The organism is Brevundimonas sp. D3-1P (genome assembly GCF_055809335.1).
The window spans coordinates 832731-942500 of the sequence record NZ_CM147908.1 but is presented as its reverse complement, the minus strand read 5'-3'; the positions used below and the strand labels follow the sequence as shown (position 1 = coordinate 942500).

General features: G+C 65.5%; 117 protein-coding genes, 1 tRNA gene, 3 pseudogenes and 1 other annotated feature (2 of these 122 running past the window's edge). Of the genes and pseudogenes, 51 read left to right on the top strand and 70 right to left on the bottom strand.

From position 1 onward, the window contains the following. A protein-coding gene (locus tag AC0L6G_RS04790; RefSeq protein ID WP_291539386.1) for an ATP-dependent nuclease crosses the window boundary here: on the bottom strand, window positions 1-588 show its start. 1230 nt of this gene lie to the left of the window's left edge; 588 of the gene's 1818 nt are visible here — the first part of the coding sequence; the start codon lies at window positions 586-588; its stop codon lies off the left edge, out of view. A 299-nt stretch (window positions 589-887) separates the two neighbouring features. Between AC0L6G_RS04790 and AC0L6G_RS04785 the strand changes: the two genes are divergently transcribed. The 4 genes from AC0L6G_RS04785 (at window position 888) to AC0L6G_RS04770 (ending at window position 5100) form a co-directional block, all read left to right on the top strand. After that, window positions 888-2099 carry an ABC-three component system protein gene (locus tag AC0L6G_RS04785; RefSeq protein WP_291539389.1) on the top strand — a complete coding sequence of 404 codons (1212 nt, stop codon included), beginning with the start codon at window positions 888-890 and terminating at the stop codon, window positions 2097-2099. Beyond that, window positions 2096-2578: a three component ABC system middle component gene (locus AC0L6G_RS04780; protein ID WP_291539392.1), complete on the top strand. Its 483-nt coding sequence runs from the start codon at window positions 2096-2098 to the stop codon at window positions 2576-2578. The genes AC0L6G_RS04785 and AC0L6G_RS04780 overlap by 4 nt, the downstream gene beginning before the upstream one ends. Next, complete coding sequence (locus AC0L6G_RS04775; RefSeq protein WP_473252931.1) at window positions 2575-3981, top strand: AAA family ATPase; 1407 nt, start codon at window positions 2575-2577, stop codon at window positions 3979-3981. Before AC0L6G_RS04780 ends, AC0L6G_RS04775 begins: the two co-directional genes overlap by 4 nt. Then, window positions 3929-5100 (top strand): IS3 family transposase gene (locus AC0L6G_RS04770; RefSeq protein WP_114150060.1). Its coding sequence is split into 2 segments (ribosomal slippage): window positions 3929-4202 and window positions 4202-5100, totalling 1173 coding nucleotides; the frame shifts between segments, so codons are not numbered across the junction. The genes AC0L6G_RS04775 and AC0L6G_RS04770 overlap by 53 nt, the downstream gene beginning before the upstream one ends. 25 nt (window positions 5101-5125) lie before the next feature. Here AC0L6G_RS04770 and AC0L6G_RS04765 read toward each other — a convergent pair. The 3 genes from AC0L6G_RS04765 to AC0L6G_RS04755 are packed head-to-tail and all read right to left on the bottom strand — an operon-like array spanning window position 5126 to window position 7615. Next, complete coding sequence (locus AC0L6G_RS04765) at window positions 5126-5425, bottom strand: PHP domain-containing protein (RefSeq protein ID WP_473252930.1); 300 nt, start codon at window positions 5423-5425, stop codon at window positions 5126-5128. Next, the gene (locus tag AC0L6G_RS04760) at window positions 5422-6942 is read right to left on the bottom strand and encodes a Y-family DNA polymerase (protein ID WP_291535385.1); all 1521 of its coding nucleotides are present in this window, start codon (window positions 6940-6942) and stop codon (window positions 5422-5424) included. The genes AC0L6G_RS04765 and AC0L6G_RS04760 overlap by 4 nt, the downstream gene beginning before the upstream one ends. After that, a complete protein-coding gene (locus AC0L6G_RS04755) occupies window positions 6857-7615 on the bottom strand; it encodes an ImuA family protein (RefSeq protein ID WP_291535384.1) in 759 nt (252 codons plus the stop codon). Before AC0L6G_RS04755 ends, AC0L6G_RS04760 begins: the two co-directional genes overlap by 86 nt. A 120-nt stretch (window positions 7616-7735) precedes the next feature. Here AC0L6G_RS04755 and AC0L6G_RS04750 point away from each other — a divergent pair, with 120 nt between their 5' ends. The 3 genes from AC0L6G_RS04750 to AC0L6G_RS04740 all read left to right on the top strand — a co-directional run bounded on the left by AC0L6G_RS04750 (window position 7736) and on the right by AC0L6G_RS04740 (window position 9897). Beyond that, window positions 7736-8314 carry an SOS response-associated peptidase family protein gene (locus tag AC0L6G_RS04750; protein WP_291535383.1) on the top strand — a complete coding sequence of 193 codons (579 nt, stop codon included), beginning with the start codon at window positions 7736-7738 and terminating at the stop codon, window positions 8312-8314. A 331-nt stretch (window positions 8315-8645) separates the two neighbouring features. Beyond that, on the top strand, window positions 8646-8942 hold the full coding sequence (locus AC0L6G_RS04745) for a DUF736 domain-containing protein (RefSeq protein ID WP_291535382.1): 297 nt from the start codon (window positions 8646-8648) through the stop codon (window positions 8940-8942). Between the two features lie 70 nt (window positions 8943-9012). After that, window positions 9013-9897 (top strand): ArdC family protein, encoded by an 885-nt coding sequence (locus AC0L6G_RS04740; protein WP_473252929.1) that lies wholly within the window; start codon window positions 9013-9015, stop codon window positions 9895-9897. A gap of 35 nt (window positions 9898-9932) precedes the next feature. Here AC0L6G_RS04740 and AC0L6G_RS04735 read toward each other — a convergent pair whose 3' ends face one another. The 3 genes from AC0L6G_RS04735 to AC0L6G_RS04725 form a co-directional block, all read right to left on the bottom strand. Then, window positions 9933-11069, bottom strand: a complete 1137-nt coding sequence (locus tag AC0L6G_RS04735; RefSeq protein ID WP_291535380.1) for a hypothetical protein — start codon at window positions 11067-11069, stop codon at window positions 9933-9935. Continuing rightward, window positions 11066-11749, bottom strand: coding sequence for an Abi family protein (locus AC0L6G_RS04730; RefSeq protein ID WP_291535378.1), 684 nt, complete (start codon window positions 11747-11749; stop codon window positions 11066-11068). Before AC0L6G_RS04730 ends, AC0L6G_RS04735 begins: the two co-directional genes overlap by 4 nt. An 84-nt stretch (window positions 11750-11833) precedes the next feature. Then, window positions 11834-12328, bottom strand: a complete 495-nt coding sequence (locus tag AC0L6G_RS04725) for a helix-turn-helix domain-containing protein (protein ID WP_291535377.1) — start codon at window positions 12326-12328, stop codon at window positions 11834-11836. 405 nt (window positions 12329-12733) lie between these two features. On the opposite strand from AC0L6G_RS04725, the gene AC0L6G_RS04720 reads away from it, so the two are divergent. Together AC0L6G_RS04720 and AC0L6G_RS04715 are read left to right on the top strand one after the other, a co-directional pair. Continuing rightward, window positions 12734-13252 (top strand): MobC family plasmid mobilization relaxosome protein, encoded by a 519-nt coding sequence (locus tag AC0L6G_RS04720; protein ID WP_291535375.1) that lies wholly within the window; start codon window positions 12734-12736, stop codon window positions 13250-13252. After that, window positions 13252-14277, top strand: coding sequence for a relaxase/mobilization nuclease domain-containing protein (locus AC0L6G_RS04715; RefSeq protein WP_291535374.1), 1026 nt, complete (start codon window positions 13252-13254; stop codon window positions 14275-14277). Before AC0L6G_RS04720 ends, AC0L6G_RS04715 begins: the two co-directional genes overlap by 1 nt. A 120-nt stretch (window positions 14278-14397) precedes the next feature. Here the strand turns inward: AC0L6G_RS04715 and AC0L6G_RS04710 are convergent. Beyond that, window positions 14398-15569 (bottom strand): IS3 family transposase gene (locus AC0L6G_RS04710; protein WP_114150060.1). Its coding sequence is split into 2 segments (ribosomal slippage): window positions 14398-15296 and window positions 15296-15569, totalling 1173 coding nucleotides; the frame shifts between segments, so codons are not numbered across the junction. A 107-nt stretch (window positions 15570-15676) separates the two neighbouring features. On the opposite strand from AC0L6G_RS04710, the gene AC0L6G_RS04705 reads away from it, so the two are divergent. Further along, on the top strand, window positions 15677-16504 hold the full coding sequence (locus AC0L6G_RS04705; protein ID WP_473252928.1) for a hypothetical protein: 828 nt from the start codon (window positions 15677-15679) through the stop codon (window positions 16502-16504). A gap of 75 nt (window positions 16505-16579) precedes the next feature. Continuing rightward, the gene (locus AC0L6G_RS04700) at window positions 16580-17662 is read left to right on the top strand and encodes a hypothetical protein (protein WP_473252927.1); all 1083 of its coding nucleotides are present in this window, start codon (window positions 16580-16582) and stop codon (window positions 17660-17662) included. Between the two features lie 68 nt (window positions 17663-17730). On the opposite strand, the gene AC0L6G_RS04695 is transcribed toward AC0L6G_RS04700, so the two are convergent. The 16 genes from AC0L6G_RS04695 to AC0L6G_RS04620 form a co-directional block, all read right to left on the bottom strand. Continuing rightward, window positions 17731-18378, bottom strand: coding sequence for an LPD7 domain-containing protein (locus AC0L6G_RS04695; protein WP_291535370.1), 648 nt, complete (start codon window positions 18376-18378; stop codon window positions 17731-17733). Beyond that, window positions 18375-20237, bottom strand: a complete 1863-nt coding sequence (locus AC0L6G_RS04690; protein ID WP_291535369.1) for a type IV secretory system conjugative DNA transfer family protein — start codon at window positions 20235-20237, stop codon at window positions 18375-18377. Before AC0L6G_RS04690 ends, AC0L6G_RS04695 begins: the two co-directional genes overlap by 4 nt. Then, on the bottom strand, window positions 20203-21210 hold the full coding sequence (gene virB11 / locus AC0L6G_RS04685; RefSeq protein WP_291535368.1) for a P-type DNA transfer ATPase VirB11: 1008 nt from the start codon (window positions 21208-21210) through the stop codon (window positions 20203-20205). Before virB11 ends, AC0L6G_RS04690 begins: the two co-directional genes overlap by 35 nt. Beyond that, the gene (gene virB10, locus AC0L6G_RS04680; RefSeq protein ID WP_291535367.1) at window positions 21210-22367 is read right to left on the bottom strand and encodes a type IV secretion system protein VirB10; all 1158 of its coding nucleotides are present in this window, start codon (window positions 22365-22367) and stop codon (window positions 21210-21212) included. The genes virB11 and virB10 overlap by 1 nt, the downstream gene beginning before the upstream one ends. Then, window positions 22364-23179, bottom strand: coding sequence for a TrbG/VirB9 family P-type conjugative transfer protein (locus AC0L6G_RS04675; protein ID WP_291535366.1), 816 nt, complete (start codon window positions 23177-23179; stop codon window positions 22364-22366). The genes virB10 and AC0L6G_RS04675 overlap by 4 nt, the downstream gene beginning before the upstream one ends. 8 nt (window positions 23180-23187) lie before the next feature. After that, entirely contained in the window at window positions 23188-23871 is a 684-nt protein-coding gene (locus AC0L6G_RS04670) for a VirB8 family type IV secretion system protein (protein WP_291535364.1), read from the bottom strand. A gap of 223 nt (window positions 23872-24094) precedes the next feature. Further along, on the bottom strand, window positions 24095-25018 hold the full coding sequence (locus tag AC0L6G_RS04665) for a TrbL/VirB6 family protein (protein ID WP_473252926.1): 924 nt from the start codon (window positions 25016-25018) through the stop codon (window positions 24095-24097). A 9-nt stretch (window positions 25019-25027) separates the two neighbouring features. After that, complete coding sequence (locus tag AC0L6G_RS04660; protein ID WP_291535362.1) at window positions 25028-25240, bottom strand: hypothetical protein; 213 nt, start codon at window positions 25238-25240, stop codon at window positions 25028-25030. Then, window positions 25237-25941: a TrbJ/VirB5 family protein gene (locus AC0L6G_RS04655; RefSeq protein WP_291535360.1), complete on the bottom strand. Its 705-nt coding sequence runs from the start codon at window positions 25939-25941 to the stop codon at window positions 25237-25239. Before AC0L6G_RS04655 ends, AC0L6G_RS04660 begins: the two co-directional genes overlap by 4 nt. Further along, the gene (locus AC0L6G_RS04650) at window positions 25938-28313 is read right to left on the bottom strand and encodes a VirB4 family type IV secretion/conjugal transfer ATPase (RefSeq protein WP_291535358.1); all 2376 of its coding nucleotides are present in this window, start codon (window positions 28311-28313) and stop codon (window positions 25938-25940) included. Before AC0L6G_RS04650 ends, AC0L6G_RS04655 begins: the two co-directional genes overlap by 4 nt. Next, complete coding sequence (locus AC0L6G_RS04645; RefSeq protein ID WP_003170565.1) at window positions 28306-28641, bottom strand: VirB3 family type IV secretion system protein; 336 nt, start codon at window positions 28639-28641, stop codon at window positions 28306-28308. Before AC0L6G_RS04645 ends, AC0L6G_RS04650 begins: the two co-directional genes overlap by 8 nt. Beyond that, entirely contained in the window at window positions 28634-28813 is a 180-nt protein-coding gene (locus AC0L6G_RS04640; RefSeq protein ID WP_291535357.1) for a hypothetical protein, read from the bottom strand. The genes AC0L6G_RS04645 and AC0L6G_RS04640 overlap by 8 nt, the downstream gene beginning before the upstream one ends. After that, on the bottom strand, window positions 28813-29112 hold the full coding sequence (locus AC0L6G_RS04635; RefSeq protein WP_291535356.1) for a TrbC/VirB2 family type IV secretion system protein: 300 nt from the start codon (window positions 29110-29112) through the stop codon (window positions 28813-28815). The genes AC0L6G_RS04640 and AC0L6G_RS04635 overlap by 1 nt, the downstream gene beginning before the upstream one ends. Then, the gene (locus AC0L6G_RS04630) at window positions 29109-29747 is read right to left on the bottom strand and encodes a lytic transglycosylase domain-containing protein (protein ID WP_291535355.1); all 639 of its coding nucleotides are present in this window, start codon (window positions 29745-29747) and stop codon (window positions 29109-29111) included. The genes AC0L6G_RS04635 and AC0L6G_RS04630 overlap by 4 nt, the downstream gene beginning before the upstream one ends. Window positions 29748-29823: 76 nt before the next feature. Beyond that, entirely contained in the window at window positions 29824-30093 is a 270-nt protein-coding gene (locus AC0L6G_RS04625) for a helix-turn-helix domain-containing protein (RefSeq protein WP_291535353.1), read from the bottom strand. Between the two features lie 83 nt (window positions 30094-30176). After that, on the bottom strand, window positions 30177-30659 hold the full coding sequence (locus AC0L6G_RS04620) for a helix-turn-helix domain-containing protein (protein WP_291535351.1): 483 nt from the start codon (window positions 30657-30659) through the stop codon (window positions 30177-30179). 226 nt (window positions 30660-30885) lie between these two features. On the opposite strand from AC0L6G_RS04620, the gene AC0L6G_RS04615 reads away from it, so the two are divergent. The 5 genes from AC0L6G_RS04615 to AC0L6G_RS04595 all read left to right on the top strand — a co-directional run bounded on the left by AC0L6G_RS04615 (window position 30886) and on the right by AC0L6G_RS04595 (window position 34456). Further along, entirely contained in the window at window positions 30886-31521 is a 636-nt protein-coding gene (locus tag AC0L6G_RS04615; RefSeq protein ID WP_291535349.1) for a GntR family transcriptional regulator, read from the top strand. 86 nt (window positions 31522-31607) lie between these two features. Next, a complete protein-coding gene (locus AC0L6G_RS04610) occupies window positions 31608-31742 on the top strand; it encodes a hypothetical protein (RefSeq protein WP_291535347.1) in 135 nt (44 codons plus the stop codon). Between the two features lie 116 nt (window positions 31743-31858). Then, window positions 31859-31987: a hypothetical protein gene (locus AC0L6G_RS04605; protein ID WP_291535346.1), complete on the top strand. Its 129-nt coding sequence runs from the start codon at window positions 31859-31861 to the stop codon at window positions 31985-31987. Between the two features lie 67 nt (window positions 31988-32054). Further along, on the top strand, window positions 32055-32741 hold the full coding sequence (locus AC0L6G_RS04600; protein WP_291535344.1) for a lasso peptide biosynthesis B2 protein: 687 nt from the start codon (window positions 32055-32057) through the stop codon (window positions 32739-32741). Then, window positions 32738-34456, top strand: coding sequence for an asparagine synthase-related protein (locus AC0L6G_RS04595; RefSeq protein ID WP_291535341.1), 1719 nt, complete (start codon window positions 32738-32740; stop codon window positions 34454-34456). Before AC0L6G_RS04600 ends, AC0L6G_RS04595 begins: the two co-directional genes overlap by 4 nt. A 9-nt stretch (window positions 34457-34465) precedes the next feature. Here the strand turns inward: AC0L6G_RS04595 and AC0L6G_RS04590 are convergent. From AC0L6G_RS04590 to AC0L6G_RS04575, 4 genes and pseudogenes are all read right to left on the bottom strand, one after another. Next, window positions 34466-35149: pseudogene (locus AC0L6G_RS04590) on the bottom strand (alpha/beta hydrolase family protein); the annotation flags it as partial. A 1681-nt stretch (window positions 35150-36830) separates the two neighbouring features. Continuing rightward, entirely contained in the window at window positions 36831-39782 is a 2952-nt protein-coding gene (locus AC0L6G_RS04585; protein ID WP_291535339.1) for a TonB-dependent receptor, read from the bottom strand. A 71-nt stretch (window positions 39783-39853) separates the two neighbouring features. Continuing rightward, complete coding sequence (locus AC0L6G_RS04580) at window positions 39854-40849, bottom strand: FecR family protein (protein WP_291535337.1); 996 nt, start codon at window positions 40847-40849, stop codon at window positions 39854-39856. 10 nt (window positions 40850-40859) lie between these two features. Further along, window positions 40860-41342, bottom strand: a complete 483-nt coding sequence (locus tag AC0L6G_RS04575; RefSeq protein ID WP_291535402.1) for an RNA polymerase sigma factor — start codon at window positions 41340-41342, stop codon at window positions 40860-40862. A 491-nt stretch (window positions 41343-41833) separates the two neighbouring features. Here AC0L6G_RS04575 and AC0L6G_RS04570 point away from each other — a divergent pair, with 491 nt between their 5' ends. The 3 genes from AC0L6G_RS04570 (at window position 41834) to AC0L6G_RS04560 (ending at window position 43285) form a co-directional block, all read left to right on the top strand. Next, window positions 41834-42100, top strand: coding sequence for a helix-turn-helix transcriptional regulator (locus tag AC0L6G_RS04570; RefSeq protein WP_313553214.1), 267 nt, complete (start codon window positions 41834-41836; stop codon window positions 42098-42100). Between the two features lie 79 nt (window positions 42101-42179). Further along, window positions 42180-42578, top strand: a complete 399-nt coding sequence (locus AC0L6G_RS04565; protein ID WP_003170576.1) for a nuclear transport factor 2 family protein — start codon at window positions 42180-42182, stop codon at window positions 42576-42578. Window positions 42579-42877: 299 nt separating this feature from the next. After that, entirely contained in the window at window positions 42878-43285 is a 408-nt protein-coding gene (locus AC0L6G_RS04560) for a response regulator (protein WP_003170580.1), read from the top strand. A 149-nt stretch (window positions 43286-43434) separates the two neighbouring features. Here AC0L6G_RS04560 and AC0L6G_RS04555 read toward each other — a convergent pair whose 3' ends face one another. From AC0L6G_RS04555 to AC0L6G_RS04525, 7 genes are all read right to left on the bottom strand, one after another. Further along, on the bottom strand, window positions 43435-44238 hold the full coding sequence (locus AC0L6G_RS04555) for a sulfite exporter TauE/SafE family protein (RefSeq protein ID WP_291535333.1): 804 nt from the start codon (window positions 44236-44238) through the stop codon (window positions 43435-43437). Continuing rightward, complete coding sequence (locus AC0L6G_RS04550; protein WP_003170582.1) at window positions 44235-44738, bottom strand: protein tyrosine phosphatase family protein; 504 nt, start codon at window positions 44736-44738, stop codon at window positions 44235-44237. Before AC0L6G_RS04550 ends, AC0L6G_RS04555 begins: the two co-directional genes overlap by 4 nt. A gap of 37 nt (window positions 44739-44775) precedes the next feature. Continuing rightward, entirely contained in the window at window positions 44776-44970 is a 195-nt protein-coding gene (locus tag AC0L6G_RS04545; protein ID WP_003170583.1) for a YgaP family membrane protein, read from the bottom strand. A gap of 71 nt (window positions 44971-45041) precedes the next feature. Then, window positions 45042-45695 (bottom strand): peroxiredoxin, encoded by a 654-nt coding sequence (locus tag AC0L6G_RS04540; RefSeq protein WP_291535329.1) that lies wholly within the window; start codon window positions 45693-45695, stop codon window positions 45042-45044. Continuing rightward, on the bottom strand, window positions 45688-46140 hold the full coding sequence (locus AC0L6G_RS04535; RefSeq protein WP_291535327.1) for a DUF6691 family protein: 453 nt from the start codon (window positions 46138-46140) through the stop codon (window positions 45688-45690). Before AC0L6G_RS04535 ends, AC0L6G_RS04540 begins: the two co-directional genes overlap by 8 nt. Then, complete coding sequence (locus AC0L6G_RS04530) at window positions 46137-46580, bottom strand: YeeE/YedE family protein (protein ID WP_291535325.1); 444 nt, start codon at window positions 46578-46580, stop codon at window positions 46137-46139. The genes AC0L6G_RS04535 and AC0L6G_RS04530 overlap by 4 nt, the downstream gene beginning before the upstream one ends. Continuing rightward, window positions 46580-47506 carry an MBL fold metallo-hydrolase gene (locus AC0L6G_RS04525; protein WP_291535321.1) on the bottom strand — a complete coding sequence of 309 codons (927 nt, stop codon included), beginning with the start codon at window positions 47504-47506 and terminating at the stop codon, window positions 46580-46582. The genes AC0L6G_RS04530 and AC0L6G_RS04525 overlap by 1 nt, the downstream gene beginning before the upstream one ends. A 275-nt stretch (window positions 47507-47781) precedes the next feature. On the opposite strand from AC0L6G_RS04525, the gene AC0L6G_RS04520 reads away from it, so the two are divergent. The 5 genes from AC0L6G_RS04520 (at window position 47782) to AC0L6G_RS04500 (ending at window position 54589) form a co-directional block, all read left to right on the top strand. Further along, window positions 47782-48093, top strand: a complete 312-nt coding sequence (locus AC0L6G_RS04520; protein ID WP_291535319.1) for an ArsR/SmtB family transcription factor — start codon at window positions 47782-47784, stop codon at window positions 48091-48093. 170 nt (window positions 48094-48263) lie between these two features. Beyond that, window positions 48264-50774 carry a cation-translocating P-type ATPase gene (locus tag AC0L6G_RS04515; RefSeq protein WP_291535317.1) on the top strand — a complete coding sequence of 837 codons (2511 nt, stop codon included), beginning with the start codon at window positions 48264-48266 and terminating at the stop codon, window positions 50772-50774. Window positions 50775-50787: 13 nt separating this feature from the next. Further along, the gene (locus AC0L6G_RS04510; protein ID WP_291535316.1) at window positions 50788-51603 is read left to right on the top strand and encodes an HAD family hydrolase; all 816 of its coding nucleotides are present in this window, start codon (window positions 50788-50790) and stop codon (window positions 51601-51603) included. Beyond that, window positions 51600-53918: a glycoside hydrolase family 65 protein gene (locus AC0L6G_RS04505; RefSeq protein WP_291535315.1), complete on the top strand. Its 2319-nt coding sequence runs from the start codon at window positions 51600-51602 to the stop codon at window positions 53916-53918. Before AC0L6G_RS04510 ends, AC0L6G_RS04505 begins: the two co-directional genes overlap by 4 nt. A gap of 2 nt (window positions 53919-53920) precedes the next feature. Beyond that, entirely contained in the window at window positions 53921-54589 is a 669-nt protein-coding gene (locus AC0L6G_RS04500) for a YoaK family protein (protein WP_291535313.1), read from the top strand. On the opposite strand, the gene AC0L6G_RS04495 is transcribed toward AC0L6G_RS04500, so the two are convergent. Genes AC0L6G_RS04495 through AC0L6G_RS04475 form a run of 5 tightly spaced genes read right to left on the bottom strand, consistent with a single transcriptional unit; the run spans window position 54586 to window position 58429 of the window. Continuing rightward, on the bottom strand, window positions 54586-55002 hold the full coding sequence (locus tag AC0L6G_RS04495; protein ID WP_291535312.1) for a c-type cytochrome: 417 nt from the start codon (window positions 55000-55002) through the stop codon (window positions 54586-54588). The two genes, AC0L6G_RS04500 and AC0L6G_RS04495, sit on opposite strands and share 4 nt — an antisense overlap. A gap of 57 nt (window positions 55003-55059) precedes the next feature. Then, window positions 55060-56025 carry an L-lactate dehydrogenase gene (locus AC0L6G_RS04490; protein WP_291535311.1) on the bottom strand — a complete coding sequence of 322 codons (966 nt, stop codon included), beginning with the start codon at window positions 56023-56025 and terminating at the stop codon, window positions 55060-55062. A gap of 4 nt (window positions 56026-56029) precedes the next feature. After that, window positions 56030-56749, bottom strand: a complete 720-nt coding sequence (locus AC0L6G_RS04485) for an alternative oxidase (RefSeq protein ID WP_291535310.1) — start codon at window positions 56747-56749, stop codon at window positions 56030-56032. Between the two features lie 12 nt (window positions 56750-56761). After that, window positions 56762-57820 carry a sensor histidine kinase gene (locus tag AC0L6G_RS04480; protein WP_291535309.1) on the bottom strand — a complete coding sequence of 353 codons (1059 nt, stop codon included), beginning with the start codon at window positions 57818-57820 and terminating at the stop codon, window positions 56762-56764. Between the two features lie 60 nt (window positions 57821-57880). After that, window positions 57881-58429: a BON domain-containing protein gene (locus AC0L6G_RS04475; protein ID WP_291535307.1), complete on the bottom strand. Its 549-nt coding sequence runs from the start codon at window positions 58427-58429 to the stop codon at window positions 57881-57883. A gap of 141 nt (window positions 58430-58570) precedes the next feature. Here AC0L6G_RS04475 and AC0L6G_RS04470 point away from each other — a divergent pair, with 141 nt between their 5' ends. After that, window positions 58571-58876, top strand: coding sequence for a hypothetical protein (locus AC0L6G_RS04470; RefSeq protein ID WP_291535305.1), 306 nt, complete (start codon window positions 58571-58573; stop codon window positions 58874-58876). A gap of 155 nt (window positions 58877-59031) precedes the next feature. On the opposite strand, the gene AC0L6G_RS04465 is transcribed toward AC0L6G_RS04470, so the two are convergent. Further along, window positions 59032-59355: an HPF/RaiA family ribosome-associated protein gene (locus tag AC0L6G_RS04465; RefSeq protein ID WP_291535304.1), complete on the bottom strand. Its 324-nt coding sequence runs from the start codon at window positions 59353-59355 to the stop codon at window positions 59032-59034. 30 nt (window positions 59356-59385) lie between these two features. Beyond that, window positions 59386-59604, bottom strand: a complete 219-nt coding sequence (locus AC0L6G_RS04460; protein ID WP_291535302.1) for a hypothetical protein — start codon at window positions 59602-59604, stop codon at window positions 59386-59388. Between the two features lie 279 nt (window positions 59605-59883). On the opposite strand from AC0L6G_RS04460, the gene AC0L6G_RS04455 reads away from it, so the two are divergent. Further along, window positions 59884-60759, top strand: coding sequence for a universal stress protein (locus AC0L6G_RS04455; protein ID WP_291535301.1), 876 nt, complete (start codon window positions 59884-59886; stop codon window positions 60757-60759). 269 nt (window positions 60760-61028) lie between these two features. On the opposite strand, the gene AC0L6G_RS04450 is transcribed toward AC0L6G_RS04455, so the two are convergent. The 3 genes from AC0L6G_RS04450 to AC0L6G_RS04440 all read right to left on the bottom strand — a co-directional run bounded on the left by AC0L6G_RS04450 (window position 61029) and on the right by AC0L6G_RS04440 (window position 63174). Further along, window positions 61029-61577, bottom strand: coding sequence for a pyridoxamine 5'-phosphate oxidase family protein (locus AC0L6G_RS04450; protein WP_291535299.1), 549 nt, complete (start codon window positions 61575-61577; stop codon window positions 61029-61031). Between the two features lie 76 nt (window positions 61578-61653). Next, complete coding sequence (locus AC0L6G_RS04445; protein WP_291535296.1) at window positions 61654-62247, bottom strand: cyclic nucleotide-binding domain-containing protein; 594 nt, start codon at window positions 62245-62247, stop codon at window positions 61654-61656. 450 nt (window positions 62248-62697) lie between these two features. Then, entirely contained in the window at window positions 62698-63174 is a 477-nt protein-coding gene (locus AC0L6G_RS04440; protein WP_291535294.1) for a c-type cytochrome, read from the bottom strand. Window positions 63175-63224: 50 nt separating this feature from the next. On the opposite strand from AC0L6G_RS04440, the gene AC0L6G_RS04435 reads away from it, so the two are divergent. The 5 genes and pseudogenes from AC0L6G_RS04435 to AC0L6G_RS04415 all read left to right on the top strand — a co-directional run bounded on the left by AC0L6G_RS04435 (window position 63225) and on the right by AC0L6G_RS04415 (window position 67341). Continuing rightward, complete coding sequence (locus tag AC0L6G_RS04435; RefSeq protein ID WP_291535292.1) at window positions 63225-64058, top strand: universal stress protein; 834 nt, start codon at window positions 63225-63227, stop codon at window positions 64056-64058. Next, entirely contained in the window at window positions 64058-64498 is a 441-nt protein-coding gene (locus AC0L6G_RS04430; protein WP_291535291.1) for a hypothetical protein, read from the top strand. The genes AC0L6G_RS04435 and AC0L6G_RS04430 overlap by 1 nt, the downstream gene beginning before the upstream one ends. Window positions 64499-64642: 144 nt before the next feature. Next, window positions 64643-66202: an acetyl-CoA hydrolase/transferase family protein gene (locus AC0L6G_RS04425; RefSeq protein ID WP_291535290.1), complete on the top strand. Its 1560-nt coding sequence runs from the start codon at window positions 64643-64645 to the stop codon at window positions 66200-66202. Window positions 66203-66657: 455 nt separating this feature from the next. Further along, window positions 66658-66915, top strand: a pseudogene (locus tag AC0L6G_RS04420) (Na+/H+ antiporter NhaA); the annotation flags it as partial. A gap of 30 nt (window positions 66916-66945) precedes the next feature. Next, on the top strand, window positions 66946-67341 hold the full coding sequence (locus AC0L6G_RS04415) for a hypothetical protein (protein ID WP_291535288.1): 396 nt from the start codon (window positions 66946-66948) through the stop codon (window positions 67339-67341). A gap of 107 nt (window positions 67342-67448) precedes the next feature. Here AC0L6G_RS04415 and AC0L6G_RS04410 read toward each other — a convergent pair whose 3' ends face one another. Next, window positions 67449-67685: a hypothetical protein gene (locus AC0L6G_RS04410; protein ID WP_291535286.1), complete on the bottom strand. Its 237-nt coding sequence runs from the start codon at window positions 67683-67685 to the stop codon at window positions 67449-67451. Between the two features lie 146 nt (window positions 67686-67831). Between AC0L6G_RS04410 and trkA the strand changes: the two genes are divergently transcribed. The 3 genes from trkA to AC0L6G_RS04395 all read left to right on the top strand — a co-directional run bounded on the left by trkA (window position 67832) and on the right by AC0L6G_RS04395 (window position 71904). Then, the gene (trkA, locus tag AC0L6G_RS04405) at window positions 67832-69217 is read left to right on the top strand and encodes a Trk system potassium transporter TrkA (RefSeq protein WP_473252925.1); all 1386 of its coding nucleotides are present in this window, start codon (window positions 67832-67834) and stop codon (window positions 69215-69217) included. Beyond that, window positions 69217-70707 (top strand): TrkH family potassium uptake protein, encoded by a 1491-nt coding sequence (locus tag AC0L6G_RS04400; protein ID WP_291535283.1) that lies wholly within the window; start codon window positions 69217-69219, stop codon window positions 70705-70707. Before trkA ends, AC0L6G_RS04400 begins: the two co-directional genes overlap by 1 nt. Window positions 70708-70944: 237 nt before the next feature. Then, on the top strand, window positions 70945-71904 hold the full coding sequence (locus tag AC0L6G_RS04395; RefSeq protein WP_291535281.1) for a glutathione S-transferase family protein: 960 nt from the start codon (window positions 70945-70947) through the stop codon (window positions 71902-71904). A 41-nt stretch (window positions 71905-71945) separates the two neighbouring features. Here AC0L6G_RS04395 and AC0L6G_RS04390 read toward each other — a convergent pair whose 3' ends face one another. The 7 genes from AC0L6G_RS04390 to AC0L6G_RS04360 form a co-directional block, all read right to left on the bottom strand. Further along, window positions 71946-72386 (bottom strand): Na+/H+ antiporter subunit G, encoded by a 441-nt coding sequence (locus AC0L6G_RS04390; protein ID WP_291535280.1) that lies wholly within the window; start codon window positions 72384-72386, stop codon window positions 71946-71948. Next, entirely contained in the window at window positions 72383-72664 is a 282-nt protein-coding gene (locus AC0L6G_RS04385; RefSeq protein WP_291535279.1) for a K+/H+ antiporter subunit F, read from the bottom strand. The genes AC0L6G_RS04390 and AC0L6G_RS04385 overlap by 4 nt, the downstream gene beginning before the upstream one ends. Further along, complete coding sequence (locus AC0L6G_RS04380; RefSeq protein ID WP_291535277.1) at window positions 72661-73152, bottom strand: Na+/H+ antiporter subunit E; 492 nt, start codon at window positions 73150-73152, stop codon at window positions 72661-72663. The genes AC0L6G_RS04385 and AC0L6G_RS04380 overlap by 4 nt, the downstream gene beginning before the upstream one ends. Continuing rightward, window positions 73149-74690 carry a monovalent cation/H+ antiporter subunit D gene (locus AC0L6G_RS04375; RefSeq protein ID WP_291535276.1) on the bottom strand — a complete coding sequence of 514 codons (1542 nt, stop codon included), beginning with the start codon at window positions 74688-74690 and terminating at the stop codon, window positions 73149-73151. Before AC0L6G_RS04375 ends, AC0L6G_RS04380 begins: the two co-directional genes overlap by 4 nt. Continuing rightward, the gene (locus AC0L6G_RS04370) at window positions 74687-75037 is read right to left on the bottom strand and encodes a Na+/H+ antiporter subunit C (protein WP_291535274.1); all 351 of its coding nucleotides are present in this window, start codon (window positions 75035-75037) and stop codon (window positions 74687-74689) included. The genes AC0L6G_RS04375 and AC0L6G_RS04370 overlap by 4 nt, the downstream gene beginning before the upstream one ends. Continuing rightward, entirely contained in the window at window positions 75034-77892 is a 2859-nt protein-coding gene (locus AC0L6G_RS04365; RefSeq protein WP_291535401.1) for a monovalent cation/H+ antiporter subunit A, read from the bottom strand. Before AC0L6G_RS04365 ends, AC0L6G_RS04370 begins: the two co-directional genes overlap by 4 nt. Window positions 77893-78047: 155 nt before the next feature. Continuing rightward, window positions 78048-79237, bottom strand: a protein-coding gene (locus AC0L6G_RS04360) for an IS3 family transposase (RefSeq protein WP_473252765.1) whose coding sequence is annotated in 2 segments (ribosomal slippage) — window positions 78048-78979 and window positions 78979-79237 — 1191 coding nt in all. Because the reading frame shifts where the segments join, the coding sequence is not laid out codon by codon here. 491 nt (window positions 79238-79728) lie between these two features. Here AC0L6G_RS04360 and AC0L6G_RS04355 point away from each other — a divergent pair. Both AC0L6G_RS04355 and AC0L6G_RS04350 read left to right on the top strand, forming a co-directional pair. Continuing rightward, window positions 79729-80730, top strand: coding sequence for a class 1 fructose-bisphosphatase (locus tag AC0L6G_RS04355; RefSeq protein WP_291535272.1), 1002 nt, complete (start codon window positions 79729-79731; stop codon window positions 80728-80730). Next, a complete protein-coding gene (locus tag AC0L6G_RS04350) occupies window positions 80727-81056 on the top strand; it encodes a hypothetical protein (protein WP_291535271.1) in 330 nt (109 codons plus the stop codon). The genes AC0L6G_RS04355 and AC0L6G_RS04350 overlap by 4 nt, the downstream gene beginning before the upstream one ends. 458 nt (window positions 81057-81514) lie before the next feature. On the opposite strand, the gene AC0L6G_RS04345 is transcribed toward AC0L6G_RS04350, so the two are convergent. The 11 genes and pseudogenes from AC0L6G_RS04345 to AC0L6G_RS04295 all read right to left on the bottom strand — a co-directional run bounded on the left by AC0L6G_RS04345 (window position 81515) and on the right by AC0L6G_RS04295 (window position 90939). Next, on the bottom strand, window positions 81515-81772 hold the full coding sequence (locus AC0L6G_RS04345; RefSeq protein WP_291535270.1) for a hypothetical protein: 258 nt from the start codon (window positions 81770-81772) through the stop codon (window positions 81515-81517). 202 nt (window positions 81773-81974) lie between these two features. Then, window positions 81975-82319 (bottom strand): annotated as a pseudogene (locus AC0L6G_RS04340) (FAD-dependent oxidoreductase); the annotation flags it as partial. Window positions 82320-82611: 292 nt separating this feature from the next. Continuing rightward, window positions 82612-83340, bottom strand: a complete 729-nt coding sequence (gene istB, locus AC0L6G_RS04335) for an IS21-like element helper ATPase IstB (protein ID WP_003170613.1) — start codon at window positions 83338-83340, stop codon at window positions 82612-82614. Continuing rightward, on the bottom strand, window positions 83327-84838 hold the full coding sequence (istA, locus tag AC0L6G_RS04330; RefSeq protein ID WP_164952576.1) for an IS21 family transposase: 1512 nt from the start codon (window positions 84836-84838) through the stop codon (window positions 83327-83329). Before istA ends, istB begins: the two co-directional genes overlap by 14 nt. A gap of 76 nt (window positions 84839-84914) precedes the next feature. After that, complete coding sequence (arsH, locus tag AC0L6G_RS04325) at window positions 84915-85658, bottom strand: arsenical resistance protein ArsH (RefSeq protein ID WP_473252923.1); 744 nt, start codon at window positions 85656-85658, stop codon at window positions 84915-84917. Beyond that, the gene (gene arsB, locus AC0L6G_RS04320) at window positions 85658-86746 is read right to left on the bottom strand and encodes an ACR3 family arsenite efflux transporter (protein WP_291535268.1); all 1089 of its coding nucleotides are present in this window, start codon (window positions 86744-86746) and stop codon (window positions 85658-85660) included. Before arsB ends, arsH begins: the two co-directional genes overlap by 1 nt. Beyond that, complete coding sequence (gene arsC, locus AC0L6G_RS04315) at window positions 86746-87168, bottom strand: arsenate reductase (glutaredoxin) (RefSeq protein WP_291535267.1); 423 nt, start codon at window positions 87166-87168, stop codon at window positions 86746-86748. Before arsC ends, arsB begins: the two co-directional genes overlap by 1 nt. A 6-nt stretch (window positions 87169-87174) precedes the next feature. Beyond that, entirely contained in the window at window positions 87175-87510 is a 336-nt protein-coding gene (locus AC0L6G_RS04310) for an ArsR/SmtB family transcription factor (RefSeq protein ID WP_291535266.1), read from the bottom strand. A 172-nt stretch (window positions 87511-87682) separates the two neighbouring features. Continuing rightward, the gene (locus AC0L6G_RS04305) at window positions 87683-88261 is read right to left on the bottom strand and encodes a hypothetical protein (protein ID WP_291535265.1); all 579 of its coding nucleotides are present in this window, start codon (window positions 88259-88261) and stop codon (window positions 87683-87685) included. Further along, window positions 88261-89745, bottom strand: coding sequence for a SulP family inorganic anion transporter (locus AC0L6G_RS04300; protein ID WP_291535263.1), 1485 nt, complete (start codon window positions 89743-89745; stop codon window positions 88261-88263). The genes AC0L6G_RS04305 and AC0L6G_RS04300 overlap by 1 nt, the downstream gene beginning before the upstream one ends. A 48-nt stretch (window positions 89746-89793) precedes the next feature. Then, window positions 89794-89844 (bottom strand) — a sequence feature (sul1 is cis-regulatory element that is thought to sense ions involved in sulfur or methionine metabolism; They are found in Alphaproteobacteria). Between the two features lie 1019 nt (window positions 89845-90863). Then, a tRNA-Lys gene (locus AC0L6G_RS04295) sits at window positions 90864-90939 on the bottom strand. 160 nt (window positions 90940-91099) lie between these two features. Between AC0L6G_RS04295 and AC0L6G_RS04290 the strand changes: the two genes are divergently transcribed. Then, window positions 91100-92512 (top strand): amino acid permease, encoded by a 1413-nt coding sequence (locus tag AC0L6G_RS04290; protein WP_293827108.1) that lies wholly within the window; start codon window positions 91100-91102, stop codon window positions 92510-92512. Next, window positions 92512-92865 carry an Hpt domain-containing protein gene (locus tag AC0L6G_RS04285; RefSeq protein ID WP_293827109.1) on the top strand — a complete coding sequence of 118 codons (354 nt, stop codon included), beginning with the start codon at window positions 92512-92514 and terminating at the stop codon, window positions 92863-92865. The genes AC0L6G_RS04290 and AC0L6G_RS04285 overlap by 1 nt, the downstream gene beginning before the upstream one ends. A gap of 212 nt (window positions 92866-93077) precedes the next feature. On the opposite strand, the gene AC0L6G_RS04280 is transcribed toward AC0L6G_RS04285, so the two are convergent. After that, the gene (locus AC0L6G_RS04280) at window positions 93078-93410 is read right to left on the bottom strand and encodes a chorismate mutase (RefSeq protein WP_293827111.1); all 333 of its coding nucleotides are present in this window, start codon (window positions 93408-93410) and stop codon (window positions 93078-93080) included. Between the two features lie 39 nt (window positions 93411-93449). After that, window positions 93450-94292, bottom strand: coding sequence for a ferredoxin--NADP reductase (locus AC0L6G_RS04275; protein ID WP_293827113.1), 843 nt, complete (start codon window positions 94290-94292; stop codon window positions 93450-93452). A gap of 107 nt (window positions 94293-94399) precedes the next feature. Between AC0L6G_RS04275 and AC0L6G_RS04270 the strand changes: the two genes are divergently transcribed. From AC0L6G_RS04270 to egtB, 7 genes are all read left to right on the top strand, one after another. Next, window positions 94400-96664: a S9 family peptidase gene (locus AC0L6G_RS04270; protein ID WP_293827114.1), complete on the top strand. Its 2265-nt coding sequence runs from the start codon at window positions 94400-94402 to the stop codon at window positions 96662-96664. Continuing rightward, window positions 96598-98085 carry an amidase gene (locus AC0L6G_RS04265; protein ID WP_293827116.1) on the top strand — a complete coding sequence of 496 codons (1488 nt, stop codon included), beginning with the start codon at window positions 96598-96600 and terminating at the stop codon, window positions 98083-98085. Before AC0L6G_RS04270 ends, AC0L6G_RS04265 begins: the two co-directional genes overlap by 67 nt. Window positions 98086-98114: 29 nt before the next feature. Further along, complete coding sequence (locus tag AC0L6G_RS04260; RefSeq protein WP_291535251.1) at window positions 98115-98576, top strand: low affinity iron permease family protein; 462 nt, start codon at window positions 98115-98117, stop codon at window positions 98574-98576. Beyond that, window positions 98573-98851 (top strand): SemiSWEET family sugar transporter, encoded by a 279-nt coding sequence (locus AC0L6G_RS04255; protein WP_291535249.1) that lies wholly within the window; start codon window positions 98573-98575, stop codon window positions 98849-98851. The genes AC0L6G_RS04260 and AC0L6G_RS04255 overlap by 4 nt, the downstream gene beginning before the upstream one ends. A gap of 261 nt (window positions 98852-99112) precedes the next feature. Continuing rightward, complete coding sequence (locus tag AC0L6G_RS04250) at window positions 99113-99418, top strand: SCP2 sterol-binding domain-containing protein (RefSeq protein ID WP_291535247.1); 306 nt, start codon at window positions 99113-99115, stop codon at window positions 99416-99418. A gap of 104 nt (window positions 99419-99522) precedes the next feature. Further along, window positions 99523-100734: an acyl-CoA dehydrogenase family protein gene (locus AC0L6G_RS04245; protein ID WP_293827117.1), complete on the top strand. Its 1212-nt coding sequence runs from the start codon at window positions 99523-99525 to the stop codon at window positions 100732-100734. A 159-nt stretch (window positions 100735-100893) separates the two neighbouring features. Then, window positions 100894-103032, top strand: a complete 2139-nt coding sequence (gene egtB, locus AC0L6G_RS04240; RefSeq protein WP_473252918.1) for an ergothioneine biosynthesis protein EgtB — start codon at window positions 100894-100896, stop codon at window positions 103030-103032. A gap of 106 nt (window positions 103033-103138) precedes the next feature. On the opposite strand, the gene AC0L6G_RS04235 is transcribed toward egtB, so the two are convergent. Then, the gene (locus tag AC0L6G_RS04235; RefSeq protein ID WP_291535242.1) at window positions 103139-103357 is read right to left on the bottom strand and encodes a con-10 family general stress protein; all 219 of its coding nucleotides are present in this window, start codon (window positions 103355-103357) and stop codon (window positions 103139-103141) included. A gap of 126 nt (window positions 103358-103483) precedes the next feature. Beyond that, entirely contained in the window at window positions 103484-103642 is a 159-nt protein-coding gene (locus tag AC0L6G_RS04230) for a hypothetical protein (RefSeq protein ID WP_167400472.1), read from the bottom strand. Window positions 103643-103782: 140 nt separating this feature from the next. Here AC0L6G_RS04230 and AC0L6G_RS04225 point away from each other — a divergent pair, with 140 nt between their 5' ends. After that, window positions 103783-104070, top strand: coding sequence for a hypothetical protein (locus AC0L6G_RS04225; protein WP_473252916.1), 288 nt, complete (start codon window positions 103783-103785; stop codon window positions 104068-104070). Window positions 104071-104073: 3 nt separating this feature from the next. Here AC0L6G_RS04225 and AC0L6G_RS04220 read toward each other — a convergent pair whose 3' ends face one another. Next, window positions 104074-104775, bottom strand: coding sequence for an MBL fold metallo-hydrolase (locus tag AC0L6G_RS04220; protein ID WP_473253212.1), 702 nt, complete (start codon window positions 104773-104775; stop codon window positions 104074-104076). Window positions 104776-104978: 203 nt separating this feature from the next. On the opposite strand from AC0L6G_RS04220, the gene tig reads away from it, so the two are divergent. The 4 genes from tig to AC0L6G_RS04200 all read left to right on the top strand — a co-directional run bounded on the left by tig (window position 104979) and on the right by AC0L6G_RS04200 (window position 108476). Beyond that, window positions 104979-106322 carry a trigger factor gene (gene tig / locus AC0L6G_RS04215; RefSeq protein WP_473252914.1) on the top strand — a complete coding sequence of 448 codons (1344 nt, stop codon included), beginning with the start codon at window positions 104979-104981 and terminating at the stop codon, window positions 106320-106322. Window positions 106323-106427: 105 nt separating this feature from the next. After that, window positions 106428-107339 carry a hypothetical protein gene (locus tag AC0L6G_RS04210; RefSeq protein ID WP_293827122.1) on the top strand — a complete coding sequence of 304 codons (912 nt, stop codon included), beginning with the start codon at window positions 106428-106430 and terminating at the stop codon, window positions 107337-107339. A 95-nt stretch (window positions 107340-107434) separates the two neighbouring features. Next, window positions 107435-108082: an ATP-dependent Clp protease proteolytic subunit gene (locus AC0L6G_RS04205; RefSeq protein WP_473253211.1), complete on the top strand. Its 648-nt coding sequence runs from the start codon at window positions 107435-107437 to the stop codon at window positions 108080-108082. Between the two features lie 73 nt (window positions 108083-108155). Beyond that, window positions 108156-108476 (top strand): hypothetical protein, encoded by a 321-nt coding sequence (locus tag AC0L6G_RS04200; protein WP_150823965.1) that lies wholly within the window; start codon window positions 108156-108158, stop codon window positions 108474-108476. Between the two features lie 3 nt (window positions 108477-108479). Here the strand turns inward: AC0L6G_RS04200 and AC0L6G_RS04195 are convergent, their stop codons facing one another. Continuing rightward, entirely contained in the window at window positions 108480-109127 is a 648-nt protein-coding gene (locus tag AC0L6G_RS04195; RefSeq protein ID WP_293827123.1) for an HAD-IB family hydrolase, read from the bottom strand. A gap of 194 nt (window positions 109128-109321) precedes the next feature. On the opposite strand from AC0L6G_RS04195, the gene clpX reads away from it, so the two are divergent. After that, a protein-coding gene (gene clpX, locus AC0L6G_RS04190; RefSeq protein ID WP_150823963.1) for an ATP-dependent Clp protease ATP-binding subunit ClpX crosses the window boundary here: on the top strand, window positions 109322-109770 show its start. 820 nt of this gene lie beyond the right edge of the window; the window shows 449 of its 1269 coding nt (coding positions 1-449); it begins with the start codon at window positions 109322-109324; its stop codon lies off the right edge, out of view.

The window sequence follows — 109770 nt, the reverse complement described above, 5'->3', positions numbered from 1 at the left end:
TGAACCAAACAACTTGCTAAGACCGTCCGACAGTCCGCTCGTCTGGCTTCTGATCGCATCTACGAATGTGTCGGTCGCCGTCTCGAACCCGCTGCTTTCGGCGGTCGCCGCGTACATCCGCTCGATCAGATCGCCGAAGACGTTCAGGTCCTTGATGGCCGGAATGTAGGTGAAGTCGATCTGATTGAGGAATCGGGTGAGCTGTATCCGCGACGCCTTCGACAGGCCGCGAGGCAACGTCTCCGTCATGTCGCCATCGATGTTCCACTGTCGCTTGATCGAAACAGTCTCGCCTAGAGATGCCCGGTAGTTCGAAGGCACATTGAAGTCGACGCGAATGGCGATGAACTGCCGACCCTTCGCTGCCTTGGCGGCGTCGCGGCGGATGTCACTGAAGTCCAGGTCAAAGTCGATCTCGCCGCGACCCGGCTCGGTCTCCTCGTTGAAGAAGAGGTTCAGAGCCCTCAGAAGGTTCGACTTGCCGCTGTCGTTGCGACCAAACACGACGTTCATGTCGCCGGGTCGATCAAGGCTCGCTGTGTAGAGGGAGCGGAGGTAGCTGATTTCGATGCGACGAATGAGTTTCATGAAATGGCGAGATCACGGCCCGACCGGTCTGGTAGCGAGCAGGGTGGAAGAATCGGCGGACAGCGCCACCATTGAGCGAATCCGTACCACCTCCAACGTTCTAGTACAGGTAGACAAGATCAGACCCCTCTATCCCTAACACGCCACGGGCGCGCGGTTCTGGCGGCAATTAGTCGGAGCAGGCTGGTGTGATCTCGCTCGGGGCCTACCAGGCGGACGCGTGGCCGAATGGGCCTCAGGGTTGTGGCGTCTTAAGGTCAAGCTGCTACAACGGGGTACTGGACTCGGATCATTTGACTATGGGCGCCGCCACCCCGCATTCCGCTGAAGCTTCGGCTTTGGGCTTCTACTTTCAGTCATTTGTCGGTCTGAGCACGCTTGTTGGCCAGGCTGACGACTCGGCGATCGTCGCTGTCGAGCGTGCTGATGATGTCGAGCTGAAGGTCAACAGCGAGACCCTCCTGTATCAGCTCAAGCACTCCATGGGGGAAAACCCGCCCGCCGTCACATTGGCCTCTCGCGCCCTCTGGAGAACGCTTAAAGTCTGGATCGACTTGCTACCTAGTCTCGCGCTTGCCGAGACCAGTTTCCATCTCGTGACGGTCGGCGAACTCGGTGCGGACAGCGAGCTAACGGCACTTCGGACGCCTGGCTCAAAGCGTGAGGCCTTGGTCGCCGCGCTCGTGAAGGAGGCGGAGCGGGTCGCGCAAGAGCGTGAGGCTGCGAAGGCAGAGGGAAAGAAGATTCCACACGCCGATCGGGCGGACGGCTGCGACGCGTTTCTCAAGCTGTCGGCATCCGTTCGACTGAACCTTCTCCGTCGCATCCATGTCGTCACAGGCGCCGCGACGATCGACCAGATGGAGGCTGAGATTGCTTCGAAGCTCCATCAGATTCGGGAGCGTGACCGTCCACAGATCGCGAGGTCTCTAATTGAGTGGTGGGACCGCCAGGTCGTGTATGCCCTCTGCGGTCGCCGCCAACGTTTCATCGGGCGAGACGAATTGCTTCAGGAGATTGCCGAGAGGATCTCGGACATTGAGCACGAGGTTCTGATGCCAGACTTCGAGCTCATGGTTCCACCGGCCGACTATCAGCCGGAGGGACTTCTGACGCGTCAGATCGCTCTGGTTGGAGGCGGCAATTCCGATATTGCCTGGGCTATCCGCGAGGAATGGCGGGCACGCCAACAGCGAGCGAAATGGATCGTTGATCGACCCGCAATGGCGTCCAAAATTGAGCGGCACGACGCGATCATGCGCGAGGAATGGTCTGATCGGCACGGGCGGATCGTCGACGACTGCGTCAGTGTGGGCGAGGACGAAAAGCGCGCCAGCGGTCTAGGATTGCTGCGCTGGACGCATGGGGACGCCCCCAAGGCGATTGAGCCGATATCTCCAGGCTGGCAGGCGCCATTCTACGTCAGGGGTAGCTTTCAGGTTCTCGCCATAAACAGGGAAGTGGGCTGGCATCCTGACTACGTCGAGCGCCTCAAGGATGATGAGGCATGATTGCTCATGACATATACGCTGAGACCAACCCCGCCTGGGGCGCATGGGTGCTCAGCAGTTTCATCAGGGGCTTCAGCGAAGCTGGCGCGCAGGGCGTAGATCTCCCGATCGCCTATCTGGCCCTGCCGATCTGCCTGTCCGGCGACCTTCTCAGCACGTTTGACGGCACCAACAAGAAGACTGGGTTGCGCGAGTGGGTCGAACGCAGTCCCCAGATCCAGTTGGAGCTCGGCGATCGCCTTAACGGGTCGCTTCGCATCGTGAGCGAGGCCGTGCGTCTTGGCTGCTTCACCAATGCCGTCCGACTGGACACTGAGGGGCGTCTGCTCGTGGGGTCGCTACCTCTCAAGACCGACCTGGCGAAGGGGCTATCGCCAGCGCTCGCCGGCCCGGTCAAACGTGCGGACCGACTCGGATATTGGATGGGGATGGCCGGCTCCACCAAAACAATCTTCGATATTGTGGGGATCAGTCTTTGAACCGCTGGAACATCGCGTCGATATTCTTCCTTGGATTGGACGGTCGGCAGCGTCTGGTGCCGTTTGGACCGGGCTTGAACATCATCACCGGCGCATCCGGAACGGGGAAATCCGCACTGATCAAGGCAGTGGATTACTGCCTTGGTTCAAGCGAATGCGAACTCCCGGCACACATCCGCCGTCACAGCATCGCGGTAGGCGTCAAATGGGTCGCCGGCGATGACGAAATGATCGTCGGCCGCATCATCCCGCCTGTCGGGCAGGACAGCAGCCACAAAATGTTCGCGACCGCGGGCCGCAATCTTGCCGTGCCATCGTCGCCAGAGGAGTTCGAAGGTCCGGTTCCGCTTGGCGCTGGAAAGGCGTTCCTCGAACGGGCGTTCGGTATCGGCGACCTTCCCGGAGAGCCCGATGATTGGGGGCGAATGCGCGGCCGAGCGACCGTCCGCCATGTCACCCCGTACATGTTTGTCACCAAGGAGGTCATCTACAGCGAGCAGGTGCTCCTTCACGGGCTTGAGCAGTCGGACAAGGCGCCCGACATCATCGCAACGATCCCCTATTTCCTACGAGCCACGGACGAAGCCAACGCCCTGAACGAACGTCGGCTTCGGTCTTTGCAACGCGACCTTGAGCGAAACGAAAACCGGAACAGGCTACGCGCCACTGCCGAGAGTGCGATGCGGAGCCGGGCTTTCAGCCTTCTGGCAGAGGCGGAACGCCTGGGTGTCGCCAATACCCCTCCTATCGAAACGGTGGACGCCGACCTGATCAGCCTCCTTGGACAAATCGCGTCATCGTCCGGTGAAGCGCGAACCCTTCCGAGTGAGAGTGAACTGTCTGCCCTCCATCGGCAACGGCGCGACGTGCTCGGCCGACTCTCTGACGCGAGACGTCAGGCGGACGCCGCTCGTCTGGCCATCCACGATGTGTCCGGATTTGAAACCACTGTGCAGCGGCAACGCGAGAAGCTCGACCTTGGAGCGCATCTGGGGCTGGCGGAAGTTTCCGACCACTGTCCCCTGTGTGCCCAGCGGTCGGATGTGGGCGCAAGGGCGGCGGACGCGCTACGGACGACCCTGGCCAAAGTCCGAGGTGAGAGTGCGGCCGTGGAACGGATCAAGCCTCGTCTGATCGATTATGACGGAAACTTGGGCCGCCAGATCGACGGCTTGAAGCGTGAGCTCCGAAGCGTCGACGACAGGATCGCTTCCTGGATGCGGCAGTCCGACGAAAGCCGAAAGCTCGCTGATTTCGCGGAGGTCCGGGCCCACTTGATGGGCAGGGTTGATCCTCCCTCGGTTTGGTGGACACCCATGCTAGCTTTTCGGAGCTGGAGAGGAGTGTCTGATGAGTGTTCAACGCCGGAACTTTCCGGATTCTTTCAAGCGCGAGGCCGTTGACCGCGTCGCCAACGGCGGCCTGAGCGTCGGGGCGGTGGCCCGCGAGCTTGGGCTGCACGAGACGGTGCTTCGTCGATGGATGACGCAGTTCGGGGTGCAGGCGACGGGGGCGTCGCGGCGCCCCACAACGCAGGCGTCGTCCCCGTCGCCGTCGGATCTGGCGGCGGAGGTGGCCCGGTTGCGGCGAGAGAACGGTCAGCTGCGGATGGAGCGGGACATCCTAAAAAAAGCCGCGCTCATCTTCGGAGCGGCCTCCCGATGAAGTTCGGGTTCGTCGATGAGCATCGTCAGGTCTGGCCGGTTCGCGTGATGTGCGCGGTCCTGGGCTTGTCGGCCAGCGGTTACTACGCCTGGCGCGGTCGCCCCGAGAGCCAGCGGTCTGTCGCCAATCGCGAGCTGACCGAGGATATCCGGCTGATCCATGCGGAGAGCAGCGGCTGTTACGGCTCGCCGCGCGTTCACGCCACCCTGCGGCGGCATGGGCGTCGGGTCGGTCGATCCCGCGTGGAGCGGCTGATGCGCCGCGCCGGCCTGCGGGGCTTGGCGGCCTTGCCGCGTCGCGCCCGGACGACGAACAGCCGCCACGGTTATCCCATCGCGCCCAACAGGCTGGCCCGGAACTTCGAGGCGGCGGCGCCCAACCAGGTCTGGCTCGCCGACCTCACCTACATCCCGACCGGCGAAGGCTGGCTCTATCTCGCCGCCATCCTCGACCTGCACACCCGCAAGATCGTGGGCTGGTCCATGCGCCAGACCCTGCACACCGAGATCGCCCTCGACGCCCTCAACATGGCCGTCGAACGTCAGCGCCCCGCGCCCGGCCTGATCCATCATTCGGACCGGGGCATCCAATACGCAGCCGAAGCCTATCGATCAGCCCTGGCCCGATCCGGCATCACCCCGTCGATGAGCCGAAAGGGCGACTGCTGGGACAATGCCCCGATGGAGAGCTTCTTCCACACCCTCAAGACCGAACGCGTTCATCACCGCGTCTACGCCACCCGAGACCAGGCGCGGCGAGACCTGTTCGGATACATCGAGGGCTTCTACAATCCCCATCGCCTGCACTCAGCACTGGGCTATATCAGCCCCGCTGAGGCCGAGCGCAAAGCGGCTTAACCCCGTCCACTTTTACGGGGGAAGATCATTGGTCCGCATGGCGAGCCGCAAGCGGTAGAAGCCGTTCGTTCGCTTCGGCGCGTCCCATCAGGTAGACCAGCACCTCCGAGCCGTCCGTCAGGACCAGTCGACAACCCACGATCAGGCGAACCCCCGTGACCTTGGCGGCGACGTGGGCGCGGACGATGCCGGCCAGGCTGTTTCGGTCCGTGATCGCCAGAGCGTCCAGACCGCAGACGGCTGCTTGGCTGAAAAGCTCCTCGCAGGAGCTCGCTCCGCGAAGGAATGAGAAATGGGAGGCGCACTGAAGTTCGGCGTAGTTCATCCGAACTTCCCGTGAATGAACCAGGCCTGTGAGCCTGTCCGCGCGTCCTCCCCGTCACCGGCGCGAAACAGCCAGAACCTCTCGCCCGCGTCGTCCTCGACCTGGAAATAATCACGAACGGCCCAAAGCTCAGCATCTCGACGCGCCCATTCGCCGTAGATCCGTTCAGGGCCGTCGGCCCTTCGGATGCGTCGGCGGACCCCGCGCCAGGTGAAGTGCGTCGGCGGGTTGTCGGGGAGAAGCGCCATGGTCTCGACAGGTTCGGGGGGCTGGAAAAGCCGGACGGGCCGGGGCCAGTCCTGCGTCCAGCCTGTCGCGGCGACTGTCTCGAGCGGAGCCGCCCTGCGGACGGCACGCTCGGGGACATCGCTCTCCACCGCCGTCAAACGGTAGAGGCGTCCTGGGCCGATGCGGTTCGACAGCACATCGACGAGGTTGGAGATATCGGGGACATCCGCTTCTCCAAACCGCGTGTCGGCTGGCCGCCAATCCAGGGGCTGAACGATCGATGCGACCAGCGTCATGCGCTCGATGCCGAAACCGGGGGCGATGGCTTCGATCCGATCGTGAAGCAGTCGCGTTATCCGTTTGCGATCCCGGATCGCCCGCGCCGTGGCCACCCGGACGGCCTCGATACGGTTGTCGACCCGGTGACAGAGGAGATCGAGGCCGCGAGCGCCGAGGCCGTCGCGCTCGAGTGTCGCCGTGAGCACCTCGACCAACTGGTCGATGTAGCGCGCGATGGTCTCGGGCGCCCCGATCGGTTCGGCGAAGACCCGCTCCGCTCGGGGTTGAGTCTCGTCCACAACGGGAACGATCGGTTCTGATGTTCGGCCGAAGGTTTGATCAAGGCGTCTCCCGAGCTCCGGGCCGAAACGCAGCGTCAGCGGAGCCCGGGGTTGGCGCTCCACATCCAGAATGGTCTCGAACCCCAAGCGGCCGAGGCTGTCTCGCAGGTCTTCGGAAAGCCGGAGCGCGGCCAAAGGGAGCGCGCCCAGACGACGGCCTATCTCGCCTTCGGCGACGATGGCCGGCCCGCGGGTGAATCGGGCAACCGCATGCGCCGCGCCATAGGTCGGCGCGATGGCTGCTCGAGCGTGAACACCGGCGCTCGTGAGCCGGTTTTCCAGGTCAGCCAGAAATGCCGCCTCGCCGCCCCGGAGGTGCGTCGCGCCCGTCGCGTCAATGGCGACGCCGTCCGACGGATCGGCGGCGCAGACCGGCGCATAGCGTTGATGCGCCCATAGGGCGAGCCGCTCGAGACCAACGGCGTCGCCTTCGGGATCGGCGTCGAATGGAAGGAGGCCCGGCGCGAGCGCGTGGGCTTGGGCGGCGGCGAGACCGGGGCGAAGACCCAGAAGTCGAGCGGAAGGATTGCAGGCGGTGATGATGCGGCGACGGCGGTCCCGGCCGACAAGGACTGTCGGGGCGTCAGGCGGCGGCGCGGCGGCGCCCAGTCGCCGGCGCAGCCGATCGATGGGCCAGTTCGGCAGGTACAGCGAGACGACCCTTCTCATCACAGGCTTCCAGAGTGAATTCGGCGCATCCGCCAGCGCGGCAGCGCAAGAGTTCGATGAACCAGCGTGGACGTCCCACACCTGGCGCGGGCAGCGGGGATGAGGGCTGGGGCGTGACCCGCCATCGGGTCGCGGCCGCCGTTGGCTGGCCGAAATCGGCAGCCTCGGTGGCGCGTCGCCATCGCCTGACGGCCAGGGCGGTCACTCCCGAGCTTTCGGCCGCCAACTGCAGACGGCGCGAGGCCGTCATCGAGAGGCGGGAGATCTCGGCCACGACCGCGCCGAGGGCGCGGTGACGTAGCCCTTCTTCGAAGCACGCCAACAGGGTCGTCTCGTCGCCAGCCTCGACGTAGAGGACCCGATCGGGATCGAGACCTGACTGCCGCAACGCGGGTGCAAACAGGTCCGGACGTGTCACGCACCACAACACCTGCCCCGGCAGACGGGCGGCAATTCCTGCTGCGAACAGGGCGGCGACGGCGCCATCTACGGCGCCGTCGCCGCCGCCTGCGACTTCGTGCAGCGCGCCCGTCGCAAGCCCTCCCTGCGGAAGCGCGGCGTCCAGACCGGGCACGCCGAACGGAAGCATCCCCGCGCGGGTGCGACCCGGATTCTCCAAACGCTGAATCTGTTCGCGTAGCGCCGACAGCTCGGCGGCAGGCCGAAACGCCATAGCGGCCTCCTTTCCAAGGTCATAAATGTTCCTGAAATGTTCTGGTTCTCATTTTGGTCTGGAGTCAACCAGGATGGTCCGCCTGCGTTGGGGACAGGTTGGACGCCGGAGGACCGAAACTTGTGCAATGAGTACCAACTGATCCTGCCCTTCGATGACGTGATCGAGGCCTTCAACCGCACCGGCAGCCGGGTGGTTTTCCCCGGCGGCATGCCGAATTTCGGGCCGATGTCGTCCATCCGGATCGGCGATCGCGCACCCATCATCGTTCAGGGAGCCGCCGGGCCGGAGATGGTCACCCTGCCGTGGGCGTGGAAGGGGCCGACCGGCGCTCCGGTCTTCAACTTCCGTTCCGACGGCCGGACATTTGGCGGAAGCACCCGATGTCTGGCGCCGGCGGACGGGTTCTTCGAGTTTACGCCGTCCGAGGCGGGCCAGAAGCGAAAGACCAAATGGCGCTTCACTCTCGCCGAAGAACCGATCTTCTGGATCGCTGGGATCATAAAGAATGACGCCTTCGCTCTCCTGACGACGGAGCCGGGCCCGGACATCGCTCCCTATCACGACCGACAGATTGTACTGCTGCGTCCCGAGGAGGGCGCGGCCTGGCTGGGGCTGGAGCGGCCGGAGACGGAGTTGTTGCGACCGCTGCCGCCTGGGTCCCTGTCGGTCGAGAAGGTGTTCCCGCTGGCGGCATGAGGTTGAGGGCGGGAGCAGGTCAAGCCTGTAGACGTGGTCGATCTGTTGTGGCGGCGAGTGCGACCGTGATCTCTCCTGAAGGTCGGTCCAGCCGGCGCGGCCTCTCAATGGCCTGATCTGACCGAGGTCCGGTCGGCTTGCGCAACCGCTCGCGCGACTTTCTTCCCCGGCCTGCGGCCTTCCTCGCGAAACAAGAAACTCGCTCTTCCCGGTCCTCCGCTTTGCTGCGGGGGCTCTCTCCGCTCGCCCTGCGCGCCGCCCGGCCCCCGGTCCGTCGATCGCCATCGAGGCCGCGGCAGGCGTGGCCCGAAATCAGCAAGGAGAGACTTCAATGGCCACCATCGGAACCTTCACCCAGCAATCGGACGGCAACTACAGCGGCTCGATCAAGACCCTCAGCCTGAACGTCAAGTCGGCCCAGCTTCGGGCCAACGACAAGACCGATGAGAAGGCGCCGGACTTCCGCATCTTCTCCGGCTCCACCGAGTTCGGCGCCGCCTGGAAGCGCACCTCGCGGGAAGATCGGGAGTACCTTTCGGTCAAGCTCGATGACCCCAGCTTCCCGGCCCCGATCTACGCCTCCCTGGTGGAGATCGACGGCGGTCACAGCCTGATCTGGTCTCGCTGACCCAAGTCGCGGCGGCGCTGGCGAAAGCGCCGCCGCCCCTTCCTTCAAACCCCTTATCGAGGAGGCCGCCATGTCGCGCCCCGCCGATCCCGCTCGCCCCGATCTCTACACTCGCATCACCGACAGCATCATCGCTCAGCTTGAGGTCGGCGTTCGGCCCTGGACACAGCCTTGGGCCTCGCAGACCAATGTGGCCCGGCCGCTGCGCCACAACGGTGAAGCCTACAGCGGCATTAACGTTCTGCTGCTCTGGTCCGAGGCGGCCAGCCGGGGCTTCCAGTCCGACACCTGGATGACCTTCCGTCAGGCGCTCGCCCTCGGCGCCCGCGTCCGCAAGGGCGAGAAGGGCGCAACGGTCGTCTATGCCGACGCGCTTCAGCGCGACCCGTCTCCCCAAGGCGGAGACGAGGAGCCCTCGCGCGTGCCTTTTCTGAAGGCCTACACCGTCTTCAACGTCGATCAGATCGACGGTCTGGGCGACAGGTACGCGCCGGTCGCGGCGCCCGCGATAAATCCCGGCGAACGGGTCGCCGACGCGGAAGCGTTCTTCGCCGCCGTTGGAGCCGATGTCCGCCATGGGGGCGGGAGCGCCTATTACGTTCTCGAACCCGACTATGTGCAGATGCCGCCGTTCGAGAGCTTCTTGGATCCCCAGGCCTACTACGCCACCTTCGGCCACGAGCTGACGCATTGGACGCGCCACCCCGCTCGGCTCGACCGGGACTTCGGCCGACGTCGCCATGGCGATGAAGGGTATGCGCGCGAAGAGCTGGTGGCCGAACTCGGTGCGGCCTTCCTCTGCGCCGACCTGGGTCTGGCGCTCGAACCCCGCGAGGATCACGCGGCCTACATCGGCTCATGGCTGCAGGTCCTGCGCGGCGACAAGCGGTTCATCATCTCGGCCGCGTCTCACGCTCAGAAGGCCGTCGATCATCTCAGAAGCTACCAGACCTGAGCAGGGCGAACCGGCGCCTGACGGCGCCGATTCGATCACAGGTCCAGGAACCCGGCGATCTTGCGCTGGTCTTCCAGACTCACGACCGCGTTGGTCAGGGCGTCGTTCTCGGCTCGGCTTGCGCGGATCAGGGTGGAGAGGCGCTGGCGGCTTCGCTCCTGGAGTGGGGTGAGCGCCGCGCGTGTCTCCATGACATCCTCATCGTCCACGCCGGCCGCCCAACTGAACAACCGGCCAATCAGGCTCGCCATGATGTCGGATGCCTGAACGCCGGGCTCGTCATGCGACCGCGGCGCGAAGCGATGGTTGCAGAACTGAAACCCGTCGTCTTCAAACTCCATTTTCGCGAGCTCAGCGGCGACCACATCCTCTTGATCGAACACATGGCGGGCATTTTTCAGGAGACAGATGCGCTCGATGAAGAATGTCCTGAACCCGTCGATCAGGACATGAGGTGTTTCGCCCTCGATGAAGGTCAGTGGCTTTCGTCGGCCCATTTGCAGGACGCCGCGAAGCATCTGGTAGTCGAAATGGTCGAAGGCCTCCTCCGCCTCGCTCAGCCAGTCGATGAGGGCCGTCATGAACGGCGCCCGGTTTTGTGGCGCGATGTCCGGGTAGTTGAACCGCACCATGAGGGATGCCGCCCGGTCGCGATCTGACCGGAGAAGCCGGAACAGGTCCGACTTCAACTGCGGGATGGCCATGACGAGCATGCCCGGATCATCGGGCAGAGCGGAATCGATGATGTCCACGATCGCCCAATAAAAGGGATCGAGCGCCAGATAGTGGACGAGAAGATCCTGCTCGATCACCCAGTCGAGAAATGTCTCCATCTTCGGCTTGGCCAGAGCGTCGAGGAGGTCGCCGCCCTTCTGTCCAAACAGGTGGAATTTCAGCTCTTCCGCCGAGGCCTGGATACGCGCGCGCTGGCGCAGGGGCGCGAGGTCGATTGGGGTGTCGTCGGGCCGACCGACGCCGCCGAGCACCCAGCAGTCCGGAGCGGCGATGTTGAGCGTGCCGCGTTCGAGATGGAGTCGGCGGATGTTTTGCGTCTCGTCGTAGTAAAGCCAGTAGGCTCGGTCGGCGCGATCGAGCCCGTGCGCCAGGATTGACGGATCGCGTATCTCGTTCACGTCGATCACCCGTTTCGGCTCGGGGTCATCCTCGGTCATGCCTCGTCCTTTCCGGGACGTGGCAGGGCGAGCCGTTCCGCCGGATGGACCTGCGCAAAGCGATCGACCGTGCCACGCCAATCATCCATCGCCGGCGACAGCCAGCGCGTCATCTCAAGCATGGATTGATGCAGCTTGGGCAGGTTCCAGTAGAGGATGGGTTCATGGTGGGCGATCCGATTACGGAGCAGGCGCACCTGTGTCAGCCGCGCGGTGAAGTCCTTGCGCGACAGGAAGCGGCCGTCGCGGGTCGCGATCTTGTGCAGGGTCCGCTTCCAAAGATCGTCCTGCTCCCGCCCGAACATCGAGGTCCAAAAGCTGAAGGTCAGGGCGGCGACGACGCGCCCGTCCTCGATCGGCTTGCCCGCCTCGGTCAACTCGGCGACCGCCGCACGAACCTGTTCCGCCTGGCGGTCGGTGACATGTCCGGCCTCGGGTTGGAACCAACCCGGGCCGTGAGCCGCCGACATGACCGTGTGTATACGGTTGCGCAGCGCCACTTCCAACGCCTGCAGAGGCACGTAGAGGGCTTCGGACACCTGGGTGTTCAGCGTATAGAGGGAGACGGCGCGCTCGCGATCGCCGTCGGCCCAGGCGACGTACCGGGCGAAGCGTTCCAGAGAGAGCGCCGCCTCCACCGCGTCGGCGTCGGCGGCCGCCCTTGCAACGGGGGGGGTCATGGATTATCTCTACCTTCGTACACCCCGGGATCGCCTCTGCTGCAAAGCATGCCCCCGGGGTAAATCAATTTCAGCCCCGGGTTTCTACGACGTTCGGCGGCCCACGGGGGTCGAGACGCGGAGCCGGACTGCTTCCCGTTCCTTGCGTGCCTGGGTGAACTCCGGCTCCAACTTGCGGACACGGTCGATCAGCCCATCCAGATGATAGACATTTGAGGCCCAGTCGCCGGCTGCGGTCTTACGCATCTCCCGGCGCACAAGACCGGCCTGTTCGAGCTGACGCATGTTCGTCTGGATCGTCTTCGGCTTCACGCCGATCCGACGGCCCAGTTCCGCGCGTGAAGGGAACGGCGCCCGGTTGGGATCGCGATAGTAGTCGAGCAGCTGGACCAGAATGTTGAACTGCATCGCGGTCAGGCCGAGCCGGGACTGCGCTTGAATGAGGATCGACGGTATCCCCGCATAGCCGTTGGCCGTCACCGCCTTGCCCCAGATCCGGTCCTGGGAGGCGACGGTCTTAGCGGGCGCAGACGCCGGAAGCGGAAATGGTAGCACGGTGGTTGTCGTGGGCGTGGTCATAGGAATGCTCCTTCACACCCAACCTATGGTCGCCGTGGCTGGCGAACAAGGTTCTCGCCTGCTCGGGGTAGGGCGCCGCCATGACCCACCTGACTAGGTATGCTTACGATCGTTACGCCAAATGCGATGATTACCGTCGCGATGATTCAGTGGCGGTCTGACGACCCAGGTATGGAATCCTCGAACCAGACCGGTGGGTCATCAAAAATACCTACCTCGTTTCAAACAGACGAAGATCAGCGACTGAACCGCCCAGGCTGGGGTGCCCTTCAGGGCGGCGGGCGAGCGGACGGCTTCGACCGCCGAGGGGAGGGCGGGCAGCCCCGTAGGCCTACGGGGCGAAGGGGGTGACGGTCTAGGGCAGGATAGGCTTTGCGCCGGCAATGTCAGACAAGCACGCCCCCAATGGACCGCTTCACCGTTCGCCTTCCTGGCCCTCTGGCCCGTCGTTTCGACGCGGCCGCAGGACGCCAGGGCGGCCGGTCGCGTTTACTGCGACGGCTCATCGAGGGGGCTGCGGACACGGCACTTCCGGAGCAAGGGGAAGAGCCGCCTGGCCCGTCCGGCGTCAAGCTGGGTCTGCGGCTGCGACCCATCGACATGGTGCTGCTGGAGGCCGAGGCCGCCCATCGCGGGCTATCACGGACACAGTGGACCACGGCTCTGATCCGTCGCCGGCTTCACGATCGGCCGCAGCTCGCGCCGCCGGACGCTCTGGCCTTCATCGGCGTTCAACGCGAGCTGAGACGGATCGGCGTCAATGTGAACCAGATCGCCCGTGCCCTGAATACGGCCGTCCTGGAGGGGAAGGTGCTCGATCTGGAGGTGGCCCAACTAGACGCCTTCGCCGCAGAAATTCGTGGACACCTGTCCGGGCTTCAGGAGGCCCTCCGGGGCAACCTCGACTACTGGTCGGATCGCTGATGGCCGACTTCATTCAGATGCGCGGATTTGAGGAGGCGATCCGTCCGCCTGTTCGTCCGAAACGCGCACGGGTGACCGACCGGCCCGGGAGGGTGACGCGCTCGCCGGCTGACATGAGTCCGCGAGCCCGCCTCGACAGGATCGCGCGACGCGTCCCGGAGGTCATGGTCAAGATCACGGGACGGACGCGTGATGGCGTCCATCTGGCGAACCATCTTAGCTATATCGCTCGCAACGGAAAGTTGCCGATCGAGGGGCCGGACGGGGAGCTGCTGTCCGGGCGAGAGGATGTGCGCAACTTGGCTCGGGACTGGATGGCGGAGGTTGACGCGGACCCTCGCCGGCGCGCGGACGGATCGGTCAGCCTTTCCATCGTTCTTAGTATGCCGCCGGGCACAGACCCGTTCCGCACGCACGACGCATCGCGCGCGTTCGCCGACCGGACGTTTGGAGCGACCCATCCTTACGTCTTTGCCTTCCATACGGATGAGCGCCACCCCCACGTTCATCTCACCGTGAGAACGCTTGGTCACGACGGGCGAAAGTTGAACCCGCGCAAGGCGGACCTCGAGCGGTGGCGACAGACCTTTGCCGCAGCGCTCCGTGAGCGGGGCGTTGAGGCGGAGGCGACTCCGCGTCGCGCTCGGGGCGTCGTCAAGAAGGCGGAGGTCGGAGCCCTTCGACGCATGCGGGATCGTTTCGACAAGCAGGTCGGGCCGCCCTCACGGACCGACATCGGCGCGATAAGGGACGCTGCGGATCGCAAGCGGGACAGGCCGTGGCTCGCAAAAGTTCGGGATCGTCAGACGGCCGTGCGCACGTTCTTCGTGGCGCAGGCCGTCGCGCTGTCGCTGTCGCCCAAGGCCGAAGACCTGGCATTGGGGAAGGTGCTTGAAGCTTTTATCAAGCGCATGCCGCGTGTGGAGACCCGAGGAGAAGAGCTCGCCCGAATGATCCAGGAACGGCGGGATCGATCAGACCGACCGCCGGAGGGTCCACAAGAGCGACCAAGCCGCGATCGATAAACCTCGGACCTCTCCAATCGCCGCGTCGCCAACAAGCGTAACCATAGCTTGCAGTCCGATCCTGGAGACCGTCATGGTGGGGCATGTCCCTGTGATCTTCCCCCGTAAAAGTGGACGGGGTTAAGCCGCTTTGCGCTCGGCCTCAGCGGGGCTGATATAGCCCAGTGCTGAGTGCAGGCGATGGGGATTGTAGAAGCCCTCGATGTATCCGAACAGGTCTCGCCGCGCCTGGTCTCGGGTGGCGTAGACGCGGTGATGAACGCGTTCGGTCTTGAGGGTGTGGAAGAAGCTCTCCATCGGGGCATTGTCCCAGCAGTCGCCCTTTCGGCTCATCGACGGGGTGATGCCGGATCGGGCCAGGGCTGATCGATAGGCTTCGGCTGCGTATTGGATGCCCCGGTCCGAATGATGGATCAGGCCGGGCGCGGGGCGCTGACGTTCGACGGCCATGTTGAGGGCGTCGAGGGCGATCTCGGTGTGCAGGGTCTGGCGCATGGACCAGCCCACGATCTTGCGGGTGTGCAGGTCGAGGATGGCGGCGAGATAGAGCCAGCCTTCGCCGGTCGGGATGTAGGTGAGGTCGGCGAGCCAGACCTGGTTGGGCGCCGCCGCCTCGAAGTTCCGGGCCAGCCTGTTGGGCGCGATGGGATAACCGTGGCGGCTGTTCGTCGTCCGGGCGCGACGCGGCAAGGCCGCCAAGCCCCGCAGGCCGGCGCGGCGCATCAGCCGCTCCACGCGGGATCGACCGACCCGACGCCCATGCCGCCGCAGGGTGGCGTGAACGCGCGGCGAGCCGTAACAGCCGCTGCTCTCCGCATGGATCAGCCGGATATCCTCGGTCAGCTCGCGATTGGCGACAGACCGCTGGCTCTCGGGGCGACCGCGCCAGGCGTAGTAACCGCTGGCCGACAAGCCCAGGACCGCGCACATCACGCGAACCGGCCAGACCTGACGATGCTCATCGACGAACCCGAACTTCATCGGGAGGCCGCTCCGAAGATGAGCGCGGCTTTTTTTAGGATGTCCCGCTCCATCCGCAGCTGACCGTTCTCTCGCCGCAACCGGGCCACCTCCGCCGCCAGATCCGACGGCGACGGGGACGACGCCTGCGTTGTGGGGCGCCGCGACGCCCCCGTCGCCTGCACCCCGAACTGCGTCATCCATCGACGAAGCACCGTCTCGTGCAGCCCAAGCTCGCGGGCCACCGCCCCGACGCTCAGGCCGCCGTTGGCGACGCGGTCAACGGCCTCGCGCTTGAAAGAATCCGGAAAGTTCCGGCGTTGAACACTCATCAGACACTCCTCTCCAGCTCCGAAAAGCTAGCATGGGTGTCCACCAAACCGAGGGAGGATCACTGACCCTAACCAAGCTCCCCTTCGGAACAACGCTCGCTCGGCAGATGGCGAAGCAGAACCTGACCCGCTTCAACCATGTCTTCTGGGTTGGCGAGCGCGGCTACGATCACCTGGAGGCGGGCTTTCCCAACATCGTATTCCCGCCCTACGCGCCCGACCTTCACGGCCTCTACACCTCTGACGCCGACTGGCGCGCAGCCGTTGCGGAGCATCAGATCTGGACCCGCCAGTACATTCTCGTCTCGGCCGCTTCACTGCTTGAGGTCTATCTCAGTTCCGCCGCGCGGAGCGCTCTTACCGCCCATCCTGAACTTATCGATAGCGTTTGGTCAGGAATGGACGGCTACCTTTTCGTCATGGGCAAACAGGCGCCGCCGACAGGGTGGAACCGCAAGCTCAAGGATAAGGTCGCCACCTTCACCAAGGGGCTGTGGGTCAACCGTTTGGCCCAACTCGCCGCGGTCTTCGGCCCATTGCCGGCCAAGGCGATGGCGCTCGAGCCGGCCTTGCAGAAGCTTCAGGACACACGGAACGATATTGCGCACGAGTTCGGTCTCGATGGTCCCACGCGTTTGGCGCAGTGGGAGCCGCTCAAGCATATTGAGCTCACCCGGGAGGACTGCGAGACGGCGATCAAGGTGGTCTCGGCTTTCATCGCCGCCGTGGACAAGCCGGTCTTCGGTCCGCTGATCGGGGGACACGAGATCCTCTTCCAGTACCATCTATGGGCTCAGTCAGAGCCCAAGGCGAGCAGCTGGCACGTCGCCGGCAGGGCTGCAGGTCTGTTCCGGGATCACATCGGAGGCATGACCAGCACCGCGCTGGGTGCAAGCTATGCCACCTCGATCGCCAACTATTATCATAAGCTCTGATCGCCAGGACGCTACGTGGCCGCACCGGTCGTTGCGTGGGATCTAATGCGGGCGACACGGAAAGCAGGACCAACAATGGAATGTTTTCGGATCGACGAAAGCGGGTACACAGGCTTCGACCTCCTGAACCCGCAACAGCGCTTTCAGGGCGCTGCGGCGGTCGCCATTTCCGACGACGACGCGCGGCGGCTAATCAATACGCACTTTCCCAAGCTTCAGGCGACCGAGCTGAAATACAGGTCTCTGTCCCGGCGCCCGGGCAACCATCCTCACCTGATCGCTCTCGTGCGCGACGTCCTGCAAGGCTTCAAGTCGGTCACCTACATCTGCGACAAGCGCTTCCTGCTGGTGATGATGTTCCTGGATTGGGCGGCGGAGCCCTACTATTACGCGCGCGGTTTGAACTTCTACCAGGACGGCCAGCACTACGGGATGGGCTCGCTCCTGCTCAGGGTTGGCCCATCGATCCTGGGGGCGGACGCCTTTGAAGCGATGCTGGCCGCCTTTCAACGGGCGGTGAAGGAGAAGTCGCCAGACAGCCTTCAGGCATTGGTCGCAGCGGTCCGGCGAACCAACTGGACCGAGCTTCCCGAGGCTTTGGGACCGCTCGCCCAGTACGCCGATCCCGACTGTTTGCGGGCGATTGCGACGCCCGGGGTCTCAACCGATGCCGCGATCGTCGTGATGCAGGCCCTGATTACCCGGATGGAGGTGATGGCTTCAGGTCCCTACCGGGTCGAGCATGACGAGTTTAAGAACCTCGCCACCTACAGCGGCCTCCTGCAGGCGTTCATCGACCACAAAGGTGAGGCTGAGTTCCGGTCATCGAAAATCGCGACGGTGAAGTTTCCGCTGAAGCTGACCGAGGTGGTTCAGGTCAACTCCAAAGCCAGCCCGGCTGTCCAAATCGCCGATGTGATGATCGGCGCGGTGGTCGAGGCGGGGAATAGTCTGATCGGCGAGCGGACGGGCGGCCTTGATCCGCAGGTTCTGCTATCACTGTTCGGGGACGAACAACTGATCCATCTGGTTCCGGATCTCGACTTCGAGGCCCAGAAGGCGTTCCGCGAGGGGTCGCACGGCGCTGAGCTTATCGACTATTTCGCCACCAATTTCGGATCGAAGATGGGCATCAAACCGACGAAAGAGGGCGGGTGACCCGCCTGCGCCAGGTCAGCAACCACCGCAACGTTCCCCTTTTCCGATTATCAGGCGCGATCCGGAATCTACCGGCGAATGCGATCGCTTTCACGGCGCGGCGATCGGTCCCCATCCGGGTGGCGAGGCAGGCCAGGGATCATGTCTCGGGCGCGCTGATAGGCGTGCTCTATGAGCCGGGCCTGAGCGGCCGGATCAGTGATCAGCCGACGCACCACGATGGCCGCTTCCTTCAGGCGCCTTTCGGCGGATATGGCGGATGGACCCGCCGAGCGATCGGGCCCCGTCGGCGGTTCCCTCACCTTGTCGCCCGCAGCCTGTCTGTCCCGGTCGCGCGGTTGGTAGCCCTTGACGTCGACGCCCAAGGCTCGCGCCTGCACCCAGGCCTCCCGGCGAAAGGTCTCGTCGCCCGACACCCGGACCTGCGTCCAACCGCGGTGTTGAGCCACCTTGAGCATATCCGCCACCGCGTCGGGATAGGCTTGCCGGGTGACCAGTCGCTTGCCCTCATCCCTGAACATTGGATCGACGGCTCGGTGATCGCGATAGAAGCGTTCAGGACGGCCCTGACGGTCGCGCTCAATCAGATATCGATCCAGGATCGAAGCCGGGATTTCACCCTTTGTGACGGAACGGCCGCCGGTCCTCTTCTGAGGTGATGGCGAGACGGCGTTCTCGGACGCGACCGAGCCGGCGGTTTGGGTGGGCGTCCTCATCGGTCGGCCCCGTGGGCGAGGTCAGGACGAGCGGCCGCGTCGATCATCCTGTCGAGCCATTTCGCGACCTCCTGTTCGGACGCGCCCGGTTCAGGCGGGGGGCAACCTTCGGCCGAGAAACGGCGAACGATGGCGTCGTAGTCCATGTCGGATGTCTCCACGGCGGGGCGAGGGTCAACTTGGATTGTGCCGGCGCCCACGACGGCGGTTTTGCAAAGGCGTTTCTGGGGGGGCGCGGGTCTCTGTCGACGGGTGAACCGCTTGTCGCGGTAGAAGACGATCTTCTCCGCGCGCGTCGGCGGGACGCTGGCCTTGAAAATGATCAAGGTCCCGGCCGGAAGCTGCATGAGTTCTTGCGGGAGCATCAGGGCGCGGCGCTGGTCCGAAGCCGTGGTGGTCCGTCGTCCCGACCCCAGACCCATCGGACGACTGCGACTTTTGGAGGTCACAGTCGTATATCCAAGCCGCTCGCTGAGCTCTTGGGCGACCTTCAGCTCTTTGGGTGCGAATACGACTTCGACACCGCAGTTGGTCATGATCTCGTCGGCCCCTTCAGGACCGTAGAGCGCCCGGAGCTGAGACGGGCTCTGAATGACAGGGAGCAACCTGAACCCGTAGCCTGCGAGATAGGAGAAGGCGTGGGCCAGAACTGGCGCCCGACCGAGCCGGGCGAACTCGTCCAGAAGGACGAGAACCGGTTGATCTCCTGTGGCGAAGAGGCGGCGGGAGTTGAGATCGACGAGCTGCTGAAAGAGCAGGCTGTATAGCGGTGCGACCCGTAGCATGTTGTCTGGCGAGGCGCCGAGGTAGAGCGACAGGCGGCCCCGGCGGAGGTCGCGCAGATCGAAATCGCTTGCAGCCGTCGCGGCGTCGACCGTCGGATTGAGCCACAAGCCCATCCGGCTGGTGATTGTCTGGCGGATCGAGGCGAACGTGTTCTCACTCGAGCCGCAGAAGTCTGACAGGGCGGAGATACAGCCCGCAGACAGAGGCGCGTCGGTCTGGCCCCGCGCATTGATAATGTCCGGCAAGCGGGTGCGGGCATCGTTACGGGTCAGCTGGCGGAAGATCTCGCCAAGTGAGAACGGCAGATCAGGCGTCTCAGCAACATAGGCACCGATCCCGATGAAGCCGGTGCGGGCCGCTTCCGACCAGAAGGGATCGGCATGGTCGTGGCCGGGAAAAAGCATCATGCTCATCCGCTGGAGTTCATCCAGGACAGCCATCGTACTCGTGCGGTCGATATGACCGAGCGGATTGAAACGCGTGGTGAGTCCATCAAGCGCCAGGGGGTCGAAGAGCAGGACGCGTTGGCCCGCTGCAGCCCTGAACCCCGCTGTCGCCTCATAGTTTTCGCGCTTGATATCCAAGACGACGACCGAACCGGGCCAAGTCAGCAGATTGGGGATGACGACGCCCACGCCTTTGCCTGTTCTGGTCGGGGCATAGAGCATGACGTGATCGGCACCGCCCGAGATGAGCAGGCCGGTTGCGGTGCGGCCGAGGAGAATGCCCTCGCGGGACCTGAGACCCGCCGCCGCCTGGTCAGCTCTCGAGGCCCAGCGCGCTCCGCCGTGCAGGGGGCGATTCTGGCTCAGCGCGACCGCGACACCTGTGATCCCGACAGCCGATGCGCTTATCAGCGACCCGATGCGAAGCCAGCGTTGGAGATCGGAGTCGTGACGATAGTACCAGAGCCAGGCCGGCACCCGGGTGAGGTCGATATCCGGCGACAGCCGGTTCAGTCCCGCCAACGCGATCAGCACGGCCCCGATCAAGCCGAGCGCCGTGAGACAGCTCAGGCCTGCCAACGTGAGGGCAAGTCTAGCGGCCGGGCTGGCGTTTTCGAAGCGGGTCATGCCAGACCTCCGTCACCCGGAACCGGCCATCTGTCTTGCGCATCTGGACGACGATATCGACGAGCAGGTGCAGCAGGGCCCGAATGTCTTCCCGCGGCAGATCGCCTCCCCCCTCGGATTCGCGAACCAGCAGCGTCAGTTGCTCAAAGGCCAGAGAGGCGCTGTCCGCGTGGACGGTCGTGATCGAGCCGGGGTGGCCGGAGTTGACGTTGCGAAGATAGAAGAAGGCCGTGCCGTCGCGCAGTTCCTGCAGCAGGATCCGGTCGGGCCGCATCCTGAGGGCGCTTTCGAGCAGGGATTTGGCGGTGACCTGCGCCAAACCCTGGCCTTCCTTGGAATAGGTCAGGTGAACGACGTTGCGGTGGGGCACGACGAGTTCGCGCGTGTCTTCGATCGTCAGCAGCCTTTCATGGTCGGGAATGGCCTCGACCAGACCCTTGGCGAAGGTGGTCTTGCCGGAGCCGGTGGCGCCGGAGACGAGGATATTGCGCCGTGAGACCACGGCCAGTTTGAAGAAGGCCGACCAGTCTCCCGATCTTTTCAGGGCGAGGAGGTCGGCGTCGACCGGATCCGCAGACGCGTCATCCGCCGCGACGACCGCGTCGAACAATCCCCCGGTCGCAAAGGCGTCGAGACCGAACTGCCGGCGCGAGGGCTTACGGATGGTGAGGGACACAGTGCCAGTCGGGGCTGCAGGCGGAAGAACGATCTGGCATCGTTCGTCGCCGGGCAGGGTCGTCGAGCAGATCGGCCGAGCGTCGCTGACATCCTGTTTGGTGAAGGCGGCGGCGGCGACGGCAAGCGTCCTGAGCCAGGCCTCAGTGAGCAGCGGCTCTTCATGCCAGCGCCACCGGCCGCCCTGTTCGATTCCGACCTCGCCGGGGCGGTTGATCACCAGTTCGGTCACGTCGTCTGGCGCGAGCAGGGGTCGCAGCGGCGCGAGGTAGTGTTCCAGAACAGCGGTGTCGTCCATCACCTTGCGCTCAGCCGATAGACACCGGCGAAGTTCAGGTCCTGGGCCACGAAAATAGAGACCTCGGCGCCTTGAGGTTTGCGCAGGGTCGCGGGGATATCGACCGAGGTCTGCAACGCGACGGCGGCCGCGTCCGACGGCGCCCGCGCGGTCTCGCGCACGGCGTCGTCACGTCCGACGGCGGCGTAGAGACCGTCGTCCACCAGCGACAGCAGGAGAGCGCCGCCAAACCTGTCCCAGAAATGGGTGTCGACGCGGCCATCGAAGCCCGCGCGCCCGAGGGCGTCGGCGGCCGGTGACGCCAGGCCCACGGTGACGCCTGCGGGCGTGACGGCGCGGGTCCACAGGACGAAGAGCCGATTGCGGCCCTGCTGCAGACCGCCCTGGTACTCGCCGAGCACCCGGGTGCCGCGCTCCATCAGCACCACGGTTCCGCTCTCCGAGTAGACGTCTCGCGGCAGGATGCAGCTGACGAACCCCGGGGTCGCGCTGTCCATCGCCGTCTGGAGGATGCAGGGGATGGAGGCGCCCGCCGTCAGCAAGAGGTTGCGATCTCCCAGCTGGCCGGCCCGCGCCTCGCTAACCGGCGAGGTCTGGCGCAAGCCGTCGAGCGGCGTGACGCGGGCCTGGATCGGCGCGGTGGTCCCGGGCGCAACGCCCGCAGCGGCCAGGCCGCCGGTCGGTGCGACGCCGGAGCCTTGGCGGCTGTAGGCGAGGACCGGGGATCGCCTCGCCTCGTCGATCAGGGTCTGGCGCCTTTCGGCTGCCGAGGGGCCGTTCGATGAAGAGGAAGGCGAGGTCTCGAGCGCCGGCACCTGTTCGTCCGATGACGTCAGGATCGGCGCCTCGGGATCGAGAGGCTGATCCGTCAGCAGGGGCGGCTCGGTGTCGCGGCGTGCCGGTTCGAACGGAACGACCTGCCGGGCCGGTTGGTCCGCCGCCGCCTTCTGGTCATCCGCCTCGCCACGATCCCATGTGGCGAAGAGAAAGACCGCGCAGCCGAGGCCCAGGGCGGCCAAAGTGACGACCTTGGACCCGCGGCCGCCAAAACGGCCGGCGATGGGGGATATGCCCCGGTCGATCGTCGGCGGCAGACCCTGGCCTTCGGCACGGGATTCCACCGCGGCGTCGTCCTTCGGTTCAGGCGAGGCGGTCATGGTCGGGCTCCTTGCGTCACGCTCCGATCCACCATCGGCGAGGCCGTTCCGGTCCCGGTGGCGACACCGCGCGGGTCGTAGGCTTCGTTGAAGATGCACAGCACCGAAGCACCGCGGCGCAGCCGCAGACCAGGGACGACGGCGTGGACGACCACGAACTCGCCGCGCACATCGAAGGGGACCAGGCTTTCCTCGCCGTCGGCGGAGACAGCGAAGATCGAGGGGATGGGCTGGTTGGCCGGAAACCTCAGCACGGTGAAGCGGCCGTTGTCGGTGACCTCGCTGGGTTGCAAGTCCGACGCGCCCTGGACGCTGTAGGCGAGGTTGCGGGGGCCGGAGAGGGCCGCCTGATCGAGCGCCAGATCGATCACGCGGTCTTCGATCGCCTCGGCGGCAGCGTCGAGCGACGCCACGGTCGCGGCCTGGAGGTCGGCCGGGTAGCGGAACCGGATCTGGTAGGCGATGGAGGATCGATCGCGGGCGTCTCGCGCCGCCAGTTCGAACGCATAGTGACGCGTCGCGACTCCGCGTTCGGTGACCACAAGCAGATTGGTCGCCTGCAGACGTTCTCGGGGTTTGAGGAAGAGGACGGACCCCTCGGCCGCGACCTCCCAGCTAACGCTGTCACCGATCGCGACATGGCGGATGGCTTCGTCCGGACCAAAGACGATCTGGGTGGCGGTGCGGAAGGCCCCGGCGATGCGGTAGACGGCGCCCGGCGCGTAGTCGACCTCGACCATCCGGGCGTCGCGGTCTTCGGCCCAGGCCGGCCCCGACGTCATCATTACAAGGCCGGTGGCCAGGGCGATCAACAGGCTTCTCATCGGACCACCTCCGGATCAGCGCGGTACGAGGTCACCTGGAATCCGAGCGGATTGCGCAGGCGATCCGGCTCCGACATCGGCGCGCGCGTATAGGTGAAGGCGATGGTGGCGATCCAATCGCTCTCCACGATCTGCTGGGCCTGACGCACCGTGCGGTGGAAGCGCACATTGGCGACGCCTTCGTTGATGAAGCCAATGGCGCGGATCGCGATCACGGCCTCCGCCTCAGGTCCGTAGAGATTCTGCGGACTGGTTGGGTTGGAGCCGCGATAGAGGTCGGCCCAGCGGCGTTGCTCCGTTGCGCCCGACAGGATCGAGACCAGGGCAAAGCTTTCCTCGGCGGCGGGGTCGAGATAGCCCTCCCGGGCGCGGACGTACTGGCCGAGGAAATATTTGCTGACGGCCTCGTCATAGGTGGCCGGGCCTTCGGCCGAGGACAGACCCCGCACCACATCGACCGCGCCGGTGGTCTGGTCGACCCGCACGACGAAGGGTTCGGTGGTCTTGAGCGGGGTCAGCACCACCACCGCCGCGACGGCGACGACGGTCAGGCCGGCGGCCACAGCCGCCACGGTCCAGGCCAGCCGCCGCGATCGTAGGGCGGCGCTGAGCCGGTCCTGATCCCATCGCCGCGCCTCGGCGAAATAGGCCTTCAGATCGGAGGAGGGGACGCCGGTCATGCGCAGCCTCCTGCGCCAGGATCGATGGACGAAGACGCGTCCGCTGCGGGCGCGGGCACGTATGGCGCTGCCGGGGAAAGGATCGACCCGTAGGGATTGGCGGGTCGACGATGGCGGCCGTCGCAGACCGGCGGATCGGCGGTCCGGAAGGTGGCGCAGGCGGACAGGGCCTGGACCGCCAGGGCGATCGACACGACGCGTGACAGTGTTCGCAAAGAGGGCATTAGCGGGCTCCTGTGGGACGGATGGATCCGCCGCCGCGCGGCGGTTGACGGCTGGCCTCGAGAGGACCCCGCGCGACGGCGCTGGGGCTGGATCCCAAGGAGGCGGCGTTGGCGAAGTCGGCGAGCCCGGCGCTGGCGCCGCCGGCGATGCCGGCCGCGATCGCGGGCGTCTGCAGGAAGAAGATCGCGCCAAGCAAACAGAGGGCGATGAAGATCAGGCCGCCGACCATCGGGTCGCCGCCCTCGATCGCGCCCCACTGATCCCGGACCAGCGACAGGACGAGCTGGAAGATGGTGATGATCAGGGCGAACAGGACCAGATAGTTCACCGCCTGGGACAGCCAGCCGAAGAAGAAGCGCCGCGTCGCGTCGAACAGGGCGCAGGCGATGAAGATGGGGCCGAGGGTGACCAACAAGGCCAGAGCCAGTTTGGCGACGAGAACAACGCCGAAGCCGAGCGCGCAGGCCAGGGCGCCGACGATGAAAACGACCGCGGCGACGATCCAGGGCGACGGGTCGAAGGCCGAGCCCTCGCTGCCGATCTTTTCTCCGAGATAGCCGGCGTAGGCGAGGAACTGGTCGAAGGCCGCGCCGACGTTCGGCGTCTCCGCGCCGCTGATGGCCCGCGTCAGAAGGTTCGGCAGGTCGCGAAACAGGGGCTCGGTGACGAAGTCCGAATAGGCGGGCGTCGTCGCCAGCACATAGATGAACAGCAGTTTGATCGCGCGGATCGCGAAATCCATGACGGGTTCGCTGATGGCGCCCCGGAAGATCGCGAAACCGTATAGGACGATGTAGAGAACCAGGGCGATGCGCAGCGGGCCTTCGACCTCGGCGATCACCGCGCCCAGCCGGTCCCCGAGGAAGGCGCTCAGCCGTTCGTCGAGGAATGTGTAGGCCGGCTCGAAGACCCGAAACGACATGGCGACCTCCTAAAAGCCCTGCCGGTAGGCGGCTATCCGGTCGTCCCGCCGGACCTCGGCGAGACGCGCCTGGGCGGCGTCACAGCCTTGCCGGCGGGCGCCGCGGTCGCAGTCCTCGACAGCCGCCTCGAGGGCGGCGCGATCCGGGCGCGGTTCAGCCTTGGGCGCTTCCGTCTCGCCGCAACCCGCGAGCAGGCCGAGCAGGAGCAGGGCGGCTTTCACTGAAAGGCCTGGCGGTAGGCGTCCATGCGGGCCGACCGTTCCGCAGCGATCCGCTCCCGCGCCCGCTGGTCCTCGAGACGGGCTTCGGCCGCCTGGGTCAGGGCCAGGCCCTGCAGCCGGACCTGTTCGTTCTGGATCAGGGCCTGTTCCGCCGCGAGCCGGGCGTTCAGGTCCATCACGGCCCGCGCGTTCGGCGCGGTGTCGAGCGCGCGGCGCAGCGTCTCCAGGCCTTCGAGACGATCGGTGGCTGCCCGGTCGACGGTCTCGCCGATCGCCAGATCACGGGCGGTCCGCGCCCCGGACCGCTCCAGGGCGTCGGCGGCGGGGGAGGGCGCGTCCGGCGTATAGACGCGGGTCTCGCGGCGGATCGCGTCGGCGCGCTCGGCCAGTTCGACGAGCGCCGACAGATCCCCGTCGGCGGCCGACCGGAGCGTCGCCATGTCCGGGAGCGGATTACGGATTTCCGGCAGACCCAGCCGCTCGGCGATCGCATTGACGTTGGACAGTTCGTTGAGGCTGGCGAACAGTTCCTGGCCCTGCTGGACTTGGGCCTTGAGGCTGTCGAGCTGTTCGATGGCAGTGCGCGCATCCTTGACCATCTGGGCGAAGGACGTGGGGTCGTAAACAATCTGCTGGGCATGGGCCGGAACAGCGGTCATCGCGGCGAGCGCTACAGCGATCGAAAGGATGGAGCGTCTCATGTCAGTCTCCTCTGGGTATGGAAGGGGCCACGCCAGTCGGCGTAGTCGTCCCCGGTCTCGGCTCTCAGCCGGTCGAGAAGGGCGACGGTTTCGGATCGTCCGGACAGGACGGCCAGCGCGTCATCCAGCCCCTTGAGGTCAAGCTCGACGACCACGCTGTCGTGACCCTGTTTGACCAGGAAGCGATGAGACTCCGGCGTCAGCTCGTCCCGGATCAATCGGAACTCTTCCTCGCTCAGGCCGAAGCCTTCGACATAGTCGCGGGCCTGGCCGTGCGCGTTCGGCAGGAAGATCTTGGTCGCGCATTGTTCGAGGATGGTGTGGGCGATCGGCGAGCGCAGCGCGTCGGCCGGGGACTGGGTGCCGAACACCATCAGGGCGTTCTGCTTGCGCCAGGTCTTGAGGCCGTCCTGGGCCAGGTCGGTGAAGGCGGCGTCGCCCAGGACCTTCCAGAACTCGTCGATGTCGAGGACGAGCCGACGCCCATCCACCCGCTGGGCGATCCGGTGGAAGAGGTAGAGCATCATCGGCGTGCGGACCTCGGGGTGGTCCAGCACATCGGTCATGTCGAAGCCGGCGAAGCGGGCGTCCAGCGACAGGGCGTCGTCGTCGCCGTCCAGAGCCCAGCCGAGCGGCCCGCCCCGGATCCAGCGTTCCAGTCGCGCTCCGACGCCGCCGACGTCCGATTGACCGAGCAGGCTGCGCAGGGCCGAAAGCGAGCGTCGCTCGCGCGGGAGAGCCTCGAGCGCGGCGACCGCTTCGTCGATGGCGCGCGCTTCCGGCACCGACAGGGTCTCGTTCGGCCGGGCGACCAGGGTCCGCACCAGTCGGCTGAGGAACGCGCGATTGGCGGGTGAAGGCTCCAACGCCTTGAAGGGCGCGAACCCCGTGGACACGCCGTTGCGCAGGGCCAGATAGGTCCCGCCGCAGGCCCGAACGAAAATCTCGGCGCCCCGGTCCTTGTCGATGAACAGCTGCTGGGCGTCGAACCGCTCCAGCTGCGCCAGCATGAAGTTCTGGACGACCGTCTTGCCCGACCCGGAGGGGCCGCAGATGAAGGTGTGGCCGAGATCGCCGACGTGGAAGTTGAAGTAGAAGGGGGATCCGGCTGTCGTGCGCAGCGTCGCCACAGCCGGTCCCCAGTGATTGCCGTGTGGCTTTCCGACGGGATAGGCATGGAAAGGCGCGAGGGCGGCGAAGTTGCGGGAGGTGATCGCGGCCGGACGCGTGCGCCGCGCGAAGCCGCCGGGGAACTGGGACCAGAAGGCGGCTTCGAGGCCGAGGTCCTCGCGGGCGACGACCAGGCCGGAGTCCGCCAGATGCGCCCGCGCCTTCGAAAGGTGGTCGGCGAGGGCGGCGGGCGTGTCGCCGTAGACCAGGACGGACGCCTGGTGTTCGCCGAGCACGAACCGGTTGCTGACCAGATCGTCCAGAGCGTCCGAAAGGCCATCGATCTGGGAAGCGGCGCGGTCCCGCGCGGAGACCATCTGGTTCTGCTTGCGCTCCATCACCGATCGCCCGGCCGCCTTGGACAGGAAGGCGAAGGACTGGGTCATGACGAAACCGAAGGGCGCGCTCAGCAGCGCGTTCCACAGTCCGGGCCGGGTCGAGGCCGGATATTCCTTGATGGCGAGGACGCCGGCGTAACGGCCTGCGTCGACGTCCCGAAGCTCCAGGCTTTCGCGTCCGAAGATGACCCGCACCGTATGAACCGCGGATCCGAGATGGCCGTAGACGATGGGGACGCGCCCCGGCCGCCCGGTGAGGATGAGCCGAACCAGCTCCATCGGTTCGGAGCACCAGATGTCTCCGTGTTGGTAGAGGCCAAGGCGGCGCGGCGCATAGCGGCCGAGATACTGTTCAAGATCTCGCGCGGCGTCCTCGAGCCGTTTGATCTGTTCGGGGGCGACCTCCGTGTCCTGACGGCGGGCCGTCTGCAGGTGACGCATGAGCGCCGCAGCGCGATCGCCGGGATCACGGCCGGGATGGAGCACTAGGGTGACAAAGAGTTCGTTGACGAACAGCCGCCGGCCTCCGAGCCGTGCTTCGTAGGCCTGGTTCAAATCCTGTGCGAAGTCGGAGCGGAACCCGCTCATGACCTCGGGCTGGACTTCGCGCCGGACAATGTGGTGCCAGACCGCCAACCGGTCGTCAGCCAGGTTGCGCCAGGTCTGGTTGAGCTTGACGTGCCAGTCGTTCAGATCGCGCGGGTCGGCCGTCTCAAACGCCGCACCCTGAAGCTGGAAGGCGATCATGAGCGCCCCGCTATCGAGCGTGATGATGTGGTCTGAGGCGTGGCGCGCATAGGGCAGGCCGGCCAGGGCGTTGCCCTCCCTGCGCAGACGCGACGGCGAGAGACGGAGCTCACCCACGGACCAGCTCCCTTGCGCTGTAACGCCGGACCAGGGGGAGGGGGGTCGCCGAGCTCCCGCCCCACAGGGCGCCGTTGCGGGACCGGCCCTTGGTATCGACAAAGACCAGCAGAAGCCGGAAGGCGTTGTGGTCCACCTTGCAGATCGCCCGGAAGACCAGATGCAGGGCCGGAGCGATCAGCAGATAGAGCAGGCTGCCGCCGACAAGAAAGGCCAGGCCGGAGATCATGACGTTGACGCCCATGGCCTCCATGGGCACGCCCAGGATCATCGCCGGCCGGGTGCAGGCGAGGAACAGAGGCTCTTCGATCAGTCGTTCCTCAGCCATGGTCCGCCCCGCTCAGGACGAGGGCGGCTTTCGCCACGGCGAGCCCGACCAGGCCGCCCCCCAGAGCCTGGGCATAGCGTGCCGGCGAGATCAGCCGGACGCCGAGCATCAGCGTCAGCGCCAGGCCGCCGGCGATCCCCGCGACGATCAGACAGGCGTCGGTCCGGGCCATCAGGCGCCGCCCGTGATCAGGCCGACGATCTCGGCGGCGCCGAAGACCACGACGATGCCGAGAATGACGATGGCGGCGCGCCGCAGATCGAACAGGCCGAACATCCACAGAATGCCGACGATGACGACAGCCAGAATGGCCAACAGCCTGGCCGTGTTGCCGGTCAGCATGTCGACGACGTTCTGCAGCAGGCCCTCGACATTGGCCTGGGCGAAGGCGGGCTGCACCGACATCAGGGTGGTCGCCAGGGCGATCGCTCCGACCGCGCATTGGCGGCGTCGAACGGTGGACAGGGTCATGGGATGACGCTCCATGTCTTGGTCTGTGAGGCGGGGGCGAAGAGGACGACGGCGCTGGCGGTGGCGCGCGCGAAGACGTCCCAGGCGGCGGGTGGCGCGAAGGAATCCGGCGCGACCTGAGCGGGGGATGAGCCTGACGCGGCTTCGGTTAGCAGCGGCGCGGAGACGGCCAGGCCCAGGCGGGCCGCTGAGGCCTCGACGCGCGCGACATAGCCGTTGCGAAAGCCGCGATCGGGATGACCGGTGTTGTATCGGGACAGGGCCACGCGCAGGGCCTGTTGGCGGTCAGAGCCCGTGGATGCGGGGTCGAAGCCGGCGCGCAGCACGGTCCCTGCCGCGGTGAGGTTGCGGCAGGGGTCAAAGGCGTCCTCCACCGTCAGACGCAGCCATCCGAGATTGCTCGAGTTGATCTGCGCGAGACCGAGATCGATGTTGGCGCCCGAGCCGATCAGGCGGTGAGCGACGCGCGCCGCTTCCTCGCGCGTCCTGGGCTGGCGCACGGCAGCGCCACGATTGACGCCGATCGCCAGGGCGTTGAAGCGGCTTTCCGTATGCGCGATCGCGGCCAGGGTCTGCGGCGAGACGCCGGGTGCGCACTGGGCGGAGAGGGCGAGGACGAGGGCGAGATCAAGCAAGGCAGGGCTCCGTTGAGAGCCCTCAGCAGACCGCATCGGCCGCGCACGTTCGATCCGCTAGGGCGCCACCGGAGAGCTACGGGGTGAAACTACGGGGCTCGGCGGCGCGGCGATCGTCTCTCACCAGAAGCGCGACGGCCTGGACCCGGGTCCTGACTCCGAGCCACCGGCACCCAAGGAGGATGTGGTCATCGACCGTGCGGGCCGACACGCCGAGGCGACGCGCGATCTGACGCGATGACAGCCCCTGGCCGGCCAGACGCAGACAGTCGGCCTGGCGAGCGGACAGGCCGTCGCTGGAACGCGTTGCGGCATGATCGGGGGAAAGGGGAAGCGACTGGGTCATGGACTCAAGCCAGACCCGGATCGAAGTTTGCGGCAAGACCGCAAGGTTCGGACAGGAAATCTACGGTGTGAGGCGAACCCCGATCAGTCTTCCTCGTCCTTCGAAGGCGTTACCAGCCGTCCAATCCGTTCATCGAGCCAGGCCTTGGCCGCGTCATCCCGTCTCACGGCCTGCATTCCGAGATCCTTCAGGGTTCGGGTGAAGGCGTTGATGATCGAGCGTGTGTCGAGCTCCATGATCGCATCGCCAACCTCCTCGTCGAACTCCTGTGTGACGACCCGAAGCGCGAGCATTGCCTTGTTGTCGGCGCAGCGGACGGCGAACTCCGGGGATCCCAGCGCCATGCAGTCGATGATCGCATAGGGATCGCTGTCCGTGGCCTCCGCGAAGCGGTGGATACGCTCGAGATTGATCTTTCCCTTTCCAGCTTCGAAGTGTTCGTAGGACCGCTTGGCCATGCCCATTGCGTCGGCGACCTCGGCCGGCTTCATCCGCCTGTGCAGCCGGATCAACCGCAGCGCTGCAGCCAGGATTTCGTTCTGAGAGCGGGGTCGGTCGCTTTCCATCAGCTCGGCTGCCTCGGGTTGTGGAGGTCAACGCGATTCTCGACGCCTTACTCCCGGTGGTTGAAAAATGCGGCAGTTGAGCATCAAATGAAAGACGGGAAGCTCACGGTGTCCCGAGTCTTGTGGAAAGTGCGCAAAGAACATGCGGTTCTTTTATGATAACTAATGTTCACCATTCAGCTACTCGCCGATCGGCTCTGTTTCGTCCTTTAGAGGGGCTGTGTGATTGCAAGGCGTCGCGCCGCGTGCGGACGGGCGGGTCGTGATGCGCGAGAGAGATCATTTCGCTGTGGCTCACACAGCCCTGGCCGGTTACGCCGCCGCGGGGCGCTTCGGCTGGGGTCTTCCGCTTGTCGCAACCAGTCTGGCGAACGAGCTCGGTCTTAGTCCTACGCCGGTACGCGAGGCGCTCGCCCATCTCGCTGGCGAAGGCATCATCGAGCATCGGCCAGGACGCGGCTACTTCGCGCCCAGTCCCACCGCGTCTGACATTGTCGGGCTTTACGAGCTTCACCACCAGTTCCTGCGCTGGGGCTCCGCGGACGGTGTCTCGCCCGAAGCGCCGACCACAGAACCGTCGGCGGATCCGGTGTTGCGGGTCGAGTCCATATTTGACCGGCTCGCGCAGCATGGGGACAACAGCGCGGTCTTCGAAGCCTATCGCCGCGTTTCTACGCAGCTTAGACCCATCCGCAGAATTGAAGCGCTCCTGCAGAACACGGGATTGGACATCGTCCTCGCAATCGAACGCCTGCGCTTAGACAACAACAGCGCGGAGTTGGCGAGCGCGCTCTACGAATATCACCAAGGCCGGATCGCCCTTTCGGTGTCCGTGGAGAAGGTGATGCGGCAGTCCGCTTGAAGTATATTGCAAATATAGTTTGAAAATACACCTCCGAAGGCGTGACCTGTCTTCAGCGGGCGCTTCCGCCCGTTCAGGAGGCAGTGATGCAGACGAAAACCAAACTGCGCCTCGTGCGCGTAGGATCAGCCAAACGCGCCACCCGTGCGGACTCGGAGACGGGCTTCATGGAGCAGATCCAGATCTTCCTATGGGATAGCCAGCCGTCCGCGGCGCGCTGAACCCTGCCGGCATTCGCCGGCTCTAGATCGGCGCCCGGTCGCTCATCTCAAGATTAGTGGCGAGTGACGCCGTAAACCGCCGATCCCCGGATCGGCCACGATCGGAGGCGACTACCATGTTGAAGTCCATGAACCTGATCCGTCTGGGCTCCGCCAAGCTGCGGACCAAGGCTGTCGAGGAAGAAGGCGACCTCGAGCAGATCCAGGAACTGCGCTACGTCACCCCGGGCGCCCGCTCGGCCTGACACGGAAAGGCGTCGGCGTGAGCCGGCGCCTTTTTTCCCGACACAACCCGCCCCTTAGGAGCGTGTCTTGCTGATCCATGAGACTCTGGCCTCAAAGGACGTCATCGCGCCGACAGCGCAGCCGCTGTTTTTGCGGCTGCATGTGTTCGCAGCGCCCGTTGACGACGACCTGGTCGTTCTCGATCTCGCTCGCGACGACTATCTCTGCATTCCAGGCGCTGCGGCGCACTTTCACCCGGCATGCCAGGACAACGCTTGCAGGGTATCAGGCCCGCTGGCCGACGCCCTGCACGAGGTGGGACTGGCGCAAGCGGAGCCCGGGCAACCACCGCAGAGGCTGCCGGCGACGCCGTCTGGATCCATCCTTCACGATGCTCCCGCGGCGCTGAGGCTCTCCGATGTCGCGCCGCTGGTTGCTGCGGCGTTGAGCGTGCGCAGGGCGGAGCGACGCGAAGGTATTGCGAGCCAACTCTCCGTCGTCGGGCGCGCGCGACGGCGAGAAGACCCGGCCGCCGCCCGCCGCGCAGCGGGCGCCCTCTGGAGGATTCAGCCCTGGCTGCCGTTCGACGGGGAATGCCTCCAGCGGTCCATGCTGCTCGTCGCTTTTTTGCGTGAGTTGGGCCTGACCGCAGACTGGGTGTTCGGCGTCAGGCTTTGGCCGTTCAGCGCTCACTGCTGGGTTCAGTCCGGTGATGTCTGCCTCAACGACGATCACGAACGCCTGCGTGCGTACACGCCGATCCTGTGTCGATGACCGCGAAGCCATCGGACACCGGCTACGTCGTCCTGGACCGGTCGCAAGCGGCAGGCAAAGCCCTGGCCCTGGTCCAGACCCTGACGGCGGATCTTCTCAATGGAGGCTGGTCCCTGGTCTGGGACGTCGGGGAGATCAGCCTGCTGCTCGGTCCTCGCGCTCGCCACGCGGCGCGGCTGGTAGGTCCCAAGCACCTCCTGATCGGTGACTGGCGTCCCAATGGCGAGCGGACCCTGTCCGCCCTTGTCGGGTTGAACCGGGACCCTGTCGCACTCGCTCGGGCGGTGACCTCTGAGGGCTGGGGCAACTACGTGTTTTTCTGGCGGGCGGACGACAGTGGCCTGCGAGTTCTTCGTGACCCCTCGGGTGCGATTGATTGTGCGCATTGGCGGCGTGACGGTCTGACGGTCGTCAGCGATCAATGGCCTGCCGAGATTGACGCCCTGCTTCCGCGAGAGGTCGCGATCGACTGGGAGGCGGTGGGCCGGATGTTGGTTCATTCACAGTATTCTGTGCGTCACGTCGCCCTGCGCGGCGTTAGGACGATCGACGCGGGCGGGTTCGCTGATTTAGGCCGGTGCACCGAGATTGCCGTCTGGCGACCGAAAGACGTCTTCGGCCGCCGGTATGAGACGGATCCGGACGCGCTCGTTGAGGTCGTGGACCGCACCATCGCCTCGCTGACGCATGGGGCCCCCACGGTGATCGCTGAGCTGTCTGGAGGTCTGGATTCCGCGATCACGGTGGCGAGCCTGCTTCAATGCAAGCCTCGCAGCGGAGTGCAGCTTGTGAACTACTATGGACCCTGGATCGAGGGGGACGAACGCGCCTACGCCCGGGCCACCTCGGCCCATTTGGAAGCCGAACTCACGGAGGTCGCCAAGCCTGTTCAGGCAGTGCTTGCGTCTGAACTGGCGCGATTGGGTCAGGGGATCCGGCCAGCGTTCCAGGGCGTCGACACCACCTACGACGCTGATATGGCAGCGCGCCTGTCGCGGCGTCGGGCGGTGTCCCTCACCGGGCAGGGCGGGGACGCGGTGTTTTTCCAGCAGGCAACGCCGTGGATCGCCGCCGATCGCTTGTTCAGAGGGGACTTCGGGGCCCTTCATCCCCGCTACCTCGCGAACGTGGGGCGATGGACTCGGCGGTCGGCGTGGGCCGTTGCTCGAGCGGCGCTCGGTCCGATGTTTGGACAACGGCCTGGGATGGACGACGACCCTCATCCCTGGAACAGGGCGACGGGCGATCTGCCACCGGCCAAACGCATGCAAATCCGCCAACTCGCCAACTGTCAGGTCTTCTGGCGAGATTGCCTGCGCGCGCGAGCCGCGCCGCTGATCCACCCTTTCCTCAGTCAACCCGTCATGGAGCATTGTCTGGCCCTCCCGACAGACCTCCTCGCCGTCGGCGAACGGGATCGAGGCTTCGCCCGCAAGGCTTTCAAAGAACGCCTGTCACCGATGATACGAGACCGGCGTAACAAGGGCGATCTGACCCGCTACTACGGCCGGATCAACCAACTCAGTCTTCCGATGCTTCGCAAACACCTCCTAAAAGGCAGGCTTGCTGAAGAAGGGGTCGTCGACAGGGAGCTGTTTTCGGCTGTCCTGACGGACGACCATCTGATCTGGGACGGCCAGCACAATCGCATCGTCCTGGTTGGCGTCCTCGAGAGCTGGGTGCGAAACTGGGAGGCCCGCCTCAGCAGACGCTGAGAGATAGCGATCCAGCCAAGCGATGATCCGGGTATGAAGGTCGCGGATATTGGCGGGGCTGACGAAGACGTGGCCTTCGCCCGCGTAGGTGACGAGACCGGCTTCCCTGTCCATACGGTACAGCGCCCCGAACAGGCCGCGACCGCGCGTAAAATCCATATCCCCGTCGATCATCAGTATGGGGGTGGTGATGGCCGCAGCGCTGTAGATCGGACTGGCGTCGATATATCGTTGTGGCGACGACACGAGCGAAGCGCCCATCCGGCCCTGGCCGGTTTCCGCCCAGCCCAGGCTGACGTTGAACGGTACGCCGTTTTCAGGCGTGAGAACGTACTGCGGTGGTAGTTCCGCGAGATCGGTCAGGTCCGAGCGACCGGCGGACGCCACGATGGCCCGGAAGCGACGCGACTGGGTTGCGACGGTCATCGCCCCGTACCCTCCATAGCTGTGACCCAGCACGGCGGCGCGATCCGGGCTGATGAGGCCGGTCTCCGCAGCGCGGTCCAGGATGGCCTCGAGCCGGGGGGCGAGGTCCGCGAGAGCCTGGCCCGTTCGGTCATACAGCGGCAGGCTGGGAACGAGGACGGCGTAGCCGGCGGCCGCGAGCAGGGCAGGATTGATGTGGCGTCGCTCGCTTCCGGGCCTCAGCCAGGTTGGGGCCGTAGGGTAGATCGTGCCGGGATAGATGATCATGACGACGGGCAGGTCCCGGTGTTCCCCGCCGGGGGGCAGGAGAAGCCAACTGGTCAAGGGCGTTCCATCCGGCGCGCTGTGTTCGATGGGCCGGATCTCGCCCCACATACGATCGTCGAGCGCTGCGTTCAGCGTCAGAAGGGGTCGAACGCCCTCGGCGTTGCGAAGCCGGACGACGGTCGACCCGGTCGCGGACATCTGCGTTTCGATGACAAATCTCAGGTCTTTGCTGGCGGCGGTGATGGAGGGCAGGGCAGGCGGAAGGCCGAGGCAGGTCCTCACCGTCGGCGCGATCTGTTTGACCAGACAGCCCGCCTCATCCTGACCAACCCAGTCTGCGACAGTCACAGGGTCAGGATTGACCGCAGCCCGTCCGCCTTCATCTTGCGCGCGATCGCTGGAGACGGCTCGGGCGGGACGCTGACCTTCGTCCCGTCCGTCGAGGCTGCGCCACGACGTCGCCTCTCCGACAAGCAGATGGCCGTTTCGCTGAGCCAGAACCTGGCCTGGGCGGGCGGTGACGTCGGCGAACCGGCCGTTGCCTTCGATCCGGCGCCAGAACCGTGCGCCATCCTCCGTTTCCACCAGAACGACAGGCCGGTTTTCGTCCCACGTCCCTCTCGCGTAGGGGATCTGACTGCCGTTGACGTCTATGCGGGGTCGGGCCCCCTGAACGTCGAGCGTCTGGTCGCCGTTCGTGCGGTCAAGAACCGTGAAACGACCCTGCGTCCAGGATTGGCCATCCTGGCGACGGAAGGTCAGCACCCGACGCGAGTCCGGGCTCCACGCCAATAGATAGGGGAGATAGTCAGCCGCTTCGTCACCTGGCCGCACTCGACCGTTATCGAGGGCGGCGATGGTCAACCGTCGGCGCCGTGCCGGCGTTCCGGTCAGTACTGGCTCGTCTGTCCCTGTTTGGATGTCGTCGGTCACGGCCATCGCCGCCACCGCCTGCCTGTCCGGAGACAGTGTGAAGTCGAAGAACTCGCCACGCGCGATCGTGGTGACATCGCCCGTGGCCACGTCGAGACGAACCAAGGCGCTCGGCCGCGCCCTACGATGCGCGTCGCGGTTCGCGCCGCTCATCAGGGCGACGCTGGACGGACGGCGTCCGGCCGCCGCAACAGCCCAGAGCGCTGAAGCCCGCGCCTGCGCCTCCCAGCCATGACGCATGCCGAGGGGCAGATCGTCATCGGGACGGGCGATAAGGACCAACTCGTGATCCGAGCGCCAAGCGATCGTCTGGCCCATGTTGGGCCACTCGGGGGTCAGATCGTGCCATCGGATTGAACCTGTCGACAGGGTCATGACCCCTAGTCGAAGCGTGCGGGCGGTGAGCCGATAGACGACCATCCGCCCACCATCCGGAGAGAAGGGACCCGAAATGTACCCGGTGGCGTGGCCTGGGTCTTGAACGCGCCTCACCGGGCCTTCGCCAGACGCGTCATGCACCTCCAGACGCGTCAGAAGCTGTGCCGTGTATTGCCCGAGATCGTAGGAGGCGGCCTGATTCCAAGCCGCCTCCCGGTCGATCACCACCCAGCGCGAGTTCGGGCTTATGCGGATGTTGCCGAGCGATTCCTGGCCGAGAAGATCGTCGATGTTGAACGGTGTCTGGGCGTGGGCGCCCATGAAGCCAAGCGCCAGGGCGCAGACGAACCCGTGAAGAGCGTGGCGCACGTCACCACGCCTTCGTCAGCTGAACCGAAACAAACCGTCCGAGCACGTTCGCATTGGCGGCGTCGTACGCGATTCCTTCGAGCCCGTCCCAGAATGGTGGATCGCGATCAAAGGCGTTCTGGACATTGAGGGCGATCGTAGTCCCGGCGAGCGCGCCGTGCTCGGGGGCAAACGCGATTTGCGCATCTGCGGTCACCCAGGATCCGATACGATCCCCGTCAAAGTCGCGGTAGCTGTCGACAAAGTTGGCGCTGGTCGACGCGGTCCAGGGCCCCCGGGACCACCGCAGGGTGCCTCGCCCGCGCAACCCAATCGGCTCGTTGGGGCGATTGAGCGTGCTGACAACCGGCGCCCCAGGGGTGTTCTGGCTTTCAAAGCGGTCGAGATAGCTGAGATTTGCCGAGACCTGGAACGCCTCGCCCCGGAGCGAGAAGGGGTAGTCGAGATTGGCGTCCAAGCCCTCGACCTCGACGCGGGTCGTGTTGACATATCGCGCGTCAACGATCGCGCCGAAGGCGGTCGCGGGATAGCCACCGGTCACCGTGCTCGGAAGATCCAGCCATGCCTGGATCGCTGCGCGATCTTCCGCATTCGTGACCGGATTGATCAGGCGCACGAAGGACGCCAGGGCCGGATCCGTCAGGACGGTGGAGACGCTGTTCAGGGCCGGTTGTCCGATGCGCTGGTCGAAGTCCGTCCGGAACCAGTTCAGCCCCAGCCGCAGGCCGTCGATCGCCGCAGGGCGATACTCCACACCTGCTGTCCAGGTGTCTGCTTCCTCGGGCTTGAGGTCGGCATTGCCGCCGTAGAGGATCAGGGACAGGGTCGTGCCCGCTCCGCGCGTCAGGAAGGTCGGGCTTTGTCGGGTGGGGTCATGAATCTCACGCAGGGCCGGAGCGCGGAACGAGGATCCATAGTTTGCGCGAAACAGGAGGCCGGCTCCGGGCTCCCAGACCATGCCGACCTTGGGATTAAGCGTGCTGCCGATATCGTCGTAGTCCTCGTACCGCAGCGCCAGCGAGAGCTCGAGGCGTTTGAGGCCGGCGCGCGCGTTGGTTTCGCTGAAGAGAGGCGCGCGGATTTCTGCGAAGGCGCTGGACACTTGCCGGTCAAACTCGGCTGGCGCGCCGATCGTCGGAGTCACCGCCGAGGTCAGGTTGCCAGACTCCCTGGAAAAGTCCTCGCGCCGGAGTGACAGCCCTGCCGCCAGCTTCAGGTCGCCTCCGGGAAGGGCCCACAGCGTTCCATCGATCTGAAGGTTTGCCGACCGCACCTCGGTCTTGCCGCGAGTGTAGTTCCAGCCGGAGCTGATGAAATCGAGCACAGCCTGAGGGCTGGAGCCGCCATCGCTGAACGGGTTGAAGTAGCCATCGCGTGACGCGCTGAATGGGGTGGCGGGATTGTCGGCGAGGGTGCCAAGCGCCTCACGCAGGAACACCGAGTTCAGAACGCCGGAGCCCCTGTTCTCGGATTCGTCCGAGGCGTAGGCGAGATAACCGCTCAGCCGCCAGTCGCCAGCGATCTCAAGATCCGCTCCTAGCGAAAGGCCAAGGCTCTCGGCGTCTCCGCTCAAGACCGGATTGGGCAGTTCGTCGAGGAAGGAATAGGCGATCAGATGTGATGCGGCTCCGGTCGGCGAGACGAAGAAGGGGTTTGCAGGCGTCGCGGTGATCAGCGTGACGATCGGCGCAGACACGGTTTCCCATTCCCGGCGGCCCCACCGCGTATCGGCGCTGAGAGTGAGACGGGAGCCCAGGTCCTGATGACCGGTGAGGTAGAGGCTGTGCCGCTCTTGGCGGGGAAGGACATTCATCCCCTGGCGTTGGTTGCTGCGGTTGGTCTGGCCCGCAAGAAAATCCGACGGTCTGAGGTTCCGGCCGTTTTGTCCTTCAGGAATGGCGTAGGCGGAGACATAGCCGCCGAGCGCCGCGTTGTAGGCGACGAGGTTGCCGGGATTGGCGTAGTTGAGGCGCCGGTCGGATCCACCAAGGGGGCGCAGGTCGGCGTTTCCAGCAAGGGGGCGGTCCGCCACCGCCAACGGCTCGCGGTTATTGTACTCGTAAGACCCCATCAGGCCGCCGCTCGACCAAAGCCGGCCGACCGTTTGCCCGAACTGATATTCCCGCGTCGCCCCATCGCCGGTTTGCCCGTATCTCGCCCGGGTCTCGGCGCCGTCGTAATCGCGTCGCAGGATGATGTTGACGACCCCGCCGACAGCGTCTGAGCCATAAAGGGCTGAGGCGCCGTCGAGCAAAACGTCAATCCGGGACACCGCGCTTGTCGGCACGGTGGACACGTCGGCGAAGTCACCGAAAGCTCCGGTGCCTGAAAGACGCCGACCATTGATCAGGACCAGCGTCGCATCGCTGCCCAGCCCGCGGAGGTTCACGCCCGATGCAAATCCGCCATTCGAAGCGCTTCTGTCCGCGCCGTTCTGCAAGGCCCCTTCATTCGCAGTTCCGCCGAAATTCTGCGGAAGTGCAGCAAGCGCTTGGGCGACCGTTCCATGTCCTTGCCGGTCGATATCGTCCCGGGTCACGGTGATGACAGGCGAGGGGCCGTCGGCGACGCCGCGGATTAAACTGCCAGTGACGATCACTTCCGCGATCTCGACCGCCTCGTCCGTCGCTTCTGCACGGGCGGTGGGATCGAAGACGACGAGAGTATTGGAACTCGTCCGTCGGGCCCGTAGTCCGGTGCCCTGCAGCAGGGCGGTGAGGGCTTGGTCCGTCCCAAGCGCGCCATTGACGCCGGGGGACTGGCGGCCTGCGACGAGGTCGGTGGAGTAGAGAATTTGCTCGCCGCTTTGGGCCGCGAACAGGGGCAGTGCGGTTTGCAGCGGGCCGGCGGGAACGCGGAACTGCACGGCAGCCGTTTGCGCCTGGGCGATGACGGGCGTCGCCGCCGCCAGCATCAATACGCCAAGCGCCGTGGAACAAGGACCGATACGCATAACACTCCCCCGAAATGGATACCCGCACAGACGCGGGTCGGGGAAGAGACGATGGGGCGCGGTAAAACCCCTCAGCGCACCGCTGCATTTTTCGCAGGCGCGTCACGGATGACGATCTGACCGGTTGGCGTCCGCTCGGCGACGACGGGATAAAGTTCGACGAGCGCGGAAACGAACCCCTCGACGTCGCCCGTGTTAAAAGCGCCGCTGACAGCGATGCGGGAGATGCCGGGCGACTGAAGAACGACCTTGGTGCGGCTGTAGCGATTGACCTCGGCGACGGCGGTTTCGACGGTGTCGCCAGAGAAGATCAGTCGCCCGGTCGTCCAACTCGTTTCCGAAGCGACGTCCACGGTCCGGACGGCAGGACGAAGCGAGGTCGTGACGATCTGCTGGCCGGGCGTGAGGGACCACCCCTGAGAGACCGCCGAACGGTCGCTGACATCGACCTTGCCTTCGACGAGGGTCACCTGAGCGCCGTCTCCCGATCGACGCACGTCGAACCGGGTGCCAACGGCGGTGACGTCTGTCGCCCCGGCGCTGACGACGAAGGGACGGTCGGGGTCGCCCTCAACCTCAAAAAAGGCCTGACCGCTGGCCAGTTCTACGGCGCGCTGCCCGCGGGTCAGCTTCACGCGGATCCTGGAAGCAGTGTCCAGCGTCACCCGCGACCCGTCATCCAGGACCACTACCCGGCGCTCCCCCAAATCCGTCTCGTAAGACTGAGGTCGGCTGGACCATAGGGCGACGCCGATCGCGAGCGCGGCGATCGTGGCGATCGCCCCCAAGGGAACGACACTTTTGGCCACCCGGCCTTGAGATTGACGCGATGCGTCGGCGCGCGCGCGCGCACCCTGCGTCAAGGCTGCGATGTCGGCGTCCCCCTTGAGGCTTCCCGCCGCCTCCCACATGGTCTCGATGCGCGCATAGGCCTCGGCGTTCTCCGGGTTCCGGCGCCATTGGCTGAAGGCTGTAATATCCGAAGCCGCGACCCGCCTCTGGTTGAGGGTCGCGAACCATGACGCGGCTTCGCGGCGTCTTGCGTCCAGGTCTTTCTCGGCAGTCATCGTTCGTGCCTTAGACGTCCAGTTGCGCCATGCAGTGCTCGACAGCCTTGGCCATACGTCGTTCGACTGTAGCCAAGCTGATCCCGTGAGCCAGAGCAATCTCTGGGTATGTCATACCGTCAAACCGGCTCAAGACGAAGACGTCCCTGTAGAGAGGCGGCATCGTCTGGAGGATTTGCTTAAGATAGAGGCGATCGACAGGCGTGTCAGTCGTTGCGCCCAGGATCGAAGCCTCACCCTGCAACGCGCGGTCACGCCGGACCAGGCGGCGCCGCTCATCGCGGACAAGGTTAAGCGCGACGCGGAGGAGCAGCGCCTTGGGGTGTCGGATCTCTTCAAGGAGATACGGGGTGAGACGCAGATAAGTCTCCTGCACAACGTCGTCCGCCTCGTCGACGCCGACACGCCCGCGAAGCCGCTTTCCCAGCCATCCCGAATAGCGGCGGTAGAGCCCGTTGAGGCTCGCCGCTGCGCCCGGATTCATCTCCTTCACATCGCTCAACGCGACCTCCAGCCGGCTGTCAGACGGCGGGAATCCGAGAGCGCGCCCGCGCAGGCCGGACGCACTCAGGGGTGCGCCGCGGTCGATGGCGGACGGACGCCGCGCGTCGGGGCGCGGTCGTAAAGGTTGAGCTTCGCACAGGGGATTCCCGGCCCCTATCGACGCGAACGCCGACGTCCAACCATGAATCAAACCAAGTCCGGGTGCAAGGCGGAGGGGTCGGGCGAGGAATCCTCTGCGAAGAGGCCCGCGACTTCAGGGTGAAACGCCGCCTCCGCCTAAGGCAGACCCCGGCTCAAGTTCCGCCCCTATCTGACGGCGCCCGACGTGAAACGGATTAGGCGCCTTCAGTTCGCACGGCAAGGGGACCGTGAAGCGCTACGGGCCAGCGGTCCGACCGCATTGGCTGACGCACTTCCGCAAGTTTCTTGCGGAGTCGCCGCAACGGGTTTGCGTTGTCGGGTCGGAGAGGGCGGGCCACGATGCGACGGTCAAAGGCGAGTGAAATCATGCCCCCGGACCCTCAAGCGGATGTCGAATCTCAGAGCTTCGCGTTGAGCCCGAGAGAGCACGAATGCCTCATCTGGGTCACGCGCGGCAAGAGTTCGGGCGATATTGGAAGCATCCTCGGGCTGTCACCCCGAACGGTCGACAGCTATTTGGAAAAGGTCTGTTCGAAACTCCGGGTCCGGACAAGAATTGAGGCGGTCGCAGTCGCGGTGCGGGCCGGCGTCGTCGAACCGGATTGATTTGGCGCCACACGCCCTACGCGATTTTTGATCAAGAATCGGATCATGATCGATCCTCTGAACCGTGATCATGTCGTAGATGCCCGGAACCGTCGTTCAAGCTTTCGCCCAGGAGATCGCGTTTCGCGATGTGCGGCGGCTTGAGACCTATCTTGCGGAGCATGTCGTGGCGCGGTTCGACATCGCGGGCGACCTGATCGGTCGAACAGCGCTGCTCGGGTTCTGGCGCCGGCTTTTTCAGACCTATTCGCTTTTCGAACTTCATATTCTCAAATGCGTCGCCGAAGATGATCTTGTGATCGCCGAGAGCGCCTACCTCCTGACCGCGCGCCGCGGAGGCGTGCTGGACGTCCGGGCCATCAGCATCTTCGAAGTCGAGCAGGGCGTCATTACGCACTGGCGTGACCATGCGGATTTGGCGGAGGTGCCGATGTCCGAGAAAGAGCGATGGCTCCGGCTAAGCAAAGCCCGATGGTGACCACGACGTCCGTAATGGATTGGACGAGGGGAGGGGGCGGGCCGGGAACTTCTGTGTGAAGCTCAACGTCTTCACCCGCGATCGCCGCCGACGCAGAACGTCCCCTGGCTCAAGATCGAAGGCTATCCGGTCGAGGCCCGCCGCAGGCATAGTACCTCGCAAGCCGCCTGCCGCAAGGCATCGCGGAAAGTGTCGGCGACCTTCAGGGCGCTTCGCCGGTTTTGGAGTGTCCTGGCGCCATCCATGTTCGCGACGGCATGTGTCGTTGAACCCAATGCTCCGGGTCGGATTGTCTAGGGATGCAGACGTCAACCATTCCGTACGCCCTGGCTGTCGACGATGACGCGATCATCCGCTGCGATGTCTATCAGATTCTTGAGGAGGCGGGGTTCCGCTGTCTCGAAGCCGCTTCCGGAGATGAAGCGCTGGAACACCTTTCTCAGATGGCGGAGTCGATCGTCGTGCTCTTCACGGATGTCGAAATGCCAGGATCCGTGAACGGCTTCGCTCTTGCGCGTCATGTCGCCGAGCATTGGCCCCACATTGAAATCGTCGTGTCCAGCGGCAATGTCCGTCCCGCAGCGGAAGACATACCTGAAAAGGCGGCGTTCATCACGAAGCCCTTCTCGGCTGAGGTGGTCCACGAAGAACTGAGACGCCTCCTCCCTGACGGAAAGAAGCCAGACCCTCTCAAAACTGCGGTTTGAGTGCATCGCTTGGGCCAGGCTGTCCGAGCGATCGCACAGCCGACCAACCGCTCTCAGCAGTCTTGGCGCTCGCGCACGATGGGCTATTGGCTCAGGGCCGCGCGACGATCCGGGTCCAGCGAGCAAGACCCGCGCCCCAGGCGACGGACTTAGGTCGCGGCGCCTGCGCCGATGAACGCGCCAGCGCTCTTCCAGAGCATGTAGGCCGCGATCACGAAGATGAGGACCGAGAAAACGGTCGTCAGCAGGCCGGTGGTGCCCGACAGTTTCCTGGCGACCAGGGCGCCGCCGAAACTGCCCGCGAGACCGCCGAGGATGAACACCCCCGCGAGCGGCCAGTCGATCAGTCCAGAGAAGGCGTAGTTGAGCGCCGTGGTCAGACCGAAGGCCGTGACGGCGACGAGCGACGAGCCGATCGCGTTCAGGATCGGCATGCCGGTCGAGGCGACGAGGCCCGGCACGATCAGGAAGCCGCCGCCGATTCCGAAGAAGCCCGAGAAGACCCCGGTCCCGAGGCCGAAGCCCAGCACCTTGGGCGCGTTCTCGCGGTCGCACTCGGCGCCCGGATTGCCGATTGCGGCCCGCCCGCGCAGCATCAGAATGCCGACCACGATCATGACGAGGGCGAACAGGAACAGCAGTTTCTCGCCATCGAACGCCTTGCCCACAGTCGATCCGGCGAAGGCTCCGGCGACGCCCGCCCCCGCATACATGCCGGCGCAACGCCACTTCACCGTGCCGTTCCGGGCATGGTTCATCAGCCCTGCCGCCGCATTGGCGGCCACCGCCAGGGCGCTGGTGCCGATGGCCACGTGCGGGTTTGGAACACCGACCAGATAGACCATCAGGGGCACGGCCAGGATGGACCCGCCGCCTCCCACGAGGCCAAGCGTGAAACCGACCAGACCGCCCGACAGGGCGCCGAGCAGATACTGCAGAGGGTCCAAGCTCATGGGACGTCATCCTGGTGAGCTACGGCGGCTTCAAAGCCGAGGCGCCCGCAGGGATGTTTGGGCCCCATGGGAGTCTTCGCGTCGCGCCGGGCGTCGAGCCGAGAGCGAAGCGTCGACAGATCGTAGCCGGCCGCGGCGGCCGTCATGATCAGGACGTCCGTCTGCTGCGCCTCGGCCTGGGTCAGGGCCCAAAGCGTCGCCGAGCGCATGCCGGTGCGGCAGTAGGCGAGGGCCGGGCCGTCCAATCGCGCCAGGGTCTGCGCCATCTGCATGACATGCTCGTCCGCGACCGCTCCGCCAAGCGTCGGCACATGAGCGAAACTCATGCCGTGAGATGCCGCCAGATCCCGAATTTCAGCGGCCGTCGGCTGTCCGGGTTCCTCGCCGTCGGGCCGGTTGTCGATGATGGCGCGGAAGCCAGCGCGCGCCGCCTCGGCGACGTCCCCTGCGGTGAGTTGGGGCGCGACGGAGAGGGACGCCGAAAGGGTCTTGAACGGCATGGCGATGGTCCTCGAAAGGATATGTGAGTGACTGGGTTCAGCGGCGTCGGGCGCGCGTGGACAGGCCGAACGGCAAATAGGCCGGACAGGTCGCCGTAAGGCTGGTCAGCAAGAGGGCGACGGCGACGGCTCCGAGAACCAGGGCGAGGGTTCCGCCGATCAGGCCCAGTCCATAGGCTCCGATGACGGCGGCGACGGCGACGAGCCGGATGATCCGGTCGAGCGTTCCCATGTTCTTCACGGCGAGGGTCCTTGGGTTCAAAGGGCGCCGGCGCGGTCGATGCGACCGCGCCGATATAAGGCTCAGGCAGCGATCGGGCGGGTCGAGAAATACCAGTCGGTATATTTGAAGCCTTCGCCCTCGCGAGCATTGGCGGCTTCCACAGTCTTCGGCGGAGACACGATGGCGTCGTCGCCCGGCTGCCAGCCGGCGGGTGTGGCCACGCCGTTGGCGTCGCTCGTCTGCATGGCGGTGACCAGGCGGACGATCTCGGGAATCGAGCGGCCGTTGCTCATGGGATAATAGAGCATGGCGCGCAGGACGCCTTCGGGATCGATGATGAAGGTGGCGCGAACCGCCGAGGTGTCGCTGGCCCCCTCGTGGATCATGCCGTAGGCGCGTGCCACGTCCATCTTCAGGTCTTCGATGATCGGGAAGGGGATCTTGACGCCGAACTTCTCGGCGATGTTCCGCGTCCAGGCGATGTGGGAGAAAATGCTGTCGATCGACAGGCCCAGAAGCTCGCAGTTCTTCGCCTTCAGTTCCGCCGCGACCTTGGCGAAGCCGATGAACTCCGTCGTGCAGACCGGGGTGAAGTCCGACGGGTGCGAGAACAGCACCAGCCACTGGCCCTTGTAGTCGGCCAGCGAGCGGTCGCCGTGCGTGGTCTTGGCGGAGAAGTTCGGCGCGGGCGCGTTCAGGCGCGGCAGGCCGACGGTGCTTTGGATCTCAGACATTGGATGTCTCCAGGGAGGACTGCTTCGCCGGGGCGGCGGGCAGCAGGCGGTGCAGGATCATCCCGGCCAGCATGGCCGCGACGAAGAGGGCGGCGGGGACAGGGGCGATGGCGAGGTCGGCGATGGCGGGGCCGGGGCAGAGCCCGGCGATGCCCCAGCCGATGCCGAACAGGGCCGCTCCGCCGATCAGGCGGGGGTCGAGATCGCGGGCGGTGGGCAGAGCGAACCGCTCGGCCGCCATCGGCGAAGGCATCCGCTTCTGAATTCGCCAGGCGAGGGCCATGGGGATCAGGGCCCCGCCCATGACGAAGGCCAGCGTCGGGTCCCAAGCGCCGAACAGGTCGAGGAAGCCGCGCACGCGCTGCGGATCGGCCATGCCGGAGACGGCCAGACCGGCGCCGAACAGAACGCCCGCGATCAGGGCGAAGACGATCGGGCGCTTCATTGTCCCAGCCCCATCGCGTTCATGGCGGCGACCGTCGCGAAGCCCGTGAGCATGAAGGTGGCGGTCGCCACCAGCGACCGCGCCGACAGTCGGGACATGCCGCAAACGCCGTGTCCGCTGGTGCAGCCGCTGCCCAGCCGAGTGCCGAACCCGACCACCAGGCCGCCGATGATGAGGGCGGCGAAACCCTGTTCGAACCGTGTTTCGACGGGTCCGAGGATCAGCGCCACGAGCAGGGCGCCCAGCGGCAGACCGACCACGAAGGCGATCGCGAGCGGACGGGGCGCGCCGTCGACGGTGATCCCTGTGGCTCGCGCCGCGAGGCCGCTGACACCCGCGATGCGTCCGAGGCCCAGCAGCATGATGGCCGAGGCCGTGCCGATCATCAGGCCGCCGATCAGCCCCTGGACCGGCATGGCGTTGGCGAGAAGGTCGGTCATCACAGAACGTCCAGCGGGATCTTGAGGTAGCGGGCGCCGTTGGATTCCGGCTCGGGCAGATGGCCGCCGCGCATGTTCACCTGGATCGAAGGCAGGATCAGCTTGGGCATGGACAGGGTGGCGTCGCGCGCATCGCGCATGGCCACGAACTCATCCTCTCCGACGCCTTCATGGACATGGACGTTGCCCGCGCGCTGGGCTCCGACCGTGGTCTCCCAGGCGAAGGTGTCGCGTCCGGCGGCCTTATAGTCGTGGCAGTGGAACAGGCGCGTCTGCTCGGGCAGAGCCATGAGGCGGCGGATCGAACGATACAGTTGGCGGGAGTCGCCACCAGGGAAGTCGGCGCGCGCCGTGCCGTAGTCGGGCATGAACAGGGTGTCGCCGGTGAAGACGGCGTCGCCGATCACATAGGCCAGGTCCGCTGGCGTATGACCGGGCACATGAAGCGCGATGGCTTCAAGCCCGCCAATCCGGAAAACGTCTCCGTCCTCGAACAGGCGATCGAACTCCGAGCCGTCGCGCGCGAATGCGGCGCCGGCGTTGAAGATCTTTCCAAAGACAGTCTGGACGTGGATGATTTCGCGACCGATCGCGAGCTGTCCGCCCAGATGGTCCTTCAGATAGGGCGCGGCCGACAGGTGGTCGGCGTGGGCGTGGGTCTCCAGCAGCCAGGCGACCTTCAGCCCCTCGACCTTCACATGGGCGATGATGGCGTCCGCCGAAGCGAAGGACGTCCGGCCCGCCGCCGCGTCGTAGTCCAGAACGCTGTCGATCACCGCCGCCTCGCGGGTCGCCGGATCGTGGACGACATAGCTGACGGTATTGGTCGGTTCGTCGAAGAAGCTTCTCACTGTCGGAACCGCGGCGGAGCCCGACCGTGCGTGCGAAATGAGGCGCGCTGCGTCCTGAAGGGGTATGTCTTGCATGTCGGGCTCCAAGTTTGGCAGGGATCGAAGAGGGGCGATGAAGGTGCAGTGACACAAGCGGTCGGGGCAGGTCGTTGACCCAGGTCAACCGGCGGTCGCCACGACCGCTCCGGGTTGGAAAGGGATGAGACGCTGTTGGAAAAGCGCTTGGTCGCTAGGTTGCAAAGGCATGGCAGGCAGACGGCTCTCGCTTGACGCTCCCAAGACTGTAAGTTTCTGGGAAAGCCCTATATATTAGTATAGGCTAATTTAGCAAACATAAATGTTGTGACGCTGTGCCCGACTTCGAAAATGCTGATCTCGCCCGCCTTCAAGCCAGCGCCGCAGACGCGGCGGGTCTGCTCCGGGCGCTCTCCAACGAGAAGCGGCTGATGATCCTATGCCAGCTGGGCGAGCAGGAGTTGGCCGTCAGCCAGATGATGCCCGTTCTCGGCCTGTCCCAATCAGCCCTGTCCCAGCACCTGGCGAAACTGCGCGAAGAGGGGCTCGTCGCCACACGGCGGAACGGCACAACAATATTCTACCGCATCGCCGAGCCTTCTGTTCTGCGGGTGATCGCCGTCCTTGCCGAGATGTACTGCCCCTGAGAGGGTGTCCGGGTGAGCCTGACGGTGCGGGCGGGGCTGTCCCGAGAGCGCGCGCTCCGGAGGTCCAGGGTCCTTTGGAGCGGCTTGAGGCTTGACCTGCATCAAGGCGCCGGAGTCGGCCTGGCCTAGGATCCGAACGCCGCCAAAGAAGGCGCGCCGGAGACGATGACGTGCAAACCGTATGGCAGGGCCTGAGCGAGACCGAGGCGCTCGCGCGCCTTCGGACGTCTGGACCCAATGCGCTCGCCCCGGTCCGCTCACGCGGGGTGGGCCGGATCCTGGCCGGCACCCTGCGTGAGCCGATGTTTTTGCTGCTGGTGGCCGCTTCCGTCCTCTACCTCCTCATCGGCAACCTGGGGGAGGGGCTTTTTCTGACCTTGGCGGCTGCTGCGACGGTTGGTCTCGTTGTGGTGCAGGAGGCCCGCAGCCAACGCGCCCTGAAAGCGCTGCGCGACCTCGCGGAGCCGAGCGTGAGGCTGATCAGGGACGGGATAGAGAGGGTCGCGCCCGTCAACGGGCTCGTCCCAGGCGACATCATTCTGATTGGCGAAGGCCAGCGCATCCCTGCGGATGGTCGCCTCGTGGACGGCGATGTGCTGAGCGTCGATGAGTCCGCGCTCACCGGAGAATCGGCGCCGATCGCCAAGGCGACAGCGCGCACGGACCTGGACGGCCCTGCGTGTGACGATCGACTGTTCGCCGGCACCCTGATCGCCAGCGGGCAAGCGGTTATGAAGGTCCTTGAGACCGGACCCCGGACAGCCTTGGGCAAGATTGGCGCGTCGCTGGCGACCATTCGAACCGGTGCGACGCCCCTCCAGAAATCGACACGGCGGCTTGTCGCGGTGTTCGGGCTCCTCGCGGTCGCCCTGAGCGGCACGGTGACCGTCGCCTACGGTGTTCTAAGAAGCGACTGGATTCAGGCCGTGCTCGCCGGGATCACGGTCGCCATCTCGCTCATCCCCGAGGAGTTCCCGATGGTGCTCTCCGTCTTCATGGCGCTGGGCGCTTGGCGGCTCGCGCAGCACCGCGTTCTGGTGCGACGCGGCGCGGTGATCGAGACCTTGGGCGGGGCGACGATCCTGTGCGTCGACAAGACCGGCACCCTGACGGAAAACCGCATGTCGCTGACGCAGATCTGGCATCGGGACGGGATCAGCGACCTGCGCTCAGCCCAGCCCACGCAAGGGGCTCAGTTGATCCTGGCGGCGGCGGGCCGCGCCAGCGCAGTCACCCCGACGGATCCCATGGATAGGGCCATCCGCGCTCTTTGCCCGGTGGTTTCAGACGGAGCGCGTCTCACGGGGGCTTGGCCGTTAAAAAGCGGTCGCATGGCCGTGGTCCAGCAGTGGCGTCTGCAGGACGGCGGCCTGATTGCGGCGGCCAAGGGCGCGCCTGAAGCCATCTTCGCCCTCTGCCGCCTGACACCCGAACAGACCGCCCCGATTGCGCGGGGGCTGGACGTCATGGCCGCTGAGGGTCTGCGCGTCCTGGCGGTCGCCGACGTCTCGGGCAAGGATGCGGCATTTGAAGACCCAAAGGAGGCGACGTTCGCCTTCCTGGGTCTCGTCGGGTTCCTGGACCCGGTCCGGCCAGACGTCCCGGCCGCCCTCGCGGAGGCCCGTCGCGCCGGGATCGCGGTGGCCATGATTACAGGCGACTATCCGGCGACAGCGTTGGAAATCGCGCGGCAGTCGGGGATCGATGTCGAGGCGGGGGTCCTGACTGGCGATGATCTCGCCCGGTTGGATGGGCGCACCCTACAAGATCGCGTCCGCAGGATCCGGGTCTTTGCGAGGGTGCAGCCGGACCAGAAGCTGGCGCTGGTCGAGGCGTTCCGCGCCAATGGCGAACTGGTCGCCATGACCGGCGACGGTGTGAACGACGCCCCCGCGCTTCAAGCGGCGGATATCGGAATCGCCATGGGCCGGCGGGGCACCGACGTCGCGCGCGAAGCGGCCGACATCGTCCTGCTTGACGACAGCTTCGGCTCGATTGTGGGCGGCATCAGGCTTGGCCGGCGGATTTTCGCCAATCTGCGCAAGGCGTTGACCTTCATCGTGGCCGTCCATGTCCCGCTGGCGGGCCTGGCGCTCCTTCCAATCCTGCTCGGCGCGCCTCCCATGCTCTTCCCAGCCCACGTCATCTTCCTCGAACTGGTCATCGACCCGGTCTGCTCGCTCGTCTTTGAGGCCGAGCCGAGCGAGAAGGACGCCATGCGCAAACCGCCGCGCAAGGTCGACGCCGCTCTGTTTGGGCCGAGGCAGATCGCGTTCGGCGTCCTTCAGGGGCTCGTGATCCTCTTCGGCGTGCTGAGCTTCTATCTCTGGGCCCTGCAACAGATCCCCGAGACCCAAGCGCGGGCGGCGGCGTTCGTCGCCCTCGCCATGGCGAACATGGTGCTGGCGCTCACGGACTCCGCGTCTTCTGGCGTGCCCTTGTTCGACCCCCATCGCCGCATCTTCTGGGCCATTGTGGCGACGGCTTCGGCGGTGCTGACACTGTGCGTCTTTGTTCCACCCTTGGAGACCCTGTTCCGCTTTGAAGCGCCCCCTATGGAGGTCCTGGCGATGGCCCTTGGCGTGGCCGCCGTAACCGGGGGCTGGGCCGCTCCGACTCGCTGGCTGACCCACGCCTGGCGGGCGAGCCGCGCACCACCCGTGAGCCCGGCCAGGGCGTGACGAGGATCGGTCATTGATCTGGCTCAAGGCGCGACGGATCCGGACAGATCACAATCTGCGCCATGAGATGGCCTCGATGAGTTCAACCCCGCCCGATGATGAGATCGCTGGCCGATCCACGCCAACGGCGCGCTTGACCAGCGCGATCTTTGATGTCGACGGAGTCCTCCTACGCTCGCCGCATGAGCAGGCATGGCGCGAGGCGCTCGACGGGATTTGTGATCCCAGCCGCTTCACCGCGCAGATCTATCAAACCGAAGTCGCGGGCAAGCCCCGCCTCGACGGCGCTCTCGCGGCCCTGACCATATTGGGCGTGCCCGATGCCGGGACGCGGGCGCAGGCCTATGCCATCCGCAAACAGGCGCGGCTTGAAGAGCTCATCGCCGCCGGCGGCGTCGTGGCCTTTCCAGATGCTGTCCGGTTCGCCGTGGCCCTGAAAGGTCGAGGTCTTCGTCTGGCCGCGGCATCGTCCTCACGCAACGCCACCGCCATGATGCGATCCATCCCTGGCGACGGCGGCGGCAGCCTGTTCGATCTCTTCGACGCCGACGTGTCCGGACGCGCGGTGCCCCGTGGAAAGCCCGCCCCAGATCTCTTTCTGCTCGCCGCCCTCGAAATGCAGGCAGCGCCGGCATCCTGTTTCGTTATTGAGGACGCCCCGGCCGGAATCGCCGCCGCGCGCGCTGCGCGGATGCAGGCTCTGGGCGTGGCCCGCCGCGGTGAAACGGACCTGCTCGCCACGGCCGGCGCCGGCCTCGTCGTTGCAACCCTCGACGAGGTCGATGTTCCGGCCCTGGACTTGGGTCGGTTGGACCGGTGCGGCCCATGACGGCCTCGACCCCGGCCTCAGCCGCCTTCGACCCAACGGCGGATCCGGAATGGCGTGTCGACGCCATCGGCTACGATCCGTTTCGCGAGACCAGCCGACAATCACGCTTCACCCTCAGCAACGGCCTGATGGGGGTGCGGGGCGGGCGCGCTTTCACGCGCGGGGAACGGTGGATCACGCCCTCCCGGACCTCCGTGGCCGGCCTGTTCGCGACGGGGGATGCGATTGACGCCTTGCCACGGCTCGTCCCGGCGCCGGACTGGCTGCAAGTCCGCCTGTTGTTGCCCGACGGACCGATGGTCCACGAGCCCAGCGACGTGCCGTCCTATCGGATGAGCCTGGACATGAGCCGCGGGGCTCTGTTCACCGAGTGTCGTCACACCCGCGACAATGTCGCGGTTCGAGTCCACGAAATGCGGCTGGTCTCGGCCAGTCAGCGCGCCATTGGCCTGCAACGCATCCGCTTCCTGATCGAACAGGGCGACTCAGAGGTCCGCCTTGAGGCGCTGGTGGCGCCGGCCGACGCGGCGCTGAGGCTCGATCACGAGGAGCCGGCCCTGGCGGTCTGGCGCGCGCATCGTTCCGCCAAGGGTCTGGCCATGGCCGCCACCGCCTTCCTGACCGTCGATAACGTCGACCTGTCCGCAGACGGCTTGAACGGCCTCAGTATGGCGTGGAACTGGCAGACGTCGCCAAGGCAGGTCGTCGAGTTCTCACGGCTGGTCGCTCTGGAAATCGACGACGCCGGCTCCACCGACTTGGCGGCGCGCGCGCGCCAGGAACTCGACGCCGCTGTCCGTCTCGGCTGGTCTGGCGTGTTGGCGCGACACGAAGACGCCTGGTCACACCGGTGGCGCGCCAGTGATGTCCAGATCGAGGGCGACCCGGCGGCGCAACAGGCGCTGCGATTCGCCGCCTATCACCTGAACGGCGCGGTCAATCCGGACAATGAATTCGTCTCTGTCGCGGCGCGCGGACTGACAGGCGAGGACTATGCGGGCCACGTCTTCTGGGACACCGAGATCTTCCTGCTGCCCTTCTATTGCCTCACCTGGCCCGAGGCGGCGCGCGCGCTGCTGATGTACCGCTTCCACACGCTGGACGGCGCACGCGAAAAGGCCGCGCGCCTCGGATGGCGCGGTGCGCTCTATGCGTGGGAATCGGCGGACACAGGCGCCGATGTCACGCCGGACCAGGCCGTGGCGCCCGATCGGCAGGTGTTCGACATCCTCTGCGGTTCCCAGGAACAGCATATCAGCGCGGATGTGGCCTATGCCGTCTGGCAGTACTGGACCCTGACCCGCGATGAAGCCTTCCTGCTGAACGCTGGCGCGGAAATCCTGCTGGAGACCGCTCGGTTCTGGGTCAGCCGCGCGGTCCCCGAAGAAGACGGGCGCCGGCACATCCGAGAGGTGATCGGCCCGGACGAATATCATGAGAGCATCGACGACAATGCGTTCACGAACGTCATGGCGCGCTGGAACATCGAGCGCGGCGTCGAGGTGGCGAACTTGCTGCGGCAGCACTGGCCGGACCGGTGGGCCGCGCTTTCGATGGATTTGGGCCTGACCGATACCGAGTTCGCGAGCTGGCCGGCCGCCGCTGAAGCCCTCTCGACCGGTTTCAACGCTGACACGGGCCTGTTCGAACAGTTCGAAGGCTACTCCAACCTCGAAGACATCGACCTGCAGGCTTATGAAGGACGCTCCGTCCCGATAGACGTCGTGCTCGGTCGCGACCGCACCGCAGCCTCCCAAATCATCAAACAGGCGGATGTCGTGGCGCTCCTTGTTCTTCTGCCGGAAGCCTTCCCGGATGGTGCAGATGCCGCGAACTTCGCCTGGTATGCGCCGCGGTGCAGCCATGGCAGCTCGCTCAGCACTGCAATGCACGGTCTGGCCGCCGCCCGCCTCGGCCGGACCCGTCAGGCGCTTGACTATTTCCGGCGGACATCCGCGATTGACCTCAGCGACGCCAAGGCGGCGATCGGCGGGGGACTTCACATGGCCGCGCTCGGGGGGGTGTGGATGACGACGGTCATGGGGTTTGCCGGTGTTTCCTTCACGGAAGACGGGATCAGGCTGCGCCCTCAGCTTCCGCCGGACTGGACGACTATGCATATCCCTCTCCAATGGCGGGGGCGCGCGCTTGAGGTCGCCATCGACGCCGTCGGTCAGAGCCTCTCCATCGTCGTCAGGACTGGAGAGGCGATGGCGGCCTATGTCGGTGACGCGCGCTACTGGCTCGAACCCGGACAGCTTCAGCGGATGCCTCTTGCTTACCGGGACGGCGGTCCGTCTCTGGCGGCGGCGTAGCGGTGCTGCAGTCCGATAATCGCACGCGGGCGCTGGCCGCCGCCTTTTCCGCGGTCGCCGGCTATGTCGATGCGATCGGGTTTCTGGTCACGGGGGGCTTCTTCGTGTCCTTCATGAGCGGCAACACCACCCGGCTTGGGATCGGACTGGTCGAAGAGCCGGCGCACGCCGGGCTCGCGGCCTTGCTGCTCGTGACCTTCGTCATCGGCGTAATGCTCGGTGCGCTGGTCGGTCGGCTCGCCACGATCTGGCGGCGCCCCGCTGTGCTAGGCCTGGTGACCATTCTGCTCGCGTTGGCCGTGGTTCTTCACTGGCTTGGGGCCGGGCTGCTCGTGGCGATACCGATGGTGCTCGCCATGGGAGCCGAGAACACCGTGTTTGCGGAAGATGGCGAGGTCCGGATCGGTTTGACCTACATGACCGGCGCCCTTGTGAAGATGGGAAAGCGATTGACGGCGGCGCTTGTGGGCGGCGACCGGTTCGGCTGGGCGCCGTTCCTGCTTCTGTGGAGCGGGCTTTTGGCCGGGGCGATCATCGGCGCTCTGGCCTATCGCGCGTTCGGACCGAACGCCCTGGTCGGCGCGGTGTTCGTCATGGCAAGCCTGACGACAGTCACGCTCTTCATGGGGCCCCAAGAGAGCGCCGCGTCAGCAAAGGTTCGCCGCAGCTAGCGAGAGGCCTCGGACATCGGCCGCGACCGAAGCGTCTCCAGATAGGCGACCAGGTCGTCAATTTCGCTGGCCCTGAAAACGTAAGCGGGCATGGCGGGGTGAGAGGTGACAAGGCCTGTGGCGAAGGCTGTCTCAAGATCGTCAAGCGATCGGCGACGCACCACATCGCGGAAGGGCGGAGCGGACGCCAAGGCGCTCGATCCGGTGGGATCGATGGCGTGGCAACTCGCGCAGCCGATGATCGCCAGGGCGCGTCCGCGTGAGGCGGCCTCGGTTTGCAGGGCGATCGACAATGATGGAGTCTGGGTCGTCATCGGACCCTGGGATGGATTGGGAACGGCGGACTCGCACGAGGCCAGGGTCAGAGCAGTGACCAGGACCACGGTGTGGCGCGCGGCGGAGAGTAGGGACATACCCCGACATTGACCCGCGTTACGACACCCCGTCGTTGATCCAGGTCAACGGCAGGGTCACGGCATCAGCCCTGAAGCGGACAGGGATTCAAAGGCTGTCCGCAACACCTCGGCGGATGTCGCCAGCGCGGCCACCTCATGCGGATCAAGTTCGGGGGCGAGGATTTTCTCCACGCCTTCTGCGCCGATGATGCAGGGCAGACTCAAGCAGAGCCCAGAAAATCCATACTGACCGGTGAGCTGTGTGGACACCGGCAAAACGGCGCGCTCGTCGCGTATGATCGCTTCGCAAATGCGAACGATCGCTGTCGCCACGCCGTAGGAGGTATACCCCTTTCCCTTGACGATGTCGTAGCCAGCGTCACGAACCTGGCGCGCGATCAAGGCCTTGTCGATCCGAGGCTGGTCTCCACCGCAGGGATCGAGGGGCTGTCCGCCGATCCGGACCGTCGAAAAGCAAACGACTTCGCTGTCGCCGTGCTCGCCAAGGACGAGGCCCTCGATCGACGCCGGAGCGACGGCGAGCGCTTGCGACAGCGTCTGCTTCAGCCGGCTGGTGTCCAAAAGAGTGCCGGTGCCGATGACCCGCCCCGCAGGAAGTCCGCAGCATCCGGCGGCGACGAGGGTCATCAAATCGACCGGGTTCGCCGCGACGAGCAAGACGCCTTTGAAGCCCGCCCTCATCAGACTGCCCACGCAGTCTTTGACGATGGCTGCGCTTTCGGCCGCTACGGAAAGCCGGCTCTGCGACCCTTGCGTTGCGCCGCCGGCGGTGATGACGGCGATACCGGCGCTGGCGGCGTCAGCGTAGTCTCCGGCCCAGACCCGAGCGGGTCGCGCCAGGGCGTTGGCGTCGGCGATGTCCGCCGCCTCGGCTTCGGCCAGGGCGGCGTTCTGGTCGATGATGACGATCTCGCGCACGAGGGCGCGAAGCATGATGGCGTAAGCGGCGGTCGCACCGACGTGCCCGGCGCCGATGATCGCGATGCGGCCGAACGAAGGGACAGGAGACGCAAGAGACATCGGCTCAGGCCCGGATTTCTGCAGCGTGGGCAGGGTAGGGCGCGGCCTGGGCGCGATCGGTGATTTCGCCGTTCAAGGTGCTGGCGAAGCCGTGATTGACGTCGCGATGGTGAGCCTCGTCAGCCCGGACGAGGAGTACGACGTCCCGCAAGGTCGCATCCGGCGCCATCTTCCAGTAATGGATCGCGATCTCTGGTGCGGGGACATTGGGAGAACGGCCCTCGTCGATCTCGTTGAGATAGAGGGTGTAGCTGATCACCGCCTCCTCCTCGAAATAGCCGACAACCCGGTGAGCCGTGCGTGCGGACACCAGGTAGAGCAGGAAGAAGCCGACATAGAAGATCGCCTGGGCGAGTTGTATCACCAGCCGTTCGAAGTACGTCGGCTTGGCCACCTCGATGAAGGTCATCAGGTGCATGCGCTCGTTCTCCGCTTCTTCCATCAAGGTGCGGATCCAGCCGTCGTCGTCTTTCATCCGGCGCAGGCAGGTGAGGTGCTGGATCGTCGCTCCCACCATGCCGGGCACGGCCGCCACGGTCTCCAACACGATGGCCCGGTGTCCGTATCGCTTGGCGAAGAAGGTGTCGGCGCAGACCCGAAGGAGTTTGGTGAACCCCAGGGCGAACCGGTCCGAGAACCCGTGCGGCATATGGTGGATGGAGGGCTCCGCCTTCCGCTCTGCAGTCAGCGCCTCGTGATCGGGGGAGAGGATGGAGTTGACCATAGGGGCGTCCTTTCAGGACTTGGCGAGGGTGGAGGGAGGGCAGACGATCGACACGCGCAGCCCTGGCTTGCCGTTCGCCACGTCGATCACCGCGCCGAGTTGGTTGGCGAGCGCCTGGACGATGCCCGTGCCGAGTCCAGGCTTTGCTGTGCCTGGACCTTCGGGCAGGCCGACGCCGTTGTCGCAGACCATGAGCGTCCAGCCGTCGCCCTGCGCGCGATAATCGACATCGATTTCGCCGTCGCGATCGTTGGGGAAGGCATGTTTGAGCGCGTTGATCACCAGTTCGGTGACGATCAGGCCCAGGCTGACAGACTTCCCCGATGGGGCGATGCTGTCATCGACCGTGACCTTCAGGCTGAGCTGGTTGTGATCGCGGATCATCGAGTCCCCGATGCTACGGCACAGGTCCGTGAAGTAGCCGCGCAACTCCACGTCGCCCAGATCCGAACCGGCCAGCTGGCGCTGAACGGCAGCGACGGACATGATCCTCTGGTGAGCGTCTCGCAGATGATCGCGGCTCTCGTCCGATCCCACCTTGCGGACACCCTGCATCAGGACGCTGGCGATGATCTGAAGGCTATTGGCGGTTCGGTGCTGGACCTCCTGCACCAGAACAGCCTTGTCGCGGATGAGATCATCCTTCTGCCGGATGAGAGACTCTCGCTGGCGCTCTCTCTCAAGCGCGTTTGTGATGTCCTGGATGGAGAGCAAAAGCCGGACACCGTGTCCGTCGCCGTAGTCGAGACGTTGAGCGTTCACGACGAGGCGACGCACGCCTTGCGACGACCTGAGGTCCATTTCATAAGCGCGGATCGAAGCCTGCCCATAGGCGGTGGCCTTGAGCAACGACCAGAGCTGCGGCACATTCCATTCGCCGTCGCCAAGATCGGCAAGGCGCGCGCCAGGGATATCTTCGAGTCCGACGTTGAAAGTCTCCATGAAGCTCTGACTGGCGGCGACGACCGCAAGGTCGCCGTCGAGCAGCAAGACAGGCGCGACCGAGGCGGAGATTAGGGACAGCGCAAGATTCAACGCGGTGTCATGAGGCGGATCAAGTGATGTGGACATAGAGGGCCACTCCCGGGGGGCCATAACGCCAGCCGGATGTTCCGACCCAGGCATAGGGTTTCAAGATGTCGTCGACCGGCCGTAGTCACCGGGCGCCGGCCAGGCCCGCGTGATCGCCGACCGCCCTGGGTACGGCGCGGGCCTGCGCGAAGCGCCGATGGGGGGCGAGACGATGATGTCGTTGATGACGCCCAGGAGACCGTGCGCTTCGTGCACGGCGCTGCTCGCGGCCAGCCGCTGCCAAGCATGTTGCACTCTCCCGCTGAGGGTGAGGATGCCGTCATCGACGATGACCTGGATCTTCGCCCCTGCGACGATCTTGTCGCGTTCGAGACAGTCCACGGCGTCCCTGGCGATCGCGCCGTCAGAAAAGTCTTCTTCGCCAGGACGTCTGATTTCAATGTCCATCGCCAGGCCGTGGACGCCGTCGGCTCGAAGCGCAGCCTTTTGGGCGGCGATCCGCTGGGCCAGACTGTCGACCGAACCTCCTAGGGTGACCACGCAGCCGTCGTTCATCACCGTGATCGCGCCGGCGTCCAACTCCGGTTCGGACGACAGGGCCGCCCCGACAAGCGTGCTTAAGGTTTGGGTTCTCACGATGGCCTCCATCGCCGGAGCGGCCTGCTCGAGAAGAGCGTGTCCTGCGATGGCCGGACCCTAGGCCTGTCGCCCCGTCGTCACCTTGATCCAGATCACCGACTTGCAGCGTGGGGTCGGCTTCAGTGTGGGCGTCATCCAAAGGAGTCAGCCATGACGCATTCCGCCTTGAAGACCTTGAGCCGTGATCTGCACGCGCTTGCCGACGAAGCCGCCAACCACCTTCAGGACGCCGCAAAGAAGACTGGCGCAGACGCCGAAGACGCTGTCGCACGTTCGGCAGAGGCCATCACGCGGGCGGCCGAGCAGTTAAGCGAGGCGGCAGGTTCGTCCGCCGCAACCACGCGCGAACAGGTTTCGGCGACTGTGCGCGCCTATCCCGTTACGACCAGCGTGGTCGCCGGTGGACTCGTGGCCCTGCTCGCCACCTTCGCCTTGATCCGCTTCTCACAATCGTGACCGCAAACGCAGACCCCGGCGCCTTTGGCGCCGGGACCTGTCGTCGGTTCTTCGCGTCGGTCGCGCGTCTGAAGGATGATCCTGATTCCCCAGGCCTCACGACAGCGCGATCCTTGCACCCTTCAGTGCGGCGCGGCGGTCACCGGTTTTGGCGCCTAGTGACCTTTTCGGTCGGTCAGTTTTCCGAACGACCGATCCAGAAGCGTTGCGAGCTTGCCGAGCGCGCCGCTGGCGGCTTGATCAATCGTGTCGGCCTGCTCGCTGACCGACACCGGATCCCGACCCGCCGGGCGCGCTTCGATCTGGCATCGGATGTCACCGCCAATGCTTCGGTCGCCGTTCTCATCCCCGACGTGGAGTTCGACGCGCGTCAGGCGGTTTTCAAAGCGCGAGAGCCGATCGCGGACGACGGTTTCCAAATGCTCGACGACGGCATTGCGGCCCTCGAGGTTGTTCGAAGTGTTGATCTGAATATCCATGGTGTCTCCCAACTGTATGTAACTCAAAATTCAACGGACCTTGCGAGACCGCTCCAGCACAGGCCGTTGGCCCTCCGCATCAAAGGCGCCGGAGGGCGCGATCTTTGTATTGGGCGTGTCATTCATGCCCGGGTTCGAAGTCTGGTCGGGAGCGGGGTGATGGGGCGCCGGCGCAGCTGTCTTCATTTCCATCGCCCGTTTGGCGATCTCGACCTGCGCGGCGTCCTGTTCAGTCTGGTTCGACGACATAATTCTCTCCGTGATTGTTCTATGAAATTAGCGGTCGAGAGCGTTATTGGTTGCGGAGTCGCTGATCACGTTCGCATGATGAAAAAAGAATGCATGGGAGTCCAATATACAGTCATGAGAGCCGGTCTACTTTCTCTAGCGAGGACGGGATCGGCATATGAAACTGTTCCAAAAAGACCTGCGTGGCATTTGGACGCAGATATGCTTGGCGGAGACTTTCTGCCATTGCGCTCAAGTCTTTGACCTGGGTCAACGACCTCGTCGCCCTGGATGATGGAAATGTCGGCATTCAACGAGGATTGCCCCATGGCCATGACGGATATTCTGCTCCACATCGACAGCTATCCGGAGCCCGCGTCGCCGCAGTCGGTCGCGCGCGGCATCGCCATTGCGGGGGTCCTGGGCGGCACGCTCACCGGCCTGGTGGCGGAGGTGGCGTTCCCGGTCAGAAGCAATCATCTGGCCGACTATCTGATCGATCTCACCGGCCTGGCCCGGGACGAAGAAGGACGGTCACGCCGCCAGTGCGACGAAATCCTAATCGCCTTTGCAGCGGCGGCCGGCGCCGCCGGCGTCCCGTACGAAACCCTTCAGTCGCGCGCCCAGCTGTTCGACATATCGGGCAATGTCGCTTCGGCGGCGCGAACGCGCGATCTCTGCATCGTACCTTTGGGTGGGACCTACGACGGGCAGCAGGACGTCGCACGCGCTGTCCTGTTCGACTCCGGAAAGCCGGTGATCGTGTTTGACGACGCTATTCCGGATCGTGCGCAGACCCTTGATCTCGTGGTGCTCGCCTGGGACGGCAGCCGCGCCGCAGCAAGGGCGATGGCCGACGCCATGCCCATCCTGAAGCAGGCCGGCGAAGTTCGGGTCGTGACGGTCGCTGGCGACAAACCGGGAGTCGATGCCGACCGGAGCGTCGACGTCCTTCGTCATCTGGCCGGTCATGGCGTCAAGGGTGTCGCCGAGGTCGTCCCTGCCCAAGGTGAAGGCGTGGGTCAGATCCTGTCGACCTATGTCGCGAAACGCCACGTCGATCTTTTGGTGATGGGCGCCTTCGGCCACTCGAGAGTGAGAGACTTCATTCTGGGCGGCGCAACGCAGCACATGTTGAGCGCAACGATGACGGCGCCGGTGATGCTGTCGCACTGACAGAGGCTTCGCCGATCGGGCGCAACTGCTCTGTGCGTCGCTACTGGTGCGGAAAACGGGTCAGGACGGCAAGATCACAGAGCTGAGCAAGGCTGTCGTCCTGGCCGACGCAGCACCGCATGGGTCCTCATGCCGGCAGGCCGCAAGGCTGCAGACCCCGCTGTCCGGTCAGCGGTCAAGGCGACGGAAGGCTGGGGACGCCGACGACGGCGCGGCGGCGCTGGCCGGAGGGCCGGGTTCGGAGCCGACCCGCCGGCAAGGCCTCGTGGTCAGAACAACCGCGCTTCCAGACTGGCTGTCTGAGCGTCGTCGCGTTTTGCGGGCGCCGCCGATCGTGGCATGGCGGCGTCTCCGAGGGAGAAGCATTCGGTCTTGCTGCGTCCCTTGAAAGCGCTGATGGCGCAGATGAGCTCGGGCTTGACCTGAATGATTGCGACGGAGCTGCTCGCCGGGCAATAGACGCTGATCAACGGCCAACTGGCGAACATCAGCTGGTTGAGGCGCTCGACCTCATGAGCGTCCGTCACCTCGGCGGCGCGGGCCGCCATAGACACTCCGACGGCGCCGCTTGCATCGCCGTGCGCATGGATCGCGATCGAGACGCGAGGATCGGCCTGGAGATTGGCCAGCTTCTGGCTCTCGCGGCCGGTGACGAAATACAGGTTCAGCCCGTCGTTGATGTAGCCGACTGTGGTCACCTGAGGCCATCCGTCCGGTCGATTGATCCCGATGCTTAGGAGCCGTTCGTGAGCCAACAGGCGCGCGATCGCCTCGACCGCCTCGCCGGAAATGGGCGGATAGATGTCAGGCGTCGTCATGGTCTAGATCTCCTCAGGTCCTGCCCATTAGCGCAAGCGCGCCGCGCGAGCCTTGATCTGGCGCAAACAGCTTCGGTCAGACTTCGCCAAGCGCGTGCTGCCGGAGCCGCAGCGGACGTTCGACGATGAGTTCATTGCGCGACGGCATCGAGATCAGTCCCTTGACCTTCATCCGGGTGAGAACGCGGCTCACGGTCTCAATGGTCAGGCCGAGATAGTCGGCGATCTCGCCGCGTTTCATGGGCAGGCGGACGTGGCCCGGCGCCGATGGACGGGCCGGATCGTTCCCGGGCAGATCGAGCAGGAAGGACGCCATCCGCTCGATCGCCGTCTTGCGGCCCAGAAGCAACATCTGGTTTTGGGCCGCCGCAAGCTCGTGGGACGTTCGATGCAGCAGCATGTGCTCGAGAGGCTGCGACTGCGTGACAAGCGCGCGGAAGGGGCCCTTGCGGAACCGACACACGGTCGAGGGTTCCATAGCCTCCGCCGAGAAAACATAGGTCTCGCCGATCGCCAACCCGAGAAAATCGCCCGCGAACAGGAAGCCTGTGATTTGACGTCGCCCGTCCGGCAGCAGCTTATAGACCCGCAGCGACCCCGTCGTGATGTTGAAGACATGCGGCGCCGGCTCGCCTTCGCGGATCAGTACGGCGCCCGTTCTCAGTTTCATCACCTCGGCCAGGTCGCCGAGTCGTTGAAGATCGGGCGCATCAACGGCCCCGCAGACGCTGAGCGCGCGAGCGCCGCAGCTGTCGCAATCGGCGACCTTGGGCCGTTCGGCACATCCGGGGGGCGGAGGTGATCGCGGCGCAAGCAAAGGCTTCGTAACGACCAACATAAGACACTGTGCGCCCAGATGGGGCGATCACCTAGGCAATTGCTTGACCTGGATCAAAATGACGCTGCCGGAAATATTGAAGCCGGCCACTATCGTCTCAAATGTAAGCTTCGCCTTGGAAGGATTGATAGCCGATCGTGATGGAGCGTCCTGTCGAGCGGTCGCGTTTTTCTTGAAGGTTTACCGCTCGACAGCAATCTATTTGCATCGCCTGAGCAGCCATCTCGGCCCCTTCGCCCTTTTCGAAACCTTCTCCGGACGGGCGCGAAGGCCCGGACAAAACTAGGGGCGAGTGGGTTGTCGCACAGCGCGCCTCGGCTGGGCGGGGCGGCTTTGGATGGAGGCCAGGTAGGCGATCAGGTCCCGGTTATCGGCTGCATCGAGCACGAACTCCGGCATCGTGGTGTGGGCGGTGGAGAAGCCTTCGGCAAAGGCTTCCCCCAACTCTTCGACGGGGTAGCGTTGACTGAGGTCCCGCAACGGCGGGGCCTGCGACAGCGGGCTTGTCCCTTCGGGACCGATCGCATGACAGGCTGAACACTGCGCCTGGGCAAACGCCCTTCCGCGCTGAGCCGAAGCGGGCAGGTCGAGGGCAGGGACATCCGTCATGGGGGTAGCCGAGAGCGCCGTCGTGTGGTCTGCCCCCGCGCACGACGCAAGCAGTAGTGCCGCCACGGCGGACCGGATGACCATGGGTGAATCCTCGAGGGAAAAGCGTTTCTCCCAGAGTTCGGCCCGAAATTCGTTGATCCCGATCAATGCGAGACGTTCGCCGTTGCGATCTCCTGTCGGCTCACAGGAGGCCGGCGATGAACTACTCGAGCGTGATGGTCCACGTCGAAGACAACGAGGTCGGCATGGCCCGCGTAAGGCTCGCGGCAGACATCGCCGCCCGTTTTGGGGGCCGTGTCTTAGGTGTGATGGGGAGCCCGACGGAGGCTCCGGCGACAGACGGCGACACGAGCGGAGCCATGCTCGGCGAAGCGGCGACCCTCTACCAGGACATTGGGGCGACACGGGTCAACAGGGCCGAGGCGGCGTTCTGGGAAGTCGCGAATGCGACGACAGGGCGGTTCGAGTGGCGCGGACGCACAGGTTGCCCCCGCGAGGTCGTGATCCAGACCTTGCGGGCGGCGGACATCCTGATGCTTGGCCAACGCCGGGTGGAGACGGCTTCCATAGAGGCGCTCGATCCGGCAGACCTTCTGATGGCCACGGGGCGACCCCTGCTCATAGCGCCGTCGCATCCCGAGCGCGGGCCCATTGGTGAGGCGGCCGTCGTCGCCTGGACCGACAGTCCGGAGGCCCAGCGCGCCGTCCTGGGCGCCTTGCCGATGTTGAAGTCAGCCTCAGGGGTCCATGTCATCGAGATCGCGGCAGAAGGCGCCCTCTCAGGCGCTAAGGTGCGAACGGCCGATGTCGCGGACTATCTGGGAACCCATGGCGTCGTCGCCAGCGCACACGTCGTCCGGAGCGACGGATCGGCACGGGGCGAGCAGATCATTCGCTTCGCCCAGACCGCCCGAGCAGGCCTCATCGTCGCTGGCGGCTCTGGACACGCTCAGATGCGTGACGGGGCGTCGGGCGGTGTCACCCATGACCTTCTCATCGGTGCTCCCGTCTGTCTGATCGTCAGCCATTGATGGATCGTCAAACCCGCGTCGCGGAAGCCCCAGCAGCACGCCTGAACAAAACCAGGCGGGAGTCCGAGATCTCGCCGCGCGCGCCCGCGGATCTCATGATCGAGGCAGTGCGAGGGCTCCATACGCTCATCTATGCCGTGATGACGGGCGCCACCGCCATGCTCATTTTCGTCGCCATCACTGGCGAGGCCTTGGCGACCCTGTCCGTCATCGGCCCGCTTCTGGCGGCGGAGATCGGGCTCTTCGTGATGAGCGGCCTGAGTTGTCCGCTGACAACCGTTGTGAACCGGCTCGCCCAGGGGCAAGCGTGTGTTCCCGACACCTATTTGCCTGAACGGCTCACCCGCCACACGTTTGTGATTTTCGGGCCGGTTCTCGCCGTGGCGCTGATGCTGCTCGCCGCGCGGGCGGTGGGCATCATCGGTGCGGCGCCGCCTTGACCTGTCAAAGGCCGCCCTCGACCGCTGTCGACGTCGCCTGTTGGCAGGGTGCGCGAAGGGAGCCTGTTTGCGCGCGAAGACGCCGAGGAGATCGAGCCGGGCGGCGGCCTGCGGCTGGGACTGTATTGAGCATTGGAACCGAAGATGACTGATCAACGCATCCTTAGCGCGGAACATCGCGCCAAGATCATGTCGGCCGAGGACGCGGCTCGGTTGATCGAACCGAACACCACGGTCGGTCTCAGCGGCTTCACGGCCTCGGGTTATCCGACGGCAGTGCCCTTGGCGCTCGCCGCCCGGATCGAGGCCGAGCATGCGGCGGGGCGACCCTTCAAGCTGCGTATCTGGACCGGCGCCTCGACCGGACCGGAGTTGGACGGCGCCCTGGCCAAGGCCGACGGGATCGAGTTCCGGCTGCCTTACAACTCCGACCCGACCTGCCGTGACAAGATCAACCGTGGCCAGATGGAGTATTTCGACATGCACCTCAGCCAGGTCGCGCCCGCGGCCTGGCAGGGCATTCTTGGCCCGCTCGATACGGCGATCATCCAGGTGACGGGCATCCGGGAAGACGGAGCGCTGATCCCCGCGTCGTCAGTGGGCAACAACAAGACCTGGCTCGATCGGGCCACCCAGGTGATCCTCGAGGTCAACCATTGGCAGAGCCCCGAGTTGTTGGGCGTGCACGACGTCTACTACGGCGCAGCGCTGCCGCCAAACCGTGTGCCCATCCCGCTGGTCCGTTCAGGCGACCGGATCGGCGAACCCTGTTTCCGTTGTGACCCCGAAAAGATCGTCGCCATCGTCGAGACGGACCGGCCGGATCGCAACGCCGGGTTTACGATCCCTGGCGCCGACGACCTCGCCATCGCCGGGCATTTGCTGGAGTTTCTCGAGCATGAGGTGAAGAAGGGCCGCCTGCCGCCGTCGCTGCTGCCGCTGCAGTCAGGCGTTGGAAACACCGCCAATGCGGTCCTGACCGGTCTGATCGAGGCGCCGTTCGAGAACCTGACCGCCTACACGGAGGTGATCCAGGACGGGATGATGGCGCTGCTGGACAGCGGCAAGCTGCGAATGGCGTCATCAACGGCCCTCAGCCTGAGCCCGGACCTCAGCGAGAGCGTCAACCGACGCATGGGCGGATATCGCGACCGGATCATCCTGCGCTCCCAGGAGATCAGCAACCATCCCGAGTTGATCCGGCGTCTCGGCGTCATCGCGATGAACGGAATGATCGAGGCGGACATCTACGGCAACGTCAACTCGACCCATATTATGGGCTCGCGCATCCAGAACGGCATCGGCGGCTCCGGTGACTTCGCCAGGAACGCCTATATCTCGATCTTCATGAGCGCATCGACGGCGAAGGGCGGGGCGATCTCGACGATCGTCCCTCACGCCTCGCATGTCGATCACATCAACCAGGATGTCCAGGTTATCGTCACGGAGCAGGGGCTTGCGGACCTTCGCGGCCTGTCGCCCAAGCAACGCGCGAAGGTCGTGATCGAAAACTGCGCCCACCCCATCTATCGGCCGATGCTGGCGGACTACTATCAGCGGGCTGTAAATGGATCATACGGCCAGCAAACGCCGATGCTGCTTGACGAAGCACTGTCCTGGCACAGGCGATACCTAAGCACCCAATCCATGGTCCAGGCGTCGCTTTCGGACGGGAGCTTCGAGGTGGCGCGGTCAAGTCAATGATCGCGCCATGACGCACGGTGTCGCCGACGCTTATGGCGTTTCGCGCCGACAATCCGGTTATGAGGCGTCGAGGAAGCTCCGCTGGCGGCATGATCGGCTCATCTCTGATCGTCCATCTTTGATGTCTGGTCGATATCAGCTAAGGACTGACGTAGAAATCAGGCCGCTGCGCGGCCAGGCTGGCGTCGCTGTGGCGATGAATCCGGTCCGACGCCCGTCGATAACCTGGCGTCACGAACGCTTCAGCATTGATGGAGGCCGCCGTGGCGCGCAAATTGACGCTCGATTTTCTGGAGACCGAGGCTGCGTCCGGCACGGTTCTGGGCCTCGCGGCGGTCGCCGTCGCCAACTCACCCTGGTCGGCGGATTATTTCACATGGCTAAAGAGCACCCATGCGCTTCAGATCGGTCCGATCCGTCTGGAGGAGACCATATCCGATTGGATCAAGGAAGGGTCGACCTGGATGCAGGTCTACGGCGTGTCGCTCCTGTGCGGCGTCGGCTTCACGATGAGCCTCTTCATCGGCGTTCTCGCCTTCCCGGGCGCGGTGGATTCGCCCGAGCAGATAGAGGTCAAACTCGGTGTCATCGGCGGTTCGATCCTGTCAGCGATCGGCGCAGCCATTGTGCTGGGCCTTGCGAGCCGACGTCGGGAAGTCGATCCCGTCGCGGCGGACCCGAACGTCGAACCGATCGGCGTCGAGCAGTCCTGAAGAACGGGCCGGCATATGCAGGAAACATCAATGATCGTCTGGGCCTCAAGAGGCTTCGTCGTGCTTGTCGGAGTCTGGCTCGTCGGGCTGGGCGTATTTATGCTGGCCCGGCCACGGCTGGCCTTGGCCGCTCTCGCCCGGCTCGGTGGGTCGCCGGGCGTTCATATCGGTGAGATGATGCTCCGCCTCCTCGCCGGGGCCGCGTTCCTGATCGCCTCGGCGTCCACCCGCCATCCGACCTTGATGTCCGTCGTGGGCCTGTTCCTGGTTCTGTCGGCCTGTGTGATCCTGGCCTTGCCGCGTCTGTGGCACGCGGCCTATTCGGCTTGGTGGGCCAAGCGAATCCCGGTGGGAGGCGTCCGGGCTATCGCGCCTGTTTCCATCGCGATGGGAGGGCTGGTGATCTGGGTCCTCGTCCAGCCCTGATGCGCGTTGGCTTTGGCACGCTGCGTTGTCGGACCTATTGGGGAGTTCGCGAGGCAGGAGTCTACCTTGCCCGCGCCGAACGGACCTCGAAACGCAGAATGAAAGCCTCAGGGCTCGGCCCCTGTCCATTTGGCGACCACGTCACCAGCCGGCGCCTCCGTGGTCGTACCGCTCGGGACAGGTCGGTGGTGAACACTGAGCACGGTGAGATATTGCACACGCCCCTCATACTCCACCGCGATGCGGTCGGCAGGCGACGGCAGGCCCAGAAAGTGGAACTCTCCCCAGTCCTGGGATGGGTCCTTGCTGGAGCCACGCTCAACGAGCAAACGAGAGGTGACCATATCTATCCTCCTTATCGATGCCTCAGGGACGCAGGGAAAGCGCCACGCGTCAACGCAGACCGGCGGGGATTAGCCGGCAGCGTCGTTGAGCCGCAGTGCGTGATCGGCTCTGATCTCGCAATCCGCGAAGCGGACCAGAGGCACTCATGAAGGTCATTGTCTGCGGCGCGGGCCAAGTCGGCACGACGATTGCTCGGCACCTGTCGACCGAAGGTATGAACGTCACGGTCATCGATCTGGATGAGGACCAGATCAGGCGTGTGGATGAGAGCTATGATGTCCGGGGCGTCGTGGGGCACGCCTCTCATCCCCACGTCTTGGCTAACGCCGGCGCGCGCGACGCCGACATGCTGATCGCCGTCACTCAGTCCGACGAAGTCAACATGGTCGCCTGCCAGGTCGCCTATTCCCTCTTCGGCGTCAAACGCCGGATCGCCCGTCTACGCCACGCCGGATACCTCGCCCAGGACAAGGCCGGCCTCTACGCCGCCGAACACCTGCCGATCGACGTCATCATCTCTCCCGAAATCCAGGTCGCCGAAGGGATCAGTCACCGCCTGCGCGCGCCTGGCGCCTTCGACATGGTCCCCATGGCGGGCAACCGGGTCGAGTTGCTGGGCATCCATGTGGACACGGGGGGCTGCGCGATCCTCGACCGGCGTCTGGCCGACTGGCAGGATGGCGAGGCCAGCCAACCCATGTCCATCGTAGCCATCATGAGGGACGGCCGGTCCTTCGTCCCCGACCGCGATGATCGCCTGCAGATCGGAGACGACGTCTATGTCATCGCCCCCACGGCGCGCGTAAGCGAGGTGATGGCGCTCTTTGGCCATCGGGACAAGATCGCCAGGCAGATCGTGATCGTCGGCGCGGGCAATGTGGGTGTTCACCTGGCTCAGAAGCTGCGGCGCGCATCGCGCCGCATCTCGATCACCCTGATCGAACAGAACAAAGCCCGGGCCGAAGCCGTGGCGCGCGAACTCGGCTCGGGTATCATTGTCTTGCAGGGGGATGCCCTGGATCGCGACCTCCTGGACGAGGCTCAAGTCGGCCGGGCCGAGACCGTCGTCGCGGTCACTAATGATGACGAAACGAACATCTTCGTGTCGGTCCTGGCCAAACAGGCTGGCTGTAGGCGCGCTATCACCCTCGTCAACAAACGCACCTACGAGGGCCTGATCCCCACTCTCGGCATCGACGCCGTGGTGAGCCCCAGCGCCGTCACAATCTCGTCGGTGCTGCGGCATGTGCGCAGGGGGTCGATTACGGCCCTCTACACGCTTCGCGAGGATTTCGGGGAGGTTATTGAGGCTGATATCACCGCGGCGTCGAGGCAGCTGCGCGCGCCGTTGGGAATGCTGGGCCTGCCGCCCGGGATGCGGATCGGCGCGGTCGTCCGAGACGGCGTCGCCTTCGTGCCGAACGACGACACCCAACTGCAGGAAGGCGATCAGGTGATCGCCCTTGTCACTTACAGCTATCTCCGACTGGCGGAGGCCTGGCTCGGGGCCGAGCAGGGACGCAAGCGGTGATGGCCGGCACACGACCGGTGAAGTCGGAGTCTTTCTGGGGCCTGGCTCCGGTGGTCCACGTCATCGGCCTGGTTCTGCTGGCGACAGCCGGGATGATGCTGTTTCCCCTGATCGTCGACCTGGCTTACGGAAACGCCGACTGGACGGCGTTCGCCTGGTCTGCAGGCGTCGCCGCGGTCATCGGCGCCGCCGCCACGGTCTCAAGCCGGGGCGCCCTGCGGGCAGGCCTGACCGTTCGCCAGGCCTTTCTGCTCACCCCCCTGACATGGTTCAGCGTCGCCACCGTCAGCGCCGCGCCATTTTTCCTGTCGGACTTTGGCAGTGTCAGCGGCAGCCTGCCTGACGCTGTGTTCGAGGCCGTCTCCGGCATCACGACCACGGGCGCCACTGTCATCTCGGATCTGGAGCGCGCGCCTCCCGGCCTGCTCCTCTGGCGGGCGTTGCTCCAATGGATGGGTGGCATCGGCATCATCGCAACCGCCATCGCCATTCTGCCCACGCTTGGAATCGGGGGCATGCAGCTATTCCGTACAGAGTCTTCCGATCGCTCCGAGAAGGCCATGCCGCGCGTCAAGCAAATCGCGGCGACGCTCAGTCTCGTCTATCTCGGGCTGACGGTAGTCGCCTTCCTTGTCTACTGGGTCCTCGGGATGGGTCCGTTCGACGCTCTGGCCCATGCCCTGACATCCATCGCCACCGGCGGGTTCTCGACGTCCGACCGATCTTTCGGCGCCTGGAGCGAGAACGGCATCCAGTGGTTCGGGGCGCTCTTCATGCTGGCGGGGGCCGTCCCTTTCGTCCTGTATGTGCGTTTCATTGCCGGAGATCGTAGAGCCTTCTTCGATCGTCAGGTTCGGACGCTGCTGATCGTCGTTGCCGCCGTGACCGCCGGCCTCGGCGGGTGGCTGGCGGCCTCGGGCCAGTTCGGCCTCGAGGCGGCGTTCCGGCATGCCGCCTTCAACGTGGTCTCCGTGGTCACCACCACCGGGTATGCGACAACGGATTACCAGCTCTGGGGCAACGCTGCCGTGGGCCTGTTCTTCGGGCTGATGTTCGTTGGCGGGTGCACGGGATCGACCTCAGGCGGCATCAAGATCTTCCGTTTCGAGGTCATGGCGGTGATGCTGAAGGACCATTTCGATCGTTTGATACATCCTAGAGGAGTGTTTCCGCGCTCCTATGCCGGACGGCCCCTCGCCGATGATGTCGTGGGATCGGTCGTCGCCTTCGTTTCCGTCTTCTTCGTCTCCTACGCGGTCCTCACTATCGCCCTCATGGCGATCGGGCTGGACTTCCTCACCAGCGCCAGCGGCGCCGCGACGGCGCTCTCTAATGTCGGGCCGGGTCTGGGGACCATCATCGGCCCGGCCGGCACCTTTGCGCCTCTGCCGGCAGAGGCGAAGTGGCTTCTGTCGTTTGGCATGCTGCTCGGGCGGCTGGAACTTTTCACCATCCTGGTTCTCTTCTTTCCTCGGTTCTGGAAGCGCTGAGCCACGAGGTTGCCGGCCGCCGCAGTACAGCCATCCGCCACAGACAGGAACGGATCGTCGCGGAGACATGCAAGTGTGGGACTCGGTCGCTCATGGACGTTGAGGGCGCCGCCTGACGGCTAGCGGCCATGGTGACCGTTTGTCGCGGGTGAGACGATCGGCGCTGCGACACGACAGCTCCACTAGGGATCAACCGCAGCTTGGGCTCGTTCAGAGCAATCCAAGTAAGGAGCGCCTATGGGACAGATGATCGATGGACGGTGGCGCGCGGGAGAGGCCACCGAAGCCAGCAAGGGCGGCGACTTCAAGCGCCAGGACAGCGGATTTCGCGACTGGATCACGGCGAAAGGCGAGCCGGGTCCTGATGGCCAGCCGGCAGTCTGCGCCGAAGTCGGCCGTTTCCACCTCTATGTCAGCCATGCCTGTCCCTGGGCCCATCGCACCCTGATCGTCCGCGCGCTCAAACAGCTTGAACCGCTGCTCCCGGTTTCCGTGGTCCATCCCCTGATGCGTGACGACGGATGGACGTTCCAGGCGGGGGAAGATGCCACCGGCGATCTGGAAAACGGTCTCGACTTCCTCTGGCAGCTCTATGCCAAGGCGCGCCCCGACTATTCCGGCAAGGTGACCGTTCCCGTCCTCTGGGACCGGAAGGACAGCAGGATCGTCAACAATGAATCGTCAGAGATCATCCGCATCTTCAACCGGGCCTTCGACGATCTCGGCGCCACGAGTTTGGATCTCTCCCCCCCGGACCTGATTGATGAGATCGATCAGGTGAACGCGAGGGTCTACGAGGCCGTAAACAACGGTGTCTACAAGGCGGGGTTCGCGACGACGCAGCTGGCGTATGAGTCCGCCGTGTTTCCGCTGTTCGATGCCCTCGATGAGCTGGAAGCGCGCCTGAACACTTCAGAATGGCTGGTTGGGGACCGAATGACCGAGGCCGATATCCGTCTCTTCACCACCCTGATCCGGTTCGACGCCGTCTATTCCACTCACTTCAAATGCAACCTGCGGCGGATCGCGGACTACCCCGCTCTGTCGGCGTTTCTCCAGCGCATGATGGACATCCCGGCGATCGCCGGCACGGTCCACTTTGCACCGATCAAGACGCACTATTACGCCAGCCATCTGGATCTCAACCCGTCAGGGATCGTCCCGGCCGGACCGATCCCTGCGTGGGGTCGTCGCTGACAGTCCAGAAGACGTGTCGCCCGCCTTCGCGCGAGTACCGCCTAGGGCCTGGGCGGCGGCGTCTCGATCGTCTCAGTCGCCGCCTTGTGGGCCGCCCTGTCCGCGCCGACGAAAGTGGCCCAGTCCGAATCCCCGGGAGGCGACGGAAGGCCGTTGATGATGTGATCGCTGGGATTGGGGTCGACGCCGCGGCCCTGGCGGTGGATGTGCGCCTTGGCGATCATATTGGCCGACACGGGGGCGGTCAGGAACAGGAAAAGGGCGATCAGCAGTTCGTGCGCCGAAAAGTCCCCGCCCCGGGCCGGGAAATAGATCATGGAGGCGATCAGGCACGCCCCGACGCCCAGGGTGGTGGCCTTGGTCGGTCCATGCAGCCGGGTCATGACCGAGGGCAGCTTGGCCAGGCCCCAGGACCCGACCAGGGTGAAGGCCCCGCCGACCACCAGCAGCAGCGAGATCGCGATTTCGGCGAACAGGTTCATTCGACGATGTCCCCGCGCAGCAGGAATTTGCAGTAGGCGACGGTGCCCACGAACCCGACCATGGCCAGCAGCAGCGCCGCCTCGAAATAAGCCGAGGTCGCATAGGCGATGCCGAACAACACGATCAGGGCGATGGCGTTGATCGTCAGGGTGTCGACCGCCAGGATCCGGTCCGCCGACAGCGGTCCTCGCCACAGCCGGAACAGGTTCAGCAGGATCGACAGGCTGACGCAGAAGAAGGCGAAGCCCAGCGCCATGGGCAGGAGGGTTCCGGTCATATGAACACCTTCAACAGACGATCCTCATAGCGGCGTTTCATGCGGGTGACCTCCGCCTCCGGATCGGACACGTCCAGGGCATGAACCAACAGAAAACGGCCGCAGCCGGAGATGTCGCTGGAGACCGTGCCGGGGGTCAGACTGATGGTGGCCGCCAGCGTCGTGATCGCCTCCGGCGAGCGCAGCTCAAGCGGGATCACCAGCCACTGGGCGCGCAGGTCGCGGTTGCGTCGCGTCAGGATGACCCAGGCGACGTGGAAATTGGCGATGACGATGTCGAACAGGACGATGCCGATGTAACCGATCAGGGCGCGGCCGAAACGCACCTTAGGCTGATCAGGCCAGAAACGGCTGATGGACAGCGGCACCAGCACCCCGAACACCAGGGCCAGGAACAGGGCCCCGAAGGTGAAGGCGTTGACCAGCAACATCCAGACCACGACGAGCATCGCGCTCAGGCCGGGATGAGGGAAGAGGCGGCGGATCATCGGCGACCTCCGGACTGGGGACCCAGGACGGCCTCGATATACTGCGCCGGCGCGAACAGCTGCGCCGCAGCGGCCGCAGTATAGCGGGTCACCGGCCCCGCCACCACCGTCAGACCGGCGAGCGTCAGCAACAGGGCGGCGGCCGCCCCTACGCCCCCGCGCGTGCCGCGCAGGGTCCGCAGCTCGATCTCGCCCTCGACCGCCGCGCTCTTCCAGAAGATCAGGCTGCCAGCCCGGGCGAAGGCCACCACGCCGAGAACGGTGGTGATCAGGATCACGCCCCAGATCCAGGCGGCCTGCGGCGCGGCCCGCACGCCGTCCAGCACCAGCAGCTTGCCCACGAAGCCCGACAGCGGCGGCAGGCCGACGGCGGCGATGGCGGCCAGGAAGAACAGGCCCGACAGGATCTCGATCTGGCGGAAGCGGGGGGCCAGGGTGAGGGAGTCGCCGTGCTGGGCGCGTCGCTGCGCGATCAGGTCGACGATCAGGAACAGCGCCGCCCCCGCCAGGGTTGAATGCAGGAGGTAGTAGAGCGCCGGCCCCATGGCCTGGACGGTGAAGACCGAGACGGCGCACAGCGCCGTTCCCATCGAGCCGACTACGGCCCAGGCGGCCAGATCGCGCAGGCCGCGCGCCGCGAACATCCCCAGGAACCCGATGACGATGGTCACGAGCGCGGCCGGCAGCAGCCAGGGGCCGACGAGGAACGCCAGTCCGCCCGCGTCCTCGCCGAAGATCAGCGTGCTGGTGCGGATGATGGAATAGGCCCCGACCTTGGTCATGATGGCGAACAGGGCCGCAACCGCCCCCGTCGTCGCCGCATAGGTGCCGGGCAGCCAGAAATGCAGCGGCACCAGCGCGGCCTTCAGCGCGAAAACCGTCGTCAGCAGCAGGCCGGCGGCGGCGATCAGTCCCTGATCCCCCGCCGGCGCCGCAGCCACCCGCACCGCCATATCGGCCATGTTGAGCGTGCCCGTGACCCCGTACAGCAGGCCGACGGCGACGAGGAACAGGGTGGATCCGACCAGGTTGATGATCACATAATGGACCCCCGCCTTCAGCCTCTGCCCGCCCTGGCCGTGCAGCATCAGGCCGTAGGAGGCGATCAGCAGGACCTCGAAGAAGACGAACAGGTTGAACAGGTCGCCCGTCAGGAAGGCCCCGTTCAGGCCAAGAAGCTGGAACTGGAACAGGGGGTGGAAATGCCACCCCTTGCGGTCCGTACCGGTGCTGATGGCATAGACCATGACAATCAGGGCCAGGACCGCGGTTAGCAGCAGCATCATCGCCGACAGGCGGTCGAGCACCAGGACGATGCCGAAGGGTGCGCGCCAGTTGCCCAGGGCATAGCTCTGGACCGTGCCGCCACTCGCCTGGTGCACCAGCACGGCGGCCACGACAATCAGGATCAGGCAGGATCCGATGGAGGCCAGTCGCGACAGGGTCAGGCGATGGCGCAGCAGCAGGACCATCGCGGCGCCCACGACGGCGGGCAGGAGGAGGCTGGCGACCACCCACCAGGAGACGATCAGGTTCATTGGTCGCCCTCCGCATCCGGGCGGCCATCGACGCGGTCGACGCCCGTCTCCAGGAAGCTACGCAGGGCCAGGACGACGACGAAGGCCGTCATGCCGAAGGCGATGACGATGGCGGTCAGGACGAGGGCCTGGGGCAGGGGATCGGTGTAGCTGTCCGCCGCCTTGTCGTAGAGCGGCGGCCGGTCGATCACCAGCCGCCCCATGGCGAACAGGAACACGTTGATCGCATAGGACAGGAAGGCCAGGCCGAGCACGACGGGGAAGGTCCGTCGCCGCAGGACCAGATAGACGCCCGCCGCCGTCAGGACGGCGATGGCCGAGGCGATCAGGAACTCCAGGCTGATCATTGGTCCGCCTCCGTCGAGGCAGGGTGCGGCGTCGCGCGGGACGGGTCGATGTCCATCGCCGCATCGGCGGGCAGGGGCCCCTGCTTCTCCGCGCTTTGGGCGACCTGCGACAGCTGGGCCAAGGCCAGGATCACCGCGCCGATGACCGTCAGCGCCACGCCGATGTCGAACAGCATGGCAGTGGCGAGCTCGAACGCGCCGATCACGGGCAGGCTGAAATAGTCGAAGGCGGTGGTCATGAAGGGGGCCCCGAACAGCAGCGAGCCCAGGCCGGTCGCGGCCGCGATCAGCACGCCCAGGCCGATCAGGGTGTGGTGGTCCGCGCGCAGCCGCTGGGCCGCGAACTGATAGCCGGAGGCCATGTACTGCATCAGGATGGCGATGGAGATGACCAGGCCCGCGATGAAGCCGCCGCCCGGCTGGTTGTGGCCGCGCAGGAAGATGTACAGGCCCACCATCACGGCCAGAGGCAGCAGCAGGCGAGTGGCGACCACCAGCATCATCGGGTGGTGCTCGGGCGAGCGCGGGGTGTCGGGCGCCCAGGCCAGGATCCGGCGTCCACTGGCCCCCGTCCCTACGGTTTCCAGCAGGGCGAAGATGGCCAGGGCGGCGATGCCCAGGACGATGATCTCGCCGAAGGTGTCGAAGCCCCGGAAATCGACCAGGATGACGTTGACGACATTGGTGCCGCCCCCGCCCGAATAGGCGTTCTCCCAGAAATAGGCGGAGATGCTGTCCAGGGGCCGGGTCATGACGGCCCAGGCCGCGCCGCCCACCCCCAGACCTGACAGCACGGCCAGTCCGCCGTCGCGCAGGCGACGCGGCAGGCCGCTCTCGCGCGGGCTGGTCTTGGGCAGCAGGTTCAGCGCCAGCAGCATGAGCAGGATGGTGACGACCTCGACCGAGATCTGCGTCAGGGCCAAGTCCGGCGCGGACAGGTGCACGAAGCCCAGCGAGATCACCAGCCCGACGATGCCGATATAGATCAGCGACAGGTAGCGCGCGCGGTGATGGAGCAGCACCAGAACCGTCGCCGTGATCAGGGCGCCCCAGGCGATGATCGCCATCGGCGAGGCCGGAGTCGTCGGCCGGTCGCCGGCGACGAACTCGAAACCGGAAAAGCTCGCGAACCCGACCACGAGGGCTGCGCCGATGAACATGGCGATGTAGCGTTCCAGCGACCCGTTCTGGGTGCGGTCGGTGAAGGCCGTCGCCGCCCGGCTTGCCGCACCGAGCCCCCGATCGAACAGGGCCTTGGCATCGGGCAGCACCAGACGATGCCAGACGGCGGCGATCGGTCGATGCGCGCTGAGGATCACCAGCCCCAGCCCGATGGCCGCGACGCTCATGAACAGGGCGGGGGTCACCCCATGCCAGAGCGACAGGGAGTAGTAGGGGGTGTCGCCCCCGATGACGGCCCGCGAAACCGCCTCGACCAGCGGCCCGGCGACGACGGCGGGGAAAAGGCCAATGGCGACGACCAGGCCGACCAGAACGGCGGGCGGGCCCCACAGGCCGATGCCCGGATCATGCGGCGTCTTCGGATAGTCGGTGCGTGTCTTCCCGAAATAGACATGGACGATATAGCGGAACGAATAGGCCACCGAGAAGGTCGCCCCAAGGGTCGCCAGGGCCGGCACCAACCAGGGCTGGCTCCACCAAACGGTATGGGAGGCCTCCTCCAGCATCATCTCCTTGGAGATGAAGCCGTTCAGCGGCGGGATGCCCGCCATTGACAGGGCGGCGACGACCGCCAGGGTGGCGGCGATCGGCATCAGGGTCGCCAGACCGCCCAGCCGCTTGATGTCGCGCGTGCCCGCCTCATGGTCAACGATGCCTGCGTTCATGAACAGGGCGGCCTTGAACGTGGCGTGGTTGAGGATGTGGAACACCCCCACCACCGCCGCCATCGGCGTGCCGAAGCCGAACAGCATGGTCAGGAAGCCCAGGTGGCTGATGGTCGAATAGGCCAGCAGTCCCTTCAGGTCGTCCTTGAACAGGGCCACGACGGCGGCGAACACCATGGTCACGAGACCCGTCGTCGCCACCAGGTAGAACCATTCATCCGTGCCCGACAGGACCGGCCACAGCCGCGCCAGCATGAAGATGCCGGCCTTCACCATGGTGGCGGAATGCAGATAGGCGCTGACCGGCGTCGGGGCGGCCATGGCGTGGGGCAGCCAGAAATGGAACGGGAACTGGGCCGATTTGGTGAAGCAGCCGCCGAGGATCAGCAGCAGAGCTGGGAGGTACAGGGGCGAGGCCTGGATCGCCTCGCGGTTCTGCAAGATGACGGTCAGATCGTAGGAGCCGGCGATGTTGCCCAGGATCAGCAGCCCGCCGATCAGCGACAGCCCGCCCGCGCCCGTGACCGCCAGCGCCATCCGCGCCCCTTGACGACCTTCGGGCAGATGCCGCCAGAAGCCGATCAGCAGGAAGGACGACAGACTGGTCAGCTCCCAGAAGATCAGCAGCAGCAGGACGTTGTCCGACAGGACGATGCCCATCATCGCCCCCTGGAACAGCAGCAGATAGACGAAGAACCGCCCCATCGGATCGGCCTTGGCCAGGTAGAACCGGGCGTAGACGATGACCAGCAGGCCGATACCCAGGATCATCCCCGCGAACATCAGGCCGAGCGCGTCGAGGAACAGGGTGAGGTTCAGCCCCAGCAGCGGAATCCAATCGATCCGGACCTGCACCACCTCGCCCGCCAGCACGGCCGGGGCGAGCGAGCCGAGGATCACCAGCGCCGCCAGCGTGACCGTCCCGGCCGCCACGGCGCTGGCATTGCGACCCGCGCGAATGGCCAGGGCCGGTGCGAGGGCGCCGATCAGAGGCAACAGGGCAAGCACAAACAGCAAGGATTGCCCTCTCGTGGCGGCTTAGATCGTGGTGGAAAGCAGGCGATGAATGGGCGTCGCAACGACCTTAGCCGATCCGTTGGAGGGCTGGCCACTCTGAGAACCTTATAAATGAACCGTTCTCGTGTTGACGTGACCCCCGTTTCTCATCCAGCCATAACGAGAGTCCTGGGTTGATCTGAGCTGGGGTTGTCGGGGGTGGCAAGAGGCCGGTCAGCGCAGCCCCCAACCAGCGCAGCGGACCGGCCGATCTGTCCGCTGAGCGCTTCTGCATAAGCCTGCGGCGTCAGCCACCCGAGCTTCGAGTGCGGACGCCGCTCGTTGTAGTCGCGTCGCCACGCTTCCAGCACCGCGCGGGCGTGCGGCAGAGAGCGGAACAGCGTCTCGTTCAGCAGCTCGTCACGCAGGCGTCCGTTGAAGCTCTCGTTGAAGCCGTTCTGCTGGGGCTTGCCGGGCGCGATGTAGTGCCAGCCGACGCCGGTGTCGTCGGCCCAGGCCAGGACCGCGTTCGAGGTGTATTCTGTCCCGTTGTCGCTGACGATGGTGTCGGGCCGCCCCCGCTGCCGGATGACGGCGTCCAGCTCCCGCACGACCCGCGCGCCCGACAGCGAGGTGTCGGCCACCAGCGCCAGGCATTCACGCGTGCAGTTGTCGATCACCGTCAGGATGCGGAAGCGCCGCCCGTCCGTCATCTGGTCGGCCACGAAGTCCAGCGACCAGCGCTGGTTCGCAACCAGTGGTAACTCCAGCGGTCTTCGGGTGCCGATGGCGCGCTTCCGACCGCCGCGTCGACGGACCGTCAGTCGCTCCTCGCGATAGATCCGCTGGACCCGCTTCCTGTTGACCGCATGGCCCTCGCGCCGCAGCAGCACGTGCAGGCGGCGATAGCCGAACCGGCGACGCTCCTGGGCCAGAGCCTTCAGCCGGTCGCGCAGGGCGCCGTCGTCCGGGCGCGTCGCCTGATAGCGCACGCTCGTCCGATCGACGCCCAGCACACGGCACGCCCGCCGTTCGCTCATCTCGTAGGCGGCCTGCAGATGACCAGCCGCCTCGCGCCAGCCGGCGGGCGTCACCACTTTTTTCCCAGCAGGTCCTTCAGCGCCACGTTGTCCAGCATCGCGTCCGCCAACATCCGCTTGAGCCGAGCATTCTCGTCCTCGAGCGCCTTCAGCCGCCGAGCCTCCGACACATCGAGCCCGCCGAACTTGGCCTTCCATTTGTAAAAGGTCGCAGAGCTGACCCCGTGACGCCGGCACACCTCCGCCGTCGCCACACCGGTCTCCTGCTCCCGCAGGATCCCGATGATCTGTTCTTCCGTGAACCTTGATCGCTTCATTCTGTCCGTCCTTCGTTGGGCGGACTCTAGCTATTCCTGGAGGAGTTTCAGGGGGTCACGTCAGTGTCCGACAACACCTATGAGCAATGATCCGGCCTGACACCCAGATTGATGCAAAGACCCGCCGCCTGCTCGATGAGTTTGGGCGCGGTACGCGATACGGTGACGGATTTCATCCCGATGCGAAGCTGGGTTCGACGCCTATCCGGCGCCGCTGCCCACGATCGAGAGATCCAGTTTGCCATCCGCGCGGGTTCAGTTCGGCGCGGGTTTCTGAAGGGGCTTTGGCTGGAGCGAGGCTGCGTGTTAGGCAGGTCGTCGGTCCGAGGACTATTGGCGGAGAAGCAATTTCCCCGATGTCTCGTTGGGGCGGGTAGCCGACATCGTCCAGACCTGAACGAAACAGGTTTGATGAGGTTATGTCGGGAAGCTGATGAGGAGAGCATCTAACTCGGCTTGCAAACCCAGCCGTTCTCCATGCAGGATTCCACTTGTCTGACACTGCAACCCTCAAAACTTATCTCGACAAGCTCGACGGCCTGCCCACACGGCTTCGCGAAGGTTTGTTGAGCGTGGCCGCAGCCTGTCGCGAAATTGACCGGCGGATTGAGATGGCATCGTTCACGGGACACATGGGTGCCCTCGACCAATCAAATATCCAAGGCGAAACCCAGAAGGCGTTGGACGTCATTGCGAACGACCTCTTCCTGCTTGGCTGCGGAGAATCCACCGCATTCGCGGGCCTCGCGTCCGAGGAAATGGATGTCCACTGGGCACGAAAAGACCGCACGGACTCTCCTTATCTGCTGGTGTTCGACCCCCTGGATGGCTCAAGCAACATCGAAATTTCCGCACCAGTCGGATCAATCTTTTCCATCCTGCCACGATCCAAGGAACACGTTGGCGGACCCGTGCAGGAGCAGGAGTTTCTGCAACCCGGTATCCGGCAGGTGGCCGCCGGTTACGCGCTGTATGGGGCTCAGACGCTACTGGTTTTTAGTCGGGGCTCGGGCGTGGTGGGATTCACCCTGGACCGCCTAGAAGGTGTGTGGCGACGCTCCCATGCAGAGATGAGGGTTCCGCAACGAAGCAATGAATACGCTATCAACGCAGCAAATCGCAGGCACTGGGAGCCTGGTGTCCGCTCCTATGTCGATGCCTGCGAAGCTGGTGCGTCAGGACCGTTGGGAGCAGATCGGAACATGCGCTGGAGCGGCGCGATGGTGGCAGATGTTCACCGCATCCTTATTCGAGGAGGCATCTTTATCTATCCCGCAGACCGCAGGCCGGGACACGCTAATGGCAAGCTACGGCTCTTGTATGAGTGCTCGCCTGCTGGTTGGCTGATTGAACAAGCGGGAGGGCGATCAACGGATGGTCGGACGGCGATCACCGCGATTGAACCCTCGACGCTCCATCAGCGGGTCTCGGTCGCCTTGGGTTCGACGGAGGACGTCACAGCCTTCGAGGCTTTCTTCGGAGCCCAGCAATGACCGCGCTGCCGCGAACTTTCGCCGAGGGACGCGCGCGCTATGAAGAGTGGCTGTTGAAATGCCTGAGAACCGGTGTCTGCCTATATTGCGGCGATCCCGCTTCGGCGCACGATGTGGAACCCACACAAGCACTGTTTCCCGTTATTTATCGCGTCGCGCAGCAGCACGCGGTGACGCCAGATGTTCCGATCTGCGCGGAATGCCACCGGGCTACAAGCGGCACAGTCATGACTACAGCTGGCCAGAAGCGCGGCGTCGCTATGCATCGGAACTTTGGACGGCATCGTGTCAGCCCCACAAGTTGGAGCATTTGGGCTATGGACTGAGGACAGTGGTCAGCAGCGGGACGCACCAGAAGACCCCACAGTTGAAACGCCTACGCTGGCCTCGATAGATGGGGCCCGACATTGCGGCCTCGGCTCAAGAACGGACAGGGCGAGGGTCTGCTAGGGGTGGAAAAGCAGACGTTTGCGCACAGTAGCTTTAGACGCCCCAAGCTCAGCATCGCCAATGTAAGACCCACCTACAGCGCTCGAATATCCTGCTGGATACGCATCTCTCTGGCGGTGCGGGTAACTCCCACGATGGTCGCCGACGCCGCACCCCTCCAGTCGCCGTAGCCGATGAGCCAGAGACGTAGGTTGCTGGATCGATCGTTTGCCTTCCGCCGCAACCCGTCCATCCGCTTCTACGACGCTGAGGACGGCGAGATGGTCCAGGGCGGGGCGAAAGTCGGTGCACCAGATGATCGCGTCTATGGTTTCTGTCGCCCCGTCGAACCACGTCACTCCGAGCGCATGCATGGCCGTAAACGGGCGTCTGCTCTGAGGACGCCTCGTGCCCGCGCGGCCCGCACGCCGGGAATGGCGACGATGTCGCCAAGACCGCCAATCGGAGCTTCGACGGCGCGACCCTCCAGTTGCGCTTTCCAGCGGTCGGTGGCGCGTTGGAACAGGACGCGACCGTCCGCATCGGCGGGCAGGAACAGCGGCTCGGTGGTCGTCACCCAGGTCGCATCGGCCACCAGAGAAACGTAAGCCATGATCTGGGCGCCGGAGTTTCCACCCCCGACGACTAGGACCCGTTAGCCGGTGGACACTTCTGGCGAACGATACTGCGCCGAGTGGGTCTGCAGGCCCGCGAACTGCGTCCGCCCGGGATACTCGGGGATGAGGGGATGGCTCCACGTCCCGGTGGCGCTGACGACCATTTTCGACCTGCGCGGCCCACGGTCTGTGACGACCTCCAGGCCCCCATCTATCGCATTGACGGCAAGCCTTGACGGGGCGTTCGACCGCAACTGATACCGTGGCTCGTAGGCGCTCAGATATTCGATGACGTCGTCGCGCGTGGGAAAGTCGACGCCAGGCTTGGGAGGCATCGGCCAGCATGGAAGCAAACTCCAGCCACTGGGCGAAAAGAGCTGGAGCGAATCCCATCCGTGGTTTCAAGGCTCCCCCAGGCTTCTCGCCAGCGTCCAGCACTTCATACCGAAGGCCCGCGCGGCGCAGATAGTAGGCGGTCGCCGGACCGGCCTGTCCGCCTCCGATGACGATGACATCCAGGTCGGCGTTCGGATCGTTCGTCATTTGATGTGTCCGTCCCGTGAGGCCTCAGTGACGACCACACCTGAATGTGCGACCGCATCATGTTGGCTACGGCGACGGCGCCGTTGGCCGTATCGCAATCGCCGAAAGGTCGGTGCGCAGATCGATTGTTGTCAATCGGCGTCTAAAAGGGACCCCCTATCGGCGTGCAATAGGGACCCCCTTTTGAGGTTCGGGATGGACGTCACGAGCGCACCGCTTGCGAGGGTTGGGGCGTAGGGAGGGCGTAGCCCGACCGGAGGCTCAACCCTCGCCTGGCGTTCTTCGTGGAGGGTTAGCTGCGGTGTTTGAAGCGCCAGCTGTCGTTGCCGGTCTCGACGATGTCGCAGTGGTGGGTGATGCGGTCGAGCAGGGCCGTGGTCATCTTGGGATCGCCGAACACGGTCGGCCATTCGCCGAAGGCGAGGTTGGTCGTGACGATCACCGAGGTCCGCTCGTAGAGCTTGCTGATCAGGTGGAACAGCAGCTGGCCGCCCGAGCGGGCGAACGGCAGGTAGCCAAGCTCGTCGAGGACCACGACGTCGAGGCGGCAGAGGTGAGCAGCCAGCGCACCGGCCTTGCCCAGGCGGGTCTCCTCCTCGAGGCGGTTCACCAGGTCGACGGTGTTGAAGTACCGGCCACGCGCCCCGGCCCGCACGACGTTGGCGATGATGGCGGTGGCCAGGTGGGTCTTGCCCGTGCCGGTCCCGCCGACCAGCACGATGTTGCGCCGGTTCGCCAGGAAGGCGCCGCTGTGAAGCGAGCGCACCAGCCCCTCGTTGATCGGCGTGTCGTCGAACACGAAGGCGTCGAGGTCCTTCACGGCGGGCAGCCTGGCCGCCGCCATCCGGTAACGGATGGAAGCCGCATGCCGGTGGGTCGTCTCGGCGCGCAGCAGGTCGGCGAGGATCTCCATGGTCGTGCGCTTGCGCTGCAGGCCCGTGGTGACCGCCTCGTCGAAGGCTCCGGCCATGCCCTTGAGGCCCAGGCCGGTCAGGGCCGCCATCATCTCATGCCGCTGCATGCATGCCTCGCAAGCTGTCGTAGCGGTCGCAGTCCGCCAGAGGCGGATGCCGCAGCGCCAGGTCATCGGGCGTGACGATGCTCAGCGGCCGGGGCGGTTCGCGCCGGCGCGCCAGGATGTTGAGGATGACGTCGTCGCTGACGGTCCCGGCGGCGAGCGCCTCGCGCGCCGCGGCCTCGACCGGCTCCAGGCCGTCTTCCAGCACCGCCGCCAGAACCCGCACGAACCGGCGATCGGCTTCGTCGCCCGCACCCAGCTTGCGCCTCAGGCGGGCCAGCCCCGGCGGCAACTCCCAGTCCTGGAACGGCGCGCCATTGCGCAGGGCTCCGGGCTTGGTCGCCAGCACCGGGAGGTAGTGCCAGGGATCGTAGAGGGTCCGGTCACGACCGAAGAACCGGCGATGGTCGGCGACGACCTCACCCTCGCAGCGCACGACGATCCGGTCGGCATAGGCGCGGACCTGCACCGTACGGCGCCCGGCCTTCGCCATCACCGAGTAGCGGTTACGGTCGAAGCTGATCAGGCAGGTCCCCGTCACCGCGTGCTCGCTCTCGTGGAAGCCGTCGAACGGGCCCAGCATCGGCTGCAGCGCCGGCCGCTCGGCGGCCAGGGCCTGAGCAACCGTCAGCTCTTTCTGCTCGGGGTGCTGACGCAGCTCGCCCCAGCGCCGGCACTCCGCCTCCAGCCAGCCGTTCAGCTCCTCCAGGCTGGTGAAGCGCAGGCGCGGCTGGAAGAACCGTCCCCGGGCCGTCTGGACCTGGTGTTCGACCTGGCCCTTCTCCCAGCCCGCCGCCGGGGAGCAGGCCGTCGGCTCCACCATGTAGTGGCTCGCCATGACCAGGAAGCGCCGGTTGAACACCCGGTCCTTGCCCGTGAACACCGTCGTCACCGCCGTCTTCATGTTGTCGTAGATCCCGCGCGTCGGCACGCCGCCGAAGAAGGCGAACGCCCGCGCATGCGCGTCGAACAGCATCTCCTGGGTCTCGCGCGGATAGGCCCGAACATAGATCGCCCGCGAGGCGCACAGCCGCATGTGCGCCACCTTCACCCGCATCGGCTTGCCCGCGATCTCCACGTCCTCGTGGCTCCAGTCGAACTGGTAGGCCTCGCCCGGCCGGAACATCAGCGGGATGAACGATGGCGCGTCCGCCACGCCCCGGCGTCGCTTCAGCCGCCACCCCGCCGCGTAGCGCCGGACCGCGTCGTACGACCCGTCGAACCCCTCGCGCACCAGCAGGTCATGAACCCGCGTCATCCGCAGCTTCTCGCGCCGCGGCCGCGCCTCGTCCTCTTCCAGCAGCTCATCGAGCCTGGCCTGGAACGGCGCCAGCCTCGGCAACGGCTGCACCGCCCGCCGATAGGCGAACTCCGCATCCGGCTCCCGGATCGCCTTGCGCACCACCTTGCGCGACAATCGAAGGTCACGCGCGATCGCCTTGATCGCCTTCCCGGACGCAAACTCGCGCCGAATCCTCAACACCGTCTCCAACACCAACATCCCGAACTCGCCGCCTGACATCCGCCAAGCCGCCACCGTTAGACCTCAGGAATGAGGGGTCCTTATTCGACGCCGATCACACCGCTAACGGGGTCCCTTTTCCACGCCGATCCACATCGATTGTGGCTGCCGCAGATTTCCGCTCGGAATACCTGTCGACTAGTTCAGCGGCGTAGGGCCGCGTCAGCACGGTGAACCGGACAAGCTCCTCCATCACGTCGACGATCCGGTCATAGTAGCTGGACGGCCTCATACGCCCGCTATCGTCAAACTCCTGATACGCCTTTGCGACGCTGGACTGGTTCGGGATTGTAATCATCCGCATCCACCGGCCTAGCAGACGCAGGGTATTCACCGCGTTGAAGCTCTGCGAGCCACCAGACACCTGCATGACCGCCAATGTCCGACCTTGCGTGGGTCGCACGCCGCCGATGCTCAGCGGCAGGTGATCGATCTGCAGCTTCATTAGGCCTGAGACCTGCCCGTGCCGTTCCGGGCTGCACCAGACCATGCCCTCCGACCAGAAGGCATGTTCTCGTAGCTCCTTGACCGCCGGATGATCTTCGTCACCGGGGGAGCCGGGCAGGGGCAGGTCCGAGGGGTCGAAGATGCGGATGTCGCAGCCCATGAACTTGAGCAAGCGCGCTGCTTCCTCGACGCAAAGCCGGGAGTAGGAACGCTGACGCAGCGATCCGTAGAGGAGCAGGATGCGGGGCGGACGATGGCTCAGACCAAGGGCGGACGCCGGTGTCCTTGAGAGATGGTCGGGGTCTAGGGCGGGCAGATCGTCCGGGTCAGTTAACACGCGCAAGCGATCCATCAGCACACATCCTTCGTCGGAGCCGTCGCAGGGAAGAACCGGCGACCCAGCCACAGGGCGACAGACACCAGCAGGATCAGCACCGGCACCTCGACAAGCGGTCCGATGACAGCTGCAAACGCGACCGGCGAGGCCAGTCCGAAAGCTGCAATCGCCACGGCTATGGCGAGTTCAAAGTTGTTCGAGGCGGCAGTGAACGCCAGCGCGGTGGTGCGCGGGTAGTCGGCGTCGATCAGCCTACCCATCAGGAAGCTGACCACGAACATGACGAGGAAGTAGATGGTCAGAGGGATCGCGATGCGCAGCGCGTCGAGCGGCAGGTCCACCACGTCCCCGCCCTTCAGGCTGAACATGGCGACGATGGTGAACAGCAGGGCGATTAGGGTGATTGCGCCGATGCGCGGCAGGAAGCGGCGCTCATACCAGTCGGCCCCCTTGCGCGCGATCAGCACGCGGCGCGTGAGGAACCCGCCGAGGAAGGGCAAGCCGAGATAAACCAGGACGGCCCCCGCGATGGTCCAAAAACTGACGTCGACGACGCTGCCTTGCAGCCTCAGCACCGGCGGCAGGAAGGACAGAAAAAACCACGCGTAAGCGCTGAAGAAGACGATCTGGAAGATGGAGTTGAAGGCCACCAGCCCCGCGACATACTGGTTGTCACCTCTCGCAAGCTGGTTCCAGACCAGCACCATGGCGATGCACCGGGCCAGCCCGATCAGGATCACGCCGGTCATGTATTCCGGTTGGTCGCGGAGGAAAATCACGGCCAGCGCGAACATCAGCACCGGGCCGAGGACCCAGTTCTGGAACAGCGACAGCGCCAGCACCCGCTTGTCGGCGAAAACGCGCGGCAGTTCCTCGTATTTCACCTTCGCCAGCGGCGGATACATCATCAGGATCAGCCCGATGGCGATGGGGATGTTTGACGATCCCACCGACAGACTGTCCAGCCACCCGGGCAGGCCGGGAACCACGGTGCCCAGCAGCACCCCCAGCCCCATGGCCACGAAGATCCAGAGCGTCAGCCAACGGTCCAGGAAGGACAGCCGACGCGGCTCGTTGTCATAGGCGACGGGGGTATCAACCATCAGCGGACCCTTCGCCCTGTCTGGTCGATGACGACCTCTCCGTCTTCCTTGATGGAGGGCTTGAGCCCCTCAGCAGGGAGAAGGTCCAGCACTGCCTCTGACGGACGACACAGACGGACGCCGAGCGGTGAGACCACGAGGGGCCGGTTCAGCAGGATCGGGTGCGCTTCTATGGCGTCAAGGAGTTGTTCGTCGGTGATCGCGTCGTTGCCGAGGCCGAGGTCCGCATATGGGGTTCCCTTCTCGCGTAGCAGCGTCCGAAGCGATTGACCCGTCCGCGCCGCCAACTCAGCGACCATCGCCCGCGATGGCGCAGTCTTCAGATATTCGATGACGTGCGGCTCGATCCCGGCGTGACGGATCAGGGCCAGGGTGTTGCGCGAGGTCCCGCAAGCGGGGTTGTGATAGATGACGATGTCCATGGGGGCTCAGGGGCAGCAGGGCAGGAGTTCGGCCAGCAAGGGCCCGCACTTGACCGCCTCGCCGCCGCAGCAATCGGCTACGAGGAACAAGACCAGATCTCTGAGACGATCAATGTCTGGGGCGAAGTAGATTTCTCGGCCTTTGCGCTGGGACGACACCAGACCCGCATCCGACAATATGCGAAGATGGGACGACATGGTGCTGGCGGGCTGTCCGAACTCCTGCGCGATGCTCCCGGCTCTAAGGCCGTCGGGAGCGTGTCTGATCAGCAACCGGAGAACCTCCAACCGCCGGGGATGACCCAGAGCTGAGAAGCATCTGACAGCGAGCTCGTTGTCCATCTTTCGTTATTACGGGAATAATCGAAGCGTGACAATCTGCGTCTTCGAAAAGTCTCCTTTGGGTCGATTTTGCGATAAAGGCATCGCGCCTGAAAGCGGACTTCAGCACACGGAATGTCGTGTTCTGGGCGGAGTCTCCGTGACCGCTCAGGGTGGTATGTGGACCTCGGTATCAAATGCTCGGAATGTGCCCCCCGCCGATGATGGGGCCGACGGCTCTCAGATAATCCGTAGCAACCCTGCCAATCTGATCTCGATAACGAGTGTCAACGAGCGGCGCGGCGCTCCCGATCACCCAGCGCTCGACGTGCCTGGGGCGGGCATGGACCTTCAGTTGCCGCACACACAGTCGAGACGCGAGGAGGGCCGCTTCAGATCGAGGCAGACCGCGAAGAAAGGGGTCTTGACCGACATCGTCGCTGCGTCGCCGAAAGAGCTTCCGCAGCACCGGCATGAGCGAAGGTCGGAGGTGTATGGCGATCACCCCCTCTGCGCTGAGGCGCTGAAACAGATCGGCGACGTCAGCGGTCGACAGGCGTCGTGACGCTTCGCTGTCCAGAATGACCACGTCGTAAGTCGCTTCTCCCCCGCTCAAGGTTCCCGTGTCGAGGTCCAGCCGTTGAACGACGGTGGGACTACTGCGATCGGCCAGCGCAACGTGGCTGTCAGGTCGAACGGTCTTCGCGAGCTCAGAAATCGTTGCGATCAGAGCCTGAAAGCGCCTTGTGGAGGTCTCGCTGATCGCGGTCATCAGTGGGCTGCCGAACCGGAGGGAAGATGGTCCTTGTCGTGTTTGCCGACGCGGTCGATCAACGTCCGCCCTGCTTCGTTCATCCCGATGAGATCGACCTGCGCCCCTTGGCGGCGGTAGCGGAAGACCACCTTGTCGACCGCAGCGACACCCGTGAGGTCCCAAAGGTGCGCGTCGGTCATATCGATCTCAACCCGGGTCGGATGGCCGTGGTGTTCGAAGGCTGCTGCGAAAAAGTCAGCCGAGGCGAAGAAGAGCTGACCGGTCACCCGGTAGCGCAGCACACCGTCCTGTTCGGTCTCGATCTCTTGGACGACGACGGTCTTGCCGACCTTCCGCATGAAGAAGACGGCGGAGAGGATGACGCCCAGAACGACGCCCTTGGACAGGTCGTGGGTGACCACCACCGTTGCCGTCGTAGCGATCATAACGATCGACGACTGGATCGGAGTCGATCTCAGCTTCAGCACCGAACCCCAGTCGAAGGTCCCGACCGAAACCATGATCATCACCGCCACCAGCGCCGCCATGGGAATCCGGGCGACCCAGTCCTGAAGCACAAGGATCAGGAACAGCAGGAATAGGCCGGCCCACAGGGTCGAAAGCCGCCCCCGCGCGCCCGAGGTCACGTTGATGATCGACTGGCCGATCATGGCGCAGCCGGCCATGCCGCCGAACAGGGATGAGGCGATGTTGGCGATGCCCTGACCGCGCGTCTCCCGGTCCTTGTCGGACGGAGTGTCAGTGATGTCGTCGATCAGGTTGGCCGTCAGCAGGCTTTCCAGCAGCCCGACGAAGGCTAGAGTGGCTGAGATCGGGGCGATGATCATCAGCGTCTCCCAGGTCAGGGGCACGGAGGGGATATGGAATATCGGTAGCGTCGATGGCATCTGGCCCATGTCGCCCACGGTGCGGACGTCGAGCCCGGTCCAGATGACGAACCCGCTCAGCAGCACGATGGCGACAATAGGCGAGGGCACGACATTGGTCAGGCGCGGCAGTCCGTAAATGATCACCAGGGCCGCGCCGACAAGGGCGAAGGTCTGCCAGTTGGACCCTATCAGTTCGGGCATCTGGGCCAGGAAGATCAGGATGGCCAGCGAGTTGACGAAGCCGGTCATGACGCTGCGCGATACGAACTTTATGTAGCGGCCCAGCTTGAACAGGCCGACGATGATCTGGAACAAGCCGCAAAGCAGCGAGGCGGCGAACAAATATTCCAGTCCGTGGTCCCGGACGAGGGTGACCATCAGGAGCGCCATGGCACCCGTGGCGGCCGAGATCATCGCCGGACGTCCGCCCACGAAGGCGATGGTCACGGCGATCACAAAGCTGGCGTAGAGGCCAACGGCGGGATCCACGCCGGCGATGATGGAGAAGGCGATGGCTTCCGGAATCAGCGCCAAAGCCACGACGGTGCCTGCGAGTAGATCGCGACGTGGGTTGGCGAGCCACTGCTGGCGCGCCGAAGATATGAGGGTCATTTATCAGTCTGTCGGTTGAACGGCTCGCGCGCGGCGATGCTTCGTTCTCGTTTCCCGAGGGATCGGCGCCCGGGGTAGCCACCCGTCTCCGGGTCCTGATGACGACTGCGCAGATGCAGCAAATCGTTGTGGAAGGCAACCGGCTCTGCGCTTCGGTTGCGCCAGCATACAACCTGATGATCTTCGCGAAGAGTGGAGCTAGCCCTAGATTAAACGCCGAAAAACAGCCCTTGGCTCCTTCTCTGAAGGTCGTGTTTCGGGTCGTCAGTGAATGACAGGTTCTGGTGCATTGATGATATTGGCCGAGCGTTGAGATGACGGTATCGTCTCGTAAGGATTGGCTAGGAGTCGGTATTCATCTTAGTGATTTGAGGCGGTGCTGGATCACGAGGGCTGCGCCTAAAAGAACCGGTATTGTCATGCGTCTATCGATAGACAGCGACATCACTCGAATTTTATCTCGGGCAAATTCCTCTTTGTTTTCATAAGTCGCCCTTCGACGACGGTAATGCTGACGGCATGAGCGTGAGCACGCTAAAAAGGCGCTGATAAATCAGCGCCTTCTGAGCAATCGAACCATCGAGTGGGGATGGTTCAGACGCCCGCGCCTCAAATCGCGGCACGTCCTCCATCCTGTGGCTTAGCCGCTCGGATCTGACTCTTGGGCTCCCCAGTCGAGTTCTGTAGACCGAGATCGGCCCAAGCTTCCAAGTCGTGCACTGCATAGATCACTCGACCTCCGATCTTTCGGTAGGTCGGTCCAGTTCCGTACGTGCGGTGTTTCTCTAGGGTTCGCCCTGAAAGGCCCAGAAAGTGGCCTGCTTCGGGCGTCCTCAGATAGCGAGAGCGTGCGGGTGAGTCAGTTGATTTTGCCATGTGCGCAGCCACCAGAGGTCTCCGATTCGGAAGCGAGGGGCGTAAGTTTGAGCGGCTGTGTCATCTCCGACCATCCGCGAGTTTACGGTCGGAACCGTGCCGGGGTCGCGACGGCTAGATTATCGGGCAACACCAACCGCAATCCACCGTCCTAACTACCGTCCTAATCGCCGTCCTAAAGGATGGCCCGACGATAGAGCTCGGTCGAGATGGCTAAATATTCAATGAAATCAAGGGGACGATGGTGGGTGATGTAGGGTTCGAACCTACGACCCGCTGATTAAGAGTCAGCTGCTCTACCGACTGAGCTAATCACCCACACCGATCGTCATGTCCTCGGCGGGGCGGACGCCCTTGCCGAAGGGCGCTCCTACTACCCAGCGGTTCGGGGGTTGGCAAGCGGTTTCGAAAACTTTCTTTCGCGGGCTATGGTCCCGGCGGAATCAGCCGCCGGGCGGCGGCGAGGGGAGTTCGCATCATGGCCTTCTGGAACCGGCGTCGATCCATCGACGCCATGCTGGCGCCGCACGACGGGCCGCGGTTGAAGCCGACGCTGAGCTGGCCGCACCTCCTGGCCCTGGGCGTCGGGGCCATCGTCGGCACCGGCATCCTGACGCTGATCGGGGTCGGGGCGGGGCTGGCGGGGCCGGCCGTTCTGATCAGCTTTGGCCTGGCGGGCCTGGTCTGCGCCTGCGCGGCCCTGGCCTATGCCGAGCTGTCGACCATGATGCCGGCGGCGGGCAGCGCCTACACCTATTCCTATGCGGTGCTGGGCGAGATGATCGCCTGGATCGTGGGGTGGAGCCTGATCCTGGAATATTCGCTGGTCGTTTCGGCCGTGGCGGTGGGCTGGTCCGGCTATGCGGTCGGCTTCCTGAGCGGGCTGGGGATCGACCTGCCGGCCGCCCTGACGGCCGGGCCGCACGCGGGCGGGATCGTCAATCTGCCGGCGGTGGCCATCATCGGGGTGGTGACAGGCCTGCTGCTGCTGGGAACCCGGGAAAGCGCGACGCTGAACGCGGTGCTGGTGCTGATCAAGATCGCGGCCCTGGTGGTGTTCGTCGCCATCGCCCTGCCGGCGTTCAAGCCCGAGCATTTCACGCCCTTCATGCCCAACGGCTTCGGCGCGCCCTTCGTCCAGACGGGGGTGATGGCGGCGGCGGCGATCATCTTCTTCGCCTTCTACGGCTTCGACGCCATCTCGACGGCGGCGGAAGAAACCAAGAAGCCGGAACGCGACCTGGCCATCGGCATCGTCGGCTCCATGCTGGTGTGCACGGCGCTGTATCTGGTGGTGGCCGCCGCCGCCATCGGCGCGCGGCCGGTGGCGACCTTCGCCGACAGCCCCGAGCCCCTGGCCCTGATCCTGCGCCAGATGGGGCAGGGGACGGCGGCCCAGTGGATCGCGGCGGCGGCGGTTGTGGCCCTGCCGACCGTGCTGCTGGCCTTTTTGTTCGGCCAGAGCCGCATCTTCCTGGGCATGGCGCGCGACGGCCTGCTGCCGCGCCGCCTGGCCAAGGTGTCGAGCCGAGGCGTGCCGGCGGTGGTGACGGTGTTCACCGCCGTCGTGGTGGCGATCCTGGCGGGCCTGCTGCCGCTGGACGAACTGGCGTCTTTGGCCAATGCGGGGACGCTCGCGGCCTTCTGTTCCGTCGGCGTGTGCCTGATCGTGCTGCGCATCCGCGAGCCGAATCGCAAACGGGTGTTCAAGGCGCCGCTGTGGCCGCTGGTCGGCGCCATCAGCGTGATCGGCTGCATCGTCTTCTTCCTGAGCCTGAAGTCGGTGACGCAGATCGGCTTCGTCATCTGGAACGCGCTGGGCGTGGCGATCTATCTGCTGTGGTCGTCCAGGCATTCGCGCCTGGCCAGGGGCGAGGAGACGGCCGCCTGATGGCGCGTCGCGATCTGACCGGGGCGGTCGACTTCGCCGTGCTGAACGGCATGACGGGGGGCGACGAGGCGATCGACGAGGAGGTTCTGGGCCTGTTCGTCGACCAGGCCGCCCTGTGGTCGGCCCTGCTGGACCCCAAGGCGGAAGGCTGGCGCGACGCGGTGCATACGATCCGGGGTGCGGCGGCGGGGATCGGCGCGCGCGACCTGGCGGCCGTCTGCGCCGAGGCGGAGGGGGTGGACCAGATGCTGGCCGCGCCGGCGCTGGAGCGGGTGCGCGACGCGATGCAGGCGGCGCTGGCGGACGTGGCGGCCTATCGCCACGAACTGATGCTGCGCGGCCTGAAGGCCTGAGGCTGTCCGGCGAAAGTTGGACTCGGAAAAAACAGTCCAAGTGTCCAAGTCCGTCCAACTTCGGCAGGCCAGGCGCGGCAGCGATGTCAAAGACCGGACGGCCACTATACGACGCCCGGGAGAAGCGGCAGGTCGATTGACGCTGCTGCGGCTCAAAGTCTTGAAATCAAGCCGAAGTTCTTGCCCGACTAGGAAGGCTGGCGTTCGCCCGCCTAACGGCGAGTCCGGTCGTAGGTCGCGAACTCGTGGGCGATGCAGCGGTCGATGAGCAGGCGCCAGACGGGTTCGGCGATGTCGGGCGACAGGCGATGAACTTCGGCGGCGGCCAGAACCTTGGCCACGACGTCGTCGATGCGGGCCTGATCGAAGACGGCGTCGCGGTCGGGCTTGATGCGGGCGGCGGCGTCCATGTAGCGCTGGCGCTCGGCCATCAGGGCCACCAGGGCGCGGTCCAGGGCGTCGACGCCCTGGCGGACCTCGGCCATCGACTGGCATTCGACGGGATCGACGCGGGCGTCGACGGCGACAAGAGCGGGGTGATGCATGGGCCCGGCTTTCGCCGGGATAGGCGGACTTTTCAACCCTCAACCGACGAAGGCGCGTTCCAGGACGTAGTCGGCGGGTTCGGCGTTGGAGCCTTCCTTCAGCCCATAGGTCTCCAGCAGTTCGCCGGCTTCCTTGATCATGGCCATGGAGCCGCACAGCATGGCGCGGTCGCGGGCGGGGTCGAAGCCTTCGGGCAGGCCCAGGTCGCGGAAGAAGTCGCCGGACCTGATGCGGTCGGTGATTCTTCCCTTTTTCAACAGACTGGGCGTTTCGAAATCCTCGCGCGTGACCGTCGGATAATAGGTCAGCTGGGCCTGGGCCTCTTCGCCGATCAGGGGATCGTCGTGGATTTCGCGGGTGAAGAAGTCGCGGTAGGCCAGGTCGGCGACATTGCGCACGGTGTGGATCACATAGACGTGGCCGAAACGGGAATAGGTCTCCGGGTCGCGGGCGACGCTGAGCCACGGCGCCAGGCCCGTGCCGGTGCCGATCAGGAACAGGCGCTCGCCGCCGGTCAGGGCGTCCAGGACCAGGGTGCCGGTCGGCTTCTTGCCCATCAGGACGACATCGCCGGGCTGGATCTTCTGCAGGCGCGAGGTCAGGGGGCCGTCGGCGACCTTGATGGAGAAGAACTCCAGCTCCTCGGCCCAGCAGGGGCTGGCGATGGAATAGGCGCGCAGGATCGGCTTTCCCGGTACTCCGTCTTTGGCTTCGCCCGGCAGGCCGATCATCACGAACTCGCCCGAGCGGAAACGGAAATCCTCGGGCCGCTTCACGCCGAAGCTGAACAGGCTGTCGGTCCAGTGGCGGACCCACAGAACCTCCAGTTCGTTGAACGGGCTGGCCTTGACGGGAGAGGGGGAGAGGGCGGCGTCTGTCATGGTGGGGCCTCTCTAATGTGAGAACCCTTCGCAGGGAAGGAAAGCCTTTCGCGCGGCGACCACATTTCCTCGTGACGGCTTGCAGAAGCGCCGCTAGCGTCCCGGCCATGCGCACCGTCCTTCTCGCCTCGACCATCCTCCTGTCCGCCACCTCGGCCCAAATAGGCCAGGCATGGGCGCAGGAGACGCCCTCCGACATCCTGACGCCCGAGCGGGTGTTCTCCAGCCCCAGCCTGAACGGGCCGGTGGCCAAGGGGGTCAGTCTGTCGCCCGATGGGCAGTTGGTCGCCTTCCTGCGCTCGCGCGAGGACAATGTGGATGTGCAGGACCTGTGGGCCGCACCGACCGGTGAGGGCGAACCCTACAAGCTGATCGATGCACGGGCGCTGGTTCCCGACGCGGGCGAGCTGTCGGAGGCCGAAAAGGCGCGGCGCGAGCGGATGCGGATCAGCGCGCGGGGCGTCGTTGAATATTCATGGGATCAGCAGGGGCGCTATATCCTGGCGCCGCTGGAAGGCGACATCTTCCTGGCCAATCGCGCGGACGGCAAGGTGCGGCGTCTGACCGAGACGCGGGCCGACGAGATCGACGCCAAGGTTTCGCCCAAGGGCAGCTATGTTTCCTATGTCCGCGACCAGAACCTGGTCGTTTATGACCTAGCGAGCGGCAAAGAGACGCCGATCACCGACGACGGCGCCGGCCTGATCAGCTGGGCCACGGCCGAGTTCATCGCCCAGGAGGAGATGGACCGCGACACCGGATACTGGTGGAGCCCGGACGAACGCTACATCGCCCTGACGCGCGTGGACGAAAGCCCGGTCGATATCGTGCCGCGCTTCGAGATCACCGGCGGCGGCGCCACCATGGTCGAGCAACGCTATCCCCGCGCAGGCCGGCCCAATGCGGTGGTCGAGCTCTATGTGCGCGACCTGCACAGCGGGGCGCGGGTCAAGGTGGACCTGGGGGCCAATACCGACATCTATCTGGCGCGGGTCAACTGGTCCGGCGACGGCAAGACCCTGTATGTCCAGCGCCAGTCGCGCGACCAGAAGACTTTGGACCTGCTGAGCGTCGATCCGACGACCGGCGCCTCGCGCGTGATCCTGAGCCAGAAGGCGGCTGCCTGGGTCGATCTGAACGACGACTTCCGCGTCCTGTCGGACGGCCGGTTCATCTGGTCCAACGAAGACAGCGGCTGGCGGCACCTGTATCTGTACGACCGCAACGGGCGGCGGTTGCGGGCGATCACGCGCGGCGACTATCCCGTCAAGCATCTGGACGGAGTCAACGAACAGACGGGCGACGTCTATTTCACCGCCTCGATGCGCGACGGCAAGGAACTGCCGATCGAACAGCAGATGTTCCGCGCCAATCTGAACCGCACGGTCGATCCGGTGGCGGTGACGCCGGGCGGCGGCTGGTGGACGGTGTCGGTCAACGGGCCGGCGACGGCCTATGTCGGCAACTATTCCGATCCGCAGACGCCGCCGCAGTCGGCGCTGTACCGGATCGACGGGACGCGGGTGCGCTGGATCGAGGAGAACCGGCTGGACGCGGGCCATCCGTTCGCGCCCTACGCCTCGCGGCTGCGCACGCCCGAGTTCGGCACGATGCAGAGCCACGGCCAGACCCTGGTCTGGCGCATGACCACGCCGCCCGACTTCGACCCCTCCAAGAAATATCCGGTGGTGATGCAGGTCTATGGCGGACCGGGCACAGGCGCGGGCGTGCAGAAAAGCTGGCAGCCCCTGACCAACCAGTTGCTGACCGAGGCGGGCTATATCGTCTTCCGCTTGGACAATCGCGGCGAGGGCGACCGGTCGCAGGCGTTCGAGACCAGCATCTATCGCCGCCTGGGCATCCCCGCCGTCGAGGACCAGGCCCAGGCCGCGCAATGGCTGAAGACCCTGCCTTACGTCGATGCGGACCATATCGCGGTGATGGGCTGGAGCTTCGGCGGCTTCCTGAGCCTGCTGACCCTGACGGACAAGGACGCCGGTCTGGCGGCGGCCCTGGCGGGCGCGGCCCCGACGGAGTGGAGCCTGTACGACACCCACTACACCGAACGCTATATGTCGACGCCCCAGGCCAACCCGGAGGGTTACGCCGCGACCGACATCCTGCCGCGTCTGGACGACCTGACGGGGCGGCTTTTGATCCTGCACGGCATGGCCGACGACAACGTCATCTTCGGCAATGCGACGCGCGTGATCGACGCCCTGCAGGCCAAGAGCGCGCCGTTCGAGATGATGCTCTATCCCGGCCAGCGGCACGGCGTCCGCGGCGATCCGAGGCAACTGCAGCAATGGCGCACCTATCTGGACTTCCTGGACCGCACGATCGGCAAGCGGGCCGAACCCCAGGCGGACTGATCTCGGTCGTCGCCGCCGCGCTGGTCCTGTCGGGCTGCGCGGCGGGGCAGGGGGCCTATCCGTCTCCCGCAGCGGTGGTCCAGGCCGGGCGCGCCGCGGACGCCGCCCATGCGGTGATACGCTGGAGCGCGACTTCGCCCCATGGCGTCGGCGCCCTGTCAGGCATGCCGATCCTGTTGAAGGACAATATCGAGACGGCGGACATGCCCACGACCGCCGGATCGCTGGCGCTGGCGGCGAACGCGCCGGGGCGGGACGCGCCGCTGGCGGCGCGGTTGCGCGCCGGGGGCGCGGCCATCGTCGGCAAGACCAATCTGTCGGAATGGGCCAATATCCGCGCATCGGATTCGATCAGCGGCTGGAGCGCGGTCGGGGGGCAGACGCTGAACCCCTACGATCCGGCGCGGACGCCCTGCGGCTCGTCGTCGGGCAGCGGGGCGGCGGTGGCCCTGGGGCTGGTTCCGGTCGCCATCGGCACGGAGACGGACGGCTCGATCACCTGCCCGGCCTCGGTCAACGGCGTGGTCGGCTTCAAGCCCACGGTCGGCCTGGTGTCGCGCACCCATATCGTCCCGATCAGCCATTCACAGGACACCGCCGGGCCGATGGCGGCGACGGTGCGCGACGCCGCGCGCGTCCTGACCGTGATCGCCGGGTCCGACCCCGCCGACGCCGCCACGGTCGAGGCCGATGCGCGCAGGGTCGATTACGCCGCCGCCCTGGACGCCGGTTCGCTGAGCGGCGCGCGGATCGGGGTGATGCGGTTCCTGAAGGGCTATTCGCCCGAGACGCAGGCGGTGTTCGAACAGAATCTGAAGGCCCTGCGCGACGCCGGGGCGGTGTTGGTCGATCTGCCGGACGGACCGGACGACCAGGCCATAGGGGCGGCGGAGTTCAAGGTTCTGTTGCATGAGTTGAAGCACGACCTGAACGCTTATCTGGCCTCGACTGACCCGCAACAGGTTCGCACCCGCACCCTGGCCGACGTGATCGCGTTCAACGTCGCAGAACCGCGCGAGACGGCGCTGTTCGGCCAGGACATCTTCGAACAGGCCCAGGCGACCGGGGGTCTGGACGATCCCGACTACATCCAGGCGCGGGCGACGTCGCTTCGGCTGGCGGGACCCGAAGGGATCGACCGGCTGATGCGCCAGCATCGGCTGGCCGCCCTGATCGCGCCCACGACCTCGCGCGCCTGGACCAACGATCCCAGGGACGAGGACGACATGCTGGGGTCCGCCGGCCAGTTGGCGGCGGTCGCGGGCTATCCGCACCTGACCGTGCCGATGGGGTTCGACCGGGGGATGCCGGTGGGGCTCAGCTTCATCGGCGGCAAATGGGACGACGCGCGCATCCTTTCACTCGGCTACGCTTTCGAACAGGCGACGCAGGCGCGACGGCCGCCCACGCCGCGTCCCTGACCAGGGCGCGGCCGCCGCAGGCAGGCTTCATGGAAAAGATATTCATCCGTTTCGCCAATCGGACCGCGAAGTGGGCGGGCAATCCCTGGACCTTCGTCGGCTGCTTCGCCGTGGTCCTGCTGTGGGCGGCGAGCGGGCCGGTGTTCGGCTTCGGCGAGACCTGGCAGCTGGTCATCAACACCGGGACGACGATCGTCACATTCCTGATGGTCTTCCTGATCCAGAACACCCAGAACCGCGACGCCTGCGCCATGCACGCCAAGCTGGACGAACTGATCTATGCGGTGAACAGAGCCGACGCCCGCTTCATCGGCATCGAGCACCTGACCGAGCGCGAGCTGGACGCCATTCTGGCCGAGGTCGAGCGGCGCGCTCTGGCGGTCCACGCCGGCGAGCCTGCCGGGCCCATTCGCGGCCGGCGCGCTTCCCGCGTCGAGGAGATCGCAGCGGAACAGCCGAAGTCGGCGCGTGCGGGGCGCGCCCCGAAATGAGCGACCTGATCGCCAATGTCGTCGGCTCGGCGGCGGCCCTGTGTTCGATCACCAGCTTCGCCCCCCAGGCCGTCAAGATCTGGAAGGAACGCGACGCCTCATCGGTCAGCCTGAAGACCTATTCCCTGACCGTGACCTGTTTCGTCCTGTGGGTGGTGTACGGGGCGATGACCAAGGCCTGGCCCGTCACCATCGCCAACGCCTGCGCCCTGGTGATGGCCTCGGGCGTGCTGGTCATGAAATGGCGGTTCCGCGACGGCGATCCGGATGCGTGAGATTTGATCCTGGTCAAGGCGCAGCGAAGCGTCTTTCGGCCACTAGGCGCGCAGAGGAGCTTTCCGATGCCCGAAGCCGCCGTCCCCTTCGTCGCCGCCATCGTCGCGGCCTTCGTCTTCTTCATCGCCGCCGTCGGCGCGGCCAGCCTTTACGCGCGCGACCCCGAGGAGAAGTGACCAAGCTTTCCCCGACGTGATCTTGGCGCCCTCGCCGATGCGGGCTAACCCGTAACGACCACGTCCAACAGGGAGACGCCCCCAATGCCCGATCTCGCACAAGTCACCGAACACATCCGCGGCGCCGTCGGCGACAACTCCGGCCTCGGCAAGACCGTCAAGCTCGACCTGGGCGACCAGGGCAAGATCTTCATCGACGGCGCTTCCACGCCGAACACGGTCACGAACGAAGACAAGCCCGCCGACGCCACCGTCTCGATCAAGTGGGACGATTTCCTGGCCCTGTCGGAAGGCAAGCTGGACCCGATGATGGCCTTCATGCAGGGCAAGCTGAAGATCGCCGGCGACATGATGATCGCCCAGAAGCTGGCGCCGCTGCTGAAGCGTTGATGCCGGTCTGAGCACCGATCTGCGGCGGCGCGTCTCCTGACCGGGGGCGCGCCGTCTTCGTATCCAGCGCTCGGCAGAAGCGCGAACGAGAAAGAGGAAACGACATGGACTTCAAACATTCCGACCGCGCCCTGGACTGGCACGCCCGCGTCCGCCGCTTTCTCGACGAGCAGGTGATCCCGCGCGAGGCTGAATATTTCGCCGAGGTGCGTCAGGATCCAACCCGCCAGCCGCCGGTCATGGAGGCCATGAAGGCGGCCGCCCGCGAGGCGGGCCTCTGGAACATGTTCCTGCCGGGCAAGCATGGGGCCGGCCTGACCAATCTGGAATACGCCCCCTTGGCCGAGATGATGGGGCGGCATCTGTGGTCGGCCGAGGTGTTCAACTGCAACGCGCCCGACACCGGAAACATGGAAGTCCTGCACATGTACGGCGACGCCGCCCAGCAGGACCGCTGGCTGAAGCCGCTGATGGCCGGCGAAATCCGCTCCGCCTTCCTGATGACCGAGCCGGAGGTCGCTTCCTCGGACGCCACCAACATCCAGACCCGGATCGAGCGCGACGGCGATCATTATGTGATCAACGGCCGCAAATGGTGGTCGACCAACATGGCCCATCCGAACGTCGCCGTGACCATCGTCATGGGCAAGACCGACCCCGACGCCGCGACCCACGCCCAGCAGTCCCAGATCATCGTGCCCGTGGACACGCCCGGTTTCCGCGTCGAGCGGATGCTGTCGGTCTTCGGCTATGACGAAAAGCCCATCGGCCATGCCGAGGTGGTGCTGGAGAATGTGCGGGTGCCGGTCGAAAACCTGATCGCCGGCGAAGGGCGGGGCTTCGAGATCGCGCAGGGGCGGCTGGGGCCGGGCCGCATCCACCATTGCATGCGCGTGATCGGGGCGGCGGAACGGGCGCTGGAGCTGATGGTGACGCGGCTTCTGAACCGCACCGCCTTCAGAAAGCAGCTGGCCGAACATTCGGTGTGGGAACAGCGCGTGGCGGACGCGCGCACCAATATCGAGATGTGCCGCCTGCTGGTGCTGAAGGCCGCCTGGATGATGGACGAGGTCGGGGCCAGGAACGCCCGCTCCGAGATCGCCCAGATCAAGGTCGCAGCGCCGAAGATGGCGTTGCAGGTCATCGACGACGCGATCCAGGCCTTTGGCGGGGCGGGGGTGTCGGGCGACACGCCGCTGGCGGAAATCTACGCCGGAGTGCGCACCCTGCGCATCGCCGACGGCCCGGACGAGGTGCACAACCGCACCATCGCGCGGCTGGAATACGCCAAGCATGGCGGGCGGCCCGTTCGCTGAGGCGGTCGCAAAGTCCTTTCCGCCCAATCGGTTGGGAACCGCCGGTCCCCTCTGACGTTCGACGTTCCATGGAAAGACAGGACGCCAGGTCGGGGTCGTCGAGCGCTCTCGCACGGAACGGCTGACATGAATGCGCTCCTCCAGACGGCTCCCGGGGCGATGTCCGACGTTGCGCGCTATCGGGCCGTGCGCGCGGCCATGGTCGATCTTGCAGGCGGCCTGTCGGTCGAGGACCTTTCGGCCCAGGCCATGGCCGACTGCAGCCCCGGCAAATGGCATCTCGCGCACACCAGCTGGTTCTTCGAGGCGATGATCCTGGCCGACGACCCGGACTATCGGCCGGTCGATCCTCGCTTCCAGCAACTGTTCAACTCCTACTATGAAGCGCTGGGCCAGCGCGTGGCGCGCGACCAGCGGGGGCTCATGACCCGGCCCTCGGTCGACGAAGTCCTGGCCTATCGGCGCGAGATCGACCGGCGAATGATCGACTGGCTGGCCCGGTCGCCGTCGGGCGGCCAGCATCGCTATCTGCTGGAACTGGGCCTGAACCACGATCAGCAGCATCAGGAGCTGTTCCTGATGGATGTGCTGAACCTGATGTCGCGATCGCCGTTGGATCCCGCCGCCTATCGGGTCGAGCCGCGACGCGCGCCGCCCGAACCGGCGCGAGGCGGCATGGTCGCCTTCGACGGCGGACTGGCCCTTATCGGCCACGACGGCGCCGGCTTCGCCTTCGACAACGAAGGCCCCGCGCACAAGGTCTGGCTGGAGCCGTTCGCCCTGGCCGCCGATCTGGTGACGAACGGCGACTGGCTGCGCTTCATGGCCGACGACGCCTATGGCCGGGCGGACCTGTGGCTGGCGGACGGCTGGGCGACGGTGAAGGCCGAGGGCTGGACCGCGCCCCTGTACTGGCGCCGCGACGGCGACGTCTGGACGACGATGGGGCTGGCGGGGCGCGCGCCCGTCGATCCCGACGCGCCGGTGCGCCACATCAGCTTCTACGAGGCCGACGCCTATGCGCGCTGGGCCGGAAAACGCCTGCCGACCGAGGCGGAGTGGGAGCATGCGGCCGCGACCGATCCGGCCGCCTTCTCCAATCTGTCGGGCGAGGTATGGCAGTGGACGGCCAGCGCCTACGCCCCCTATCCGGGGTTCCAGCCCACGCCAGGGACGGCCGCCGAATACAACGGCAAGTTCATGGCCAATCAGATGGTGCTGCGCGGCGGCGCCTTCGCCACGCCGCCCGGCCATGCGCGACGGACCTATCGCAACTTCTACTATCCCCAGCAAAGGTGGGCCTTCATGGGTCTGAGACTAGCCGCAGACGCCGACGCGCCCCGGCGCGACCCGTCCCCGACGCGGGGCGACGACGCCCAGACCGCCGCCTTCCGGCGCGACATGATCCGGGGCCTGTCGCAGCCGCAGAAGGCCGTTCCGCCCAAATGGTTCTATGACGCCGAGGGTTCGCGCCTGTTCGAGGACATCACCACCCTGACGGAATACTATCCCACGCGGCAGGAAACGGCGCTGCTGCGCGAACGGGCGGGGGACCTGACCGCCGATTTCGGGCCCGGCGCCGTGCTGGTCGAGTTCGGGTCGGGCGCCAGCGAAAAGACCCGCATCCTGCTGGACGCGGCGCCGGACCTGGGGGCCTATGTGCCGCTGGATATCAGCGAAAGCGCCCTGGCGGACGCCGCCCGACGGATCGGGGCGGACTATCCCGGTCTGCGGGTCCAACCGCTGCTGGGCGATTTCGAACACCTGTCGCGCCTTCCGGACGACCTGCCTCGGGGGCGTCGGATCGGCTTCTTCCCCGGTTCGACCATCGGCAATCTGGAACCGGACGAGGCCGTGCGGTTCCTGGCCGCCGCGCGGCGGATGCTGGGGGAGGGGAGTCTGTTCATCCTGGGAACCGATATGGTCAAGGACGCCGGCGTCCTGGTCGCCGCCTATGACGACGCCCGAGGCGTGACGGCGGCCTTCAACAAGAATCTGCTGGCCCGCGCCAACGCCGAGCTGCACGCCGATTTCGACCTGGACGCCTTTGCGCACCAGGCGGTGTGGAACCCGGAGACATCGCGAATGGAGATGCATCTTCGCGCGATCGCCCCGACCACGGCCCGCATCGACGGCCGCACCTTCCGTTTCCTGGAGGGCGAGACGATCCACACCGAAAGCTCGCGCAAGTTCACGCCCGAGACGATCCGGTCGATGGCCGAGGCGGCGGGATGGTCGGTGTCGCGCATCGACGTCTCGCCCGAACCCAGCGTGGCCTTGTCGCTGTTCCGAGGCTGACAGCCCCGTTCCGGGACCGACATGAGCCGACATAAGAAAGGGGCGGCCCATGCGATGGGCCGCCCCTGAATCGGTTGCGTCAGGATCGGCTGGGACGTGAAGCCGCCTAGGCCGGCTTCTCCGCCGGATCCTTTTTCGCGCCGTGCGAAGCCTCGCCGCCTTTGCGGCCGGCTTGGGCGGCGAGGCTGCGATCCTGTGAGAAGCTGCGCTTCTCGCTAGGTACGCTGGCGCCGCCCTTGCGGGCGATTTCGCGCTGACGTTCCGGGTCCATGGAAGCGAAGCCTCGCTTGGAAACGCCGGAGGGTCGGGTGGGTTGGCTGTCCATCGGTGTTCCTTTCAGTATCGCCGTTGCGCTTGCTGAAGTGAACCCAGTGACTCGGTGACGGTTCCGTTCGGAACCCTGTTTTACTGTCACGGCTCTGAGCATCTCCGCACGGCTCGATTCGCCCCGTCAACCATACGGTCGGGAATCCCCTTCATCGCCGCCGCCGGGCTCCAGCGGGGGAAGCTCGTCGGGCGTGTCGGAGGGCTGGATTTCCGGTTCGGGCGGCGGAGCGGGCGGGATTTCAGGCTGCGGCGCGCCGGCCGGCGTCGGTTCGATATAGGTCATGGCGTTTTCCTTTCGACGGAGGAACAACGCCTGGCGCGCGGCCGCGTTCGACCTTGCGCGCCTTCATGCCGCAGGGGCGGGCGGCCGCGGCGGAACCTGCGCGCGCCCTGCTGGTTTCTTGACCGAACCCGGAGATCGACATGACCCAGAGCCCCATCGCCGCCCCGACCCCCGACGACATCGTCGTCGAAGACGACGGCCTGACCCAGCGGCTGGACCGAGAGGCCGACGCCATATTGGCCTCGGGAGAGGATGAGGGCTCGGTCGCCTCCATTCGCCAGGCCGTCAAGGACGACGCCGAGCGGGTGCGCCAGAAGGTCGCGGACCAGATCGACGACGCCCGCGAGGGCATACGCGACGAACCGATCCGCATGACCCTCTATGCGCTGGGCCTTGGCGTGATCATCGGCATGATGCTGCGTCGCTGAGACTCAGGCGGGTCCGGTCGGCTCGCGCCGGATCGGCGCGCGACCAAGCGCGGCGTCGGACACGAACGGGTTGGTGCGCCGTTCCTCGCCAAAGGTCGAGATCGGCCCGTGGCCCGGCACGAAGGTCACGTCGTCGCCCATCGGCCACAGCTTTTCCACCACCGACCGGATCAGGGCCGGCGGGTCGCTCATCGGAAAGTCGGTGCGCCCCACCGATCCCTTGAACAGCACGTCGCCGACCTGGGCGAATCGCGCCGCGCGGTTGAAGAAGACCACGTGACCGGGCGTGTGGCCGGGACAATGCCGCACCTCCCATCGGGTTTCGCCCAGGCTGACGACATCGCCATCCTCAAGCCAGCGGTCGGGTGCGAAGGGGCGGGCGTCGGGAAGGCCGTACATGCGGCCGCTTTCCACGATCCGGTCGATCCAGAACTGATCCGCGTTGTGCGGCCCGACGATGGGCGCGCCGGTTTTCTCCTGCATTTCGGCGGCCCCGCCCGCGTGGTCCAGGTGCCCGTGGGTGATCCAGATCTGGTCCAGCGTCAGGCCGCGCCGCGCCGCCTCGTCCACGATCGCATCCACCGAACCGCCGGGATCGACGACCGCGGCCTTTTTGGTTACGGCGCACCATACCGTCGTGCAGTTCTGCTGAAGCGGGGTGACGGGCGTGACGAAGACGCCGATGGGAGGGGCCGACTGGTTCATCGCGACAACATAGGGCGGCCCCATGCGCGAAACCACAGGTCAGGATCACGCTCGCGTTGACCTTTGGGGCCCTTCTCGACATAAGGGCGGGCTTCGAGGCGCCGCTGCTGCCCATGACCGGGCGGGGCGGCCTTCTTGCTTTATCCATTCCGCGCCCGCCGTGTCCCACGGCCATGCGCCCCAGAGCGTCAGAAGTCCCGACCATGCAAGTCGTCGAAAAGTCGAACGAAGGCCTGAGCCGCGTGATCGCGGTCACTATTCCCGTCGCGGAGCTGAACGAGAAGCTCGACGCCCGCGTCAAGGAAGTCGCCCCGCAGGTGAAGCTGAAGGGCTTCCGTCCGGGCAAGGTGCCGGTCGCCCACGTCAAGAAGACCTTCGGCCGCGAATTCATGGGCGAGATCATCAACGCCGAGCTGAACGAAACCAGCCAGAAGGCCCTGGACGAAGCCAAGATTCGCCCCGCCGCCCCGGCCGAGATGAAGCTGACCTCCGACATGGACAAGGTCATCGCCGGTCAGGAAGACCTGGCCTATGAAATGGCGCTGGAGATCATGCCGGAGTTCGAGCCGGTCGATCCCAAGACCCTGAAGCTGGAACGCCCGACCTATGAAGCGTCGGACGCCGATCTGGACGAGGCCCTCAAGGAACTGGCCGGTCAGGCCAAGACCTACGAGGACAAGAAGGGCAAGAGCGTCAAGGCCGCCGAGGGCGACCAGCTGACGATCGACTTCCTGGGCAAGCTGGACGGCGAGCCCTTCGAAGGCGGCGCCGCCGAGGACGCGGACCTGGTGATCGGCTCGGGCCGCTTCATCCCCGGCTTCGAGGAGCAGCTGACCGGCGCCAAGGTCGGCGAGGAAAAGACCATCGAAGTCACCTTCCCCGAGAATTATCAGGCCGCCCATCTGGCCGGCAAGAAGGCCACCTTCGACATCAAGGTGAAGGCCATCAAGGCCGAGGCCGAATCCAAGATCGACGACGATTTCGCCACCCGCATCGGCCTGGAATCGCTGGACAAGCTGAAGGAGCTGCTGAAGTCCAACCTGGACCAGCAGTACGCCGGCGCCGCCCGCTTCAAGCTGAAGCGCGCCCTGCTCGACCAGTTGGACGAGGCCCACGACTTCCCGCTGCCGCCCAAGATGGTGGAGGCCGAGTTCGACGGCATCTGGCAACAGGTCGAGGCCGACAAGGCCGCCGGCCGCCTGCCCGAGGAAGACGCCAAGAAGTCCGACGAGGACCTGAAGGCCGAATACCGCAAGATCGCCGAGCGCCGCGTGCGCCTGGGTCTGGTCCTGGCCGAGATCGGCCGCGCCAACAACGTCCAGGTCACGGACCAGGAACTGAACGCCGCCCTGCTCCAGGAAGCCCGCAACTATCCGGGCCAGGAGCAGGCCGTCCTGAACTTCTACCGCCAGAACCCCAACGCCGCCGCCCAGATGCGCGCCCCGATCTACGAAGAAAAGGTCGTCGACCTGATCGTCGGCGTCGCCGACGTGACCGACAAGCCGATCACCAAGGAAGAGCTGCTGAAGGACGAGGAAGAAGGCTGATCCCTGGCGGATTACAATCGTTTAACTGGCGGTTGCGCTGTCTTCTTCTGTAAGGCTTCAAGGGTCCGCGATGCGGGCCCTTTTTGCTTTCCGAGGCTGAATCTCATGTCCCTGTCTGGCGCGTTTCTGGCCGCTTTTCTCGTATCCGGCGCCCAGGCTCAGGACCCTGTCCCCACGGCCCCGCCTGTGGACCTCGAGGACATCACGGTCGAGGGCCGTTCGACGCGGCAGGCTGCGCGCCAATTCGTTGAGCGCGTCGCGGCGGCCCCGGCCGGCGCTCGATTGGGACGATGGAACACGCCGATCTGCGTCAGCGTAGCCAATATGAAAGCGCCCTACGGCCAGATGCTGGCCGATCGCATAGGCGACATCGCGGACGACCTTGGAATAAGCGTCGGAGCGCCCGGTTGTTCGCCAAATGTCCTGGTGATCGCCGCCGACGACGGCCCGGCCGTCGCGTCCGCCTTGGTCGAAGGTTGGCGTCGTAGATTCCGACCGCCGATCGACAACACCAATATGGGTCTTGCTGCGCTGGATCGATTCAAGACCAGCGAAGCGCCCGTGCGCTGGTGGCATATCTCATTGCCTGTATCCGCAGATACAGGGCGACTCGCGGCGCGCGTCGCTGGGGAGGATCCACCGACCATCGCCTCCCGAAACGTCAGCCGAATGCGGTCGCCACTTCGTTACGATCTTAGCTCGGCGACGGTCGTCATCGACATGACCAAGGCCAATGGGGTCCTTCTGCCGGCCCTGCTGGACTACACGGCGATGGTGGTGCTCGCGCAGGTCGATCCGCGGTCCGACTATTCGGATCAGCCGACCATCCTGAACCTGTTCAACGCGCCTGAGGGCGTGACGGGAATGACGGACTGGGACTTCGCCTATCTGCATGCTCTGTACGAGGCGGAGCCCGATCGCGCTTCGGCGCGCGCGCAGGAAGCGGCGGTCTCGGACCGACTGGAATCCAGACGCCGCCGCGCCGCCTCTGGGCCAGAAGAGTCTCCAGCGGACTGACCCGGTGCTTGCATACGCAGACATCGAACGCGATATGCTGAATGCAAGCCGCCGCATCGACTGTGGCCGCAGGTGACAACGACGAAAAGGCCTCCATGCGCGATCCGATCGAACTGATGAATATGAACCTCGTCCCGATGGTGGTGGAGCAATCCAGCCGCGGCGAGCGCTCCTTCGACATTTTCTCGCGCCTGTTGCGCGAGCGGATCATCTTCCTGACGGGGCCGTTCGAGGACGGCATGGCGTCGTTGATCTGCGCCCAGCTGCTGTTCCTGGAATCGGAAAATCCGAAGAAGGAAATCTCCATGTACATCAACAGCCCCGGCGGTCAGGTGACGTCGGCGCTGGCGATCTACGACACCATGCAATACATCAAGTCGCCGGTCTCGACCGTGGTTATGGGGATGGCCGCCTCGGCCGGCTCGCTGATCCTGACGGCCGGCGCCGCGGGCCAGCGGATCGCCCTGCCGAATGCGCGGGTCATGGTTCACCAGCCGTCGGGCGGGTTCCGGGGGCAGGCGTCGGACATCGAACTGCACGCAGCCGACATCCGCTACACCAAGCGCCGCCTGAACGAGATCTACGTCCACCATACCGGCCGCACCTACGAGGAGGTCGAGAAGACGCTGGATCGCGACCACTTCATGTCGGCCGAGGAAGCCAAGGCCTGGGGCATCGTCGACCATGTCTATGACCGCCGCGAACAGGCCGACGCCGACGGGGAGAAGACTCCCGGCCACTGACCCGGCCGAATCGGACACGGCAAGGGCGCGCCCATCGCGGCGCGCCCTTTTCATTCGTGCTATCGGAACCCTCATGCAGCTCACGCGAGATCAGACCGGCCGGATCGAGGTCGATGGCGAGACCTATGTGTGGGAGCTGCGCCGCCAGCCCCGGCCCGTCGGCGGCAATGTCTGGGAAGGCATGGCCGTGTCTTTGCGCCACGCCGACTACAGGCGCGAGGCCATCGTGCAATTCCCGGCGCCCTTGCGCCCGAACGGCCGTCCCGATGTCGAGAAACAGCGCGTCAACGTCGATGCGGTCAAGACCGCCGTCGCCTCCATCATCGCGGCCGGCTGGGACCCCGCCACGCGCGGCAAGCCGATGGTGTTCGACGTCGACGCCGACGGCAACTGAGGGTCAGGGCTTTTCGCGAAACACGCGAAAGCCGGCCTCCTGGGCCATCTCCAGCATTTCCGCGTCGCCCGAGGTGTCGCCGTAGGCGGCGGCCAGGGTCATGGCGTCGCCATAGGCCGCCTTCAGCCGCCGCACCTTTTCCGCGCCGCGACAGTTGGGGCCGGCGAATGCGCCGGTGACGCGGTCGTCCGCGTCGAACACGAATTCGGTGCCCAGCAGGGCCTCGGCGCCCAGCCGAGCGGCGAAGGGGGCGACCGTGACCGTGGGCGAGGCGGTCACGATGGCGCGAAAGGCTCCGCGCCGGCCCCAGTCGTCCCAGACCTTGAGCGCGTCCGGCCGCATGAAGCGGGGCCAGGCCTGGTCGGCGAACCGCGCCGCCTCCACTTCCAGCGTACGGCGATCCAACCCGCGCAGGAACTCGCGCACCGAGGCCGCCTTGATTCGTCCGCGGTCCCGGTCGCGGGCATAGGCCGCCAGCGCCGGCGCCAGCTTGACCAGGCCCAGCGCCCAGCCGCCCGGTCCGGCGCGCCAGCGCAGAAACTCGGTGAAGCTGTCGCGAATCGTCAGCGTGCCGTCGAAATCGAAGGCTACGATCGGCTGGCCGGGGCGCGGGGACTGGCGCCGCGCGCCCGGATTTCCCATGTCAGACATTCGCCTTGATCCCCGTCGACACTGGCCCATCCACGTTGTGCGACCATCCCCCATCGCCTTCGGGGTTGTCGTGGAACGTGTGATGGGTGATTGTCATTTTTTGAAGACCTTCGCATCCAGTGTGCTGGAATCAATGTGGAGGAAGCGCGTTGCGGCCCATTTCGGTTCGCGCCGCGGGAGTGAGATAAGGGTCTATGACCAAAGCAGCCGGCTCTGACGCCAAAAGCACCCTGTACTGCTCGTTCTGTGGAAAGAGCCAGCACGAGGTCCGCAAACTGATCGCGGGCCCGACCGTGTTCATCTGCGACGAGTGCGTCGAACTGTGCATGGACATCATCCGCGAAGAGCACAAGATCGGCTTCAAGAAGACGACCGACGGCGTGCCTTCGCCCAAGGAAATCCGCGATGTCCTGGACGACTATGTCATCGGCCAGGCTCACGCCAAGAAGGTGCTGTCGGTCGCGGTGCACAACCACTACAAGCGCCTGAACCACGCGACGAAGAACAACGACGTCGAACTGGCCAAGTCCAACATCATGCTGATCGGGCCAACCGGCTCGGGCAAGACGCTGCTGGCCCAGACGCTGGCGCGCATCATCGACGTACCCTTCACCATGGCCGACGCCACCACCCTGACCGAGGC

Coding starts and splice junctions, on each gene's coding strand:
- AC0L6G_RS04785 (WP_291539389.1), top strand. CDS start 888: ATGGGCGCCGCCACCCCGCATTCCGCTGAAGCTTCGGCTTTGGGCTTC.
- AC0L6G_RS04780 (WP_291539392.1), top strand. CDS start 2,096: ATGATTGCTCATGACATATACGCTGAGACCAACCCCGCCTGGGGCGCA.
- AC0L6G_RS04765 (WP_473252930.1), bottom strand. CDS start 5,425: ATGAACTACGCCGAACTTCAGTGCGCCTCCCATTTCTCATTCCTTCGC.
- AC0L6G_RS04760 (WP_291535385.1), bottom strand. CDS start 6,942: ATGAGAAGGGTCGTCTCGCTGTACCTGCCGAACTGGCCCATCGATCGG.
- AC0L6G_RS04755 (WP_291535384.1), bottom strand. CDS start 7,615: ATGGCGTTTCGGCCTGCCGCCGAGCTGTCGGCGCTACGCGAACAGATT.
- AC0L6G_RS04745 (WP_291535382.1), top strand. CDS start 8,646: ATGGCCACCATCGGAACCTTCACCCAGCAATCGGACGGCAACTACAGC.
- AC0L6G_RS04740 (WP_473252929.1), top strand. CDS start 9,013: ATGTCGCGCCCCGCCGATCCCGCTCGCCCCGATCTCTACACTCGCATC.
- AC0L6G_RS04735 (WP_291535380.1), bottom strand. CDS start 11,069: ATGACCGAGGATGACCCCGAGCCGAAACGGGTGATCGACGTGAACGAG.
- AC0L6G_RS04730 (WP_291535378.1), bottom strand. CDS start 11,749: ATGACCCCCCCCGTTGCAAGGGCGGCCGCCGACGCCGACGCGGTGGAG.
- AC0L6G_RS04725 (WP_291535377.1), bottom strand. CDS start 12,328: ATGACCACGCCCACGACAACCACCGTGCTACCATTTCCGCTTCCGGCG.
- AC0L6G_RS04720 (WP_291535375.1), top strand. CDS start 12,734: ATGGACCGCTTCACCGTTCGCCTTCCTGGCCCTCTGGCCCGTCGTTTC.
- AC0L6G_RS04715 (WP_291535374.1), top strand. CDS start 13,252: ATGGCCGACTTCATTCAGATGCGCGGATTTGAGGAGGCGATCCGTCCG.
- AC0L6G_RS04705 (WP_473252928.1), top strand. CDS start 15,677: ATGGCGAAGCAGAACCTGACCCGCTTCAACCATGTCTTCTGGGTTGGC.
- AC0L6G_RS04700 (WP_473252927.1), top strand. CDS start 16,580: ATGGAATGTTTTCGGATCGACGAAAGCGGGTACACAGGCTTCGACCTC.
- AC0L6G_RS04695 (WP_291535370.1), bottom strand. CDS start 18,378: ATGAGGACGCCCACCCAAACCGCCGGCTCGGTCGCGTCCGAGAACGCC.
- AC0L6G_RS04690 (WP_291535369.1), bottom strand. CDS start 20,237: ATGACCCGCTTCGAAAACGCCAGCCCGGCCGCTAGACTTGCCCTCACG.
- virB11 (WP_291535368.1), bottom strand. CDS start 21,210: ATGGACGACACCGCTGTTCTGGAACACTACCTCGCGCCGCTGCGACCC.
- virB10 (WP_291535367.1), bottom strand. CDS start 22,367: ATGACCGCCTCGCCTGAACCGAAGGACGACGCCGCGGTGGAATCCCGT.
- AC0L6G_RS04670 (WP_291535364.1), bottom strand. CDS start 23,871: ATGACCGGCGTCCCCTCCTCCGATCTGAAGGCCTATTTCGCCGAGGCG.
- AC0L6G_RS04665 (WP_473252926.1), bottom strand. CDS start 25,018: ATGTCGTTTCGGGTCTTCGAGCCGGCCTACACATTCCTCGACGAACGG.
- AC0L6G_RS04655 (WP_291535360.1), bottom strand. CDS start 25,941: ATGAGACGCTCCATCCTTTCGATCGCTGTAGCGCTCGCCGCGATGACC.
- AC0L6G_RS04645 (WP_003170565.1), bottom strand. CDS start 28,641: ATGGCTGAGGAACGACTGATCGAAGAGCCTCTGTTCCTCGCCTGCACC.
- AC0L6G_RS04640 (WP_291535357.1), bottom strand. CDS start 28,813: ATGGCCCGGACCGACGCCTGTCTGATCGTCGCGGGGATCGCCGGCGGC.
- AC0L6G_RS04635 (WP_291535356.1), bottom strand. CDS start 29,112: ATGACCCTGTCCACCGTTCGACGCCGCCAATGCGCGGTCGGAGCGATC.
- AC0L6G_RS04625 (WP_291535353.1), bottom strand. CDS start 30,093: ATGACCCAGTCGCTTCCCCTTTCCCCCGATCATGCCGCAACGCGTTCC.
- AC0L6G_RS04620 (WP_291535351.1), bottom strand. CDS start 30,659: ATGGAAAGCGACCGACCCCGCTCTCAGAACGAAATCCTGGCTGCAGCG.
- AC0L6G_RS04610 (WP_291535347.1), top strand. CDS start 31,608: ATGCAGACGAAAACCAAACTGCGCCTCGTGCGCGTAGGATCAGCCAAA.
- AC0L6G_RS04605 (WP_291535346.1), top strand. CDS start 31,859: ATGTTGAAGTCCATGAACCTGATCCGTCTGGGCTCCGCCAAGCTGCGG.
- AC0L6G_RS04595 (WP_291535341.1), top strand. CDS start 32,738: ATGACCGCGAAGCCATCGGACACCGGCTACGTCGTCCTGGACCGGTCG.
- AC0L6G_RS04585 (WP_291535339.1), bottom strand. CDS start 39,782: ATGCGTATCGGTCCTTGTTCCACGGCGCTTGGCGTATTGATGCTGGCG.
- AC0L6G_RS04580 (WP_291535337.1), bottom strand. CDS start 40,849: ATGACTGCCGAGAAAGACCTGGACGCAAGACGCCGCGAAGCCGCGTCA.
- AC0L6G_RS04570 (WP_313553214.1), top strand. CDS start 41,834: ATGCGACGGTCAAAGGCGAGTGAAATCATGCCCCCGGACCCTCAAGCG.
- AC0L6G_RS04565 (WP_003170576.1), top strand. CDS start 42,180: ATGCCCGGAACCGTCGTTCAAGCTTTCGCCCAGGAGATCGCGTTTCGC.
- AC0L6G_RS04560 (WP_003170580.1), top strand. CDS start 42,878: ATGCAGACGTCAACCATTCCGTACGCCCTGGCTGTCGACGATGACGCG.
- AC0L6G_RS04555 (WP_291535333.1), bottom strand. CDS start 44,238: ATGAGCTTGGACCCTCTGCAGTATCTGCTCGGCGCCCTGTCGGGCGGT.
- AC0L6G_RS04550 (WP_003170582.1), bottom strand. CDS start 44,738: ATGCCGTTCAAGACCCTTTCGGCGTCCCTCTCCGTCGCGCCCCAACTC.
- AC0L6G_RS04545 (WP_003170583.1), bottom strand. CDS start 44,970: ATGGGAACGCTCGACCGGATCATCCGGCTCGTCGCCGTCGCCGCCGTC.
- AC0L6G_RS04540 (WP_291535329.1), bottom strand. CDS start 45,695: ATGTCTGAGATCCAAAGCACCGTCGGCCTGCCGCGCCTGAACGCGCCC.
- AC0L6G_RS04535 (WP_291535327.1), bottom strand. CDS start 46,140: ATGAAGCGCCCGATCGTCTTCGCCCTGATCGCGGGCGTTCTGTTCGGC.
- AC0L6G_RS04530 (WP_291535325.1), bottom strand. CDS start 46,580: ATGACCGACCTTCTCGCCAACGCCATGCCGGTCCAGGGGCTGATCGGC.
- AC0L6G_RS04525 (WP_291535321.1), bottom strand. CDS start 47,506: ATGCAAGACATACCCCTTCAGGACGCAGCGCGCCTCATTTCGCACGCA.
- AC0L6G_RS04505 (WP_291535315.1), top strand. CDS start 51,600: ATGACGGCCTCGACCCCGGCCTCAGCCGCCTTCGACCCAACGGCGGAT.
- AC0L6G_RS04495 (WP_291535312.1), bottom strand. CDS start 55,002: ATGTCCCTACTCTCCGCCGCGCGCCACACCGTGGTCCTGGTCACTGCT.
- AC0L6G_RS04490 (WP_291535311.1), bottom strand. CDS start 56,025: ATGTCTCTTGCGTCTCCTGTCCCTTCGTTCGGCCGCATCGCGATCATC.
- AC0L6G_RS04485 (WP_291535310.1), bottom strand. CDS start 56,749: ATGGTCAACTCCATCCTCTCCCCCGATCACGAGGCGCTGACTGCAGAG.
- AC0L6G_RS04480 (WP_291535309.1), bottom strand. CDS start 57,820: ATGTCCACATCACTTGATCCGCCTCATGACACCGCGTTGAATCTTGCG.
- AC0L6G_RS04475 (WP_291535307.1), bottom strand. CDS start 58,429: ATGGAGGCCATCGTGAGAACCCAAACCTTAAGCACGCTTGTCGGGGCG.
- AC0L6G_RS04470 (WP_291535305.1), top strand. CDS start 58,571: ATGACGCATTCCGCCTTGAAGACCTTGAGCCGTGATCTGCACGCGCTT.
- AC0L6G_RS04465 (WP_291535304.1), bottom strand. CDS start 59,355: ATGGATATTCAGATCAACACTTCGAACAACCTCGAGGGCCGCAATGCC.
- AC0L6G_RS04460 (WP_291535302.1), bottom strand. CDS start 59,604: ATGTCGTCGAACCAGACTGAACAGGACGCCGCGCAGGTCGAGATCGCC.
- AC0L6G_RS04455 (WP_291535301.1), top strand. CDS start 59,884: ATGTCGGCATTCAACGAGGATTGCCCCATGGCCATGACGGATATTCTG.
- AC0L6G_RS04450 (WP_291535299.1), bottom strand. CDS start 61,577: ATGACGACGCCTGACATCTATCCGCCCATTTCCGGCGAGGCGGTCGAG.
- AC0L6G_RS04445 (WP_291535296.1), bottom strand. CDS start 62,247: ATGAAACTGAGAACGGGCGCCGTACTGATCCGCGAAGGCGAGCCGGCG.
- AC0L6G_RS04435 (WP_291535292.1), top strand. CDS start 63,225: ATGAACTACTCGAGCGTGATGGTCCACGTCGAAGACAACGAGGTCGGC.
- AC0L6G_RS04430 (WP_291535291.1), top strand. CDS start 64,058: ATGGATCGTCAAACCCGCGTCGCGGAAGCCCCAGCAGCACGCCTGAAC.
- AC0L6G_RS04425 (WP_291535290.1), top strand. CDS start 64,643: ATGACTGATCAACGCATCCTTAGCGCGGAACATCGCGCCAAGATCATG.
- AC0L6G_RS04415 (WP_291535288.1), top strand. CDS start 66,946: ATGATCGTCTGGGCCTCAAGAGGCTTCGTCGTGCTTGTCGGAGTCTGG.
- AC0L6G_RS04410 (WP_291535286.1), bottom strand. CDS start 67,685: ATGGTCACCTCTCGTTTGCTCGTTGAGCGTGGCTCCAGCAAGGACCCA.
- trkA (WP_473252925.1), top strand. CDS start 67,832: ATGAAGGTCATTGTCTGCGGCGCGGGCCAAGTCGGCACGACGATTGCT.
- AC0L6G_RS04400 (WP_291535283.1), top strand. CDS start 69,217: ATGGCCGGCACACGACCGGTGAAGTCGGAGTCTTTCTGGGGCCTGGCT.
- AC0L6G_RS04395 (WP_291535281.1), top strand. CDS start 70,945: ATGGGACAGATGATCGATGGACGGTGGCGCGCGGGAGAGGCCACCGAA.
- AC0L6G_RS04390 (WP_291535280.1), bottom strand. CDS start 72,386: ATGAACCTGTTCGCCGAAATCGCGATCTCGCTGCTGCTGGTGGTCGGC.
- AC0L6G_RS04385 (WP_291535279.1), bottom strand. CDS start 72,664: ATGACCGGAACCCTCCTGCCCATGGCGCTGGGCTTCGCCTTCTTCTGC.
- AC0L6G_RS04380 (WP_291535277.1), bottom strand. CDS start 73,152: ATGATCCGCCGCCTCTTCCCTCATCCCGGCCTGAGCGCGATGCTCGTC.
- AC0L6G_RS04375 (WP_291535276.1), bottom strand. CDS start 74,690: ATGAACCTGATCGTCTCCTGGTGGGTGGTCGCCAGCCTCCTCCTGCCC.
- AC0L6G_RS04370 (WP_291535274.1), bottom strand. CDS start 75,037: ATGATCAGCCTGGAGTTCCTGATCGCCTCGGCCATCGCCGTCCTGACG.
- AC0L6G_RS04350 (WP_291535271.1), top strand. CDS start 80,727: ATGACCGCGCTGCCGCGAACTTTCGCCGAGGGACGCGCGCGCTATGAA.
- AC0L6G_RS04345 (WP_291535270.1), bottom strand. CDS start 81,772: ATGGCTTACGTTTCTCTGGTGGCCGATGCGACCTGGGTGACGACCACC.
- istB (WP_003170613.1), bottom strand. CDS start 83,340: ATGCAGCGGCATGAGATGATGGCGGCCCTGACCGGCCTGGGCCTCAAG.
- istA (WP_164952576.1), bottom strand. CDS start 84,838: ATGTTGGTGTTGGAGACGGTGTTGAGGATTCGGCGCGAGTTTGCGTCC.
- arsH (WP_473252923.1), bottom strand. CDS start 85,658: ATGGATCGCTTGCGCGTGTTAACTGACCCGGACGATCTGCCCGCCCTA.
- arsB (WP_291535268.1), bottom strand. CDS start 86,746: ATGGTTGATACCCCCGTCGCCTATGACAACGAGCCGCGTCGGCTGTCC.
- arsC (WP_291535267.1), bottom strand. CDS start 87,168: ATGGACATCGTCATCTATCACAACCCCGCTTGCGGGACCTCGCGCAAC.
- AC0L6G_RS04310 (WP_291535266.1), bottom strand. CDS start 87,510: ATGGACAACGAGCTCGCTGTCAGATGCTTCTCAGCTCTGGGTCATCCC.
- AC0L6G_RS04305 (WP_291535265.1), bottom strand. CDS start 88,261: ATGACCGCGATCAGCGAGACCTCCACAAGGCGCTTTCAGGCTCTGATC.
- AC0L6G_RS04300 (WP_291535263.1), bottom strand. CDS start 89,745: ATGACCCTCATATCTTCGGCGCGCCAGCAGTGGCTCGCCAACCCACGT.
- AC0L6G_RS04290 (WP_293827108.1), top strand. CDS start 91,100: ATGGCCTTCTGGAACCGGCGTCGATCCATCGACGCCATGCTGGCGCCG.
- AC0L6G_RS04285 (WP_293827109.1), top strand. CDS start 92,512: ATGGCGCGTCGCGATCTGACCGGGGCGGTCGACTTCGCCGTGCTGAAC.
- AC0L6G_RS04280 (WP_293827111.1), bottom strand. CDS start 93,410: ATGCATCACCCCGCTCTTGTCGCCGTCGACGCCCGCGTCGATCCCGTC.
- AC0L6G_RS04275 (WP_293827113.1), bottom strand. CDS start 94,292: ATGACAGACGCCGCCCTCTCCCCCTCTCCCGTCAAGGCCAGCCCGTTC.
- AC0L6G_RS04270 (WP_293827114.1), top strand. CDS start 94,400: ATGCGCACCGTCCTTCTCGCCTCGACCATCCTCCTGTCCGCCACCTCG.
- AC0L6G_RS04265 (WP_293827116.1), top strand. CDS start 96,598: ATGGCGCACCTATCTGGACTTCCTGGACCGCACGATCGGCAAGCGGGC.
- AC0L6G_RS04260 (WP_291535251.1), top strand. CDS start 98,115: ATGGAAAAGATATTCATCCGTTTCGCCAATCGGACCGCGAAGTGGGCG.
- AC0L6G_RS04255 (WP_291535249.1), top strand. CDS start 98,573: ATGAGCGACCTGATCGCCAATGTCGTCGGCTCGGCGGCGGCCCTGTGT.
- AC0L6G_RS04250 (WP_291535247.1), top strand. CDS start 99,113: ATGCCCGATCTCGCACAAGTCACCGAACACATCCGCGGCGCCGTCGGC.
- AC0L6G_RS04245 (WP_293827117.1), top strand. CDS start 99,523: ATGGACTTCAAACATTCCGACCGCGCCCTGGACTGGCACGCCCGCGTC.
- egtB (WP_473252918.1), top strand. CDS start 100,894: ATGTCCGACGTTGCGCGCTATCGGGCCGTGCGCGCGGCCATGGTCGAT.
- AC0L6G_RS04235 (WP_291535242.1), bottom strand. CDS start 103,357: ATGGACAGCCAACCCACCCGACCCTCCGGCGTTTCCAAGCGAGGCTTC.
- AC0L6G_RS04230 (WP_167400472.1), bottom strand. CDS start 103,642: ATGACCTATATCGAACCGACGCCGGCCGGCGCGCCGCAGCCTGAAATC.
- AC0L6G_RS04225 (WP_473252916.1), top strand. CDS start 103,783: ATGACCCAGAGCCCCATCGCCGCCCCGACCCCCGACGACATCGTCGTC.
- AC0L6G_RS04220 (WP_473253212.1), bottom strand. CDS start 104,775: ATGAACCAGTCGGCCCCTCCCATCGGCGTCTTCGTCACGCCCGTCACC.
- tig (WP_473252914.1), top strand. CDS start 104,979: ATGCAAGTCGTCGAAAAGTCGAACGAAGGCCTGAGCCGCGTGATCGCG.
- AC0L6G_RS04210 (WP_293827122.1), top strand. CDS start 106,428: ATGTCCCTGTCTGGCGCGTTTCTGGCCGCTTTTCTCGTATCCGGCGCC.
- AC0L6G_RS04205 (WP_473253211.1), top strand. CDS start 107,435: ATGCGCGATCCGATCGAACTGATGAATATGAACCTCGTCCCGATGGTG.
- AC0L6G_RS04200 (WP_150823965.1), top strand. CDS start 108,156: ATGCAGCTCACGCGAGATCAGACCGGCCGGATCGAGGTCGATGGCGAG.
- AC0L6G_RS04195 (WP_293827123.1), bottom strand. CDS start 109,127: ATGTCTGACATGGGAAATCCGGGCGCGCGGCGCCAGTCCCCGCGCCCC.